The 115,343-nt window shown below is 71.8% G+C and carries 99 protein-coding genes (1 of these 99 running past the window's edge); 44 read left to right on the forward strand and 55 right to left on the reverse strand.

All coding sequences use genetic code 11. From position 1 onward, the window contains the following. The 5 genes from BMY07_RS34675 to BMY07_RS30545 all read right to left on the reverse strand — a co-directional run. The coding region (locus tag BMY07_RS34675; protein ID WP_092786256.1) for a WXG100 family type VII secretion target at positions 1-1,145 on the reverse strand (1,145 nt) is incomplete at its 3' end. A gap of 5 nt (positions 1,146-1,150) precedes the next feature. After that, on the reverse strand, positions 1,151-1,465 hold the full coding sequence (locus tag BMY07_RS30530; RefSeq protein ID WP_092786258.1) for a WXG100 family type VII secretion target: 315 nt from the start codon (positions 1,463-1,465) through the stop codon (positions 1,151-1,153). After that, positions 1,462-1,953, reverse strand: a complete 492-nt coding sequence (locus BMY07_RS30535; protein WP_092786260.1) for a YbaB/EbfC family nucleoid-associated protein — start codon at positions 1,951-1,953, stop codon at positions 1,462-1,464. The genes BMY07_RS30530 and BMY07_RS30535 overlap by 4 nt, the downstream gene beginning before the upstream one ends. 118 nt (positions 1,954-2,071) lie before the next feature. Continuing rightward, on the reverse strand, positions 2,072-2,629 hold the full coding sequence (locus BMY07_RS30540) for a GNAT family N-acetyltransferase (protein WP_092786262.1): 558 nt from the start codon (positions 2,627-2,629) through the stop codon (positions 2,072-2,074). 47 nt (positions 2,630-2,676) lie between these two features. Further along, complete coding sequence (locus tag BMY07_RS30545; RefSeq protein ID WP_092786264.1) at positions 2,677-3,171, reverse strand: DUF6328 family protein; 495 nt, start codon at positions 3,169-3,171, stop codon at positions 2,677-2,679. 122 nt (positions 3,172-3,293) lie between these two features. Here BMY07_RS30545 and BMY07_RS30550 point away from each other — a divergent pair, with 122 nt between their 5' ends. Continuing rightward, the gene (locus BMY07_RS30550) at positions 3,294-3,596 is read left to right on the forward strand and encodes a GNAT family N-acetyltransferase (protein ID WP_092786266.1); all 303 of its coding nucleotides are present in this window, start codon (positions 3,294-3,296) and stop codon (positions 3,594-3,596) included. Between the two features lie 4 nt (positions 3,597-3,600). On the opposite strand, the gene BMY07_RS30555 is transcribed toward BMY07_RS30550, so the two are convergent. The 5 genes from BMY07_RS30555 to BMY07_RS30575 all read right to left on the reverse strand — a co-directional run bounded on the left by BMY07_RS30555 (position 3,601) and on the right by BMY07_RS30575 (position 8,768). Then, positions 3,601-4,104 (reverse strand): hypothetical protein, encoded by a 504-nt coding sequence (locus tag BMY07_RS30555; RefSeq protein ID WP_092786268.1) that lies wholly within the window; start codon positions 4,102-4,104, stop codon positions 3,601-3,603. A 283-nt stretch (positions 4,105-4,387) separates the two neighbouring features. Beyond that, positions 4,388-5,341 carry an LLM class F420-dependent oxidoreductase gene (locus tag BMY07_RS30560; RefSeq protein ID WP_177215891.1) on the reverse strand — a complete coding sequence of 318 codons (954 nt, stop codon included), beginning with the start codon at positions 5,339-5,341 and terminating at the stop codon, positions 4,388-4,390. A 10-nt stretch (positions 5,342-5,351) separates the two neighbouring features. Then, a complete protein-coding gene (locus BMY07_RS30565) occupies positions 5,352-6,131 on the reverse strand; it encodes a TetR/AcrR family transcriptional regulator (RefSeq protein ID WP_092786270.1) in 780 nt (259 codons plus the stop codon). 367 nt (positions 6,132-6,498) lie between these two features. Next, entirely contained in the window at positions 6,499-7,944 is a 1,446-nt protein-coding gene (locus tag BMY07_RS30570; protein WP_092786272.1) for a DUF2637 domain-containing protein, read from the reverse strand. A 125-nt stretch (positions 7,945-8,069) separates the two neighbouring features. Next, positions 8,070-8,768, reverse strand: a complete 699-nt coding sequence (locus tag BMY07_RS30575; protein WP_218150843.1) for a hypothetical protein — start codon at positions 8,766-8,768, stop codon at positions 8,070-8,072. A 120-nt stretch (positions 8,769-8,888) separates the two neighbouring features. Between BMY07_RS30575 and BMY07_RS30580 the strand changes: the two genes are divergently transcribed. After that, entirely contained in the window at positions 8,889-10,100 is a 1,212-nt protein-coding gene (locus BMY07_RS30580; RefSeq protein ID WP_092786275.1) for a threonine synthase, read from the forward strand. A 41-nt stretch (positions 10,101-10,141) separates the two neighbouring features. On the opposite strand, the gene BMY07_RS30585 is transcribed toward BMY07_RS30580, so the two are convergent. Both BMY07_RS30585 and BMY07_RS30590 read right to left on the reverse strand, forming a co-directional pair. Further along, positions 10,142-12,235 carry a diguanylate cyclase gene (locus tag BMY07_RS30585; RefSeq protein ID WP_245782749.1) on the reverse strand — a complete coding sequence of 698 codons (2,094 nt, stop codon included), beginning with the start codon at positions 12,233-12,235 and terminating at the stop codon, positions 10,142-10,144. A 209-nt stretch (positions 12,236-12,444) separates the two neighbouring features. Next, positions 12,445-13,614, reverse strand: a complete 1,170-nt coding sequence (locus tag BMY07_RS30590; RefSeq protein ID WP_092786279.1) for a glycoside hydrolase family 19 protein — start codon at positions 13,612-13,614, stop codon at positions 12,445-12,447. 281 nt (positions 13,615-13,895) lie between these two features. Between BMY07_RS30590 and BMY07_RS30595 the strand changes: the two genes are divergently transcribed. The 3 genes from BMY07_RS30595 to BMY07_RS30605 all read left to right on the forward strand — a co-directional run bounded on the left by BMY07_RS30595 (position 13,896) and on the right by BMY07_RS30605 (position 16,457). Continuing rightward, complete coding sequence (locus tag BMY07_RS30595) at positions 13,896-14,567, forward strand: thiaminase II/PqqC family protein (protein ID WP_092786281.1); 672 nt, start codon at positions 13,896-13,898, stop codon at positions 14,565-14,567. A 277-nt stretch (positions 14,568-14,844) separates the two neighbouring features. After that, positions 14,845-15,867: a methyltransferase domain-containing protein gene (locus tag BMY07_RS30600; RefSeq protein ID WP_092786283.1), complete on the forward strand. Its 1,023-nt coding sequence runs from the start codon at positions 14,845-14,847 to the stop codon at positions 15,865-15,867. Positions 15,868-16,031: 164 nt separating this feature from the next. Next, complete coding sequence (locus BMY07_RS30605) at positions 16,032-16,457, forward strand: histone-like nucleoid-structuring protein Lsr2 (RefSeq protein ID WP_092786285.1); 426 nt, start codon at positions 16,032-16,034, stop codon at positions 16,455-16,457. 55 nt (positions 16,458-16,512) lie between these two features. On the opposite strand, the gene BMY07_RS30610 is transcribed toward BMY07_RS30605, so the two are convergent. Continuing rightward, positions 16,513-17,682, reverse strand: coding sequence for an RNA polymerase sigma factor (locus BMY07_RS30610; RefSeq protein WP_092786287.1), 1,170 nt, complete (start codon positions 17,680-17,682; stop codon positions 16,513-16,515). 2 nt (positions 17,683-17,684) lie between these two features. Next, on the reverse strand, positions 17,685-18,152 hold the full coding sequence (locus BMY07_RS30615) for a YciI family protein (protein WP_245782750.1): 468 nt from the start codon (positions 18,150-18,152) through the stop codon (positions 17,685-17,687). Positions 18,153-18,293: 141 nt separating this feature from the next. On the opposite strand from BMY07_RS30615, the gene BMY07_RS30620 reads away from it, so the two are divergent. The 9 genes from BMY07_RS30620 (at position 18,294) to BMY07_RS30660 (ending at position 30,944) form a co-directional block, all read left to right on the forward strand. Further along, the gene (locus tag BMY07_RS30620) at positions 18,294-19,610 is read left to right on the forward strand and encodes a hypothetical protein (protein WP_143073724.1); all 1,317 of its coding nucleotides are present in this window, start codon (positions 18,294-18,296) and stop codon (positions 19,608-19,610) included. Then, positions 19,607-20,620: a transporter substrate-binding domain-containing protein gene (locus tag BMY07_RS30625; RefSeq protein ID WP_092786293.1), complete on the forward strand. Its 1,014-nt coding sequence runs from the start codon at positions 19,607-19,609 to the stop codon at positions 20,618-20,620. Before BMY07_RS30620 ends, BMY07_RS30625 begins: the two co-directional genes overlap by 4 nt. A gap of 5 nt (positions 20,621-20,625) precedes the next feature. Next, the gene (locus BMY07_RS30630) at positions 20,626-21,744 is read left to right on the forward strand and encodes a hypothetical protein (RefSeq protein ID WP_143073725.1); all 1,119 of its coding nucleotides are present in this window, start codon (positions 20,626-20,628) and stop codon (positions 21,742-21,744) included. Then, positions 21,741-24,110: a serine/threonine-protein kinase gene (locus BMY07_RS30635; protein WP_092786298.1), complete on the forward strand. Its 2,370-nt coding sequence runs from the start codon at positions 21,741-21,743 to the stop codon at positions 24,108-24,110. The genes BMY07_RS30630 and BMY07_RS30635 overlap by 4 nt, the downstream gene beginning before the upstream one ends. A gap of 5 nt (positions 24,111-24,115) precedes the next feature. Beyond that, a complete protein-coding gene (locus BMY07_RS30640; protein ID WP_245782751.1) occupies positions 24,116-24,997 on the forward strand; it encodes a PP2C family protein-serine/threonine phosphatase in 882 nt (293 codons plus the stop codon). A 335-nt stretch (positions 24,998-25,332) separates the two neighbouring features. Beyond that, positions 25,333-26,607, forward strand: coding sequence for a vWA domain-containing protein (locus tag BMY07_RS30645; RefSeq protein WP_092786300.1), 1,275 nt, complete (start codon positions 25,333-25,335; stop codon positions 26,605-26,607). A 5-nt stretch (positions 26,608-26,612) separates the two neighbouring features. After that, complete coding sequence (locus BMY07_RS30650; protein WP_092786302.1) at positions 26,613-27,230, forward strand: FHA domain-containing protein; 618 nt, start codon at positions 26,613-26,615, stop codon at positions 27,228-27,230. Between the two features lie 7 nt (positions 27,231-27,237). Continuing rightward, positions 27,238-30,054 (forward strand): NACHT domain-containing protein, encoded by a 2,817-nt coding sequence (locus BMY07_RS30655; RefSeq protein WP_092786304.1) that lies wholly within the window; start codon positions 27,238-27,240, stop codon positions 30,052-30,054. Positions 30,055-30,098: 44 nt separating this feature from the next. Beyond that, a complete protein-coding gene (locus tag BMY07_RS30660) occupies positions 30,099-30,944 on the forward strand; it encodes a spermidine synthase (protein WP_092786494.1) in 846 nt (281 codons plus the stop codon). A gap of 12 nt (positions 30,945-30,956) precedes the next feature. On the opposite strand, the gene BMY07_RS30665 is transcribed toward BMY07_RS30660, so the two are convergent. The 4 genes from BMY07_RS30665 to efeU all read right to left on the reverse strand — a co-directional run bounded on the left by BMY07_RS30665 (position 30,957) and on the right by efeU (position 34,863). Then, positions 30,957-31,532, reverse strand: coding sequence for an NADPH-dependent FMN reductase (locus BMY07_RS30665; RefSeq protein WP_092786496.1), 576 nt, complete (start codon positions 31,530-31,532; stop codon positions 30,957-30,959). Between the two features lie 69 nt (positions 31,533-31,601). Further along, positions 31,602-32,882, reverse strand: a complete 1,281-nt coding sequence (gene efeB / locus BMY07_RS30670; RefSeq protein WP_245782753.1) for an iron uptake transporter deferrochelatase/peroxidase subunit — start codon at positions 32,880-32,882, stop codon at positions 31,602-31,604. Further along, positions 32,879-34,015 (reverse strand): iron uptake system protein EfeO, encoded by a 1,137-nt coding sequence (efeO, locus tag BMY07_RS30675; protein WP_425426375.1) that lies wholly within the window; start codon positions 34,013-34,015, stop codon positions 32,879-32,881. Before efeO ends, efeB begins: the two co-directional genes overlap by 4 nt. Continuing rightward, the gene (gene efeU / locus BMY07_RS30680; RefSeq protein WP_092786306.1) at positions 34,012-34,863 is read right to left on the reverse strand and encodes an iron uptake transporter permease EfeU; all 852 of its coding nucleotides are present in this window, start codon (positions 34,861-34,863) and stop codon (positions 34,012-34,014) included. The genes efeO and efeU overlap by 4 nt, the downstream gene beginning before the upstream one ends. 194 nt (positions 34,864-35,057) lie before the next feature. Between efeU and BMY07_RS36110 the strand changes: the two genes are divergently transcribed. After that, positions 35,058-37,103 carry a serine/threonine-protein kinase gene (locus BMY07_RS36110; protein ID WP_218150844.1) on the forward strand — a complete coding sequence of 682 codons (2,046 nt, stop codon included), beginning with the start codon at positions 35,058-35,060 and terminating at the stop codon, positions 37,101-37,103. On the opposite strand, the gene BMY07_RS30690 is transcribed toward BMY07_RS36110, so the two are convergent. After that, positions 37,085-38,011, reverse strand: coding sequence for a phosphotransferase family protein (locus BMY07_RS30690; protein WP_092786308.1), 927 nt, complete (start codon positions 38,009-38,011; stop codon positions 37,085-37,087). The two genes, BMY07_RS36110 and BMY07_RS30690, sit on opposite strands and share 19 nt — an antisense overlap. A 265-nt stretch (positions 38,012-38,276) precedes the next feature. Between BMY07_RS30690 and BMY07_RS30695 the strand changes: the two genes are divergently transcribed. Next, positions 38,277-39,071, forward strand: a complete 795-nt coding sequence (locus BMY07_RS30695) for an MBL fold metallo-hydrolase (RefSeq protein ID WP_092786310.1) — start codon at positions 38,277-38,279, stop codon at positions 39,069-39,071. 18 nt (positions 39,072-39,089) lie between these two features. Here BMY07_RS30695 and BMY07_RS30700 read toward each other — a convergent pair whose 3' ends face one another. The 5 genes from BMY07_RS30700 to BMY07_RS30720 all read right to left on the reverse strand — a co-directional run bounded on the left by BMY07_RS30700 (position 39,090) and on the right by BMY07_RS30720 (position 44,031). After that, positions 39,090-39,401: an STAS domain-containing protein gene (locus tag BMY07_RS30700; RefSeq protein ID WP_177215892.1), complete on the reverse strand. Its 312-nt coding sequence runs from the start codon at positions 39,399-39,401 to the stop codon at positions 39,090-39,092. Between the two features lie 70 nt (positions 39,402-39,471). Then, positions 39,472-42,501: an alpha-amylase family glycosyl hydrolase gene (locus BMY07_RS30705; protein WP_092786314.1), complete on the reverse strand. Its 3,030-nt coding sequence runs from the start codon at positions 42,499-42,501 to the stop codon at positions 39,472-39,474. A 171-nt stretch (positions 42,502-42,672) separates the two neighbouring features. Further along, positions 42,673-43,275, reverse strand: coding sequence for a hypothetical protein (locus BMY07_RS30710; RefSeq protein WP_092786316.1), 603 nt, complete (start codon positions 43,273-43,275; stop codon positions 42,673-42,675). A gap of 25 nt (positions 43,276-43,300) precedes the next feature. Next, a complete protein-coding gene (locus BMY07_RS30715; RefSeq protein WP_092786318.1) occupies positions 43,301-43,651 on the reverse strand; it encodes a fluoride efflux transporter FluC in 351 nt (116 codons plus the stop codon). Continuing rightward, the gene (locus BMY07_RS30720) at positions 43,648-44,031 is read right to left on the reverse strand and encodes a fluoride efflux transporter FluC (RefSeq protein WP_092786320.1); all 384 of its coding nucleotides are present in this window, start codon (positions 44,029-44,031) and stop codon (positions 43,648-43,650) included. Before BMY07_RS30720 ends, BMY07_RS30715 begins: the two co-directional genes overlap by 4 nt. Positions 44,032-44,578: 547 nt before the next feature. Here BMY07_RS30720 and ngcE point away from each other — a divergent pair. From ngcE to BMY07_RS30745, 5 genes are read left to right on the forward strand one after another with little or no spacing between them, the layout of a single operon-like run. Continuing rightward, on the forward strand, positions 44,579-46,003 hold the full coding sequence (gene ngcE / locus BMY07_RS30725) for an N-acetylglucosamine/diacetylchitobiose ABC transporter substrate-binding protein (RefSeq protein WP_245782754.1): 1,425 nt from the start codon (positions 44,579-44,581) through the stop codon (positions 46,001-46,003). Continuing rightward, the gene (locus BMY07_RS30730; RefSeq protein ID WP_092786322.1) at positions 46,000-46,902 is read left to right on the forward strand and encodes a carbohydrate ABC transporter permease; all 903 of its coding nucleotides are present in this window, start codon (positions 46,000-46,002) and stop codon (positions 46,900-46,902) included. The genes ngcE and BMY07_RS30730 overlap by 4 nt, the downstream gene beginning before the upstream one ends. After that, on the forward strand, positions 46,902-47,804 hold the full coding sequence (locus tag BMY07_RS30735) for a carbohydrate ABC transporter permease (RefSeq protein WP_092786324.1): 903 nt from the start codon (positions 46,902-46,904) through the stop codon (positions 47,802-47,804). The genes BMY07_RS30730 and BMY07_RS30735 overlap by 1 nt, the downstream gene beginning before the upstream one ends. Then, the gene (locus BMY07_RS30740; protein WP_092786326.1) at positions 47,801-49,057 is read left to right on the forward strand and encodes a 6-phospho-beta-glucosidase; all 1,257 of its coding nucleotides are present in this window, start codon (positions 47,801-47,803) and stop codon (positions 49,055-49,057) included. The genes BMY07_RS30735 and BMY07_RS30740 overlap by 4 nt, the downstream gene beginning before the upstream one ends. Further along, positions 49,054-50,004: an N-acetylglucosamine kinase gene (locus tag BMY07_RS30745; protein WP_092786328.1), complete on the forward strand. Its 951-nt coding sequence runs from the start codon at positions 49,054-49,056 to the stop codon at positions 50,002-50,004. The genes BMY07_RS30740 and BMY07_RS30745 overlap by 4 nt, the downstream gene beginning before the upstream one ends. 446 nt (positions 50,005-50,450) lie before the next feature. Here the strand turns inward: BMY07_RS30745 and BMY07_RS30750 are convergent, their stop codons facing one another. Next, a complete protein-coding gene (locus tag BMY07_RS30750; protein ID WP_092786330.1) occupies positions 50,451-51,548 on the reverse strand; it encodes an ABC transporter ATP-binding protein in 1,098 nt (365 codons plus the stop codon). Positions 51,549-51,822: 274 nt separating this feature from the next. Between BMY07_RS30750 and BMY07_RS30755 the strand changes: the two genes are divergently transcribed. The 5 genes from BMY07_RS30755 (at position 51,823) to BMY07_RS30775 (ending at position 57,191) form a co-directional block, all read left to right on the forward strand. Continuing rightward, positions 51,823-53,112 (forward strand): ABC transporter substrate-binding protein, encoded by a 1,290-nt coding sequence (locus tag BMY07_RS30755; RefSeq protein ID WP_245782755.1) that lies wholly within the window; start codon positions 51,823-51,825, stop codon positions 53,110-53,112. A gap of 61 nt (positions 53,113-53,173) precedes the next feature. Next, complete coding sequence (locus BMY07_RS30760) at positions 53,174-54,133, forward strand: carbohydrate ABC transporter permease (protein ID WP_245782756.1); 960 nt, start codon at positions 53,174-53,176, stop codon at positions 54,131-54,133. Further along, on the forward strand, positions 54,130-54,948 hold the full coding sequence (locus BMY07_RS30765) for a carbohydrate ABC transporter permease (protein WP_092786334.1): 819 nt from the start codon (positions 54,130-54,132) through the stop codon (positions 54,946-54,948). Before BMY07_RS30760 ends, BMY07_RS30765 begins: the two co-directional genes overlap by 4 nt. Positions 54,949-55,038: 90 nt before the next feature. After that, entirely contained in the window at positions 55,039-55,467 is a 429-nt protein-coding gene (locus BMY07_RS30770; RefSeq protein WP_092786506.1) for a MarR family winged helix-turn-helix transcriptional regulator, read from the forward strand. 71 nt (positions 55,468-55,538) lie between these two features. Continuing rightward, a complete protein-coding gene (locus BMY07_RS30775) occupies positions 55,539-57,191 on the forward strand; it encodes a glutamate--tRNA ligase (protein ID WP_092786336.1) in 1,653 nt (550 codons plus the stop codon). 47 nt (positions 57,192-57,238) lie between these two features. Here the strand turns inward: BMY07_RS30775 and BMY07_RS30780 are convergent, their stop codons facing one another. After that, on the reverse strand, positions 57,239-58,813 hold the full coding sequence (locus tag BMY07_RS30780; RefSeq protein WP_092786338.1) for a glycoside hydrolase family 13 protein: 1,575 nt from the start codon (positions 58,811-58,813) through the stop codon (positions 57,239-57,241). 411 nt (positions 58,814-59,224) lie between these two features. Here BMY07_RS30780 and BMY07_RS30785 point away from each other — a divergent pair, with 411 nt between their 5' ends. Continuing rightward, positions 59,225-59,482, forward strand: a complete 258-nt coding sequence (locus tag BMY07_RS30785; protein WP_092786340.1) for a hypothetical protein — start codon at positions 59,225-59,227, stop codon at positions 59,480-59,482. A 182-nt stretch (positions 59,483-59,664) separates the two neighbouring features. Here the strand turns inward: BMY07_RS30785 and BMY07_RS30790 are convergent, their stop codons facing one another. Together BMY07_RS30790 and BMY07_RS30795 are read right to left on the reverse strand one after the other, a co-directional pair. Next, the gene (locus tag BMY07_RS30790) at positions 59,665-60,144 is read right to left on the reverse strand and encodes an anthrone oxygenase family protein (protein WP_245782757.1); all 480 of its coding nucleotides are present in this window, start codon (positions 60,142-60,144) and stop codon (positions 59,665-59,667) included. Between the two features lie 457 nt (positions 60,145-60,601). Further along, a complete protein-coding gene (locus BMY07_RS30795; RefSeq protein WP_245782758.1) occupies positions 60,602-61,978 on the reverse strand; it encodes a M14 family zinc carboxypeptidase in 1,377 nt (458 codons plus the stop codon). 436 nt (positions 61,979-62,414) lie between these two features. Between BMY07_RS30795 and BMY07_RS30800 the strand changes: the two genes are divergently transcribed. After that, positions 62,415-64,835, forward strand: coding sequence for a chitinase C-terminal domain-containing protein (locus BMY07_RS30800; RefSeq protein ID WP_092786344.1), 2,421 nt, complete (start codon positions 62,415-62,417; stop codon positions 64,833-64,835). Between the two features lie 151 nt (positions 64,836-64,986). Here the strand turns inward: BMY07_RS30800 and BMY07_RS30805 are convergent, their stop codons facing one another. Further along, the gene (locus BMY07_RS30805) at positions 64,987-65,574 is read right to left on the reverse strand and encodes an NADPH-dependent F420 reductase (RefSeq protein ID WP_092786346.1); all 588 of its coding nucleotides are present in this window, start codon (positions 65,572-65,574) and stop codon (positions 64,987-64,989) included. A gap of 64 nt (positions 65,575-65,638) precedes the next feature. On the opposite strand from BMY07_RS30805, the gene BMY07_RS30810 reads away from it, so the two are divergent. Together BMY07_RS30810 and BMY07_RS30815 are read left to right on the forward strand one after the other, a co-directional pair. Next, positions 65,639-65,968 (forward strand): winged helix-turn-helix transcriptional regulator, encoded by a 330-nt coding sequence (locus BMY07_RS30810; RefSeq protein ID WP_092786348.1) that lies wholly within the window; start codon positions 65,639-65,641, stop codon positions 65,966-65,968. Between the two features lie 233 nt (positions 65,969-66,201). After that, positions 66,202-66,756, forward strand: coding sequence for a snapalysin family zinc-dependent metalloprotease (locus BMY07_RS30815; RefSeq protein WP_092786350.1), 555 nt, complete (start codon positions 66,202-66,204; stop codon positions 66,754-66,756). Positions 66,757-66,873: 117 nt separating this feature from the next. Here the strand turns inward: BMY07_RS30815 and dinB are convergent, their stop codons facing one another. Next, positions 66,874-68,070 carry a DNA polymerase IV gene (dinB, locus tag BMY07_RS30820; RefSeq protein WP_092786352.1) on the reverse strand — a complete coding sequence of 399 codons (1,197 nt, stop codon included), beginning with the start codon at positions 68,068-68,070 and terminating at the stop codon, positions 66,874-66,876. 46 nt (positions 68,071-68,116) lie between these two features. Between dinB and BMY07_RS30825 the strand changes: the two genes are divergently transcribed. Genes BMY07_RS30825 through trxA form a run of 3 tightly spaced genes read left to right on the forward strand, consistent with a single transcriptional unit; the run spans position 68,117 to position 69,275 of the window. After that, positions 68,117-68,539, forward strand: coding sequence for a DUF1801 domain-containing protein (locus tag BMY07_RS30825; protein WP_092786354.1), 423 nt, complete (start codon positions 68,117-68,119; stop codon positions 68,537-68,539). 29 nt (positions 68,540-68,568) lie between these two features. Next, positions 68,569-68,958, forward strand: a complete 390-nt coding sequence (locus tag BMY07_RS30830; protein ID WP_092786356.1) for a MerR family transcriptional regulator — start codon at positions 68,569-68,571, stop codon at positions 68,956-68,958. After that, positions 68,955-69,275 carry a thioredoxin gene (gene trxA, locus BMY07_RS30835; RefSeq protein WP_245782759.1) on the forward strand — a complete coding sequence of 107 codons (321 nt, stop codon included), beginning with the start codon at positions 68,955-68,957 and terminating at the stop codon, positions 69,273-69,275. Before BMY07_RS30830 ends, trxA begins: the two co-directional genes overlap by 4 nt. Before the next feature lie 224 nt (positions 69,276-69,499). Here trxA and metH read toward each other — a convergent pair whose 3' ends face one another. Next, positions 69,500-73,108: a methionine synthase gene (gene metH, locus BMY07_RS30840; protein WP_092786360.1), complete on the reverse strand. Its 3,609-nt coding sequence runs from the start codon at positions 73,106-73,108 to the stop codon at positions 69,500-69,502. A 426-nt stretch (positions 73,109-73,534) separates the two neighbouring features. On the opposite strand from metH, the gene BMY07_RS30845 reads away from it, so the two are divergent. Further along, complete coding sequence (locus tag BMY07_RS30845; protein WP_177215893.1) at positions 73,535-74,506, forward strand: caspase family protein; 972 nt, start codon at positions 73,535-73,537, stop codon at positions 74,504-74,506. Here BMY07_RS30845 and BMY07_RS30850 read toward each other — a convergent pair. From BMY07_RS30850 to BMY07_RS30860, 3 genes are read right to left on the reverse strand one after another with little or no spacing between them, the layout of a single operon-like run. Continuing rightward, positions 74,484-75,440, reverse strand: coding sequence for a magnesium transporter CorA family protein (locus BMY07_RS30850; protein ID WP_092786364.1), 957 nt, complete (start codon positions 75,438-75,440; stop codon positions 74,484-74,486). The two genes, BMY07_RS30845 and BMY07_RS30850, sit on opposite strands and share 23 nt — an antisense overlap. Continuing rightward, positions 75,437-76,495, reverse strand: coding sequence for a type III polyketide synthase (locus BMY07_RS30855; RefSeq protein ID WP_092786367.1), 1,059 nt, complete (start codon positions 76,493-76,495; stop codon positions 75,437-75,439). The genes BMY07_RS30850 and BMY07_RS30855 overlap by 4 nt, the downstream gene beginning before the upstream one ends. Then, entirely contained in the window at positions 76,495-77,175 is a 681-nt protein-coding gene (locus BMY07_RS30860; protein WP_092786369.1) for a methyltransferase domain-containing protein, read from the reverse strand. Before BMY07_RS30860 ends, BMY07_RS30855 begins: the two co-directional genes overlap by 1 nt. 83 nt (positions 77,176-77,258) lie before the next feature. Between BMY07_RS30860 and BMY07_RS30865 the strand changes: the two genes are divergently transcribed. The 3 genes from BMY07_RS30865 to BMY07_RS30875 all read left to right on the forward strand — a co-directional run bounded on the left by BMY07_RS30865 (position 77,259) and on the right by BMY07_RS30875 (position 79,408). Further along, positions 77,259-78,050: a UbiA family prenyltransferase gene (locus BMY07_RS30865; protein WP_092786371.1), complete on the forward strand. Its 792-nt coding sequence runs from the start codon at positions 77,259-77,261 to the stop codon at positions 78,048-78,050. Positions 78,051-78,331: 281 nt separating this feature from the next. Beyond that, positions 78,332-78,727: a hypothetical protein gene (locus BMY07_RS30870; protein ID WP_143073727.1), complete on the forward strand. Its 396-nt coding sequence runs from the start codon at positions 78,332-78,334 to the stop codon at positions 78,725-78,727. 294 nt (positions 78,728-79,021) lie between these two features. Then, positions 79,022-79,408, forward strand: a complete 387-nt coding sequence (locus BMY07_RS30875) for a VOC family protein (protein WP_092786375.1) — start codon at positions 79,022-79,024, stop codon at positions 79,406-79,408. 20 nt (positions 79,409-79,428) lie between these two features. On the opposite strand, the gene BMY07_RS30880 is transcribed toward BMY07_RS30875, so the two are convergent. The 3 genes from BMY07_RS30880 to BMY07_RS30890 all read right to left on the reverse strand — a co-directional run bounded on the left by BMY07_RS30880 (position 79,429) and on the right by BMY07_RS30890 (position 82,928). Continuing rightward, the gene (locus tag BMY07_RS30880; protein WP_092786377.1) at positions 79,429-79,800 is read right to left on the reverse strand and encodes a hypothetical protein; all 372 of its coding nucleotides are present in this window, start codon (positions 79,798-79,800) and stop codon (positions 79,429-79,431) included. After that, a complete protein-coding gene (locus tag BMY07_RS30885) occupies positions 79,797-82,511 on the reverse strand; it encodes an FtsK/SpoIIIE domain-containing protein (RefSeq protein WP_092786379.1) in 2,715 nt (904 codons plus the stop codon). Before BMY07_RS30885 ends, BMY07_RS30880 begins: the two co-directional genes overlap by 4 nt. 156 nt (positions 82,512-82,667) lie before the next feature. Further along, entirely contained in the window at positions 82,668-82,928 is a 261-nt protein-coding gene (locus tag BMY07_RS30890) for a hypothetical protein (RefSeq protein WP_092786381.1), read from the reverse strand. Between the two features lie 304 nt (positions 82,929-83,232). Between BMY07_RS30890 and BMY07_RS30895 the strand changes: the two genes are divergently transcribed. Next, the gene (locus BMY07_RS30895; protein ID WP_092786383.1) at positions 83,233-84,207 is read left to right on the forward strand and encodes a LysR family transcriptional regulator; all 975 of its coding nucleotides are present in this window, start codon (positions 83,233-83,235) and stop codon (positions 84,205-84,207) included. A gap of 12 nt (positions 84,208-84,219) precedes the next feature. Here BMY07_RS30895 and BMY07_RS30900 read toward each other — a convergent pair whose 3' ends face one another. The 12 genes from BMY07_RS30900 to BMY07_RS30950 form a co-directional block, all read right to left on the reverse strand. Then, positions 84,220-85,464: an MFS transporter gene (locus BMY07_RS30900; RefSeq protein ID WP_177215894.1), complete on the reverse strand. Its 1,245-nt coding sequence runs from the start codon at positions 85,462-85,464 to the stop codon at positions 84,220-84,222. A gap of 87 nt (positions 85,465-85,551) precedes the next feature. Then, the gene (locus tag BMY07_RS30905; RefSeq protein WP_245782760.1) at positions 85,552-86,727 is read right to left on the reverse strand and encodes a cytochrome P450; all 1,176 of its coding nucleotides are present in this window, start codon (positions 86,725-86,727) and stop codon (positions 85,552-85,554) included. Positions 86,728-86,768: 41 nt separating this feature from the next. Then, positions 86,769-87,932, reverse strand: a complete 1,164-nt coding sequence (locus BMY07_RS30910) for an aminopeptidase (RefSeq protein WP_092786389.1) — start codon at positions 87,930-87,932, stop codon at positions 86,769-86,771. 255 nt (positions 87,933-88,187) lie between these two features. Beyond that, on the reverse strand, positions 88,188-88,316 hold the full coding sequence (locus BMY07_RS36000) for a hypothetical protein (protein ID WP_281245102.1): 129 nt from the start codon (positions 88,314-88,316) through the stop codon (positions 88,188-88,190). Positions 88,317-88,599: 283 nt separating this feature from the next. Continuing rightward, the gene (locus tag BMY07_RS30915) at positions 88,600-89,172 is read right to left on the reverse strand and encodes a 1,2-dihydroxy-3-keto-5-methylthiopentene dioxygenase (RefSeq protein WP_092786391.1); all 573 of its coding nucleotides are present in this window, start codon (positions 89,170-89,172) and stop codon (positions 88,600-88,602) included. Between the two features lie 5 nt (positions 89,173-89,177). Continuing rightward, complete coding sequence (mtnB, locus tag BMY07_RS30920; RefSeq protein ID WP_092786393.1) at positions 89,178-89,780, reverse strand: methylthioribulose 1-phosphate dehydratase; 603 nt, start codon at positions 89,778-89,780, stop codon at positions 89,178-89,180. Further along, entirely contained in the window at positions 89,773-90,495 is a 723-nt protein-coding gene (gene mtnC, locus BMY07_RS30925) for an acireductone synthase (RefSeq protein ID WP_092786395.1), read from the reverse strand. Before mtnC ends, mtnB begins: the two co-directional genes overlap by 8 nt. Positions 90,496-90,581: 86 nt before the next feature. Continuing rightward, entirely contained in the window at positions 90,582-91,586 is a 1,005-nt protein-coding gene (locus BMY07_RS30930) for a s-methyl-5-thioribose-1-phosphate isomerase (RefSeq protein WP_092786397.1), read from the reverse strand. Then, entirely contained in the window at positions 91,586-92,755 is a 1,170-nt protein-coding gene (locus BMY07_RS30935) for an acyl-CoA dehydrogenase family protein (protein ID WP_092786399.1), read from the reverse strand. The genes BMY07_RS30930 and BMY07_RS30935 overlap by 1 nt, the downstream gene beginning before the upstream one ends. A 62-nt stretch (positions 92,756-92,817) precedes the next feature. Then, positions 92,818-93,141, reverse strand: a complete 324-nt coding sequence (locus BMY07_RS30940) for an antibiotic biosynthesis monooxygenase family protein (RefSeq protein WP_092786401.1) — start codon at positions 93,139-93,141, stop codon at positions 92,818-92,820. Between the two features lie 175 nt (positions 93,142-93,316). Then, entirely contained in the window at positions 93,317-93,958 is a 642-nt protein-coding gene (locus BMY07_RS30945; RefSeq protein ID WP_177215895.1) for a DUF305 domain-containing protein, read from the reverse strand. Between the two features lie 62 nt (positions 93,959-94,020). Further along, on the reverse strand, positions 94,021-94,800 hold the full coding sequence (locus tag BMY07_RS30950; RefSeq protein WP_092786405.1) for a lytic polysaccharide monooxygenase: 780 nt from the start codon (positions 94,798-94,800) through the stop codon (positions 94,021-94,023). 570 nt (positions 94,801-95,370) lie between these two features. Between BMY07_RS30950 and BMY07_RS30955 the strand changes: the two genes are divergently transcribed. From BMY07_RS30955 to BMY07_RS30970, 4 genes are all read left to right on the forward strand, one after another. Beyond that, positions 95,371-97,431, forward strand: coding sequence for a DNA gyrase/topoisomerase IV subunit B (locus BMY07_RS30955; protein WP_092786407.1), 2,061 nt, complete (start codon positions 95,371-95,373; stop codon positions 97,429-97,431). A 46-nt stretch (positions 97,432-97,477) separates the two neighbouring features. Continuing rightward, entirely contained in the window at positions 97,478-100,942 is a 3,465-nt protein-coding gene (locus BMY07_RS30960; protein WP_092786409.1) for a DNA topoisomerase (ATP-hydrolyzing), read from the forward strand. Positions 100,943-101,095: 153 nt separating this feature from the next. After that, on the forward strand, positions 101,096-103,798 hold the full coding sequence (locus BMY07_RS30965; protein WP_092786411.1) for a helix-turn-helix transcriptional regulator: 2,703 nt from the start codon (positions 101,096-101,098) through the stop codon (positions 103,796-103,798). A gap of 745 nt (positions 103,799-104,543) precedes the next feature. Beyond that, the gene (locus BMY07_RS30970) at positions 104,544-105,680 is read left to right on the forward strand and encodes a S1 family peptidase (RefSeq protein WP_092786413.1); all 1,137 of its coding nucleotides are present in this window, start codon (positions 104,544-104,546) and stop codon (positions 105,678-105,680) included. A gap of 84 nt (positions 105,681-105,764) precedes the next feature. On the opposite strand, the gene BMY07_RS30975 is transcribed toward BMY07_RS30970, so the two are convergent. Beyond that, positions 105,765-108,509, reverse strand: coding sequence for a helix-turn-helix transcriptional regulator (locus tag BMY07_RS30975; RefSeq protein WP_092786415.1), 2,745 nt, complete (start codon positions 108,507-108,509; stop codon positions 105,765-105,767). Between the two features lie 212 nt (positions 108,510-108,721). Between BMY07_RS30975 and BMY07_RS30980 the strand changes: the two genes are divergently transcribed. Then, positions 108,722-109,387, forward strand: coding sequence for a dioxygenase family protein (locus BMY07_RS30980; protein WP_092786417.1), 666 nt, complete (start codon positions 108,722-108,724; stop codon positions 109,385-109,387). Between the two features lie 336 nt (positions 109,388-109,723). Here the strand turns inward: BMY07_RS30980 and BMY07_RS30985 are convergent, their stop codons facing one another. Next, positions 109,724-110,479: a GntR family transcriptional regulator gene (locus tag BMY07_RS30985; protein WP_245782761.1), complete on the reverse strand. Its 756-nt coding sequence runs from the start codon at positions 110,477-110,479 to the stop codon at positions 109,724-109,726. A 229-nt stretch (positions 110,480-110,708) separates the two neighbouring features. Then, entirely contained in the window at positions 110,709-111,698 is a 990-nt protein-coding gene (locus tag BMY07_RS30990) for a GDP-L-fucose synthase family protein (RefSeq protein WP_092786419.1), read from the reverse strand. Between the two features lie 367 nt (positions 111,699-112,065). Between BMY07_RS30990 and surE the strand changes: the two genes are divergently transcribed. Next, entirely contained in the window at positions 112,066-112,830 is a 765-nt protein-coding gene (gene surE, locus BMY07_RS30995; RefSeq protein ID WP_092786422.1) for a 5'/3'-nucleotidase SurE, read from the forward strand. Here surE and BMY07_RS31000 read toward each other — a convergent pair. From BMY07_RS31000 to BMY07_RS31010, 3 genes are all read right to left on the reverse strand, one after another. After that, the gene (locus BMY07_RS31000; RefSeq protein WP_177215896.1) at positions 112,827-113,225 is read right to left on the reverse strand and encodes an STAS domain-containing protein; all 399 of its coding nucleotides are present in this window, start codon (positions 113,223-113,225) and stop codon (positions 112,827-112,829) included. The two genes, surE and BMY07_RS31000, sit on opposite strands and share 4 nt — an antisense overlap. A 182-nt stretch (positions 113,226-113,407) precedes the next feature. Beyond that, positions 113,408-114,382 carry a helix-turn-helix transcriptional regulator gene (locus BMY07_RS31005; RefSeq protein ID WP_092786426.1) on the reverse strand — a complete coding sequence of 325 codons (975 nt, stop codon included), beginning with the start codon at positions 114,380-114,382 and terminating at the stop codon, positions 113,408-113,410. A gap of 279 nt (positions 114,383-114,661) precedes the next feature. After that, positions 114,662-115,343 carry the 3' portion of a PucR family transcriptional regulator gene (locus BMY07_RS31010; protein WP_092786428.1) on the reverse strand. Its footprint extends 449 nt past the window's final position, so 682 of the gene's 1,131 nt are visible here — the last part of the coding sequence; its start codon lies off the right edge, out of view — the gene reads right to left on this strand; its stop codon occupies positions 114,662-114,664.

Below are 115,343 nucleotides of genomic sequence, written 5' to 3' on the forward strand. Positions count from 1 at the left end.
GGGGCTGAGTGGCGGCCTGTTGGGGATGGGGCGGGGGGAGTGTGGCCGGTGGGAGAGGTCGGCGCGGGGAGGGTGGGGGCGGCGGAGGGGGTTGTCGGTGCCGGGGTGCGTGGGGGAGGGCCGCCGGTGGGTGGGCCGCCAGAAGGAGGGCCACCAACGGGGGGACCACCTGAGGGAGGGCCACCAGCAGGAGGGCGGCCGGAAGGTGGGCCGCCTGCGGGAGGACCACCTGCGGGCGGGCGACCAGAAGGGGGGCCACCACCGGGCGGGCCGCCTGCGGGCGGGCCGACGGTGGGAATGGCGGTGGGGGTGTCGTAGTGGGACTTGGCACCGCCGATGCCGCCGGAGACGCCGCCGGAGACGGTGGAGCGGAACAGGTCGCCCGCGGTCAGGTCCTGGCCGGTGACGGCGGCGTTGATGACGGTGGAGCCCGCGCCCTCGGCCATGCCGCGGAAGGCGCCCTCGGCGGTGCGGCCGGGCAGGCCGGTGGCGCGGGTCGGGATGAAGTCCATGCCGCCGCCGACCAGGCCGGAGATGGCGCCCGACAGCGCGGCGCCGCCGGTCTTGGCCAGGTCCCAGCTCTTGCGGTCGCCCTTGGCCATCTGCAGGCCCTGGATCGCCGCGTCGATGGCGACCTCGGTGAGCACCTCGCGCAGGATCGCGGTGATCAGCTTGCGGAAGATGATCTGCACGGTGATCCGGGTCGCCGCCTGCGCGACCGGGATGCCCGCGCTGGTCGCGCCGAAGGTGCCGAACGCCGCGGCGATCAGCGCGGCGATCTCGATGGCCAGCATGATCAGCGCGGCGATGATCGAGTACTTGGCGTACTCCACCTCCAGCGCGCAGTTGTCGCACGACTCGCCCAGGCCGTCGCAGGCGGCGCGCAGCTTGGTCAGGTACGCCTCGTCGCCCTCGACGAACTGCGCCCAGTACTTCTCGAACGCCTCCGCCGCGGGACCGTCCATGCCGCCCATGGCCTGGCTCGCGGCGTTCTTGGCCTGCGCGATGACGTCCTCGACGCCGCCGCCCGCGGTGCGCCACGCGTCGGCGAGCGCGCGCAGCTTGTCCTCGTCGCCCTCCGGCCAGCTCTCGCCGACCACGATCGGGAACAGCCAGGTGATCTCGGACGGGATGGTGATCGACACGCGGCTCAGCCCCGGATCGCGGTGAGGCCGTCACCGCTGCTCTGGTCGGTGCCCTGCTGGCCGGCCACCGACTCCGTCAACGCCGTCTTGATCGCCTGCAACGCCGTGGCCAGGTCGCCGAACGCCTGGGTCATGCCCTCGACGGCGGGCACGTAGTCCTTGGCGAAGGCCTGCCCCGACTCGTCGCCGCCCCAGCAGGCGCCCTGCGCGGACAGCGCGTCGGTCAGCGCGCGCTGCGCGTCGGCCAGCAGGTCACCGGCCGTGCCGTACCCGTTCGCGCCCGAGCGGACCGCGTTGGGGTCGATGCCGAACCCGGTCATCGCCGCCCCCCGAACACGCCGCCGAAGTCGTCGTCGTCGTCCTCGGCCGCGTGCCGCGGCGCGGCGGGCGGGGGCGTGGCGGCGGCGGGCGGGCGCAGCAGGTCGGCGAACGACGGCGCGCCCTCCACCAGGCTGGACAGGTCCGTCCCGGCCTGCAGCGGCGCCAGCAGCGCGTCGACCTGGTCGCGGGCCGACCCGGCGGCGGCCTGCGCGGTCGCCACCACCAGCCTGGCCAGCTTCTCCGGGGTGGACCTGGTGAACGCGGTCGGCGCGAGGGTCAGCTCGGTCAGCACCCCGGCGGGGTTGACCACCGCGCGGACGAGGCCGTCCGGGGAGGTCGCCGAACCGGTCACCGCGGCCACCCTGCCCTGCGCGTCCGCCAGTTCGCTGGTGCGCCGGTTCAGGTCGGCGAGCAGGCCCGCCACGTTCTCCCGCATCGCCGCGTTGCGCGCCTCGAGCCGGGCCCGGTGCTCAGCTGGGTCGGTCATGCGTCCCCTCCGATCGACTCTGGGACACCCCTGCGACGCGCCGCGGCCCGTTTTGGATCCCCCCAGGTTGCCATCAAACCTAACGCGTCCACCTCGGGCCAGGAGTGGACGGTCTGGCCTAGACCTCTGGGAATTCCCATCGATCAAGGAACTCCGGCAGCGTCATGCCCAACAGGACAGCGTCCCAGTGGCGACCGCCGAAGAACTCGTGCGCCCGCAGCCGTCCCTCTTCGACGAACCCCAGCGACCGGTGCAACGAGAGAGAGGCCTCGTTGAACTCGTAGACCTTGACCTCGCACTTGTGCAGTCGCTGCTCGCTGAACATGTAGCCCAGCAGCAGCGTGATGGCCTCCCTGGCATACCCGTTGCGCTGGTGCTGGTGGCCGACGCCGATGCCGTAGCTGAACCGCCCCGCCCGGCGGTCCACCCCACCGGTCGACAGCGAGCCCACCAGTTCCCCCGTCCGCCGCGACTCGATGGCCAGGTCGAGGTCGTCGCCGCCGTGCGAGGCGCGCGTCTTGGTCGACTCGCGGAACCACGCCGCGGAGCGGGGTGGGTACAGCCGGTCGACCGCGCGCGCGTCGGCGCTGTGCGCGTCGAAGGACTGGAACACCTCCCAGTCCGCTGGTTCCACCCCGCGCAGCCGCACCTTGGTCCCGGTCCAGAACGAGCTCATCCGCCGAGTGAACCAGGCGGGCCGCGCGGGCTGCCTGCGGTTTTCGGCTAGTCCGCGCGCTCGCGCATCGGCACCGCGAACCACAGCAGCATGATCAGCGCCGCGCACACCCCGGCGATGGCGAACGCCGCCCAGCCGCCGATCACCATCTCCGCCAGCAGCAGCACCGACGCCGCGACCGCCAGCGACAGGCACACCAGGCCCGCGATGGTCGTGCGCGTGGCCAGCCGCATGATCTCCTCGCGCTTGCCCTGCCGGAACAGGATCCGGTGCCAGGCGGCGGGCGCGGTCAGCAGCCCGACCGACGCGACCGCGAACAGCACCGCGACCAGGTGCGTCGCCCGCTCGAAGGTGTTCGCGTCGCGGACGTAGACCTCGGTGAACGCGATGGACAGCAGGAAGCCGAAGAGGATCTGCACGCCCGCTTGCGCTACCCGCAGCTCTTGGAGCAGTTCGTGCAGGTTGCGGGTCAGCCGCTGCTGGTGCGTCTCCTCGCTGTCGTCCTGGCTCGCGGCGCCGGGGGTGCCCTGCTCGATCGTCATCCGTGACTCCTGGTTCGCGCGGTGGGGGACCTGATCCGAACATTCCTCGGGAAGTCCCATCGCAAACCGGACATGGCACGGCCGTAGGATCGGGTCGGGTACCCATCGACCAGGAGGTTCACGTGGCTGTCGAGGTCGTCGACGTTGCCGAGCGCGGCCGGTTCGAGGCCCGGGTCGACGGCGCCGTCGCCGGGTTCGCCGAGTACCTGCGCGGCGACAACCTGGTGGTCTACCCGCACACCGAGGTCGACCCGGCGTTCGAGGGCAAGGGTGTGGGCGGCGCACTGGCCAGGGCCGCGCTGGAGGACGCGCGGACCCGCGGCCTGCCGGTGCTGGCGACCTGCCCGTTCATCGCGGCCTGGATGCGCCGCCACCCCGAGTACCTGGAGCTGGCCTACCAGAACCGGTCCACCGCGGCGGACTGACCCGCTAGCGGCGGTGCTCGGACAGGATCCGCCGCAGGTAGTCCTCCAGCGGGACGGTCCGGTCGTCGAACTCGACCTCCACCGGCGCCGGGTACGGCTCCCAGCCGGAGATCAGCGCCCGCACCACGGTCCCGTCGTGGCGCAGCGCCGCGCTCTCGCCGCGGGCGACCGGCACGTACACCGGCCGCACGGTCGCCTGGGCCATGCTGATCACCACGCCCCGGCCCAGGCTCCAGCCGCGGACCTCGCCGGGTTCCGGCACCACCCGGTGCCGCACCTTGGCGCCCTCGGTCGTCTCCCGGTGCTCGCCGCGCGGCAGCTTCTCGGCGTGCTCCACTGGCAGCGGGGCGGGCAGCAGCCCGGCCGCGAAGGCCGCCGCCGGGAAGTCGCGCACGGCCTGCTCGACCTGGGCGATCACCTCCGGCCCGACCACCTTGCGCCGCTCGGCGTCCCGGGCCAGCCACCGGGGCCAGGCCAGCGGGTCGAGCAACGTACTCAGGTCGATCACGGCGTGATCGTACGTCCGACCACCCCCGGCGCTTCTGCGCGGATCCCCTCCCGGCACGCACGGCAGCCTAGGCGCGTCCGGTTAACGCCACCCTGGGGCCGGATGTCATCTCCGTGCGCTGACCCGGACCGCCTCTGGCGCACACGCACCGTGATCAGCGCCTTCGCGACACGCCCCGCCGCGGCCGACGTCCAGACCGGACAGTCCGGTCTGGACGCTCGGTCCGCGGCCGCGCGGTGATCAACCTCATGGCCGGGTCCCCTTGAGACGGTCGCCACAGCGCTCAGAGCCGGGGCGCCACCTCGGCGGCGACCAGGTCGAGGTGGTCCAGGTCGGCGATGTCGAGCACCTGCAGGTACAGCCGGGTGATCCCGGTGCGCTCCCGCCACAGCCCGATCCGGTCGACGACCTGCGCGGGCGTGCCTGCCAAACCGTTGGCCCGCAACTCGTCCACGTCGCGGCCGATCACCCCGGCCCGGCGCGCCACCTCGGCGTCGTCGCGGCCGACGCACGCCACCAGCGCCACGGACTTGGTCACCGACGCCGGGTCCCTGCCGATCTGCGCGCACGCCGCGTCGACCCTGGCGAACTGGGCCACGGCGTCGTCGATCGGCGCGAACGGCAGGTTGAACTCGTCGGCGAAGCGCGCGGCCAGCGCCGGGGTGCGCTTGGGCCCGCCACCGCCGATCAGCACCGGCGGACCGGGGCGCTGCGCAGGCTTGGGCAGCGCGGGGGAGTCGGCCAGCCGGTAGTGCTTGCCGGAGAAGGAGAACCGCTCCCCGTCCGGCGTCGCCCACAGCCCGGTGATGATCTCCAGCTGCTCGGCCAACCGGTCGAAGCGCTCGCCGAGCGGCGGGAACGGGATGCCGTAGGCGGTGTGCTCGTCGTCGAACCAGCCGGTGCCGATGCCGAACTCGACCCGGCCGCCGGACATCTGGTCGACCTGGGCCACCGAGATCGCCAGCGGCCCGGGGTGGCGGAAGGTGGCGGCGGTCATCAGCGTGCCCAGCCGGACCCGGCTGGTCTCCCTGGCCAGACCCGCCAGGGTGGTCCACGCGTCGGTCGGCCCCGGCAGGCCGTCCGAGGACCCCATGGCCAGGTAGTGGTCGGACCGGAAGAAGGCGTCGAACCCGGCGTCCTCGGTGTGCCGGGCGATGGTCAACAGGTCGTCGTAGGTGGCGCCCTGCTGCGGCTCGGTGAAGATCCGCAGTGCTGGGGCGGCAGACTCGGTGCTCACCCCAGCCAGGCTAGCCGCGCGAGTCGACCAGGGCTTGGACGCCGTCGAGGATTCGGGAGAGGCCGAACTCGAAGACGTGGTGGGGGTCGTCGGCGGCGCGGCCCACGGCGGTGACCACCGCGGCGGCCAGCGGGTAGCGGGTGTGGTCGAGCAGGGTGGTCAGCACCGGGCTGTGCGCGGCCCACCACTGCTGTTCGCTGACCCCGGACTCGCCGTCGCCGTCGGCTTCCACCGCGCGCCGGGCCGAGGTCTCGGCGTGGCCGATGACCAGGGTGAGCACGGTGTCCATCTCGGTCTCGGTGAGGCCGATCCCGGCGACGGTGCCCAACTCGTAGTCGTACTTGGCCATCACGTTGGGGCCCAGCGGCGGGCGGCTCACGCCGACCCGCAGCATCCACGGGTGCCGGTGGTAGAGGTCCCAGTTGCGCCGCGCCACCTGTTCCAGCCGCGCCCGCCAGCAGTGCCGGTTGTCCTCGGCGACCTCGGGTGCGGGGTGGTGGGTGTCGGCGTAGACCGTGTCGAGCATCAGGTCGACCAGCTCGGCCTTGCCGGGCACGTAGGTGTAGAGCGACATCGTGCCCACGTTGAGCTTGTCGGCCACCCTGCGCATCGACAGCGCCGAGAGGCCGTCGGTGTCGGCGACCTCTATGGCCGCGGCCACGATCCGGTCGACGCTGAGGTCACGCCTGCCGTTGCGGACCGGCGCCTGGGTCTGCTTGCGCCACAGCAGCGCGAGGCTGCGCGCGGGGTCGCCGCCCCCGCTGTGGTCCTTCGTCGCGTCCTTTGCCATGGTGGCCCGATCCTAACTGGTCCGCCTCGGTGCGGTCGGCGACGCACAGGCCCGGGCCAATCCGGCCACCCGCGGATCACCGACCGTGATCGGTCCCAACGTTCGCGTGTGGACGATCGGCGTGCCCGGCTGACTCGACTCGGCCATTCGTCCCCTCCTGTACTGCATAGGGATACCAGCGGCGATCCGACCCGCGCCCGCCGCCCTGGCGTGGCGCGCCCGGCGCGCCGTGCCGGTCGCCGAACGGGCGGGTGCGCGCGCGCCGGTGTGCCGAACCCCACCGTACCCGAGTTCGTACGGTATACGCCGGTGAATGCGCGAGGCCCGGACCGACTGCCGGTCCGGGCCTCGCGACGTGCCGCCTTGGTCAGTTGGCGCTGACCGCGCGCAGTTGCTCGATGCTGGTCAGTTCCGCCTCGCGCACCGACACACCCCGCGCGTGGGTGACCCGCCACAGCGTCGTCACGCTCTGCAGGGGGTGCAGGAACCAGCCCCACGCGCCGATGACCGGCAGCGAGCGGGCGACCCGGCCGCGGGCGCGCCGCTCGCTGCGCGAGTGCCAGCCGATGTGCAGCTCGAACAGCAGGATGCCCACCGCGGCGGGCGCGGCGAACATGATCGACGCCTCGATGCCGTAGCCCTTGCCCGCCGCGTGCTCCCAGTTCAGGTAGACGCTGCCCGCGAGCAGGGCCAGCAGCGCGAACCGCGGGCCCGCGCCGGAGTACGGGGACAGGGCGTAGCGGTGCGCGAGACCGGCGACGATCAGCGCGGAGGCGTCGAACACCAGCGACACGACCGCCGCGAGCGGGGTCGGGATGCTGAACGCGCGGGCGTACTCGAACAGCGACCACCACGAGATGCCCATGGCCGCGACCAGCACCACGATCCAGGCCATGTTCGCCGACCAGGACAGCACGGTCGGCATCTGGGAGGTCAGCGGCGCGGCGGGCTCCAGCAGCGGGTTGGGCACCCGCTCGGCGCGCGCGGTGACGTAGGCGTCGACCGGCTCGACCTGCTCGGCCACCACGACCGCGTTGCCGACCTTGGGCGCCTCGGCCACCGCCGTGCCGGGGGTGGCGCGCTCGTCGTCGGCGTCCACGGCCTCGACGGTCGGGTGCTCGGTGGCGGGCTGCTCGGTGGCCTGCTGAGCGGTGTCGGTGTGCGCGGTGTCGAGCTGGGCGGCGCTCTGCTCGGCGGTGCTCTGCTGGGTCGCGGTGTCCTGCTCGACCGCCGGGGCCTGCTCGGGGGCGGTGCTGCTGTCCGCGGGGAGGGTGATGGTCGCGGCTGCGGAGTCTCTGTCGGTGTCCACGGTGTCCGAGTCGGGGTTGGGGGTACGGGGGGCGGGCAGTGCCTCCGCGGCGGACGCGGGCTCCGCGGGGGGAGCGGGCACGGTCTCGGCGGGCGCGGTGTCGGTGGGCACCGCCCCGGTGGCCGCGGCGTTCTCCTCGGCGGTGGCCGGGCTGTCGGCGGCGGGGGCGACCGGGGTGAGGCCGACCACGGTGGGCGACTCGTCGGCGGGCGTGCCGTCGTGCTCGGTGGAGCGCAGCGCGTCGAGTTCCGCCAGCAGTTCCGGGCTCATCGCGACCAGGTCGCCGGTGTCGCCGATCTTGTGCTCGCCGCGCCAGGTGTTGATGATCCCGGTCGCGTACGCGCGGGTGACGCCGTTGACCCCGTAGGCGGCAAGCCACTGCTGGACCGCGTGCGTGGTCGGCGGGTCGACCTGCGCGCACGCGTAGCGGATCTTGTCGGCCAGGGTCGCCTTGGCCGCGACGGCCTCGGCGTGCTCGGGGTCTATGTCGATCTTCGGACTCACCTGCGCGCTCCTGTCGAGTGGATGGCGGATGACGCGGGACCCGGTGTCGAGTCGATGGGGTGAGAGCACTCTGTCGGACGCCCCGATCGCTCGTCCACCCGGGGGGTGCCAGCCGTGACCGCAGATCAACGATCTTGACCCACTCGTGCCCTCCCCGTTATCAAGGTCGCCCCGACCTGGGCTTTCCCGTCCTTTGTGGAGCGCCCGCGCCAGGCCAGCGCCAGCACCACGACCAGCAGCGACAGCACCGGTCGCGGTCCGCCTGCCACGGTTGACAACACCCCGTCACCCAGCACCGCCCCGATCGTGGCGGCGAACACCCACACCGGTGCCGTCGCCGGTTTCGGCCCCGCCGCCCACGGTGTCCGCCCGCCCGGCTTCACCACCGACAGCCAGGCCTGCACGGCGATCGCGGTGACCATCACCACGCTCCCGACCAGCTGCGGCACCGGCGCCTCGACCTGCTCGCCCGCCCGCGCCGCCGCCACGGTCTCGTTGAGCCCCACCGAGAGCACGAAGATCCCCACGTTGAGCTGAACGACCGTGACGACGAACTTCACCAGCACCCACCAGTGCCGGAAGAAGCCCCACGAGGTCGCCGCGGACAGCACGATCCCGGTCGCGGCGGCGGCGTTGGCCATCGGCGCCAGCAGGGTGGTGTCCACGATGTGGGCGAACTCGGCCGAACCCGACCGCAGCGCCGGGTCCTCGGTGACCCTGCCCACCACCAGGAGGGTGAGCAGCGCCAACGCCTGCGCCATCCACCCGACCGAGGTGAGCACGTGCAGCCAGACGGTGCTCTGCCGCCAGCGGTTCTTCCCCATGTCGATCACCGTGGCCCGGCGGTGGCGCGGTCCGCTTCCTGTGAGATCCCCGGGTAGACCCTGGATTCACCCCCTAGGGGATGCCTACGGTGGGATGACCCGACCCGTGGAGGCTGGACCGTGACCGAGCGGTACTCGACCCTGTCGCACCTGGAGTGCCCCAAGTGCGGGGCGCGCCTCGACGCGACCGTGGTGCAAGGCACCTGTGACTGCGGTTCGCCGTTGTTGGCGCGGTACGACCTGGACGCCGCGCGGGGGATGTCGCCCGCTGGACGTGCTCCGACGCTCTGGCGCTACCACGAGGTGTTGCCGGTGTCGGCCGAGTCTGCGGTGGTCAGCCTGGGGGAGGGGATGACGCCCCTGTTGCCTTTACCGGTGCACGGTAAGCGCATCGGTGTGCCCGACCTCTGGATGAAGGACGAAGGTCTTGTCCCCACCGGGTCGTTCAAGGCTCGCGGTGCTGCGGTGGGTGTGTCCCGCGCGGCGGAGTTGGGGGTTCGAGGGATCGCCATGCCCACCAACGGCAACGCGGGTGCGGCGTGGGCGCTCTACGCGGCGCGGGCCGGGCTGCGGTCGCTGATCGCGATGCCGGTGGACGCGCCGGTCATCACCCGTGCGGAGTGTGTGGCCGCCGGTGCTGAGCTCTACCTCGTCGACGGCCTGATCTCGCACGCGGGCGCTTTGATCCGCAAGGCGTTGGCGTCGCGGCCGGACTACCAGGACGTGTCGACGCTGAAGGAGCCGTACCGCATCGAGGGCAAGAAGACGATGGGGTACGAGATCGTGGAGCAGTCGGGCAGGCGCGCCCCCGACGTCCTGCTGTACCCGACCGGCGGCGGGGTCGGGCTGATCGGCATCCACAAGGCCCTCGACGAGATGCGCGAACTGGGCTGGCTCACCCCCGAGACCCGGCTGGTCGCGGTGCAGGCCGAGGGGTGTCGGCCCATTGTGGACGCTTGGGAGGCGGGGGCCGCGGAGAGCGTCGCCCCCGCCGCGCCCACGACCATCGCCTTCGGCATCAACGTCCCCAAGCCGCTGGGGGACTTCCTGATCCTGCGCGCCCTGGCCGAGACCGAGGGCACGGCGGTGGCCGTCACCGACGAGGAACTCCTTGCCGCGCAACGGGAACTCGCCGCCGACGAGGGTGCTTTCGTCTGCCCGGAGGGCGCGGCCTGCTTCGCCGCCCTCATCCGCCTGCGCGAGTCGGGCTGGCTGCGCGGCGACGAGCGCGTCGTCGTCCTCAACACCGGCTCCGGCGTCAAGTACCCCGACACCGTCCGAGTCGACGTTCCCACCATCTCCGCGGACGGCGCGCTCCCGGACCCCGCCTAGGGATCAGGCCCGCGCCTGGGGATCAGGCCTGCGCGCAAGGATCAGGCCTGCGGCGACGAGACCGGCGCGGACCGCTGCCGCGGCGCGACCTGGTCCGGTGGCAGGCCGCCGCTGTCGAGCAGGCCGAGGAAGACGTCGACCACCGCCGGGTCGAACTGCGTGCCGCGACCGGCCAGCACCTGCGCGCGCGCCTGCTCCGCGGTCAGCGCCGCGTGGTGCGGCCGGTCCGACAGCATCGCCACCCACGCGTCGCACACCGCCACCACGCAGGCCTCCGCGCGGATCTCCGCGCCGCGCAACCCCGCCGGGTAGCCCGTGCCGTCCCAGCGTTCGCGGTGCTGCCGGATGACCTCGGCGACGGCCGTGTGACCGGGCACGATCGACACCATCCTGGCGCCGTGCGCCGGGACGGCCCGCACCAGCTCCCACTCCGCCTCGGTCAACCCGGCCCGCCTGGTCAGCACGGTCCGCGGGACGGTGATCTTGCCGATGTCGTGCAGCCGCCCGGCCAGTTGGGCGATCCCGGCCGCGCCGTCGTCGAGACCGGACTCGACCGCGAGCAACCGCGCCAGCCGGGCCACCGCGCGGCTGCGCTGCCTGCCTGCCAACAGCGCGTCGACCTCGTCGGCGACCAGGTGCAGGTAGTCCAGCCCGCCGCCGGTGGCGTCGAGGCGGTGGGGCGAGTGGCCGAACACGACCTGGTCGCGGCCCGCGGCCTTCGCGGCGTAGAGCGCGCGGTCGGCGATGGACACGAGGTCGTCGGGGGTGGTGCCGTGCGCGGGGTAGACGGCGGTGCCGATCGACACCGTCACCGGGATCCGCCGCTGCGCGGCGATCGGGATCTCCGTGCCGGACACCTCCTGGCGCAGCCGCTCGGCGATGATCGGCAGCGTCCTGGCGGTGGCGCCCGGCAGGATCAGCGCGAACTCCTCGCCGCCGTAGCGGGCCAGCACCTCACCGGCGCGCACGGTGGCCCGCAGCCGCGCCGAGATCTCGACCAGCACCTGGTCGCCAGCCGGGTGCCCGTGCCGGTCGTTGATGGTCTTGAAGTGGTCGACATCGGCGATGAGGACCGCGACCGACCCGCCGGTGCGGCCTGCCCTGGCGATCTCCAGCGGCAGTTGCGCCTCGAAGAACCGGCGGGTGTGCAGGCCGGTCAGCGCGTCGGTGATGGCCAGCCTGCGCTGGTCGGACACCAGGGCGGCGAGCCGGGCGATGGTCAGCGCGAACAGCAGCGCGCAGGTCCCCGCGACCACCGGCACATCGCGCACCGACCCACCGGCCCACTGCACGAACAGCACGGCCGGGGCGATCAGCGCGGCCGCGGACAGGCCCGCGATGCGGAACGGGCTCAGCGGCGCGTCCGGCACCGGCGAGGGCTCGGCCATCGCCCGCATCGTCGGGTGCAGCGCGCTCGCGCCCAGCGCCAGGTTCCCGGCCAGCCAGATCGCGTCCAGGAAGTTGCCCGCCTGGAAGGTGCCGTTGAGCTGCTGCACCACGTAGATCGTGTCGGCCGTCATGATCGCGGCGAGCCAGCCGAGGAACAGCCCGAACGCGGGCGGGCGGGCGCCGGGGCCGAGCACGAGTCCCAGTGCGACGGTCAGCAGCGCCAGGTCCATCACCGGATAGCCCAGCGACACGACCTCCACCAGCAGCGGCGCGCCGAGGCGGGTCTGCGGGCCGATCACGTACAGCCAGGACAGCATCGCCGCGACGACGGCCAGCGTGCCCGCGTCCAGCAGCCCGGCCAGGCCGCGGCCCGGGGTGCGGCGGCGGATCAGCAGCACGATCCCGGCCACCGCCAGCGGGTAGTGCGCCAGGTAGAACGGGTCGGCCGGCGACGGGTACGTGGTGAGGTCGAGCGCGTAGTGCAGCAGGTAGAAGATGCTGTCCGCCAGCGCGTAGACCAGCTGGCTCGCCGCGATCAGCAGCCAGGGCAGCCACGGTCTCGGCCGGTAGCGGGCCAGGCCGACGAACACCGCGACCGCGGCCGAGGCGCTGATGAAGCAGTACAGCACCACCCGCAGCGGGAACCCGCCCGCGGTGACCGGGGCGAGGTAGTAGAGCACGACCAGCGCCGCGCCCGCCGCCAGGTACAGCACCCACGGCCAGCGCGACGCGGCGGCGGGCGTCACCGGCGTGACCGCCCCGGTGCGCGGCCGTCCCCGGCGCGCGCGGCGCGTCGAGATCGGACGGATGCGGCGTAGTCGACCACTCGGACAGAGTGGCATAGCGGGATTCCGCCCCGCGACACGACTCGACTGGTGATCGTCACGTTAGGCCGAACGTGTGTCGCCCGGGGTGGTGCCGAGGCACCGGCGGCCACCCCGGGCGTCACGCTGGGTCAGCAGCTCAGGTTCGACCCCGGGGTGGTTCCCAGCAGCTGGGTGAACCGCTGGTAGGCGTTGATCCGGCTCTGCACCTGCGCCGGGTTGCCGCCGTTGCACTCGAGGGCGCCGTTGATGCTGCGGATCGTCTCGCCGAATCCACGGCCGTTGACCATCGCGTCGTGCGGGGTCATCGTGCCGGGGCCCTTCTGGGTGTTCCAGTACCAGAGCGCGGTCTTCCAGGCCACGGCCGGGTCCCGCTCCACCAGGAACGGGTTGCCGAGCAGGTCGATGCCCAGCGCGTCACCGGCGGCCTTGTAGTTGAAGTTCCAGCTCAGCTGGATCGGGCCGCGCCCGTAGTAGGCGGCCTGGCCTGCCGGGCAGCCGTAGGGCTGGGCGGCGTCGCAGTAGTGCGGGTAGTTCGCCTCGTTGATCTCCTTGATGTAGACCAACCCGCCGGTCTCGTGGTTGACGTTGGCCAGGAACGCCGCCGCCTCCTGGCGCTTGGTGGTGTCCGTGCCGGTGTTGGCGAACCCGGGGTAGGCGGCCAGCGCGTCGGTCAGGCCCTTGTAGGTGTAGAAGGTGTTCCGGCTCGGGAACATCTGGTTGAACTGCGCCTCCGACACCACGAAGTTGCCCGCGGGGGTGGAGGTCGTCGTGGGATTCGAGGTGGTGGGGTTCGACGTCGTGGTGGGGTTCGACGTGGTGGGCTGGGTGCCGCAGGTGAAGGGGTCCCAGTACCAGGTGCTGACCACGGGGCTGTAGCCCGGGTTGTCGTGCTCGGCGATGTAGTACTTGCCGTCGGTGAAGCGGACGATGTCGCCGGTCTTGTACTGCTTGCCCTGGACCCAGTCCGGGTGCAGGCAGCCGTCCGGACCGGTGGTCGGGGTCGTCGGCCGAGTGGTGGTGGTCGTGGTGGGCCGGGTCGTGGTGGTCGGCGTGGTGCCGCCGCAGGCGCCCTGGTCGGCCCAGACCTGGGCCGTGCCGGGGGTCTCGCCCTGGGTCCACCACTTCGCCGACCAGTTGCGACCGTTGTACCCGGCGGTCTTGCCGCCGGTGTAGACGGTCGCGCTGCTCCACGCGGGTGCGCAGTCGGCGGCGGAGGCGGTGGTGGTGGGGATGAGCAACGCCACCCCTCCCACCGCCGCGACCGCGACCAGCGCCGCGGTGATGCGGTTTCTCGACACGTGATCACTCCTTTGGGGCCCGCTCCGGGACAGGGCGGGCGTGCAGGGATCGGCGACCGCCGACGTGAGGCGGCGGCGCGGCCGGATTTTCAGCTTCGCCGATTGCGCCAACCGGCGTCAAGGTCTAGACCATTCTCTCCGTAATCCAGTGACACCGCCCCGGTGGTGGCGCGGATCGGGTCCGCTGTGGAACGCGAGCGCGGGTCGGCTCCCGCCGACCGGCCGAGCGGAGATGATCTAGGGTGGGGCGGGTCGGGGAGCGACGCACGGGGAGGTCCGCGATGCCGGAGACCGGCAAGGAACTACTGGAGCGGGTGCAGCGCGAGCTGCTGCCCGGGGAGCACGACAACCGGTTCGTCCCCGCCGTGGCGGCGGGCGCCGCGCCACTGGCCGCGCTCGCCGCGCTGGCCGCCGAGCAGCACCGGATCATCCAGAGCGACTGGCGCACCTTCCTCACCCTCGCCGCGCAGGCCGTCGACCCGGCCGCCCGCGAGGTGCTGAGCACGCTGGCCTCGGGGGAGGGCCTGGCGCTGGCCAAGCTCGGTGACTTCGCCGCCGCGTGTGGGCTCGACGACGACGCGATCCGCGCCTACCGGCCGACCCCCGGCTGCCAGGCGTACCCGTCGTACCTGGCGTGGCTCGCGCTCAACGGCAACCCGAGGGACGCGCTGCTGGCGATCCTGGCCAACTTCGCCGCGTGGGGCGGATACTGCGCCACGATCTCGGCGGGACTGCGCGAGCACTACGGCTTCGACGAGACCGGCACCGGGTTCTTCGACTTCTTCGCCACGCCCGTGCCGGAGTTGGAGGAGCTCTACGCGGTGGCCATCCAGCAGGCCCTCGACGGCGGCTGGACCCCGGAGCGCTCGATCGGCTACGGGCGCTTGTTGCAGGGCTACGAGCTGATGTTCTGGAACACCCTCGCCGACATCACCGGGGACGCCCCGGCCTAGGGGCGCGGCACCGCCAACGGCGAACGGCCCCGCTCGACGGCGGGGCCGTTCGCCGTCGGCACGTCTCCCCGGTGCGCTGACGCGGATCCGTCCGTTTCCCGCCGCCACGGCGACATTCGTCCCAAGCGGCGCGCCCGATCGGTCCGTGACGGTCGGGGGCCCAGTGGTTCCATCGGGTGGTGCCCCGCCGCGCGGTGACACGCCGTCGGTACGTACGCGATACGGATGCCAGGCGTCCGTCGTTCGGGTCGTCCGTGCCGAAGGGGGAACGATTTCCGTGCGTGTCAGTGTGCTCGACTTCCTGGTCTGCCCGTCCTGCTCGGGCAAGCTGCGGTTCACCGGCGAGGCCGCCGACGAGGTGGCCAGCGGTGAGCTGCTCTGCGTCGACTGCGGCCTGGACTACCCGGTGGCCGACGGCGTGCCCCGGTTGGTCTCCGCCCGCGAGCGCGACAGCCACGTCGCGGCCAGCTTCGGCTTCGAGTGGCAGACCTTCCACGACGGCGGCTTCGAGTCCGACACCGTGTTCGGCCGCACCATCGACGAGGACGTCGCCCAGTTCCACGAGGTGTTCGACATCAAGCCGGGCGCAGGACCCGACCCGCTCGACGGGCTGGTGGTGGCCGACATCGGCTGCGGCAGCGGCAAGCTGACCGTGGAGCTGGCCCGCCGCCACCCCGGCGCGACCTTCCTCGCCGTCGACGTGAACCCGGCCATCACCGAGGTCGCGAAGGCGGCGGCGGACCTGCCGAACCTGCACGTGGTCCAGGGCAGCGTGTTCGCGCTGCCGGTGCGCGAGCACGCCGTCGACCGGTTGTGGTGCAACGGTGTCATCCACCACACCGGCGCGACCGAGATCGCCTTCACCGGCCTGACCCGGCTCGTGCGCCAGGGCGGGGAGTTGTTCGTCTGGGTCTACCAGCGCAAGGTGAGCCCGCTCGTGCTGGTTCGCGACCTGCTGCGCCCGCTCGGCCTGCACAACTGGTCGCACCGCACGATCTACCGGATCTGCCGCGCGTTGTCGCTACCGACCCTGATCGCGGTCCGGGTGCTCAACACGATCGCGGCCCTGCCGGTGGTGCGGTCCGTGGTCCAGCGCAGCACCCACGCCCGCATCCTCACCCGCCGCAGGCGCTACGACGAGCTCGCGCTCACCTGGTTCGACGTGCTCTCCCCGCGCTACCGCGACACCTACACCGCCGAGCAGGTCGAGTCCTGGTTCACCCACAGCGGGTTCGAGCCGGTGCGGCGCTACTGGTGGCCGGTCGGGGTCACCGGTCGGCGGACCGCGCCGCCGCGCTGAGCCGGTACCCGACTCGTCCCCGACGTCCACATCCGGGCCGCTCCTGTCTACTTCGGAGTGCCCGGTGTGGACGGCGGCGGGCGGGTCGCTCCGCGCGCGGTGCTTCGGGCTGCTAACTTCCACAGCAACCCCCAGCGAACCAGTTTGCGCGATGAGGTGCCCGCATGGCTCAGAAGACCATTGTCCAGCTCTACGACGACCTCGACGGATCGAGCAGTGACGACATCCGCTCGGTCGAGTTCAGCCTGGACGGCGTGAACTACGAGATCGACCTGTCCGAGGCCAACGCCGAGCGCCTGCGCGGCGAGTTGGCCGACTACGTGGCCGCGGCGCGGCGCACCGGTGGTCGCGTCAAGCGCGCCGCCGCCCCGGGCAAGCCCGCGGGCGAGGGCCGCAGCAAGGAGGAGACCAAGGCGCTGCGGGACTGGGCACGCCGCAACGGCCACGACATCTCCGAGCGGGGTCGCATCCCGTCCGCGGTGGTCGAGGCCTACGAGGCCGCGCACGCCGAGCCGGAGCCCGAGGTCGTCGCGCCCGCCAAGACGACCAGGAGCCGCGCCAAGGCCCGCAAGGCCGCGTTCTCCGGCTGAGCAGGCGCTCGCACCGGTTCTCACCAGTTCGGACCAGCAGGGCGGCCCGGTCGGCTCACGCCGACCGGGCCGCCCTGCTGAGCAGGTGTTCCCGTTCCGGGGTGCTGGTCGTCTGCCGTGCTGCGGCCAGGTAGTGCTCACGGGCGGCGGTGGGTTCACCCGCCAGTTCCCACAGGTGCGCGCGTACCGCCGCGAGCCGGTGGTTGGTGCTCAGGCGATCGGCGACGCTGTCGGCGACGGTCAGGCCTGCCCGCGGCCCGTGCACCATCGCAGTGGCCACCGCCCGGTTGAGCGTCACGACCGGGTTGTCCGTCACCCGCTCCAGCAGTTGGTAAAGCGCGAGGATCTGCGTCCAATCGGTGTCCTCGGCACTCGGCGCCTCGGCGTGCACGGCCGCGATAGCCGCTTGCACGGCATAAGGGCCGAACTCTTTACCGCGGGTCAGCGCGAACTCGACCAATTCCGTTCCCCGCGTGATTCTCGCTCGGTCCCAGCGCGCGCGGTTCTGTTCCGCCAGCGGTACTAGGGCACCTTCCGGCGTCATTCGAGTCGCGGCTCTGGCGTCGGTGAGCAGCATCAGCGCGAGCAGTCCCGCCACCTCCGCGTCGTCCGGGCGCAGCCGGTGCACGTGCTCGGTGAGCCGGATCGCCTCCGCGGCCAGGTCGGCGCGGCCGGTGTGCCCCTCGGTGAACACCAGGTACAGCACCTGCAGCACCGCCGCGAGCGAGCCGGGCTCGGCGAACCCCGTCCCGGAGTCCAGGACCCGGCGCTTGGCCCGGGTGATCCGCTTGGCCATCGTGGCCTCCGGCACCAGGTACGCGCGGGCGATCTCCGCGGTGGTCAGGCCCGCCACCGCGCGCAGCGTCAACGGCACCTGCGCGTCCTGGGTCAGCGCCGGGTGGCAGCACAGGAACAGCAGCGCCAGCGTGTCGTCGGAGTCGGGCACGACCACGCCGCCGTCCTCGTCGCGCACCGACCGGGTGGCCACGACCTCCTCGCGGCGCCTGCGGGCCCGCTCGGCGCGCAGGCCGTCGACCAGCCTGCGCGCCGCCACCCGGACCAGCCACGCCTTCGGGTCCACCGGGGTGCCCTCCACCGGCCACTGCCTGTGCGCGGCGATGAGGGCCTCCTGCACCGCGTCCTCGGCGGCGTCGAAGTGCCCGTACCGGCGCACCACGGCGCCGAGCACCTGCGGCACCAGCGCCCGCGCGAGGTCCGCGCGCACCGCTACAGCTCGCCCATGGGGCTCATCAGCGGCCGCACCTCGACGGTGTCACCGGTCGCCGCGACCACCCGCGCGGCGATCTCGGCGGCCCGCTGCGGGGTGGCGCAGTCGACGATGCTGTAGCTGACCAGCACGTCCTTGGCCTCGGCGAACGGCCCGTCGGTGGCGACCGGCGCCCCGGCCGAGGGCCGCACGGTGCGGGTGTGCGCCGGGTCGGCCAGGCCCTCGGCGCTGACGAACTCGCCGGAGGCCACCAGTTCCTGGCCGAGCTCGGCGAAGAACGCGCAGGCGGCGGCCACCTCGGCGGGCATCTGCCCGGTGGCGGTCCACTCGCGGGTGGCGGCCGCCCAGGCCTCGTGGTTGGTGTGGGCCAGCAGCATGTACTTCACGTCGATCTCCTCGAGGTCACCGGCCGCGCCTGCCGCGCGCCGTCGCCCGGGACGTCGTAGCCGCCTCGGTCGCCAGGACACCCCGACCGAAGATAGCGGGAACCCGTCATCCGAGCGCCAAGCGTCCGATCGGGTGGCCCCGGTTGTGCTGCGATAACGCGGTTGCCGTGCGCGAGCGATTACGCGAGGTAGCACCGGGGGCGACGGAGGGGGGCTGGCTGCGTGGCATTGCGTGCGGCCGTCGCCGCGCACTTCCGGCGGACCGAGGGGAAGCTGACGCTGGCCGTGGCCGCGGTGCTGGTCGCCGCCGCGGTGGCGGGGCTGGTGGGGGCGTTGAGCATCGGGCAGCGCGCTGACCTGCTCGCCGACCTGGCCGACCGCCGCGGCGCGGTGAACGCGGCCGCGGGGGAGGCCTACCGGGCGCTGGCCGACGCTGACGCCACCTCGTTCTCGGTGGTGCTTGTCAGCGGCGAGAAGGTCGCCGCGCAGCAGCGGGCGTTCCGTGATGACGTCGTGGCCGCGGCCGCCGCGCTCGATTACGCCACCAAGGCCGTGCCCGAGGTGACACCAACGGCCAGGATCAACGAGCTGACCAGCCAGGCGAGGCGGGCCTACCTGTCGACGGGCACGCTCACCACATCCGAGCGGTTGGCTGTCCTGTCCAGCTTGTTGCCCGTCTACACAGGCCTGGTCGAGGCAGGTTGGGTCTACAGCAGCCGAGTGGACCCTGTCGGTACCTCTTATCTCAACGAGGCGTCCCTGCTGGTCAGGGAAACCATGCTTGATCTGGCCAAGGACCTGCGGGACGCGAACCCCCCGGAGGGCGTGGACTCGTTCCCCTGGTTCGCCGTCGCGGTCGGCCTGGCCGTCGTGCTGCTCCTCGTGGGCATCCAGCGCTACCTGGCCCGCCGCACCCGCAGGCGGTTCAACATCGGGATGCTGGTGGCCACCGCGCTCACCCTCGTCGCGTTCGGCTGGCTCACCGCCGCCTCGCTGGTCGCCGCGACCAACGCCGCCGCCAGCGCCCGGCTCTCGGCGACCAGGCTGGTCCCGCTGACCGAGATCCGCGCCGAGGCCCGCAACCTCGACGGCGCCCAGGCCCGCGCGCTGATCTTCCCGCTGATCGGCGACCTGGACGACCTGACCGCGCGGACCGACCGGTTGCAGGACAAGCTCGCCGCCGTGCGGTCCACCCCGACCGACGCCGCGGCGCTGGAGATCACCCCGCTCGACGTCGCGGGCCTGCACGCGCTCGACGGCGCCGTGGTCGAGGTCGAGCAGTGGCGCGGCGAGATCAAGCGGGACTTCTCCGCGACCCGCCCGCAGTACGCCGACGTGGCCGCCGCCATCACCGCCGACGAGGAGCTCAAGGACGAGCTGGACGGGGTGATCGCCACGGCAGGCCGCGAGGTCGACCAGTCCATCGTGGACGCCAGGGCGGCGCTGGCGGGCACCGACGTGGGGGTGGCCGTGCTGATGGCCGCCGCGGGCGCCGCGGCGCTGGCCGGGCTGTGGCCCCGGATCGCGGAGTACCGATGAGGACGACCACCCGGCTCGCCGCCGCCTTCCTGGTGCTGGCCGCCACGACCGCGTGCACCCCCGCGTCGCGCGGCGCGGTGCCGAGGCCGAGCGCGCCGCAGCCGCAACCGCCCGCCGTGACCTCCGTGGCCGCGCGGCCGCGGTCCACCGGCTGCCAGGGCACCACGGACTCGCTGCGCCCCGACGGCACGGAACTGGTCCGGCTGCCGCGCGGCGGGGTGATCGACCGGATCCGCGGGCGGCAGCTGCGGGTCGGCGTCAGCCAGACCGCGGCCAAGCTCAGCTCCCGCGACCTGCGCACCGGGGCGGTGGCCGGACTGGAGGCCGACCTCGCCCTGGAGATCGCCAAGGCGATCTTCCCCGACCGCGACCCGGCCCGGTTGCCCGGCCAGATCCAGTACGTGGCGATGCCGACCAGGGACCGGTTCCTGGCGCTGGAGACCGACCAGAACGGCCGGTTCCCGCCCGCGGGCAACGTCGCCAAGGTGGACCTGATCATCGCCGACGCGAGCGTGACCTGCGAGCGGGTCGACACCTTCGGCCTGCGGTTCTCCGTGCCCTACCTGGAGACCAGGCAGGCGCTGCTCACCTACCGGGCCGTGGCGGGCCAGTGGGACCCGCGCCAGGGCATCACCGGCAAGTCCGTCTGCTCCGGCGCGGGCACGGTCAACCTGGCCAGGGTCACCGAGCACGGCGGCGTCGCGGTGCCGGTCGTCGACACCACCGACTGCCTGGTGCAGCTGCAGCGCCACCAGGTCGACGCGGTGTCCACCGACGACGTGATCCTGGAGGGCTTCCACGACCAGGACCCCAACACCGAGATCTACCCGTTCCCGGTCGAGATCAAGGACACCGCGGCGGTGGCCGTCTCCAACCGCGACCCCGAGCTGACCAGGCTGGTCAACGCGGTGCTGGAGCGGATGCGCGGCAAGCCGATGCAGGACCTGTACCGCAAGTGGTTCGGCGACCGCCCGATGGTCATGCCGCCCGCCTACTACGAGGGAGGGTGAGCCCGGTGACCGAACACCTGCCGGACCCGAACCGGTCCCGGGCCGTCCTGATCGGCGTCGGCGGCTACACGACGCTGGCACCGCTGCCGTCCGCGACAGCCTCGTTGGACAACCTGCGCGCGGTCCTGACCTCGCCTGACGGTGTCGGCCTCACACATTGCGCAGTCTTGGCCGATCCGAACTCCGCCGCTGACGTGGTCCGTGTGCTCGACCAGGCAGCGTCAGAAGCCGAAGACCTGTTGCTGGTCTACTGCGCGGGCCGCGTGTTGGCCGAAGAGGGTGGTGCGCTGCATCTAGCGACCGTCGGAACCGATGGCCGTTACCTCGCCACGACAGCGCTGCCGCTGGGCGAGATGCGTCGGATTGTGCGGCGCAGTCAGGCTTCTCTGCGCGTGATCCTTCTCGATTGCGTTCCCGGGCACGTGATCGGCGACAGTCTCGACATCGACGGCGTGTTCGTCCTCTGCGTACCGGACCACACACCGGCTCTGTTGGCAGCGTTGCGCGACGGTGTGGCGGGAGAGGGGCCGGTTCTTACCCTGTCCGCTCTCGCGGCAGCGTTGGGCACAGGGCGTGTGCACGACGGTGGGGTCGGGTCGGCGGTGATCTCGCTGAACCCGGTCGACCGGGTCCGGTCGCTGCGCGCCCGGCTCGCCGAGACCGAGACCCTGCTCGGTGAGCTGGCGGGCGAGCACGCCAAGACCACCGACCGGCTCGCCGAGGTCCGCGCCAAGATCACCTCGGCCGACCGGCTGGTGGTCGCCGACGTGTTCGACCGACCGGCCACGGCGGTGCGGGAGCTCGCGGACGCCGCTGCCGCGGGCAGCTGGTCGACCGTCGCCGAGGGCATCGACACCGCGATCGCGCTGGTCGAGGCCGCCTCCGACGCGCTGTCGGTCGCCTTCTCCCGGGCCGAGGGCCTGCTGGCGCGCCGCGAGGAGCTGCGCGGTCGGCTCGCGGTGTACCTGGCGATGGCGGTCCGGGTCGGGCTGGCCGAGGACCCGGAGCTGGCGGCCGCGCACCGCGACGCCCACCGGCTGCTGTGGACCGCGCCCTGCGACCTCGCCGAGGCCACCGTCGCGGTGACGACCTACCAGAACGCCGTGATCCGGAGGCGCGCATGACGGCACGAACCCCGTGTGTCCGGCCGGGGTGCGGCGGGACCTACCTGGAGGACGGGTCCTGCGACGAGTGCGGCTTCCTCGCGCCCGCCAGCGCGAAGGTGACACCACCGCCTGCGAAGTCTCCCGGCACACCGCCATCGGGCAAGGCCCTGTCCGGGAAGACGCCGTCCGGCAAGGGTTCGTCCGGCAAGGGGTTGTCCGGGAAGGGGGCGTCCGGGAAGCGGCCGTACTCCGGGCGGTCGTCGTCGGGGAAGCGGGCGCGGGCGGCGGCGCGCGGCGAGGACACCGGCCGGGGGAGCGTTGGCCGGGGCGAGAGCGGCCGCGGCACCGCGAGCACCGGGCGCCCGCCCGCGCGGCCGGGTGGCAGCCGGTTCGACGCCGTGCGGCTGCCGTGGTTCCCCATGCCCGACCCGGCCGACGCGGTGCTGCCCGACCCGAGGGTCCCCTACGGCAGGCGGGTGTGCCCGGCCTGCGACCAGCTCGTCGGCCAGCCGCGCGGCGACGGTCCCGGCCTGGACGAGGGGTTCTGCCCGCGCGACCGCACGCCGTTCTCCTACGTGCCGAACCTGGCCAAGGGCAGCGTCGTCGACCGCTACGAGGTGCTCGGCTGCCTCGCCTACGGCGGCCTCGGGTGGATCTACCTCGCCCGCGACCTGCACCTGGCCGACGGCACCGCCGACCGCTGGGTCGTCCTCAAAGGACTGATCAACTCGCACGACCAGGCCGCGGTCGACGCCGCCGCGCGCGAGAAGCAGTTCCTGGTCGCGGTCGACCACCCGAACGTGGTGAAGATCAACGACTTCGTCTACCACACCGACCAGCGCACCGGCGTGGTCGCGGGCTACATCGTCATGGAGTACCTGCCGGGGCGCTCCCTGTTCGAGATGCTGCAACGCAGCCGCGGCGAGGACGGCGAACGCGCCCCGCTGCCGGTGTTCATCGTCTTGCGCTACGCCGACCAGATCCTCGCCGCGCTCGGTTACCTCCACCGCCGAGGTCTCGTCTACTGCGACCTCAAGCCGCACAACGCCATGCAGGTCGATCAGGACGTCAAGCTCATCGACCTCGGTGCCGTCATCCGAGCCGATAGCGACAACGACGCCTACGGCACCGTGGGGTTCATGGCACCCGAGGTGGAGAACGGCAGCGACAGACCTACCGTGCACGCCGACCTCTACACCCTTGGTCGCACCCTGGCGGTGTTGAGCTTCCCTTTCGCCGAGTTCAGCGGGAAGTACGTCCACGACCTGCCCGACGACCTGCCCTTCGAAGGCCCGTACGAGTCCTTCGGTCGGCTCTTGCGCCGGGCAGCGCACCCCGATCCCGCCCACCGGTTCACTTCCGCGGACGACATGCGCGAACAGGTACTGGGCGTGCTCGCCGAAGTCTGGGCGTACGAACAAGAAGAGCCGTGCGGGACGGTGTCGACCCGGTTCACCCGCGAGCGCAAGGTGTTCGGCACCGGCGCGGGGATCGTGTCCGCCGACGAGGTCCCCCCGGTGGCGTGGACCGAGGTCCCGGTAAGCCTGCCGAGCCCGTTGGTCGACCCAGCCGACCCGGCCGCGGGGTTCCTCGCCACCCTGGGCGCCATCACCCCGGACCGGCTGATCGAGACCCTGCTCGGCGCGGCCGAGCGCACCCCGGAACTGCTGCTGCGGCTGGTCGACGCGCACATCGTCGCGGGCAGCGTCGACAGCGCGCGGACCGTGCTCGACGAGTTCACCACCGCGCTGCCGGGGGACTGGCGCACCGACTGGTACCTCGGCGTCGCCGCGTTCGCCACCGAGGACCCCGCCGCGGCCGTCACCCACTTCGAGGCCGTCTACGGCGCGCTCCCCGGCGAGTTGGCGCCGAAACTCGCGCTCGCGGCGGCACTGGAATGGCAAGGCGACACCGATCGCGCGTTGGACCTGTACGAGCGCGTGTGGGACACCGACCGCTCTTACGTCAGCGCCGCGTTCGGACTCGCCCGCGCCTACGCCGAGTTCAAGGACTACGACAACGCCGTCGAGGTGCTCGACGAGGTCCCCGACAGCTCCACCCACCACGTGGCCGCCCGGGTCGCCGCGATCCGCGCCGCCCTCGCCGACCCCGGCACCGTCCCCGCCGCGGTCGACCGGCTCGACGGCCTCGGCCTCGACGCCGAACGCCTCGCGCGCCTCGACATCGAGGTCCACGGCGCCGCGCTGCTCGCCCTGGCGGGCCACGCCCCGCAGGCCACCGACGAGCAGGTCGACGCGGAGACCCGCCTGCGGGGGCGGCTGGAGGGCTCCTACCGGGCGCTGGCCAAGCTCACCACCGACCGGGACCTGCGCTCCCGGCTGGTCGACCGGGCCAACGAGGTCCGCCCGAAGACGCTGGTGTGAGGCGGGTGAGTGACATCGAGAGCACCACGTGCGCCCACTGCGGCGCCGCGCTCGAACCGGCCTGGCGGTTCTGCGAGGACTGCGGCCGCGACCGGTCCACCCGGATCGAGGCCACCCCCAGCGCGGTGTTCTCCGCGGCGGCCCCGAGCATGGACCTCGACCGGGTCGCCGCCGTCACCGATCGGGGCAGGCGCCGCGAGCGCAACGAGGACGCCGTCGCCATCGGCGTGCTCGGTGACGTCGCCGCCGCCGTTGTCTGCGACGGCGTCGCCTCCGCGCCCGGATCGGCGGCCGCCGCGACCGCCGCGTCGGAGGCGGGACTGCGGGAACTGCTCGCCGCCGTGGCCAGGGGCGACGAACCCGCCGCCGCGACCACGGCCGCCACCGCCGCGGCCGCGAGAGCCGCCGCCGCCCTCGGCGACCCCGGCGACAGCAACCCGCCCTGCTGCACCTACGTCTCCGCCCTCGTCACCGGCGACGGCGTCACGGTGGGCTGGGTCGGCGACAGCCCCGCCTACTGGGCGGGCGCCGATGGCACCCACCGGCTCACCATCGACGACTCCGCCGCGGGGCGCCTGCTCGCCCAGGGCGTCGCCCTCGACGACCCGCGGATGGCCGAGCCCGGCGCGCAGGCCCTGGAGCGCTGGCTCGGCGCCGACGCCGGTCCGGTCACCCCGAAGGTCCGCCGCTTCAGCCCGCCGGGCGCCGGGCTCGTCGTGCTGTGCAGCGACGGCCTGTCCCGCTACCTCGACGCCGAGGTCGTCGCCCCCGCCGACCACCTCGGCGCGCCGCTCGCGGTCGCCCGCACCCTGCTCGGCCGCGCCCTCGCCGCGGGCGGGCACGACAACGTCACCGTCGCCGCCATCACCGCGGGAGGCCCCGCATGACCCGCGCTTTCGCGGTCCGCGGCGACCGGCCCGGCGGAGTCCAGTTCGGCGGAGTCCTGCTCGCTGCTGTCGCTGTGGTTGTCGCTGCTGGTGGAGGTTCGGTGTGACGTTCTCTTTCGCGGTTCACGTTGACCCGTCCGGCAGAGCCCTGCTCGCGGGTGGGTGTGGCGGGCCTGCCGCGGTTGTCGCTGTTGCGGTTGTTGGTGGAGGTTCGGTGTGACGTTCTCTTTCGCGGTTCACGTTGACCCGTCCGGCAGAGCCCTGCTCGCGGGTGGGTGTGGCGGGCCTGCCGCGGTTGTCGCTGTTGTGGTTGTCGCTGCTGGTGGAGGTTCGGTGTGACGTTCTCCTTCGCGGTCCACGTTGACCAGAACGAATACCTGCCCGCGGGCGGGCGGCTCATGGACGCCGTCATCTCGGTCACCCTCACCGGCGACACCCTCGGTGCCCCGGGTGTCGACCGGGGTCTGGCCAGGGTCGTGCTGCTCGACACCTCCGGGTCCATGTCGGGCAACAAGATCGCCCAGGCCAAGCTGGCGGTCAACGCCGTCATCGCGGCGCTGCCGGACGGGGTGCGGTTCGCCATCGTCGCGGGCACCGAGGTCGCCACGATGGTCTACCCGAGCACCCCGACCCTGGCCGAGGCGTCCGCGGCCACCCGCAAGAAGGCCCGCCAGGCGGTCGGGCGGCTCGTGGCGGGCGGCGGCACCGCCATCGGCACCTGGCTGACCATGGCCCGGCAGCTGTTCGAGGGCACCACCGCCCCCATCCGGCACGCGGTGCTGCTCACCGACGGCCGCAACGAGCACGAGAGCACCGAGCAGTTCCACGACACTGTCCTGGCCTGCGAGGGCGCGTTCACCTGCGACGCCCGCGGGGTCGGTGACGCCGGGTGGCAGGCCCGGACCCTCGAGCGCGTCGCCGACACCCTGCACGGCTCGGTGCGCGGCCTGCCCGACCCGACCACCCTGGTCCAGGACTTCCGGGAGATCACCGAGAAGCTGATGGGCACCGCCGCGGTCGACGTCAGCCTGCGGCTGTGGATGCCCGCCCGCGCCAAGCTGCGGTTCCTCAAGCAGGTGTTCCCCCGCATCGTCGACCTCACCGACCGCGGCACCGCCATCACCCCCCGGGTCCTGGAGTTCCCCACCGGGCACTGGTCGGCCGAGACCCGCGACTTCCACGTGTCCGTCGAACTCGGCGAGGGCGAGGTGGGGGAGGCGATGGTGGTCGCCAGGGTCCGGATGTCGGTCGGCGACCACGAGTCCCCCGAGCACCGGGTCCGCGCATTCTGGACCGACGACCCGGTGCTGTCCACCAGGATCAGCCCGCAGGTCGCCCACTTCACCGGCCAGCAGCGCATCGCCGAACTGGTGCACGACGGCCTGGCCGCGCACCAGGCCGGTGACCTGCCGCGCGCCACCGACCGCCTCGGCCGGGCCATCGACCTGGCCAAGCAGGCGGGCAACGCCGAGACCGTCGACCACCTCGGCAAGCTCATCGAGGACGACGGCGCAGGCACCCTGCGGGTGCGCGACCGGATGGACCAGGTGCTGCGGGAGATGGCCGACATCGAGTCCAAGCGCACCACCCGCGTCCGGCCAGAGGAGTGACGCCGATGCCCACCTGCCCCCAGGGCCACGACTCCACCGACCCCGCCGAGTGCGACGTGTGCGGCCGCCCCATCGGCGCCCGCCCGGTGCCCGCGCCGGAGCCGGACCCGCTGCCGGTGTGGGACTGCCGCAACGGCCACCCCGGCCAGACCGGCCGCTTCTGCGAGGTCTGCGGCCACGACTCCCACCTGGCCGACGACCAGCAGCCGGTCGCCCCGACCGCCGCCGCCACGTGGTCGATCACCGTCGCCGCCGACCGCGCGTACTACGACGAGACCAAGTCCGGCAGCACGGACCTGCGCATCGAGTTCCCGCGCTTCATCCCGCCCCGCCGCTTCCCGCTGACCGGCGCCGCCCTCGTCGTCGGCCGCGCCGACCCGACCAGGGGCATCCGGCCCGACATCGACCTCACCGGCCCGCCGGAGGACCGCGCCATCGGCCGTTCCCACGCCATGCTCGTCCCGCACGAGGGCGGCTGGGCGGTGGTCGACCTGCACTCCACCAACCACACCTTCGTCAACGACATCCACACCCCCATCCCCCCGGACCACCCCGTCCCGCTGTCCGCGGGCGACCGCGTCTACCTGGGCGCCTGGACCGTCCTCACCCTCCACACCGACTAGGTCTCCCTTGCGACGCAACCCACCCATCACCTTCCGCGGCGCCCTGGCCGTCCTCGGCGTGCACGACCGGCCCTGGCTCAAGGCCCTCGACACCCTGCTCGGCGGGCTGATCCTGACCTCGGTGGGGATCCCGCCGATCGAGGGCCTGTGGGGGCTGGTCGACCAGAAGACCGAGGCCCTCACCCACCTGCGCAAGGGTCTGGACTGGACCGCGGACAAGCTCCACGGCACCAACGGTCCGCACCGGCAGGACCTTCTGGTGGCCGCCCACACGATCCTGGTGATCAGTTCCTACTTCGAGGCGCTGGGCGACCGTGGGTTCACCGACCGCGAGAAGGTGGAACTCGCCTTCGGGCGCAAGACGGGCCAGGACTGGTTGACCGAGCTCTACACCGGCGACATACCGGCGCCCTCCGCGACGACACCGTTCCGGGTGCTACTCAGCCACATCAGGACCTGGGTGTTCTTCGTGGAGCGCAAGTCCGAGAGCCCGGCCAACATGGCGGAAGCGGTGGCGGAGATCTACCACGACCAGTTCCTGCGGATGGCGGTGGCGGTCCCGGAGTTCCGGATCTGGGCGGACATGGCCGAGCAGGCGTCGATCGGCTCCACACTGGACCGCCTGCACGCCCTGTTGTCGCACGGTGCCCTGACGGCGCCCGGGGAACTGCGCTCGACACTGGTCAACGGGAACAACGCCGAACTCGACGTACCGGTGGCCGAGGGGGCCGCGCCGAGGTTCCCCACGGTGCGCGAGGTGTTCGTGACGCCTCGGTTCTCGGTCGTGGAGAACGACGAGAGGTGCGCGCTCTCCGATGACACCTGGTGGGCGAACCACGACACCCGCACGGACCTCGACCACCTGTTCGCGGTTCACTTCAGCACCCCTGCGGCGACCGAGCGCCCGCTGCTGCTGCTCGGTCATCCTGGCGCGGGCAAGTCCCTGCTGACGAAGGTCCTGGCGGCCGGCCTGCCCGCCGCGAACTACACGGTCGTGCGCGTCCCGCTGCGCCACGTCGACGCCAACGCCCACGTCGACACGCAGATCCAGACCGCGCTCGACACACTAACCCACCACCGCGTCACCTGGCCGGACCTGGTGCGGCAGACCGGCGACACCATCCGCGTGGTCCTGCTCGACGGCCTCGACGAACTGTTGCAGGCCACCACCCACGACCGCACGGCCTACCTGGTCGAGGTGCAGACCTTCCAGCGGCGCGAGGCCGCCATGGGCAACCCGGTCGCCGTCGTCGTCACCTCCAGGACCCTGGTCGCCGACCGGGTGAAGGTCCCGAACGGGGTGCCGGTGGTGAAGCTGGCGAACTTCGACCAGAACCAGGTCCTGGCGTGGACCGCTGTGTGGAACCGGGTCAACCAGCACACCGGTATCCGCCCCTTGCCCACCCGGCTCACGGAGAACGTCGCGGAGTTGGCCGAGCAGCCGCTGCTGTTGATGATGCTGGCGGTCTACTACGCGGACTGGTCGGCCGCCGAGCCGACCGAGGACATGACGCTGACCGACCTCTACGAGCGGATGTTCGACCTGTTCGCCCGTCGCGAGGCGGAGAAGCGCGGCGCGGGCGATGTGGCGGCGTGGGTACGGGAGTCGCTGCACAGGTTGTCCGTCGCCGCGCTCGGCATGCTCAACCGGGGCGCGCAGTCGATCACCGAGGTCGACCTGACCACCGACCTGACCGCCCTCGGCGAGACCGTCCAGGTCGGCAAACGCCTGCTCGCGGAGTTCTTCTTCGTCCACGCCCCCCAGGCCAACGACGGCGTCGAGGTCCGCGCCTACGAGTTCCTCCACGCCACCTTCGGCGAGTACCTCGTTGCGGAACGCATCATCGAAACCCTGCGCGACGTAGCCGACAGCGCCTTCGGCAGACGCACCCAACACCGCCCCGACGACGACCTGCTGTTCGCCCTGCTGTCCCACCAGCCGCTCTCCATCCAGCGCCCGGTCCTCGACTTCGCCACCGCCAAACTCGCCCAACTCCCCGCCGACGAACAGACAACCGTCGCCAAAACCCTCGAACTCCTCCTCGCCGCCTACCACGAGCAGCGCGGACCCAGCCACTACGACAACTACCGCCCAGTACCGCAACACACCGTCCGCCAGACCGCCGCCTACAGCGCCAACCTCGTCCTGCTCCGCGTCACCTGCCCCGATGGCGCGCTCGACGCCGAGGCATTGTGGCCGGACGAACCGCTGTCGCAGTGGCGATCACTGGTACGGCTGTGGGACGCCGGGCTGGACACCGAAGGCGTGCGCGCGGTCAGCACCAGTCTCGTGGTCGACAACGGGGTGGTGCGGTTCGGGTCCGCCGGCCTGCCGCGGCTCGATCTTGCGCTCGCGCGGTTGCTCGACGATCCACGCCTGGAGACGCGGTTGCGGGGTGGCTACGCCCTGTACGGGAGCACGCTCTTCTGGCTGGGGAACGACGAGGATTGGCTGGTCGCGACCCACGTCTGGCTTGTGGCCGCAGCCGTCGAGCCCGGGCAGCCACTCACGTTCCTGGCACCCCCGCCGCCGTTGTTGGCCCCTGAGCGGTGGCGGCCCATCGCCGAACTGGCGGTGCACGTCTTCCGCACGCGCTACAGCGATTGGGATGTCGAGTTCACGATCGCCTACCTGGCGTGGTTGGAGTGGCTGTCCCCCAATGTCAAGGATCGGTTGCCGCTCCTCACTGCCGACCACCGCCAGTACCTGGCTATGAAGGCAGCGGAACGCGGTGATCGACTTTCCGAGGACCTGACCGGCGCCTATGACCTGGAACAGTGGGAACCGGGTGCGTCGGTGCTTCGGACGCGGTTCAGCTACTAGCCGCCCCTCCATGGCCGTCTGGCTGGGGCGCGTGGTGTGCTGTGCTGGTGACTGGTCCTAGGCAGGGGCGCTTCCCGGTGCGGTTCGGGACCGCCGAGGTGGTGCGGGATCTGGATCGGGCCAACGGGTGGTTGCTCAGCGTCGACGGGGTGGCGCAGTCCTACGTCGACGTGGACGACCCGACGCACCTGGAGTTCGACTACGTGCGGCGGATCGTGGACGTGCTGGACTGCTGGGGGAGTCCGGGCCAGGCGGTGGACGCGCTGCACCTCGGGGGTGGGGCGTGCACCGTGGCCAGGTACCTGTCGGTGGCCCGGGAGGGGTCGCGGCAGACCGTGGTCGACGCCGATGCGGGCATGGTGGCGTTGGTGCGCGACCAGTTCGGGATCGACGGCATCCCGGGGTTGACCGTCCACGTGGGAGACGGGCGGGCCGAGTTGGCGCTGCGGCAGGACCGGTCGAGTGACGTCGTGGTGGTGGACGCGTTCGAGCGGGGGATGGTGTCGGCCGGGTTGTTCAGCGTCGAGGCGACCAGGGAGCTGTCCCGGGTGCTGCGCGCGGACGGCGTCTACCTGGCGAACCTGTCCGATGGCCCGGGGTTGCCGTTCGCGGGCCGGGTCGTGGCGACCCTCTCGGCGGTGTTCGGCAACGTGCTGCTGCTCGCCGAGCCCTCGGTGCTGCGCGGCAGGCGCTTCGGCAACATCGTGCTGGCCGCCTCCGCCGTCGACCTGCCCACCGACCGCGTCGCCGCCAGGGCCGCGAACGCCGCGTTCCCGGCCCGCTGCCTCACCGCCGCCGAACTCCGCGCCCTGGTCGGCCCGGCCCGGCTGCTCACCGATGGCGAACCCGTGACCCCACCGACCCCGCCGAAGGACCCGTTCGCCAGTTAGCCCCTTCGCCGGTCAGACCGAGGCGTGGGCGCGGTCCCGCAACGGTGCCAGCGCGGTGCTCCACGCGACCACCTGGTCGAACAGGGTCGTCAGCGCGGGCACGTTGTAGTCCCCGGGCTTGAACACGCTGAAGTTCTCGAACTCCGTCATCAGCGACAACGCCACCTGCTGGCGCACGTCGGCCATCTGCAGCTCACCGGCGATCAGCCGCAGGTGCTCCACGGCGCGCGCCCCGCCGACCGAGCCGTACGACACGAACCCCACGGCCTTGTTGTTCCACTCCGCGTACAGGTAGTCGATGGCGTTCTTCAGCACCCCGGACGTGCTGTGGTTGTACTCCGGGGTGATGATCACGAAGCCGTCGAACGAGGCGATCTTCGCGGCCCACGCCCTGGTGTGGTCGTTCTGGTACTGGCCCATCGACGGGGGCACGGGTTCGTCGAGGTGGGGCAGGGGGAAGTCGCGCAGGTCCACCAGTTCGTAGTCCGCGTCGGAGCGCTTGGCTGCGATGCCGTGCACCCACTCGGCCACCTGCTCGCCGTTGCGGTTGGGCCGGGTGCTGCCGAGGATGATGCCGATCCTGGTCACGGTCGAAGTCCCTTCACCGTCCACTTGGGCTCGACCTCCACCGTACGACGGGCCGGGACCGGGGGCGAGTCAGGAGAACAGCCGCTCACCCCAGAAACCGCCGTCCACCAGGCCGGGCGGGCAGGCGAAGTGGCCGGACCCGGTGTGCTCCAGGTACTCCATCATCCGGTCGTGGGTGGACAGCGCCCGCTGCATCGGGACGAACTGGGTGCGGCTGTCGCGGTTGAAGCACACGAAGAACAGGCCAGCGTCCAGGTGCCCGAACCCGTCCGAGCCGTCGGTGAAGTTGTAGCCGCGGCGCAGGATCCGCGCCCCGGCCAGGTTCTCCGAGGCCAGCCGGATGTGCGAGTCGTCGGCGACCAGCGGCATCCCGCCCGCGCCGCGCACGTGCGGGTCGACCTGGTCGAACTCGTCGCGCTGGCCCAGCGGCGCGCCGGAGCCCTTGGCCCGGCCGACGATGTCCTCCTGCTCGGCCAGCGACGTGCGGTCCCAGATCTCGATGTGCATCCGGATCCGCCGCGCCACCAGGTAGGTGCCGCCGACCATCCACTCCGGACCCTCGGTCACCCACACGTGCTGGGCCAGTGCCGCCGGGTCCTCCGCCTTGAGGTTGTTCGTGCCGTCCTTGAACCCGAACAGGTTGCGCGGTGTCACCTGGCTGGTCGAGGTGGCCGAGGTGCGGCCGAACCCCAGTTGCGACCAGCGCACCGACACCTTGCCGAACCCGATCCTGGCCAGGTTGCGGATCGCGTGCACCGCGACCTGCGGGTCGTTGCTGCACGCCTGCACGCAGATGTCACCGCCGCCGCGGCGCGGGTCGAGGTCGTCGCGGGGGAAGCGCGGCAGGTCGATGAGCGCCTCGGGGCGCCGCTCGGCCAGCCCGAACCGGTCGTCGAACAGCGACGGCCCGAACCCGATGGTCAGCGTCAACGCCGAGGCGGGCAGGTCGAGCGCCTCCCCGGTGTCCGCCGGTGGCGCGTCCTTCGGTCCGCCCACCGCGCCGCCCTCGGCCGCCTCCCGGCCGGCGGTCATCCGCTCGGCGGCCGCGGTCCAGTCCCGCAGCAGCCGCACCAGCTCGGCGCGGTCGCGGGTGGTCACGTCGAAGGCGACGAAGTGCATCCGGTCCTGCGCCGGGGTGACGATCCCGGCCTGGTGCGGACCGCGGAACGGCACCGGCGCGGACGTGTCGACCGCGGGCGTGGGGGTCTGCTCGCCCGAGGCCAGCACCCCCGCGGCCGCCCCGAGACCCGCGACGGCGACACCGGCGCCCGCCAGGCCGAACAGCCCGCGCCGGGACACCCCGCCCCGGCGCGCGGCCGGGGTGGGGTTCTCCAGTGGTGCGTCGCTCACTTCTGCGCCACCACCTGGGCGACCTTGCTGATCGGCTCGCCCAGCGCGTCGACCGCCTCCGCGAACTCCTTGATGTCGGCCTCGCTCAGGGCGGTGTAGAGGTCGAAGTCATCACCCTTGCGGTGCTTGGCCAGCGCCTTGGTGACCACGTCGAACCGCTGCTCCAGCGTCTTGGCCAGCTCCGGGTCGCGCTCGGCGATGACCGGGCGCAGCGCGCTGATCGCCGCGGCCGAACCCTCCACGTTGGCCTGGAAGTCCCACAGGTCGGTGTGCGAGAAGATGTCCTCCTCACCGGTGATCTTGCCGGTGGCGACCTCGTCGAGCAGCTCCTTGGCGCCGTTGGCCAGCTGCAGCGGGGTCAGCTCGACCGCCTTGGCCTTGGTCGCGATCTCGTTGACGTCGGCGACCAGCTTCTCGGCGACGGCCACGGTGTCGGACTGCGGGCCGCTGACCCACAGGTCCTTCTCCAGCCGGTGGAACCCGGTGAACTCCTGGCCCGGCTCCAGGTCGGCCTCGCGGGCGTCGATGCGCGGGTCGAGGTCGCCGAAGCTCTCCGCCACCGGCTCGATGCGCTCCCAGTAGGTGCGCGCGATCGGGAACAGCGCCTTGGCCTTGGCCACGTCGGCGGCCTTGATCGCGGCGACGAACTCGCCCGTCTTGGCCACCAGCGGCTCGACCTGGGCGTTGACGTAGTTCTGGTAGTTCTTCGTCGCCTCGGCCAGCTTGGTGTTGGTGTCCACCTGCCTGGTCGCCGAGCCCTTGACGGTGAAGTCGGCGCGGATGCCGTCGCCGGTCATGCCCGGCCTGCACGAGGTCTGGTACTTGCCGCCGTCGGGCACCTCGACGATCAGCCGCCTGGTCAGCCCCGGGGTGATGTTCTCGACCTCGCCCATGATCCGGTCGCCCTCGCCGTAGAGGTAGAACTCGGTGACCCGGGTGCCCTTGTTGGTGACCTCGAAGGTGATGGTGCCCGCGTCCGACTCGCCCCGCGCCACGCCGCACCCGTCGTCCTTGGCCTCCACCGCGATCGGACCACCCGGTGCCGCCGCCGCGCCCGCGTCGTCCGAGCAGGCGGCCAGGGGCAGCAGGACGGCGAGGCCGGTCAGGCAGGCGCCGATGTCCTTGATTCTCACGGGGTAGCTCCTTGCGGGGGGACGGGGTCCGCGACCTTGCGCGCGGGCCAGAGGAAGGCGGTGAGGGTGACGGCCACGTAGGCCACCCAGGCGACGGCCTGCAGCACGCTGGTGCGGGCCGAGTAGTTGAAGATCCCCTTGAGCAGCGCCCCGTACCAGGAGTCCTCGGGCATCGGGCCGGACAGGTCGAACGCGAGGGTGTTCAGGCCGGGCAGCACCCCGGCCTCCTGCAGGTCGTGCAGCCCGTAGCCGAGCACGCCCGCGGCGACGAAGACCAGCAGGATGCCGGTCCAGGTGAAGAACCGGCTGAGGTTGATCCGCAGCGCGCCCCGGTACAGCGCCCAGCCGATCGCGACGGCGACCGCGATGCCGATCAGGAAGCCGACCAGCGGCCCGCTGTTGGACCCCGCGCTCTGCGCCGAGGCGTAGAAGAATACGGCGGTCTCCAGGCCCTCGCGGCCGACCGAGAGGAACGCGAGCACCACGATGGCCAGCGGGCCGATCGCGAGCGCGTCCGAGAGCTTCCCGCGCAGCTCACCGCTGATCTTGCGGGCCGCGCCGCGCATCCAGAACACCATGGCGGTGACGAACGCGACGGCGATCAGCGACATCACGCCGCCGAAGGTCTCCTGCGCCTCGAAGTCCAGGCTGCTGCTGGTGAAGGTGATCAGCGCGCCGACCCCGACCGAGAGCGCGACCGCGACCCCGACGCCGAGCCACACCCACCGGATCGACTCGCGGCGGTCGGACTTGACCAGGTACGCCAGCAGGACGCTGACCACGAGCGTCGCCTCGAGGCCCTCGCGCAGCCCGACCAGCGCGCTGGCGAACACGTACTCCACGGTCACCTCCTGGGGGTTCGGCAAGCCTTACCTGAGGAAACCTAGGTAAGGCTTGCTTGGCCTGTCCAGTGCGACGAGCGCGACACCGGGCCGCCAACCAGGGGAAATGTCGCAATCCTCCTGGTAGACACGGATGTAGAAGCCCGCCGGTCGGATAACGAATCGGTAGCCTTCCGGGGAGGAACAGGGAAGGGGTCCTGGTGCGGGAACTGCTGGTCCACGATCCGCGACGGCTCGGTGACTACGCGCTGCTGGGCAGGCTGGGTCGGGGCGCGATGGGGACGGTCTACCTGGCGCGGTCACCGGGCGGCCGGTTGGTGGCGGTGAAGGTCGCGCGCGGCGAGCTGGCGGAGGACCCGGACTTCCGGCTCCGCTTCCGCCAGGAGATCGAGATGGCCCGCGCCGTCGGCGGCTTCTGGACCGCCGCCGTGGTCGGCGCCGACCCGGACGCCGACCGCCCGTGGCTGGCCACCGAGTACGTCCCGGGTCCGACGCTGGCGGAGGCCGTCCGCACCGGTGGACCACTGCCCGAGCCCGCGCTGCGCTCACTGCTCGCCGGCCTGGCCGAGGCACTGGCAGCAATCCACGACGCCGGGTTGGTGCACCGCGACCTCAAGCCGTCGAACGTGCTCTTAGCCGAGGACGGGCCGCGGGTCATCGACTTCGGTATCGCCAAGGCAGTCCGCGCCACTGCTCTTACGGCAACGGGCGTCTTGTTCGGTACTCCGGGGTATCTGTCGCCGGAACAGATCTCGGGGGGCGAGGTAGGGCCACCTTCGGACGTGTTCGCGCTGGGGGCGGTGCTGGTTTACGCGGCCACGGGGACGGGGCCGTTCGGGAACGGGGAGGTCGCGTCACTGCTGTACCGGGCGGTGCACACGGGACCGGACCTCGACGGCGTACCCGGCGAGTTGCGCCCGGTGGTGTCGCGGTGCTTGAACTCCCGGCCCTCGGCTCGTCCCACTCCGGCGGACTTGCTGGCGGAGGTGGGGCATGGGCACACCGGGCAGTGGCTGCCGCCTGCTGTGCGGACGTTGGTGGAGCGGCACCAGACGGAGTTCCTGAAGCCCACCAAGCCCCGGACCCCCACGCTGGTGCAGCCGCCGGAGGGCAGGGCGCACTCGCCGAGGGCATCTGGCGTCTCGGCCGGTGATGCCGTGCCCCGGCCCGCTGCTGCTGAGCGACCGCTGGACGGTCGACTTGGCGCCTCGGCCGCCGGTGACGTCGCGCCCGGGCTTGAGGCCTCCGGTGCGCGTCCGGCTGCTGAGCGCCGGCCTGGTGCTTCGGCCGCCGGGGATGTCGTGCCCCGGCCTGGGGCGGCTGTTGAGCGTCCACTGGATGGCCGACCCGGTGCTTCGGCCGCCGGTGATGTTGTGCCCCAGCCTGGGGCTGCTGGAGTGCGCCCGGTTGCTGGGCGTCTGCTGGATGGTCGATCTGGTGCTTCGCCTGCCGGTGATGTGGTGCCCTGGCCTGAGACCCCTGGTGTGCGCCCGGTTGCTGAGGGTTCGTCTGGTGGTCGATCTGGTGCTTCGGCCGGTGGTGTCGTGTCCCGGCCTGCGGCTCGTGGTGTGCGTTCGGTTGCCGAGCGCCTGCTGGGTGGTCGACTTGGTGACGCGGCTGCCGGGGACGTTGTGCCCCGGCCTGCGGCACCTCTTGAGCGTCCGCCGGGTGGTCGATCTGGTGCCTCGCCTGCCGGTCAGGTCGTGTCCCGGCGTGCGGCTGGTGAGCCCGGGTCGGCTGGTGATCAGTTGAGGTTGCGGACCGGTCGGGGTGTGCCGTTGGTGTGGATGGTGTTCGCGGGGGTTGGGGGTGTTGTGGCGTTGGGGGTCGCGGCGAAGGCGTCCAGGGGTGGGTATGACGGCTTGGCCGCTGCGGCGGGGGTGATCGCGGTGCTGTTGGGGCTTTCGGCCGCGCGGTCGCTGTGGCGCGTGTTGGTGACGCGGCCGCGGTCGGTCGTCGTCACCGCCGCCGGGTTGGCCATCTCCGCCAAGGACGGCGACCGCGTCCTCGCCTGGCCCGAGATCTCCCGCGTCCGAGTGGTCACCGAGGACTCGAAACCCTGGCTGGTCGTCTGGCCCCACACCCCCGACCGCACCCTGGGCAAACGCCACACCCGCCGCGAAGGCGGCTTCCGCGTCCACCCGGTGTCCCACCACCACGGCAAACGCCGACAGACCCAGGACATCCAGAACCTCCGCACCGCCCTGCACCGCCACGCGGGCAAGGCCTACGACCCCACCCCCTGACCCAACCGCCGCCTCAACCACCCCAACGCAGGCCCCGCCTTCGCCCGCTGGAACTCCCGCAATCGAGGCAACCCCACCGGCGGCGGCTGCAGAGCCGCGTGCACGAAATACCCGGCGACCGCGGCCACCACCGAGGTCAACGCCTCCGCATCGACCGTCCACCGGCACCGGGCCAGGATCTCCTCCGGTGACGGACCACCCTGCGCCACGACACTCGGGACCATGGCGACGAGGTCGACCCACGGCGCCCCGAGAGCCGCGTGGGGCCAGTCGACCACCACCACACCGGTGTCGGTCAGGATCATGTTGTCCGCGCGGAGATCGTTGTGCAGGAGCGTGTCACCCGCGCCCGCCGAGGTCCAACAGGACTCCAGATCCGCCAGCCGGTCCAGGTTCCTGGTGCACCAGTCATCCAGCGGACGAGGATCGGCGGCGAGGGAACGCCAACCGTGCAAGGTCCGGTCCGCCAGCGGCTCCACCGCGATCGGGCTGGGCGTGAGGGCGTCGGCGAGGTCGGCGAGTTCGGACTGCACGCGCCACCACGTGTCCGGATCCCAGGGCAGCGGCGGGGTGTGGCCCTCGATGTCCTCGAAGACGAGCACGACCCAGTCGCCTTCCTCCCCGGTCCACAGCAACCGTGGCGTCGGCAGCCCGGCTGGGAGTCGCGCGGCGATCACGGCTTCCCGGCGGAACAGGCCAGGAGCACCCGGACTCAGCGCGGGACTGACGGCCTTGATGAACACGCGGCGGCCGGAGGCGAGGACGGTGCGGGCGGCCAGACCGGGGGAGAAGCCACCCGGCTGGTTGACCGCCGAGACCACCCGGTCACCGAGCGCGCGCTCGATCACGTCGCGCACCGACGCGGGCACCGCCGACCACGGCGCCCGATTGCCCCCGCTGCCTTCCATGTCAGCACCTCACCACCGCGGAACCTGCTGCGGCTACTCGATTTCCACGCTGGGGGAGAGCATCACATCGGACAGAGCGGTCCCCGATTCGCAGCCTAGCGAGGGGCACCGACAGTGCCGGTGGCTCTGTCCGTGCTGCTTGCGGTCCACAACCGCCGGTACTAGCGTTTCGGCAGGCGATCGCCCAGGCGCAAGTCGTCTGCCGCAAGCCGTGAGGGGTTCGGGTGTCTCCCGACGAGCAGACGATCGAGATGGTGGTGGGGCCGTGTTGACGCGGGTCGCGGATGGGGTGTGGGTGCACGGGAGTGCGTTCATGCAGAGCAATGCCGTTGTCGTGCAAGGGCGTGCGGGTGTGCTGCTCGTCGATCCCGGGGTGCTCGGGGCCGAGTTGGACTGCATCGCCGAGGACCTGCGGGAGTGGGGGCAGTCCGTTGTGGCCGGTTTCGCCACGCACCCGCACTGGGACCACCTGCTCTGGCACGCCGCGTTCGGCGACGTGCCCCGGTACGGCACGGCCCGGTGCGCGGCCGTTGTCCGGGAACGCCTCTCGGACGCGGGCGCGAAGGCGCGCGTGGCCACGATGATCCCGGCGGACATCGTGGAGCAGGTGCCGTTGGACCTGCTGGGGAACATCACCGCCCTGCCCGCCGACGCCGCGCGGATCCCCTGGGACGGCCCGGAGGTCCGGATCGTGGAGCACCGGGCGCACGCCTGCGGGCACGCCGCGCTGGTGGTCGGCGACGTCCTCGTCGCGGGCGACATGCTCTCCGACATCCTGATCCCGATGCTCGACGCCAACAGCCCCACCGACCCGGTCGACGACTACCTGACCGCCCTGGGGCTACTGGAATCCACTGCGGCCGCCACCGTGATCCCCGGCCACGGCTCCGTCAGCGACCAGGTGCAGGCCCGGATCGACCTGGACCGCGCGTACGCGACCGCCCTGCGCGACCCGGCCCCCGTCGTCGACCCCCGCATCAGCCCCTCGGCCGCCTTCGGCCAGGGCTGGTTGCCCGCCCTCCACGACCGTCAACTCCAGAGCCTCGCCGCCCGAACCTGACCCGGACCGCGAAGCGACTCAGGGTCGGAACAGGTGGGCCAGGCCGGTGATGGCGAGCATGCGGGCCACGTTGGGGTCGATGGCGCTGACGGAGAGCCTGCCGCCGAGGTTGGTGATGCGCTTGTACGCCGTGAGCAGGGCGGAGAGGCCGCTGGAGTCGCAGAAGGCGAGTTGGCCCAGGTCCAGCGTCAGGGTGGCGCCCTGCAGCAGGGGGAGTGCCGCGACCATCGCGGTGAGTTCCGGGGCGGTGGCGTAGTCGAGTTCCCCGCTCAGCGCGAGCCCGCCGTCGTGCAGGCGGGTGATGTCGAGGGTGTGGGGATCGGTCTCCACCGGCGTGGGCTCCTCCAGCTAGGCTGCGTAGCCCGAGGTACCCGTTTCGGACAGACCCCACACCCGCCGGTCACGTGGGTGGCAACACAGGCCCGATCGAGCCGGACGTGAACCAGGCTTCATAGCCGGTGCTGACCACATCGAGGTACTGGTCGGGGCCGGGGTCCTTCTCGTCGCCGCGGTGCACGATGTGGCTCAGCCCGCCCGCGCCCGGTGCCAGCGGGACCGACCACAGTGCCCCGAACGCGTCCCGGCCGGTCGGCGGCGCGGACGATCCCCAGTCCGGGCTGGGGTTCTGCGAGCCGGTCCAGTGGTAGAGCGTCCACCCCGCGTAGTCCCCGTCCGGCCGGTGGTAGTGGATCACCGCGCGGTTCTCCGCCGCCGCCAGGCTCGCGTGCAGCCGACTCTCACCCTCCCGCGCCCACATCGCCGCCCCGCGCGGAGCCCCACCGGCCACGACAACCCCACCAGCCACAACAGCCACTTCCGACGCGGCCTCCACAGTGGCCACGGCGCCGAAAGCATCCCGTCCGCTCAACGGCACGTCGGGTCGACCGGCCACCCGCACCGCCACCCCGCTGTAGTCCCCGGACGGCCGGTTGTAGTGGACCGTCACCGTCCCGGTCGCCGCGAGCTCGGAGCGGTACGACACCTCCGACCCCTGCCGCACCCACACCTGCGGGGACGCCGGATCCAGCAGCCGGTCGCCGCCGTCCTTCTCGTCCCCCCGGTGCACGAGCACCCCGACCTCCCGCGCCCCCGGCCGCAGCCGCACCCACGCGAACCGCCCGTACCCGGTCTCACCGGCGAACGGCACCGGCCGCTCCCACGTCGTCGGCTCCACGACATCGCCCCACACGTGCACACCCCAGCCCGCGTAGTCCCCGGCGGGCCGGTTGTAGTGCACCACGAACCAGTCCGACCCGACCGGCTCCGGCGGCGCCGCCACCAACCGGACCGCGGCCCCGTCCGCCCCCAGTGGACCGGACCCGTCCCGCGCCACCACCCGGAACTCCACCTCCGCGCCCACCCCGGCACCGGGCAGCGCGGCCACGTCGGCGAACACCCGGTACGGCGCCGCGTCGTCAGTTCCCAGCACCGTCCACTCCTGACTCCCCTTGACCCGCGCGGCGAACGTCGCCTGCGCGAACGGCACCGAGATGCCGTCGGCCCGCAGCTCGACCCGCTTGTCCAACACCGTCCCGACCGCGGGCGCCACCAGCGTCGGTGCCACCCGGCTCGTCGGCAGTCGATCCGTCGCCCGCAAGGCGAGTGCCGACAACGCGGGCACGGTCACCCGCGCCTTGCCGTCGACGACCCGTATCCGTCCACCCGTCGAGGGGAACTCGACCCGGAACCCAGCAGCCGATACCGGAACGTCCACTGTGGTCTCAGTGGAACCCGAGTTGACCACGACCACGTGCTCCCGGCGGTCCTTCTCCGAGAACCGGCTGAACGCCAGCACATCGCCCTGCGCCAAACGCAACGCCTGCGCACCCTTGGCCCAGACCTCGTCGCCATCCACAAAGGACGTGAGCTGGGCGAGCTGGCGGTACAACGGGTGCGACCGGTTGTAGTTGTCCTGCGCCCCCGTCCGTCCGGCGCCGACGAAAGCCTCCGCCGCGTATTCCGGCGTGCGGCTGGCGAACATGTCCTGCCGCGCAGGCTTGTCCCCGCCGCCACCGGCGAACCCCTGCTCGTCCCCGTAGTAGACGACCGGGTTCCCGCGCCACAGGTACATCAGCGCGTTGCCCAACCTCAACCGGGACAACAGCTCCGCGTCGCCGATCCCCGGCCGCCGGTCCCGCAGCATCCACGCCAACCGGCCCATGTCGTGGTTGCCCAGGAAGGTCGGCGCGGCCGCGGCGTTGGAGTCGGGGTCGGTGTAGCGGTCGTCGGCGAGCAGCACGTCGGCCAGGTGCCGGGCGCCGCGGCCCGAGAGCAGGTCCAGCGTGCCCGCCTGGAACGGGAAGTCGAGGGTGGCCTGCATCCGGCCGGTCGTGGTGTAGGACGACGTGAGCGCGGGGTCGTCGCTGTAGACCTCGCCGAAGACGAAGAAGTCGCGCTTGCCCCGGGACGCGGCGTACGCCTTCACGTGCGGCGCCAGCGCCTGCCAGAACTCGATGTTCACGTGCTTGACCGTGTCCACCCGGTACCCGTCGATGTCCAGCACGTCGATCCAGCTGGTGAAGATCTCCTGCATCCCGCGCACCACCCGCGGGTGCTCGGTCATCAGGTCGTCGAGCCCGATGAAGTCCCCGTACTCGCTCGACTCGCCCGCGAACGACGAGTCGCCCCGGTTGTGGTACAGCGCGGGATCGTTGAGCCAGGCGGGAGTTTTGGCGTTCGGGTCGGTCACCACCGGCGTGTACGGGAAGGTCGCGATCCTGGGGAAGTCCGGCCGTCCGGCGAAAGCCTTGATGTCGACCGGATTTCCCTGCGCGTCGCGGTAGGGGTGGGTCCGGGTGTCGCGGTAGTTGTGGCTGCCCTCGGCGTAGTCGATGACGTCGGCGGTGTGGTTGGCGACGATGTCGAAGAACACCCTCATGCCCAGCCGGTGCGCGTCCGCGATCACCGCCCGCATGTCCGCCGTGGACCCGAAGTGCGGGTCCAACCGGGTGAAATCCGTTGTCCAGTAACCGTGGTAGCCCGCCGAGACGTCCGCGCCGCTGCCCTGCACCCACCGGTTGGCGAACATCGGCGTCATCCAGATCGCGGTCGTCCCCATGCCGCGCAGGTAGTCCAGTTTAGACCGCAGGCCCTTGAGATCGCCGCCGTGGTAGAAACCCTTGTCCGCCGGGTCGAACCCGGTCTTGAGCCGGTCGGTCTCGGTCGAGCCACCCCGGTCGTTGCCCCGATCCCCGTTGGCGAACCGGTCCGGCATCACGAAGTAGAACCGCTCACCCGCCAGGTCCGTCCGGGGCGCCCGCAACGCCAATCGCTGATCCCGAGGACGAACCCCCGGCGCGATATCCACGACCTCCCCAACCGCCACCCGACCTGCCGCGCCACGACCGACCTCCGCGACAGCGGCAGGCGCGGTCAGATCCCCCGCGACCAGCGCCACCACCGCGATCCCGACCAGCGCGCCGCGACCCATGCCGACCTCCCGGGGTGAACGACCAGAGCAGGTCACAGCACCAAACCACGGCACACACCCGCCCCGATAGCGCCGACCGGATGCGGCGTCCCCACCTTCGGACCGCCACCCCGATCGCGCCCCGTCACCACAGAGCCCGATCACCACCGCGGGCAGGCACCAGGCGGACTGTCACCCCTCGCGCAGGCCCAGCCTGCGCAGTTCCAGCCCCGCCAGTACCCGCACCGCCTCGGGGTCGCCCGAGCGCCAGCCGTCGCCGAGTGGGCCAGTTTTCGCCAGGCGGGTGAATGGCTGGGTGGTCAGCGCGCGCAGTGCCAGTAGGTCGTGGCCTGGGGTGCCCAGTGCGCGCAGCCGCACCGCACCGGTTGCCTGTCTGGCGTACCGCAGCCGCAGTGGTAGCCATGTCACCAGCAGGAATGCCACCGGGACCGCGACGAGCACCACCGTCAGCCAGAACGCCAGGTCCTGCACCGCCTCGATCTGCCGCCACCCGGCGTCGGAGATCCGTGTCGCCGCGGAGGCGCCGTTGCGCAGCGCCTCGGCCATGGCGTCGCCTGCCAGTGGGATGGGGTCGGCCTTGTCCGCGGCCGTGTTGAACGTGCCTTGTAACGCGTTGCCCGCTTCGACCAGTCGGACACCCGGGGCGCGCAACGCGAGCACGGTGTCCCGCACGGTCAACGCGGTCCACACCGCCAGCACCGCGACGACCACGGCGGTCACGTCGGCGAGCAGTTGGCGGAGCACGCGGTCGGGGCGTTCGGCGTAGAGCTTCATCGGGTCCTCCCAGCCGTGGGGACGGTCAGCCGGTGATGGCGTGCGCCCCGGCCAGGCCACCCCAGAACGCCGCGAGCCCGACCACCACCGACACCGCGATGGTGGCCAGCGCCCGCCGCCGCTCACCCGCGTCGAACAGGACCAGGGTCTCGTAAGAGAAGGTCGAGTACGTGGTCAACGCGCCGCAGAAGCCGGTGCCCAGGAGCAACTGCCCGGTCCCCAGCCCGATCACGGCCCCCAGGACCAGGCTGCCCGCCACGTTCACCACCAGCGTCCCCCACGGGAACCCGGACGGACGGGGGATGGCCCGATCGACCAGATAGCGCAAGGGGGCACCGACAGCGGCACCGATCGCGACCTGCAACGCCCCGTTCACCGCACACCCGCCAACCTGCGCGTGATGCGCGTACCGGCCGCGACGAAGACAAGAGCCAGGACGAGCGTGCCCACCAGGTAGAGGAGCGCGAGCGGCACGCTCTCGCCGAGCATCCGCTGGAAGTCCGCGCAGTAAGCCGAGAACGTCGTGAACCCGCCCAGCACGCCCGTGCCGAGGAACGGGCGGACCAGCGGGTGCGCGGTGAACACCTCGGTCACGAGCACCACCAGGCACCCCATCGCCAGGCACCCCACGGCGTTCACCGCCAGGATCGTCCACGGCGACGGCCACGCCGTCCCCGCCCCGTAGCGCGCCAGCGCCCCGATGACCCCGCCCGCGGAGACCACCGCTACCGGCGCCACTGCCGTCCTGTCCGCCATGCCGCTCCAGTGCCCGACCGCTCCAGTGCCCCCACCGACCCGTGCCGAAGTATCACACCAGTGTTATGGATCGGCGGGGTGTTGTGCCCGCCGGGCCCGCCGTCGAGGATGCCGCCATGCAGTCGACCGGCGCCGCCCACCTCGTCGAGCCGCCCCAGCGCGGCGTCGTCGTCGAGGCGCCGGGAGTGGGGGCGGCCGCGACCGGGGCAGCGCGCGAGGGGTGCTCCGGGGCGGTCGCCCCAGGTCGGCGCGGAAGGCGGCCGAGACCCGGCGCCGACGGTGTCCGATTCGTCCGACCAGGTGATCGGCGACACTCAAACGGGCAACTCTGGCCCCGCCACCAGCCGCCGTCAAGGGGTTGATTTCGGTCTGTGACCTCAGGGTCAACACCATGATCACGTTCGACATCAGTGCTGGCCAAGGCCCTTGTCCCCGGAGTATGGTCTAGACCACATCACCCATCTGTCCGATTGCCCGGCCGGGTGCACCGCCTCGAACATGAGCGGGCCCCGCGAACCGGTCGCGTGACGGTCGAAGGAGTTTGCGCATGTCCGCTGCGCTTCCGCAGAACCCCAGTCGTCGGTCGGTGCTCAAGGGGATCGGCATGGCCGCGCTCGCCGCGGGTCCGCTCTCCGCGTGCGCGTTCGGCTCGTCCGACACCCCCGCCACCGGCGGCGCCACGGGCGAGAAGTCCACCACCAACCCCTTCGGCGTCGTGGCGAACGCCCCGCTGGAAGTGGTGATCTTCAAGGGCGGTCTCGGCGACGCCTACGCCACCGAGGTGCACGAGCCGCTCTACAAGAAGGCCTTCCCCCAGGCCGAGATCAAGCACGTGCCCACCCAGCAGATCGCGCAGACCCTGCAGCCGCGCTTCGCGGGCGGCAACGTGCCCGACATGATCGCCAACTCCGGCAGCGACATGATGGACAACGGCGCCCTGCAGGGCGAGGGCCAGCTGCTCGACCTGACCGCGCTCTACGACGCCCCCGCCATCGGCGGCTCCGGCTCGGTGCGCGACAGCCTGCTGCCCGGCAGCGTCGAGGCGGGCTTCATCGCGGGCAAGCCGTACATGATGAAGTACATCTACACCGTCTACGGCCTCTGGTACGACTCCGCGCTGTTCGCCAAGAACAGCTGGGCGCCGCCGACCACCTTCGCCGAGTTCGACACGCTGCTCGGCAAGATCAAGGCCGCGGGCATCGCCCCCTACGCCTACGCGGGCAAGAACGCCGCCTACTACCAGTACTGGATGATCGCGGTCACCGCCGCCCAGATCGGCGGCAACCAGGTCCTGATCGACATGGACAACCTCAAGGAGGGTGTCTGGACCTCCGACCCGGTCCGCCAGGCGGCCGAGGCGTGGGCGTCGATCGGCAAGAAGTACCTCGACCCCAGCTTCGAGGGCCTCACCCACACCGAGGTGCAGACCTCGCAGAACCAGGGCAAGGTCGGCTTCTACCCGTCCGGGTCGTGGCTGGAGAACGAGCAGAAGGAGCAGACCCCGGCCGGGTTCCAGTACGCGCTGGCCCCCACCCCGAGCGTCGGCTCCTCGGACAAGCTGCCCTACGGCGCCGTCCGCGCCGCGGCAGGCGAGTCCTACATCGTGCCGTCCAAGGCGAAGAACTCCGCCGGTGGCCTGGAGTACCTGCGCGTCATGCTCTCCAAGGAGGGCGCGCGCGGCTTCACCGAGAAGACCGGCATCATCACCGTCGTCAAGGGCGCCGCGGACGGCCTGAAGCTCTCCCCGGGCACGCAGTCGTCCAACGAGGCGCTGAAGAAGGCCGGTGACAACATCATCACCTACAACCTGTTCGAGGACTGGTACAAGGAGTTCGAGACCGACCTGCGCTCCAAGACCAACGCCCTGATGTTCGGCCGCAGCAGCGCCGAGCAGTTCTGCAAGGACGTGCAGGCCAAGGCCGACGCGATCAAGGCCGACTCCTCCATCACCAAGCAGTCCCGCACGTCATGAAGATGCCCCGCGGCGGCGCCAGGTTCGTCATCGGCTTCCTGGCGCTGCCGGTCCTCCTCTACGTGGTCTTCGTGATCGCGCCGTACCTGCAGGCGTTCTACCTCGCCTTCACCGATTGGCGCGGGGTCTCCTCGACCCCGCGCTTCTCGGGCTTCGACAACTTCACCAGGCTGCTGGCCGACCCGACCTTCTGGGCCGCGGTCGGCCACCACGTCATCCTGCTGCTGGCGCTGCCGCTGATCACGCTGGCGATCGCGCTGTTCTTCGCGTTCCTGCTCAACATGGGCGCGGGCACCAAGGGCGTGCGCGGGTCGAAGTTCTACCAGGCGGTGTTCTTCTTCCCGCAGGTCCTCGCGGTCGCCGTCATCGGCGTGCTGTTCCAGGCGGTGTACCGGCCGGACAAGGGCGGTGTCCTCAACGGACTGCTCGACCTGGTCGGCATCGCCCCGATCGGCTGGCTCACCCAGCCCAGGCTGGCGCTGTGGTCGCTGATCGCGGTCCTGGTGTGGCAGGCGGTCGGCTTCTACGTCGTGCTCTTCGCCGCGGGGATGGCCAACATCCCCAAGGAGGTCGTCGAGGCGGCCGAGCTCGACGGCTGCAGCCGGTCGCGGATGTTCTTCCAGGTCACGCTGCCGCTGCTGTGGGACACCGTGCAGGTCGCGTGGGTGTACCTGGGGATCGCCGCGTTCGACGGGTTCGCCCTCGTCGCCACGCTGTCGGTCGACCGCGGCGGGCCGGACGGGTCGACGACGGTGCTGCCGCTGGAGATCTGGCGGACCGCGTTCACCTACTCCAAGTTCGGCTACGCCTCGGCGATGGGTGTCGCGTTGTTCGTGCTGAGCCTCACCTTCGCCGTGCTCACCCTGCGGGTGACCAGGCGGGAACGGATCGAGTACTGATGAGCAACCTCACCGTCGAGCGCCCGGCCGAGCGCGCGGAACCGGCCGGGCCGCGGCGGGCCGACAAGCGCGCCCCGAAGGTCTTCAACGGCCTCTCGCACCTGGCGCTCGCCATCTGGGCGGCCACGGTGATCCTGCCGATCCTGTGGACGTTCCTGGCCTCCTTCAAGACCAACACCCAGATCTTCACCGAGCCGCTCGGCCTGCCGAGCTCGATCAAGTGGGACTCCTGGGGGCGGGCCTGGGAGAAGGCCAACGTCGGGCAGTACATGCTCAACAGCGTGTTCGTGGTGGCGGTGTCCACCGCGGGCACCATGCTGCTCGGCTCGATGGCGGCCTACGTGCTGGCCCGCTTCTCCTTCCGCGGCAACCGGTTCATCTACGTCATGTTCGTCTCCGGCATGGTGTTCCCGGTGTTCCTGGCCCTGGTGCCGCTGTTCTTCGTGGTGCGCAACCTGGGCCTGCTCGACACCCACACCGGGCTGATCCTGGTCTACATCTCCTACTCGCTGCCGTTCACCGTGTTCTTCCTGACGGCGTTCTTCCGCACCTTGCCCTCGCAGATCGCGGAAGCCGCCCTCATCGACGGCGCCTCGCACACCAGGACCTTCTTCCAGATCATGGTGCCGATGGCCAAGCCGGGCCTGATCAGCATCACCATCTTCAACGTGATCGGCCAGTGGAACCAGTACCTGCTGCCGATCGTGCTGCTCTCCGGCGACGTCGAGGACAAGTGGGTGCTGACCCAGGGCATCGCCAACATCTCCACCAACGCCGGCTACCAGGCCGACTGGCCCAGCCTGTTCGCCGCGCTGACCATGACGATCATCCCGGCGCTGGCGGTGTACCTGGTGTTCCAGCGGCAGATCCAGGCAGGCCTGACCTCGGGAGCCCTCAAGTGAAACTCGCTGTCGTCGGCGGCGGCTCGACCTACACCCCGGAGCTGGTGGACGGCATCGCCCGGCTGCACACCGAGCTGCCGGTCACCGAGCTGTCGCTGGTCGACCCGGACACCACCCGGCTGGAGCTGGTGGCCGGGGTGTCGGCCAGGATCCTGGCCCGCGCCGGTCACCCGGCGCGGGTCACCACCAGCAGCGAGCTGGAACCGGGCGTGGCGGGCGCCGACGCGGTGCTGGTGCAGCTGCGCGTCGGCGGCCAGGCCATGCGCCACCAGGACGAGACGGTGCCGCTGGAGTGCGGCTGCGTCGGGCAGGAGACCGTCGGCGCCGGTGGGCTGGCGATGGCGCTGCGGACCGTCCCGGTGGTGCTCGACGTGGCCGAGCGGATCGCCGCGGTGGCGCCGCGGGCGTGGATCGTGGACTTCACCAACCCGGTCGGCATCGTGACCCGCGCGCTGCTCGACGCCGGGCACCGGGCCATCGGGCTGTGCAACGTGGCGATCGGGTTCCAGCGCCGGTTCGCCGCGCTGCTCGACGTCGACCCCGGTCGGGTGGCGCTCGACCACGTCGGGCTCAACCACCTGACCTGGGTCCGCTCGGTGTACGTGCGCGGCGAGGACGTGCTGCCGCGGCTGCTCGACCAGCACGGCGACGTGATCGCCAAGCAGGTCGGCCTGCCGGAGCACGTCCTGCGCACGCTCGGCGTGGTGCCCTCGTACTACCTGCGGTACTTCTACGAGCACGACGCGGTGGTCGCCGAGCAGCGGGTGTCGCCGTCGCGGGCGAGCACCGTTGCCGATGTCGAGGACAAGTTGCTCGCCATCTACGCCGACCCGACCGTCGACACCAAGCCGGACCTGCTCACCAGCCGCGGCGGCGCGTTCTACTCCGAGGCCGCGGTCGCGCTGCTCGCCTCGCTGTTCGGCGAGGGCGGCGACGTGCACGTGGTCAACGTCCGCAACAACGGCACGCTGCCGTTCCTGCCGGACAACGCGGTCATCGAGGTCCCGGCGACGGTGACCGGCGCGGGCGCGCAGACCTGGCCCATCGCCCCGGTGTCACCGCTGCTGGCCGGGTTGATCGGGCACGTGTCGGCCTACGAGTCGCTCGCCGTGCGCGCGGCGATCACCGGCGGCGTCGACCTGGTCACCGAGGCTCTGCTGGCGCACCCGCTGATCGGGCAGGTCTCGCTGGCCGAGCGCCTCGCCGAGCGCCTGGTGGAGGTCAACCGCCCGCACCTGCCCTGGGCCTCATGAGGACCCTCCTCGCGGTCGACGGCGGCAACAGCAAGACCGACATCGCACTGGTGCGCGCGGACGGCACCGTCCTGGCCCGCGGCCGGGGCCCCGGCTTCGAGCCCCAGACGGTCGGTGTCGCCGCCGCCGTCGACGTGGTGGTCCGCACCGCCGCCGAGGTCCTGGGCGCGGGCCCACCGTTCGCCGACCACGTCGCCGCCTACCTCGCGGGCGCCGACCTGCCGGAGGAAGAGGTCGCCCTCCGCGAGGAGTTCCTGCGCCGCGGCCTGGCCCCCTCGGTGGAGGTCGGCAACGACACCTTCGCCCTGCTGCGCGCCGGTTCGGCGCGCGGCTGGGGCGTCGCGGTGGTGTGCGGCGCGGGGGTGAACGCCGCGGGCATCGCCCCGGACGGCCGCGTGGCCCGCTTCCCCGCCCTCGGCCGCCTCACCGGCGACTGGGGCGGCGGCCAACACCTCGGCGAGGAAGTCCTCTGGCACGCCGTCCGAGCCGAGGACGGCCGCGGCACCCCGACGGAACTCGTCTCCCTGGTCCGAGGCCACTTCCGCGCCTCATCCGCCACCGACGTAGCCATCTCCGTCCACCGCGGCGACATCCCCCGCTCCCGACTGGGCGAACTGACCCGCCCCCTGCTGTCCTTGTCGGACCCTGTCGCGTTGGGCCTGGTCGCGCGCTTGGCCGAGGAGATCTGCCTGCTGGGCTGCTCAATCCTCTCCCGCCTCGATCTGCTCGGTACCCCTGCTGACGTGGTCCTTGGTGGTGGGGTCCTGACTGGCGGCGCCACCTCCCTCATGGCCGCCGTGGAGTCCGGCTATGCCGCCCGAGCGCCCTTTGCCCGGCTCCAGGTGGCGTCTCGGCCGCCGATCTTGGGGGCTGTTCGGTTGGGGCTGGATCAGGTGGGGGCGGAGTCGGGGGCGCATGAGCGTGCTGCGGCCTTCTACCGGGTTTAGCGGTCATCGGCTGGGTCTGAGTTGTCCACAGGGCCTGGCTTGCTCTGCCCGGTTTGTCGGTGTTGCCCGGTAAGCTGTATATCGGGGGGTGCTTTGGCGGGTTTGATCTTGAGCTGAGGGTGTTCCGGCTCTCGGTCTCGCCTGCGGCCTCGGCGGACAGACCTCGCCTTCGGCATTGGCCGGGGCGCGAGTTTCGAGCTTTGCTCGATGCGGCGAACTTGTTTTGCGCGGGGCCCCTACAACACCCGTGGCAGAACCACAAAGCAGGGGCCGAAAAGCAGGCCCTGCCGCGTGGACGACGCTACGGCTGCTGTCCCCCCACACAAAACAAGTCCGCCCCATCGAGCCGGGTTGGCACCAGCGACTCCGAGGAGCGCTTGTCGGCCAACGTTGTGAGGGCCGGGCTGTGGGCAACGTTGTCAGTCTCGGTTGGACTCTGGGTGGTGTCAGATCAATCGATCCCCGGACTCCGGGTGGAAGAGGTGTAGCTCCTCGGGGTTGCGGACCGCCACTCGGATGGTCGCGCCCAGTGCGGGAGGAGTGCGACCGTCCACTCGCAACACCAGGCGAGTTGGGTCTGCGTCTTGCGGTAGCGATCCGTGCACCAATGCGTCCGCGCCTAGCTCCTCCACCAGTTCCACCGCCAAGTCGAACCCCGGTGCCTCCGCCCCGACCGGCGTGAGTGATTCCGGTCGGATCCCCAAGGTCACCTCGGTCATGCCTCCCGCCGTCACTGCTGCCAGGGACTCGCGGGGGAGGGGGATCGGCAGTCCGCCGACCGCCACTCCGTCCGCTGTTACCTCGGTCAGTCGCAGGTTCATCGATGGTGAGCCGATGAAGCCGGCCACGAAAGCGTTGTCGGGTCTGTCGTACAGGGCGCGGGGGGTGTCGCACTGTTGCAGTAGGCCGTCTTTGAGAACCGCTACCCGGTGGCCCATGGTCATGGCCTCGACCTGGTCGTGGGTGACGTAGATGGTGGTGGTTCCCAGGCGGCGCTGGAGGGCGGCGATGTTGGCCCGGGTCTCGACGCGGAGTTTGGCGTCGAGGTTGGACAGGGGTTCGTCCATCAGGAAGACGGCGGGGTCGCGGACGATGGCGCGGCCCATGGCGACGCGTTGGCGTTGGCCGCCGGAGAGGGCCTTGGGTTTGCGGTCGAGGTAGCGCTCCAGGTCGAGCAGGCGCGCGGCCTCGGTGACCTTCTCCGCGATCACCGCTTTCGTCAACCCCTGAAGTTTGAGCGCGAACCCCATATTCTGCGCCACCGTCATATGGGGGTAGAGCGCGTAGGACTGGAACACCATCGCGATATCGCGGCCCTTCGGCGGGACGGCGGTGACATCGCGGGAACCGATCCAGACGCGGCCCTCGTCGACCTCCTCCAGCCCGGCCAGCATCCGCAGCGCGGTGGACTTCCCCGAGCCGGAAGGTCCCACCAGCACCAGGAACTCACCGTCGTCGATGGACAGGTCGAGCCCGTCGACCGCCCGCACCGGCGGGGAACCCGGGTAGACCCGCGACGCCGCCTCGTAGCGCACCTCGGCCATCGATCACCCTCACGTCCGATTCGCGAGATACCTCGCCCAGACACACAGGCCCACCAGAGTGCCCCATCTTCGCGATCGGCACCAGGCGAGGTTCCCGCATTGCCGGAAAGCGTCATCCGAATGCCGCACCCGGTGGTAACGAAATGGTAACGACGTGCAGTTCTGCATTTCCCGGCGGACGGCGGGCGAGAACAGTGCGAGAGCACACCGGGCGATTCCGGCCACCGCGTGCTCGGCGGTTTCCGGTTCCCCGCAACGCTTTCAGGAGGCTCCTGTGATCCTGTCCCGCCGAATGGCCCTCGTCACCGCTACCGCAGCCGCGCTGGTCATCGGCGCGAGCGCGTGCGGGTCCGACGCAGGCAGCCAGCCGCCACCGGGGCAAGCGGCCCTCGAGGGGGTCGGCCCGATCACCCTGGTCACCGGCAAGGACACCTCGGGCAACCTGCAGAACCAGGTCGACGAGTGGAACTCCGCGCACCCGGAGCAGAAGGTCACCGTGATCGAGCTGCCGGAGGACGCCGACGCGCAGCGCCAGCAGATGGTGCAGAACGCCAGGACCCAGTCCGACGCCTACGGGGTGCTCAACCTCGACGTCGTGTGGACCGCGGAGTTCGCCGCCAACCAGTGGGTGGTCCCGTTGCCGGAGGCGGACTTCCCGCTCGGCGACCTGCTGCCCGCCACCGTCGAGACCGGCAAGTACTTCAAGCGCCTCTACGCCGTCCCGATCACCTCCGACGGCGGGCTTCTCTACTACCGCAAGGACTTGCTCGACGCCGCGGGCCTCAAACCGCCCACCACCTGGGCCGAGCTGGAGCAGGCGTGCGCCAAGGTGCTGCCCGCCAGCCCCGGGACCGCCTGCTACGCCGGGCAGTTCGAGAAGTACGAGGGCCTGACGGTCAACTTCAGCGAGGCCGTCAACTCCGCGGGCGGCACCGTGATCGGCGACGACGGCAGGCCGACGCTCAACACCGACGCCGCCCGCGCGGGCCTGCGGTTCCTCGTGGACGGTGTGAAGTCCGGCGAGATCCCGCAGAAGGCCCGCACCTTCAAGGAAGAAGAGGGCAGGCGCGCCTTCCAATCGGGTGAACTGCTGTTCCACCGGCAGTGGCCCTACCAGTACGCCAAGGCCGGCGCGACCGATGGATCCTCGGCCGTGGCGGGCAAGTTCGCCGTCGCACCGCTGCCCGGCGCGGACGGTCCCGGCGCTTCCTCGCTGGGCGGCCACAACTACGCGGTCAGCGCCTACACCAAGAACAAGAAGACCGCGGTGGACTTCATCAAGTACTCGGTGAGCGAGGAGCAGCAGCGCAAGAACCTGGAGAAGACCTCGCAGGCCCCGACCTGGGCGAGCCTGTACGACGAGGCCGACCTGGTCGCCAAGTTCCCGTACCTGACCGTGCTGAAGAAGAGCATCGAGAACGCGGTCAAGCGGCCCGCGGTGGTCAAGTACCAGGAGGTGTCGCGGGCCATCCAGGAAGCCGCCTACGGCGCCATGAGCGGCGCCACCCCGCCCGAGGACGCCCTCAAGGCGTTGCAGGACAAGCTCGAGTCCCTCACCCAGTGAGCCAGGTCGGCGGTGGGGCACCCCCAGGTCCCGCCGCCGACCACCCCTGTGGAGGTGCGTCGTGGTCACCATCGCCCCGGTCGAACCGGAGCGGCCCGAACCGGCCGGACCCGGTCGCCGCTCGGGCACCGGCGGGCTGGCCGCCCTGCTGGTCTCGCCGACCCTGCTCGTGCTCGGCCTGGTCGTGGCCTACCCGATCCTCTCGGCGGTCCGCCTCGCGTTCTTCCAGCGCGACGACGGCATCGACCCGGAAACGGGCCTGCGCGAGCAAGGTGACGTGTTCGTCGGGTTCGACAACTTCACCGACATGTTCACCGGCGACACCGCCGAACGGTTCCTCAACGCGCTGACCAACACCACCACCTTCACCCTGGTGGCGGTGTCCATCGAGGTCGTGCTCGGTGTGCTGATGGCGCTGCTGATGCACCGCGCCTTCCGCGGCCGGGCACTGGTGCGCGCGGCGATCCTGGTGCCGTGGGCGGTGCCGACCGCCATCGCGGGCCTGCTGTGGCGCTGGGTGTTCCAGGCGGACGGCGTCGCCAACGACCTGCTGCCCGGCGCGCCCGTGCTGTGGACGACGGACGGCGCCCAGGCCTGGCTCGCGGTGGTCATCGCCGACACCTGGAAGACCGCGCCGTTCATCGGGCTGCTCGTGCTCGCCGGGCTGCAGGTCATCTCGACCGAGATCTACGAGGCGGCCCGGCTCGACGGGGCGGGCCCGGTGCGCACGTTCTTCTCGATCACGCTGCCGCTGGTGAAGCCGACGCTGCTGGTCGCGGTGCTGTTCCGGGTGCTCGACACGCTGCGCATGTTCGACCTGCCGTACACGCTGATCGGCCCGGGCAAGGACGCCACCGACACGGTGACGGTGCTGGCGTTCGAGGAAGCGGTGAAGTTCGGCAAGTACGGCCCGGCCTCGGCGTACGCGGTGGTGCTGTTCCTGTACGTCGCGGCGGTGGCGTTCGTGTTCGTCCGGCTGCTCGGCGCGGACGTGTTCGGCACCAGGAAGGGCTCCCGATGAGCGTGTTGCGTTGGCGCTACCTGGGGATCGCCGCGATCGTGCTGTACTGCCTGGCGCCGTTCTACTGGATGCTCGTGTCCAGCCTGCGCCGCACCAACGACATCTTCGACTCCGGCCCGCTCCCGGCCCCGCTGTCGCTGGAGTCCTACCGGGCGGCCTTCGCCGAGGGCAACGGGTTCCTGCGGGCGCTGCTCAACAGCTTCGTCGTCGCGGGCGTGACAACGGTGCTGGCACTGGCGGTCGCGACCGTCGCCGCGTACGCGTTGGCCAGGCTGGAGTTCCGCGGCAAGAACCTGGTGCTCGCGCTGATCATCGCCACCAGCATGTTCCCCGGCATCTCGCTGCTGGTCCCGCTGCTGGAACTGTTCTCCGGCATCGGCTGGATCAACACCTACCAGGCGATGATCGTCCCCTCGGTCGGCATCGTGCTCCCGCTCGCGGTGTGGAACCTGACCGCGTTCTTCCGCCAGATGCCGCACGAACTCGAGGAGGCCGCCCAGATCGACGGCTGCACCCCGGCAGGCGCCTTCCGCAGGGTCATCCTCCCGCTGGCCGCGCCGGGCGTGTTCACCACCGCGATCATCACCTTCATCGCGGCGTGGAACGAGTTCATCATCGCCCTGTCGGTGGTCAACCGCACCGAGCTCAAGACCGCCCCGGTCATCACCAGCCAGTTCACCGGCACCACCTCCTTCGACTCCCCCTTCGGCACCCAGATGGCCGCGGGCGTCATCGTCACCATCCCCCTGGTCGTCCTCGTCCTCCTCTTCCAACGCCGCATAGTCGCGGGCCTCACCGCGGGCGGCGTCAAGTAGCCCGCGTCCCTGCCTCCCGGGGGAAGTAGGCTGCGCCGCGTGAGTGATCCCCAGGCCATCGGGACCAGGTTGCGGCATGTGCTGGAGCTGATGGAGGCCGACATCGCGCGGGTGTACACCGATGCGGGGTTGGGGTGGTACCGGCCGCGGTTCAGCGCCTATGTGCGCCTGCTGGCCGCCGAGGGGCCGCGGTCGATCCGGGGGTTGGCCACCGCTGTCGGGGTCACGCACTCCGCGGCCAGCCAGACCGTCGCCCAGCTCAGGCGGGATGGGTTGGTCACCATGGAGCCCGGTGCGGACGCCAGGCAGCGGATCGTGCGGCTCACCCCCAGGGCCGAGGAGCTGCTGCCCTTCCTCGACGCCGAGTGGCAGGCCACGGCGGCGGCCGCGGCGACCCTGGAGGCCGAGTTGCCGTACCCGCTCGGCGCGCTGCTGACCGAGCTGGAGGCGGCGCTGGAGCGCAAACCGCTGCGGGACCGGATCGCCGAGCACGCGAGCTGGGACACCGCCGCGGGCTGAACCCGCCGGGGGCGCAGCGGCTAGTCTGGGGTCTCCACGAGCTGATACCCGGAAGCGAGACTGACCCACCCATGTCCGAGCGCGCGGCCATCGACGCCTTGTTCCCCGCCGACCTGCCCGAGCCGGAGCACTGGGAGCGGCGGTACCCGGCCAGGCAGCTGCCCGAGGGCGCCAGGGTCACCCGGTTCGGTCCGTCGCCCACCGGGTTCGTGCACATCGGCGGCGTCTACGTGTCCACCATCGACAAGGATGTGTCCACCCACTCGGGTGGCGTGTACTTCGTCCGGGTGGAGGACACCGACCAGTCGCGCGAGGTCGAGGGCGCGCTGGACCAGTTCACCCGGGCGTTCGACTACTTCGACCTGCACCCGGACGAGTCCGACGCCGATGGCGCCTACGGTCCGTACCACCAGTCCCAGCGGGAGCAGGTCTACCTCACCTACGTGCGGGAGCTGCTGCGCGCGGGCAAGGCGTACCTGTGCTTCGCCACCAAGGACGAGCTCGCCGACATCTCCGCCAAGCAGCAGGCCACCAAGCTGCCCACCGGCTACTACGGCAAGTGGGCCATCTGGCGCGACGCCACCCCCGAGGCCGTGGCCGCGAAGCTCGCCGAGGGCGTGCCGTACGTGGTCCGCTTCCGGGTGCCCGACGACGGCGCGCCCAGGGTCCGGTTCACCGACGCCATCCGCGGCGACCTGGAGGCCGAGGCCAACCGCAACGACGCGGTGATCCTCAAGTCCTCCGACACCTCGCCCCGGCTGCCCACCTACCACTTCGCGCACGCCGTCGACGACCACCTGATGCGGGTGAACCTGGTCGTGCGCGGCGAGGAGTGGATCTCGTCGGTGCCGCTGCACCAGCAGCTGTTCGCCGCGCTGGACTTCGAGCCGATCACCTACGCGCACATCGCGCCGCTGATGAAGCAGATCCCCGGCGGCAAGCGCAAGCTGTCCAAGCGCAAGGACCCCGAGGCGGGCGTCGACTTCTACATCGAGGCGGGCTACCCGGCGCGCGCCATCCTGTACTACCTGCGCGGCCTGGCCAACGGCCGCCTCGCCGAGGTCCCGCTGGAGGAGGCGCTGGCCACCCCGATCAGCCTCGACCAGTGCGGCGTCGCCGGTCCGCTGGTCGACCTGGTCAAGCTGGAGGACATCAGCGCCGACCACATCGCGACCCTGACCAGCGAGCAGGTCCTCGACGCCGTCCGCACGTGGGCGCAGCAGTACGACAAGGACCTCGTCACGGTGCTCGACGACGCGCGTGAGCTAGCGCTGCGGGCGATCGCGGTGGAGCGCGAGGGCGTGGACAACCCGCGCAAGGACCTCCGCAAGTGGTCGGACTTCCGCGCCGCCTACGGCTTCTTCTTCCCCACCGTCTTCACCCCCCTCACCGGCCCCACCGACGACCGCGTCACCCCCCTCGGTGTCGCACCCGACGTCGTCCGCGCCTTCGCCACCGACCTGGCCGACGGCTACCACCACGCCGACGACCAGCCCGAGTGGTTCAACCAGGTCCGCGACCTCGCCACCAAGCACGGCTTCGCCCCCAGCCCCAAGGACTTCAAGAAGAACCCGGACGCCTACCCGGGCTCCATCCGCGAGGCCTCGCAGCTGGTCCGCGTCGCCCTGACCGGGTCGACTCGCAGCCCGGACCTGCACGCCATCAGCCAGGCCCTCGGTGCTGACGAGGTCCTGCGCAGGCTCCGCGCTCTCGCGGGCGCCTAGGCACCAACGGCTCGCGGTGCCGAGGGTTGCTCGGCACCGCGAGTCCACTAGGGAATTGACCACCAGGCGGCGGTGTCCTGTGGTAGTAGCAACTTCACACCGTCCACTTCGCACTGTTCGGACGTGAGCAGCAGCGGTCCGGAGACAGTCACCTGCGCGGTGGCGCCGAAGTTCACCGCGCAGCCCAGGTTGCCGTGCCGGAACACCAGCAGTTCCGGTCCCGACTCCAGCCACTCCAGGTCCGCCTCCGGTGTGACGTCCCGCCGCAAGCGCAAAGCCGTGCGGTACAGCTCAAGCAGCGACGCGGGATCACCCGTCTGCGCCTGCACCGAGAGGTCGGACCACCCTTCCGGCTGCGGCAGCCAAGGACGGCTCCCCGTAGGCCCGAAGCCGAGCGCGGAACCCTCCCGGGTCCACGGGATCGGCACCCGGCACCCGTCCCGACCGCGTTCCGTGAAGCCCGAGCGCCGCCAGATCGGGTCTTGCAGCGCCGACTCCGGCAGGTCGAGCACCTCGGGCAGTCCCAACTCCTCGCCCTGGTACAGGTAAACCGACCCCGGCAGCGCCAGCGTCAGCAGCAGCGCGGCACGGGCCCGGCGCAGGCCGAGGGGGCCGTCGCCGTAGCGGGTCACGTGGCGTTGGACATCGTGGTTGGACAGGACCCAGGTGGCGGGGGCGCCGACCGGGGAGGTCGCGGCGAGGGTGTCGACGATGACCGCGCGCAGGCCTGCGGCCGACCAGTCGGCTCGCAGGTAGTGGAAGTTGAACGCCTGGTGCAGTTCGTCCGGGCGGACGTACCGGGCGGTGCGGGCCGCGTCGCGGGTCCAGGCCTCGGCCACCGCCACCCGCGGCGGGGAGTACGAGTCGAGCACCGCGCGCCACGAGCGGTAGATCTCGTGGACGCCCTCCTGGTCGAAGTACGGCAGCCGCTGGGTGTCGGCGACGCCGTGCTGGTCGCTGTCACCGGCGTCCGGCAGGCCCTCGGCCTTGACCAGGCCGTGCGCCACGTCGATCCGGAACCCGTCGACGCCGAGGTCGAGCCAGAACCGCAGCACGGCCAGGTACTCGGTCCGCACCTCGGGAGTGGACCAGTCCACATCGGGTTGGCTGGAGTCGAACAGGTGCAGGTACCACTCGCCGTCCTCGACCCTGGTCCACGCCGGGCCGCCGAACACCGACTCCCAGTCGTTGGGCGGGCCGTCGCCGCGCCCGGGCCGGAACAGGTACCTGCCGCGCTCCGGGGACCCCGGCGCGGCCGTCAGTGCCTGCTGGAACCACGGGTGCGCCGCCGAGGTGTGGTTGGGCACGATGTCGACGATCACCCGCAACCCCAGCGCGTGCGCGTCGGCCACCAGGCCGCGCGCGTCGTCGAGGGTGCCGAACGTCGGGTCGACGTCGCGGTAGTCGGCGACGTCGTAGCCGCCGTCGGCCATGGGGGAGGGGTAGAACGGGGTGATCCACAGCGCGTCGACCCCCAGCCGGGCCAGGTGGTCCAGCCGGGAGCGGATGCCGGGCAGGTCGCCGATCCCGTCGCCGTCGCCGTCGGCGAAGCTGCGGACGTACACCTGGTAGATCACCGCGTGCCGCCACCAGCGCGGATCGGTCACTCCAGTCGGGCTCATGCTGAAAGCTACCACCGGGTACTGGCGGTGTGACCTGGGTCATGGGTAGAGTCGACAACTTCCTTAGCGATCCGCCCGCGCGGATCCGACCCCGATCCAGGGGGTGGACGCAATGGTCGGATCCGACGTTCCACACCGGATTGTTTACCCACGCTAATATATCGTCCATGTAATGGCTGCGTGTTATGGGCCTGCACGGCAAAAATGAGCTTGCAAGTTGCAGACTTGAATTTATTCTTTTGCCGAGTGATGCCCCGTTCGGCCGTGTTATGGCGGTAGGGTGGCGGTATCCCGACCGGCGGTCTCGAAAAAGATCGAGCCAATTCACCCGATCGTGATCACCCCGTGGCGTTCGGGTGGCATTCTTACCGTGTGACCGCCACTGGGCGGTACCTCGAGGGGGTGGGGGATATGCGCGAGAATGCCTACGAGGACGCGGCCGGTTGTTTCGAACCGACCGGTTACCCGAGGTCCATCAACGACCCGGTCATCGTCGACCGGGCCGATGCCGCCGAGGCCCTGTTGCGCTTCTTCCTCTCCAACGCCGACGCCAATGACCACGACGCCAACGACTACCTGGTCGAGGAGTTCTGCCGCCGCGCGCGCGACTCCCGCGCGACTCCCGCGCCGATCCCGGTTCCGATGGTCCCGCTGGTCGAGTGCGACTGATTCGGCGCTAGCGGCCCTTCTGGCTTTTGCGGCTTATTGGCGCGTGCGGGCGCCTCGATGCCCACGACAAGGGAAGCGGTCCGACCCCGGCCGCGGACGAACCGACTGGTTCCCCCGGCGGCTTGGCGGTGATCACCGCCCGGCGCGATAGTTCAGTGCGCCGAACCGCACCCGAGCGTGGGTCACCCGACCACGAACGCCACGGCCGCCCCTGTCGAGGCGACCGTTCGGACGTGGTTCCACGCCGTCCACCGCCGCAGGTAGCCGGGCCAGTACTCGGCTGCCTCGGCGGTGCCCGGCTCCAGCGCGTCCAGCTCGGTGTTCCACGGCACGTTGCGGACCCCGGTCACCACGAACACCCCGAGCAGGTACAGCGCGGCGCCGAGCACTCTGGGCCACGGCCCGGTGATCGCCAGCAGCACCCCGAGCACGCCGGTGCCCAGCAACAGCACGAGGAACAGCGGCGTGATGATCACCCGGTTGATCGACCGCATGGTGGCGACGCCGACCGCGGCGGGCAGCGGGGCCAGCGCGGGCATGACCACGACGGAGAAGGTGAAGAACAGCCCGGCGACCATGCCGGCCAGCACCGCGGCCACGACGCCCACCGCGTCGGTGGCGCCGCCCAGGTCCAGGGCGGCTGCGGTCAGCGGGGCGTCCACGTCGGACAGGTTAGCGGTTGTTCTACACCTGGAGGAAATCGACCGGCAGGTGGACACCGGGGGGCCCGCGGGTGGACTTCCGCCGTCAAGTGGACCGGTCCACCCGGGTCACGGGGTCGGGAGCGCTTCCATCGACCGCGTGGGGGAGTTTTTCGGGGTCTGGTCGCGCCCCTGCATGACGCGACCAGACCCGGCGCTCGGGTCTCAGCGAGGGCACGGACCCGCGAACGCGTTCCCGACCGTTCGGGCGCCCTCCCGGGGGAACGGGTACACCATAGAGCGTCCGAGCGGGTCAGCGGCAGCCGGTCTGGGAAGAAACCCGGGAAAAATATCGCGAGGGCCGGGCGCGTGAGGGTGCGCCCGGCCCTCGCCGGGACCCCCGCGTGAACGCAGGCATCGCCCGCGCGGGGGTGGGGGAGCCGCCGCCCCTGTCTCGACCGCGCGCCCCCGGTGTGGCTCAGCCCGCGTACGGCCGCGCCGTCTTGCTCGCCGCGTAGAGCAGCATGCCCTTGACCTTCGGCCAGTACAGGCTCGTCTGGCAGGAGTAGGCCGGGGTGAACCCGGAGCAGTTGCCGCTCGGGTTGCCGATCTCCCACACGAAGCTCGACACGCCCAGGTCGTCGTAGACCCAGTCGTCGGTCGCGCCACCGGCGTTGTAGAGGATCTCGCCGGGCTGCCCGTAGCGCCAGCCACCGGCCAGCGACGCCATCTGCCTGGCGATGGCGCGCAGGCTGCTGTCGTTGCCGGACTTCACCGCGGAGTTGAAGCCCCACGGGAACAGCACCATGTTCGAGTAGCTGTGCATGCTGATGACCATGCCGGTGGTGTCGGCGGGCGCGGCCGCGCCGGTGCCGGTGCCCCGCCGGTCGCGGTAGAGCGAACGCCACAGCGACTGCAACGCCTTGGTCTCGACCTCGGAGTTGGCGCTCGGGCCGCGGTAGGTCTCCGAGCACGGGGAGGTGCTGCTGCCGGTGCCGTAGCCGGAGCTGGTGTTGCGGTTGAGGTCGATGCCGACCTGGCTGGACCCGCCGGTGGTGCCGCAGCTGGGACCGTTGCCGTTGTTGGCGTTCTTGCGCTGCAGGTACGGGTACGAGCCACCGCGCTGGACGATGTCGACGCCGTCGGGGTTGGCGATCGGCACGACCCACACCTCGGTGGTGTCGAGCAGGGTGGTGACCTGGCTGTCGGAGCCGTAGCCGTCGGTCAGGTGGTCGATCCAGCGGTAGGCGACGTCACCGGTGGTGATCTCGCGGGCGTGCAACTGGCCCATGACGAACAGCCGGGGCTTGGGCGCGGCGGTGCTCAGCGCGCAGTCGCCCGCGTTCTTCTTGGTGATGCAGATGGCCTTGAGGTCGTACCCGCCGGAGCCGCGGCTCTTGCGCCACGAGTCGCCGTAGTCGACGACGGTGGCCAGCGCCGCGTGGTCGCGCGCCACCTGGTCGAGGTGCGCGTACTGCGCGTTGACCGTGCGGTACCCGCCCGCGTAGGTCTCCTCGGCCGCCGCCGCGTCCAGCACGGCCGCCTGGCCGCTGCGCGCGGGCGGCGCCCAGGCCACCGGCGGCAGCACCTGCTCGACGGACGCGCGGTGACCGCCTGCGCGCAGCCGGGCACCCACCTCGGCGGAGCCCATGACGAACAGGTCGCCGCCTTGGCGCTCCTCGAGCACGTCGAAGCCCTCGCGCAGCAACGCTTCCGCGCGCGCCACGCCGCCGGTGACCCGGTAGACGTAGCTCGCGCTCTGCTGCGCCGTGGGCGCGGTGGGGGTCGGGGCTGCGGACGCCCCGGGGAAGGCACCGGCGAGCACGGCGGCGGCCGCGCCTGCGGCAACCGTCATGGCCAGAGCGGAACGTCGGGTGAGGGACACCCTGCGCACCTCCTCGCGTCGCGACGCCGGTCCCCGTCGGCAGGGTGGGGCCGGGCGTCGCCGGTGGTTCGCGCGCCGCGGTGCACAGCGCGCGATCGGATCTCTCCGAGGTTGCCCTATGGCCGACGACAGGCGCACATCTCAACTATGCATAGCGGCCACCTATGCCCTGTACTGGGAAAATGGGATCAACTCGGCGGTCGGCGGAGGCCGGTTGACCGTCCATGTAGGACCATAAGACGCGCGCGGGAGGTGCTGATTCACGCGATCATCCGATGTCCGGTGGGTGACGGACATGGGAACTGGGAAGGAAATAATTGGTCTAGACCGGTTGAGTTATGTGGTTTAGACCACTTACGCTCATGCACATCCCTGCATCCCTGCTCGTGTCCCCAGGAGGTGAAGCGTGGTCAGAAAGAGCCTCCCCTTGCTCCTCTTGCTGGCTCTGCTCTCCGGTATCACCCTCGCGGTCTCGGCGGCGCCAAGCAACACCGCCGCCGCGGCCGACAACTCCGACTGCCGCCCGGACGGGTTGGCCACGACGGCGAACCTCGCGGTGCCCTACTGTCTCGCCTACGACACCGACGGCCGCGAGAAGATGGGTGCCGACCACCCGCGCCGCGTGATCGGGTACTTCACCAGTTGGCGCACCGGCAAGAACGGCCAGCCCGCGTACCTGGCCAGCAACATCCCGTGGAGCAAGATCACCCACATCAACTACGCGTTCGCGCACATCGACGGCGCGGGCAAGGTCTCGGTCGGCCCCGACTCGGCCGACAACCCGGCGACCGGCATGACCTGGCCGGGTGTCGCCGGTGCCGAGATGGACCCGTCGCTGCCCTACAAGGGGCACTTCAACCTGCTGAACAAGTACAAGAAGCAGTACCCCAACGTGAAGACGCTGATCTCGGTCGGCGGCTGGGCGGAGACCGGCGGCTACATCGGCGCCGACGGCAAGCGCGTCGCCGACGGCGGCTTCTACGCCATGACCGACTCCGCGGCGAAGATCAACACCTTCGCCGACTCGGCGGTGGACTTCATCCGCAAGTACGGCTTCAACGGCGTGGACATCGACTACGAGTACGCCACCTCGATGTCGAACTCGGGCAACCCCGACGACTTCACCGTCTCCAACCCGCGCCGCGCCAAGCTGATGGCCGGGTACGTGACGCTGATGAAGACGCTGCGCGAGAAGCTCGACGCGGCCGCCGTCGCCGACAACAAGTACTACACGCTCTCGGTCGCCGCGCCGTCCTCCGGCTACATGCTGCGCGGCATGGACACCTACCAGGTCACCCAGTACCTGGACTACCTCAACATGATGACCTACGACCTGCACGGGGCGTGGAACAACTTCGTCGGCCCGAACGCCGCGCTCTACGACGACGGCAAGGACGCGGAGCTCCAGTTCTGGCAGTACTACACGACCTCGCAGTACGCGGGGCTCGGTTACCTGAACAGCGACTGGTCCTACCACTACTTCCGCGGTGCCATGGGCGCGGGGCGGATCAACCTCGGAGTCCCGTACTACACCCGGGGTTGGCAGAACGTCACCGGCGGCACCAACGGGCTGTGGGGTTCGGCGCCACTACCGGACCAGACCAAGTGCCCGCCGGGCACCGGTGGCACGGTCGGCTCCAAGACCTCGTGCGGCAACGGCGCGGTCGGCATCGACAACCTGTGGCACGACGAGGACACCAAGGGCAGTGAGGTCCCGGCGGGCTCCAACCCGCTGTGGCACACCAAGAACCTCGCCGAGGGCAAGGTCGGCAGCTACGGCCCCGCCTACGGCCTCGACCCGACCAACAAGCCCGAGGACCGGCTGACCGGCACCTACGCCCGCAACTACGACTCGACCCTGGTCGCGCCGTGGCTGTGGAACGCGCAGAAGAAGGTCTTCCTGTCCACTGAGGACGAGCAGTCGCTCGGCACCAAGGCGCAGTACGTCGTCGACCGCGGCCTGGGCGGCATCATGATCTGGGAGCTGGCCGGCGACTACGCCTACGACCAGACCAAGGGCGAGTGGTTCATGGGCAACACGCTGACCACGCTGCTCTACGACAAGTTCAAGACCGCCTCGCCCTACGGCAACACCAAGGCCAAGATCGCCATGCCCAGCGACGTGCTGGACGTGAAGTTCACCCTCGGCGGCTTCCCGGTCGGCGACGCGAACTACCCGATCACGCCCAAGGCGAAGGTCACCAACTCCTCGACCACGACCCTGCCCGGCGGCACCGAGATCCAGTTCGACTACGGGACCTCGGCCCCGCCGACCATCGGGCAGCAGTCCGGCTGGAGCCTGTCGGTGGTCTCCACCGGCCACACCGGCAACAACATCGGTGGGCTCAAGGGCGACCTGCACCGCTTCTCGCTGAAGCTGCCGTCCTGGCAGAGCCTGGCGCCGGGCGCCAGCGCCGAGGTGCAGCTGTCCTACTACCTGCCGGTGGCGACCCCGTCGAACATCACCATCACCTTCGGCGGCAAGTCCTACACCGCGGCCCAGGAGTACCTGCGCGGCACGGGCGGCACCCCGCCGACGTCGACGACCACGACCCCGCCGTCGTCGACGACCACCACCAGCACGACCACCACGCCGCCGACGTCGACCACGACCACGACCACGACGTCGACGACCACGACGACCACCACCACGACCAAGCCGCCCGCGTGCACCGCGGCTGCCTGGGACGCGGCGAAGGTCTACGCGGCGGGCGGGACGACCGTGTCCTACAACGGTCGGCAGTACAAGAACAAGTGGTGGACCCAGGGCGACCGCCCGGACCTGAGCGGTCAGTGGGGTGTGTGGCAGGACCTCGGTCCCTGCTGATCCACCTGAGGTGACCGGGTCCGCCGTGCAGGCGGACCCGGTGTGAGAGCAACGCGGGACGATCGCCGGTGTACCCGGCCCGGCGGTCGCCCCGCGGTCCACTCGGACCGGCCCTGGGAACCCTGCCCCGGGGCCGGTCTTTCTCGTCCTGCTACGTGCTGGGAACCGCCGAGTTCGGGTTCACGCCCGCGAAGGCGAGACCGATGACGAACCCGGCCACCTCCTCCACCTGCCTGGCGCGGCTCAGCGGCCCGAGGACCGCGGGCGTGGCACCGGTGTCGCGGACCAGCTCGGCGACGGTGTCGAGCGCGTCCTGGTCGTCGCCGCAGAGCGGGACCGTGGTGCCTGTCGCGTCGGCCCACTGCGCGGCGGGGAACAGGTGGAACGCCTTGACCACGCGGGCCCCGCTCCGGTCGGCGATGAACTCGGCCGCCGAGGTACCAGGCAGCAGGACACCGACTCCGTGCTCGACGGCGTTCGTGGGGTCGATGAGCGTCTTGCCGCGCAGCGCGTCCCCAACGGCCGCCAAGACGTCCGGCACGCCCTCCCAGCGCACGGCCAGCAGGACGACGTCCGAGTTCGTGACGGCCTCGCGCAACGTCGCCGCGGTGGCGCCCAGCCGGTCGGCGAGGGCGCGGGTGTTGGCGGGGGAGCGGCCCGCGACGGTGAGGTCGTGATTGGCCCAGCGGGCGCCGAGGGCGGTCGCGACCGCGCCGGTGCCGAGGATTCCGATTCGCATGCCGCGACGGTAGGCAGTTCGACGCGCACCGAACGGTAGGTGTCGAGCGGGGCACAATGGGGCCATGTGCGAGGAGTGGGTGGCGGACTGCCGTCTGCGGGCGGGCACCGACCTGTTCGCCCACCGGTGGGACCCGGTGCTGCTGGCCGCGCTGCGCCCCGCCCCGCTGCGCCGGGTCGATCTGCGCGGGTACGTCGGCGGCATCAGCGACAAGGCGCTCACCGAGTCGCTGCGCCGCCTGCTCGACCGCGGCCTCGTCGAGCGCCACCGCCACGCCGAGGCGCCGCCCAGGGTCACCTACCGGCTCAGCGCACTGGGCGTGACCCTGGTGGACGGCCCATTGCGCGCATTGGGGGACTGGGTACTCGAACACGGTGACGCGCTGCTCGGCTGAGAAATTCTCTTGTACGCTGGACAATGCTGCCGTTACATCTGGGAAATCCCCACTTGGGGCACTTGTGGCGGTTCGGCGGGCGGTGCCACCTGCGGTGATGGGAACAAGACCGGCGTAATAACGCCGCTTGATGTGTCAGGCCTATATCTGACCGTGATGTCTGTTTCTAGACTCGGGGAGCCGAAGTGTTCGCGAGAACACCTTTCCCTGCATCGCAACGCTAGGAGAGCCCTATGTCCCTGCGTGGATACACGCGCGTCCTCATCGCCGGTGCCGCCATGGTGCTCGGCCTGACCGGGATGACGGCCACCGCGGCCGCCGCCCCGGCGGCCCAGCAGGCAGCGCCCACCGTCGCCGCCCGCACCGTCTACTACAGCGCCACCGGGTACAGCTCCCAGGCCGACCAGGCCGCCCAGATCTGGAACTCCCGGGTGCCCAACCTCCGGCTGGTCCGCGGCGGCAACGCCACCATCCGCATCTCCGCCACCAACGGCGGCGGTTCCCGGGCCTACCCCTGCGGCCTGGGCTGCGGGACGATCTACATCGACAACCGCGACGTGGCCGCGGGCAACGACGCGCTGCGCATCGTGGCCCACGAGATCGGGCACGCCCTCGGCCTGCCGGACAACTACAACGGCGTCTGCTCCCAGCTGATGTCCGGTGGCAGCGCGGGCACCTCCTGCCGCAACCCGTACCCGAACGCCACCGAGTCCAACCGGGTCAACCAGCTCTTCGCGGGCCGCGCGCAGCTCGCCCCGCTCAGCGAGACCCGGGTCTACGCAGGCTGACCCACCCCCCGCGGTCTGTCCCCCGGCGGTCCCGCGCCGCGTCGACCGCACCACACCGAGGCCCCGGCGGGCAGTCCCGCCAGCCGGGGCCTCGGTGCTGTCCGCTGTGGACCTCGCTCAGTCGGGCAGGACCGGCATCTCCTCCTGCGGTCGGTGGCGCAGCAGCGCGGCACGGGTGACGGCGGTGGAGCCGAAGCGGCCGCGCAGGGAGTCCAGCGTGACGTCCAGGGCGGCGCGGTCGGGGCCGCCGTCGAAGGGCAGTTCCAGTTGGATGGCGTCGTCGTCGAAGTTGGACAGCGACAGGCCGATCAGGGTGATGCCGCGGTCGGCGATCATCGGCCACGCGGTGGTGAGCAGGGCGCGCGCCGCGGCGAGGATGACCTCGGTCCCGTTGGTGGGCTTGGGAACCGTGTGCGAGCGGGTCGCCCGGGTGAAGTCGGCGAAGCGCAGGCGCAGGGTGACCGTGCGGCAGGCCCGGTCCGCGGCGCGCAGCCTGCGGCCGAGGCGGTCGGCGAGCCCGGCGGTGAACTCGTCCAACTCGGTGAGGCCGCGCCTGCGCGACCCCAGTGCCCGCTGCGCGCCCATCGACCGGCGGCGCTGTCCGACCCGCACGCGGCGGGGGTCGCGGTTGTGGGCGAGCGCGTGCAGGTGTCGACCGGAGCCCGCGCCCAGCATGCTCACCAGTTCGCGGACGTCGAACGCCGCGACCTCGCCGACCGTGGTGATGCCCAGCGCGCGCAGCTTGCCCGACGTCACCACGCCGACACCCCAGAGGCGCTCGACCGGGAGCGGGTGCAGGAAGGCCAGCTCGGCGTCGTGCGGTACGACCAGCAGGCCGTCCGGTTTCGCCACCCCGCTGGCGACCTTGGCGAGGAACTTCGTGCGGGCAACGCCAACCGTGATCGGTAGACCGACCCGCCGCGCGACCTCCGCGCGCAGCGTCGTGGCGATCTGCCGGGGTGGCCCCGCGATCTTGCGCAGCCCGCCGACGTCGAGGAACGCCTCGTCGATGGAGATCCCCTCCACCAGCGGCGTCGTGTCCCGGAAGACCTCGAACACCGCCTTCGACGCCGCCGAGTACGCCGCCATCCTGGGCTGGACCACCACCGCGTCCGGGCACAGCAGCCTGGCCTGCCGCCCGCCCATCGCCGTCCGCACGCCCCTGGCCTTGGCCTCGTAGCTGGCCGCCAGCACCACACCCGTGCCGACGATCACCGGCCGCCCGCGCAGCGCCGGGTCGTCGCGCTGCTCGACCGAGGCGTAGAACGCGTCCAGGTCGGCGTGCAGGATGGGGCCGTCGTTCGACACGAACATATGTTCGCATGGGGTGTCAACGGCGCAGGTCAGCTACCGTGTGCGCATGATCGTGGCGCAGGAGTACGCGGACCGGCACACCCCGGCGGAGGCCGCCGCGGTGCTGGCGCTGCACGAGGCGGTGACCGCCGCAGGGCCGGACCTGGAGGTGGCGGTCAAGTACGGCCTGCTGATGTACACCGTCGACGGCGGCTGGAAGCACTGGGTGGCCGGGATCAACATCACCCGCAAGGGCGCCTGCCTGCGGTTCCTGTGGGGCGTGCTGCTCGACGACCCGCTCGGCGTGCTCCGCGCGGGCACCTCCACCCTGATGACCTGGGACATCCCGATCGGCACGGAGATCGACGCCGCCCAGGTCGGCGCCTACGTCCGTGAGGCGATCGCCAAGCGCGACCACTTCAAGGCCAACTCCGACGACATCGCTGCGGTCGCCAAGGCTGTCAACGCTGCTAAGCAACGCTTGCGTTAACGCGCACGGCAAGGTTTACCGTCAGTCCTATGCGGATCGGTGAACTAGCCCGGCGGACCGGCACCACGACGCGCACCCTGCGGTTCTACGAGGCCCAGGGCCTGCTCGCCGCGCAACGCTCCCCGAACGGCTACCGCTCGTACGACGAGCACGACCTCCGCCTCGTCACCGAGATCCGCGCCCTGCAGGCCGCGGGCTTCAGCCTCGCCGACACCCGCCCCTTCGTCGCCTGCCTGCGCGCGGGCAACCCGGACGGCGACGCCTGCGCCGACTCGGTGGCCGTCTACCGCCGCAAACTCGCCGAGGTCGAGGCCTGCCTGGCGCAGCTCACCGACCTGCGCACCGACCTCACCCGCAAACTCGCCGCCGCCCTGGCCCGCGAACCCCACCCCACCTGCACCGTCCAGGAGACCCCGTGATCACCGCCACCGAGACCACCTTCGCCGACACCGTCCTCACCGCCGACGGCCCGGTCCTGGTCGACTTCTGGGCCCAGTGGTGCCCGCCCTGCCACATGATCGTCCCCGTCCTGGAGCAGGTCGCGGAGGAACGCCCCATCACCGTGGTCAAGCTCAACTCCGACGAGAACCCGGGCGTGGCTCGCGACTACCAGGTGATGTCGCTGCCCACCTTGATCCTCTTCGTGGACGGCAAGCCCGTGGCCACCTGGGTGGGCGCCCGCTCCAAGTCCCGGCTGCTGGAGGAGTTGGACAAGGCCCTCACCCCAGCCGCTTGACCCGCGCGGCCGCGTCCTAGCCCCGGGAGTTCGGCTGGTTGGCGCCCGGCGACGGCAATGGACCGGGTTTCTGTCGGTGGGGGTCGCTAGCGTCTGGGGGGCTGCTCGGGGGATGGCTGCTCGGAGGGTAGCTGCTCGGAGGGTGGCTGTCGGGGGACGGATATGGGACTGGCGCTGGCGCCACCTGGGGGTGGGCGTCCAGCGCCAGTTCGCGTCGGCGTGGGTTACTTGGGTTCGTAGGCCAGGTTGGGGCGCAGCCAGCGCTCCACTTCGGACAACGCGGTGCCGGTGCGCTTGGCGTAGTCGGCGACCTGGTCCTTGCCGATGCGGCCGACCGTGAAGTACCGCGAGTCGGGGTGGGCGAAGATCAGGCCGCTGACCGCGGCCGCGGGGGTCATGGCGAAGGACTCGGTGAGGCCGATGCCCAGTTCCTCGGCTCCCAGCAGGTCGAACAGCGGCTTCTTGAGCGTGTGGTCCGGGCTGGCCGGGTAGCCGAGCGCCGGGCGGATGCCGCGGAAGCGCTCGGCGTGCAGGTCCTCCAGCAGGGGCTCCGCGTCGGGTTCGAACCACTCGCGGCGGGCCAGCAGGTGGATCCACTCGGCGAAGGACTCGGCGAGGCGGTCGGCGAGGGCCTTGACCATGATGGCCTTGTAGTCGTCGTTGTCGGCCTCGTACTCGTGGGCCAACTCTTGCGCGCCGTGCACCGACACCGCGAAGCCGCCCAGGTAGTCGTCGGCCGGGGCCACGTAGTCGGACAGGCAGCGGTTCGCGCGGTTCTCCGGCTTCTGCGTCTGCTGGCGCAGCATCGGGAACGTCTTGTCGGCCACCACCAGGTCGTCGCCCTCGCTGTGGGCGGGCCAGAAGCCGTACACGCCCTTGAACACGAACCGGTGGCCGATCTCGTCGAGCATCGCCTGCGCGTCGTCGAACAGCTCGCGGGCCACCGGCTGGTCCAGGATCGCCGGGTACTTGCCCTTGAGCTCCCAGGCCAGGAACAGGAACTGCCAGTCGACCATCGCCCGCAGCTCGGCCAGCGTCGGGCTGACCTCCCGCACGCCGGTGAACGACGGCGTCGGCAGGTCCGAGAAGTCGACCTGCTCCCGGTTCAACCGGGCCGCGCCGATCTCCAGCAGCGGCTTGGCGTGCCGGTTCTCGTGCTGCTCGCGCAGCGTCGCCTGCTCGGCACGGTTGTTGCTGTCGAGCACGTCCGCGCGCGAGGTGTCCATCAGGTCGGCGACCACCCCGACCACGCGGGACGCGTCGAGCACGTGCACCGTGCTGCCGTCGTAGGCGGGCGCGATCCGCACCGCCGTGTGCTGGCGGGAGGTGGTGGCGCCGCCGATGAGCACCGGCAGCTTCAGCCCGCGCCGCTGCATCTCGCCCGCGACCGTCACCATCTCGTCGAGCGACGGGGTGATCAGCCCGGAGAGCCCGACCACGTCGGCGCCCTCGGCGACCGCGGTGTCCAGGATGACCGACGCGGGCACCATCACCCCCAGGTCGATCACCTCGTAGTTGTTGCAGCCCAGCACCACGCCGACGATGTTCTTGCCGATGTCGTGCACGTCGCCCTTGACCGTGGCGAGCACGACCTTGCCCTGGCCGCGGCTGGTGTCGATGCGGCCCTCCAGCCGGGCCTTCTCCTTCTCCGCCTCCATGTACGGCTCCAGGTAGGCCACCGAGCGCTTCATCACCCGCGCGCTCTTGACCACCTGCGGCAGGAACATCTTGCCCGAGCCGAACAGGTCGCCGACGATCTTCATGCCGTCCATCAGCGGGCCCTCGATCACCTCCAGCGGCCGCGCCATCTGCGCGCGCGCCTCCTCGGTGTCGGCCTCGATGAAGTCGACGATCCCGTGCACCAGCGCGTGCGAGAGCCGCTTGGCCACCGGCGCCTCGCGCCAGGCCAGGTCCACCACGCGCTTGGTCTTGGAGCCCTTGACCGTCTCGGCGAACTCCACCAGCCGGTCGGTGGCGTCCTCGCGGCGGTCGAACAGCACGTCCTCGACCAGTTCCAGCAGGTCCTTCGGGATGTCCTCGTAGACCACCAGCTGACCGGCGTTGACGATGCCCATGTCCAGCCCGGCGCGCACCGCGTGCAGCAGGAACGCCGAGTGCATGGCCTCGCGCACGGTGTCGTTGCCGCGGAAGGAGAACGACAGGTTCGAGATGCCACCGGAGGTCCGCGCGCCCGGGCAGCGCTGCTTGATCAGCGGCAGCGCGTCGATGAACGCCTTGGCGTAGCCGTTGTGCTCGGTGATGCCGGTCGCCACCGCCAGCACGTTCGGGTCGAAGACGATGTCCTCGGCCGGAAAGCCCAGCTCCTGGGTGAGCAGGTCGTAGGCGCGGCCGCAGATGCTGACCTTGCGCTCGGTGGTGTCGGCCTGGCCCTTCTCGTCGAAGGCCATCACCACCACCCCGGCGCCGTAGTCGCGGATCTTGCGCGCCTGCTCCAGGAAGGTCTCCTCGCCCTCCTTGAGGCTGATCGAGTTGACCACCCCCTTGCCCTGCACGCACTTGAGCCCGGCCTCCAGCACGCTCCACCGCGAGCTGTCGACCATCACCGGGATCCTGGCCACCTCGGGCTCGGTGGCGATCAGGTTGAGGAAGGTGGTCATCGCCTCGACGCTGTCGAGCAGGTCGGCGTCCATGTTCACGTCGAGCAGGTTCGCCCCGCCGCGCACCTGCTCAAGCGCCACGTCCACCGCGGCCTGGTGGTTGTCGCCCTCGATGAGCCTGCGGAACTTCGCCGAGCCGGTGACGTTGGTGCGCTCGCCGATCATCACAAACCCGGTGTCGGCGCCGATCGCGAACGGCTCCAACCCGCTGTAGCGGCTCGCCTTCTCGACCTCCGGCACCACCCGCGGCGCCAGGCCCTTGACCGCCTCGGCGATCTTGGCGATGTGCGCGGGCGTGGTGCCGCAGCAGCCGCCGACGATGTTGACCATGCCGTCGGCGACGAACCCGGCGAGCAGCCCGCTGGTCTGCTCCGGGGTCTCGTCGTAGCCGCCGAAGGAGTTGGGCAGGCCCGCGTTCGGGTGGCTGGCGGTGTAGGTGCCCGCCAGCCGCGACAGCTCCGCCACGTGCGGGCGCATCTGCTCGGCGCCCAGCGCGCAGTTCACCCCGACGACCATCGGCTCGGCGTGCTCGATGGAGCGCCAGAACGCCTCCACCGTCTGCCCGGACAGGGTGCGCCCGGACAGGTCGACGATGGTCACCGAGATCCACAGCGGCAGCTCCGGCGCCACCTCGCGGGCCGCGGCGATGGCGGCCTTGCAGTTGAGCGTGTCGAAGATCGTCTCGATCAGCAGCAGGTCGACCCCGCCCTCGACCAGCGCGCCGATCTGGTTGGCGTAGGTGGCCTTGACCTGGTCGAAGGTCACCTTGCGGTACGCCGGTTCGTCGACCCTGGGCGACAGCGACAGGGTCACGTTCAGCGGGCCGACCGAGCCGGCCACGAACCGGTCGCCGTCGAACTCGTCGGCGGCCTGGCGGGCCAGCTGCGCGCCGCGCAGGTTCATCTCCGCCGCGTAGTCCTCCAGGCCGTAGTCGGCCTGGGCGATCGTGGTGGCGGTGAAGGTGTTGGTGGTGGTGATGTCCGCGCCCGCGGCCAGGTACTGCCGGTGCACGTCGAGGATGAGGTCCGGCCGGGTCAGGTTGAGCAGGTCCGGGTCACCGGCGACATCGCGCGGGTGGTCGGTGAACCGGTCGCCCTGGTAGTCCGCGTCGGTGAGCGAGGCGCCCTGCAGCATGGTCCCCCACGCGCCGTCGAGCACCGCGACGCGTCGGCTGAGCAGTTCCCGCAGCCGCTGGATCCGAGCCTGATCGGTCACGCGCACACCTCCGGTATCCGGAGGCGCCCTTGTTGCTGGTTGGCTCCCGAACCGGGGGAGCCGGAGCCGAGCGTGGCGGGCTGGGACACCCCCTGGCCCGTTGCAGCGCCTCTCGGCCTCGGTGCTCAACACTACCGGACCGGGCACGCCAGGACCGCACGTCCCGGCGCGCGAGCCACCCGTTCGGTGGGTCCCGGCCCCGCACACCGCGGCGTGCCCGTGCGAGCCGCGCGACCCCGGGGACCGTTGCGGCGCAGCTGTTTCCGCCGGTTGCGCCGCCTACGCGCCTCGTGCCCAACCCGTCGCGGCCCCGGCGCCACCCGCGGTCGATCGGCAGGTTCCGGACCCGTCCACCATATGAGAAGCCCCTCCCGGGCAACCCGTGATCGCGGGAGACCATCATTGGGGGATCACGAGGGGGTGGCGGTGGCCGAGCGGACCTACCGGGCGTTGCTGGTGACCAACGGGGCGTTCCCGGACGACCCGGGTGGGCTCGCGCCGCTGCTCGGACCCGCGCGGGACGCCGAACTGATGCGGTCGGCGCTGACCGACCCCCGCACGGGCCTGCACCTGCCCGCCGACGTGCGGGTGGTCGCCGACGCCGACCAGCGCGGTGTCCTGGTCGCCCTGGACGAGTTCTTCGACGGCGCCGCCCGCGACGACCAACTGCTCCTCTACTACAGCGGCCACGGCAAGCTCGACGCCCACGGCAACCTCCACCTGGCCGCCCGCGACACCCGCGCCGACCGGATCATGTCCACCGGGGTCGCGGCCAGGGCCGTCGTGGAGATGATGGCCGCGTCCCGGGCCAGGGCGAAGGTGGTCCTGCTCGACTGCTGCCACTCCGGCGGCTTCAAGTCCGCCCCCGACCTGCCCCGCCACCTGGGCGGACGCGGGGTGTTCGTGCTGGCGAGCAGCCTGTCGGTGCAGCTCACCCGCGACGCCGAGCAGCCGGGGGAGCCGAGCCCGTTCACCCGGTACGCCGCCGAGTGCCTCGCCGCGGGGCACCCGGCTACCGGCGGGTACGTCACCGTCGACGACCTGTACCGGCACATCGCCGACCGCATGGCCGACGCCCGCCTGTCCACCCCGCAACGCCGCTTCGACGACGCCGTGGACACCGTCGCCCTCGCCCGCACCCCGACCGCGGGCACTGACCACGCGTTGTCCCCCGAGGCCGCCCTGACGGTCGCGGAACGCGTGATCGCGGAGGCACCCGACGCGCGCGCGGCCATCCGGGCGGTCAGCGCCCACCTCGACACGGCGGCGGCGGACCCGGCGCTGGCCGAGAAGGTGATGCTGACCTACTGCCTGCTCTACGAGGCCGCCGACGAACCCGAGATCGCCCAGGCCTACCTGCGCAAGGCGGAGGCGCTCAGAGCCAGTCCTTCCGCTTGAACATGGCGTAGAGCCACACCCCCACCACCACGATCACCACGCTCGACACCCAGAACCCCCACGGCTCCCCGTTCCCCGGGTAGGGCACGTTCTGCCCGTAGAACCCGGTGATCGCCGTGGGCACCGCGATGATCGCCGCCCAGCCGGTGACCTTCTTCATCACCAGGTTGAGCCGGTTGCCCTGGATGGTCAGCTGGGTCTCGCGCAGCGCGATGACGTGGTCGCGCAACGACTCCGCCCACTCGCTCGCGTGCACGACGTGGTCGCGGATGTCGCCGTAGTACGGGTCGAGCTCCTCGTCGACCAGCCCGTCGACCCTGCTCAGGCCGGTCATGATCTCGCGCATCGGCAGCACGGCCCTGCGCAGCCGCGACAGGCTCCTGCGCAGCCGCACCGTCTCGCGTTGCAGTTGCCGCACGTCGGGGCTGTCCTCGAAGACGACGCCCTCCAGCTCCTCGATCCGGTCGTCGATGGCGGACACGGCGCCCAGGTGGCCGTCGACGACCACGTCGAGCAGCGCGTGCAGCAGCACCCCGACCCGGTCGCACGGCACCACCGAGTCGTCCCAGCGGCGGGTGACCCGGGACATGTCGAACCCGTCGTGCACCGTCACCAGCGCCCGGTCGGTGACGAAGACCGACAGCTCGCAGGTCGTCAGCGTGCCGTCGTCGGCGACGGTCGTGCCGTACACCGCGAGGAACTGGTGCGTGCGGTACTGGTCCAGCTTGGGCCGCTGGTGCCGCTGCTCGGCGTCCTCCACCGCCAGCTGGTGCAGGCCGAGCTCGGCGCCGACCGCGGCGAGGTCCGCCGAGTCGTGGTGGTCGATGTCGACCCAGACGATCGTGTCGCCGCCCGCCAGCCGCTCGCCGAGCCCGTCGACCGGGAAGTCCTGTTCGGACAGGGCGGCGCCCCGGTAGGCGCGGGTGGTGCTCACCCGGTCCGCCGCAGCAGCGCCGCGTAGAGGGTCAGCCCCGGTCCGAACGCCATGGCCACCACCAGTTCTCCCGGCCGCACGGCCGACTCCCGCAGCGCGGCGATCTCGCGCAGCACCAGCACCACCGTCGCCGACGAGCAGTTCCCGTGCTCGGCCAGCACCGCCCGAGACGGTGCCACGGCCGACTCCGGCAGCCCCAACTCGGTCCGCACCGTGTCCAGGATCCGCGGCCCACCCGGGTGCACCGCCCAGCCAGCCACCGAGTCCACGTCGGCGCCGTGCCGGGCCAGCATCTTCTCCACCACCGGCCGGACCGCGCCAGCCAGCGCGTCGGGCACCCGCGCGGACAGTCCCATCCGGAACCCGAGGTCGGTGATCCGCCAGGTCATCAGCGCCTGGCTGTCGGTGTCGGTGTGCGCGGCGATGTCGAGCAGCTCCCAGCCCGGGGCCGGGTCGATGGCGCTACCGGGCTCGACGACCACCGCGGCGGCGGCGTCGCTGAACAGCGCGTGCGCCACGACCTGCTCCGGGTCGCTCGCGGGCGGCTGGACGTGCAGCGACGTCAGCTCGACGCACACCAGTGCGGCGGGCAGCCCGCGCGCGGTCGCGAAGTCGGACACCGTGCCCAGGCCGGGGATGGCCGCGTAGCAGCCCATGTGCCCGACCAGCAGCCGCTGGGTGTCCGCCGCGAGCCCCAGCCGCTCGGCGAGCGCGATGTCGAGCCCGGGGGTGCTGTAGCCGGTGCACGACACGACCACCAGCAGCCCGAGGTCGGCGGGGGAGCGGCCTGCGGCGGCCAGCGCGTCGGCGAGCGCGGTGGTCGCCAGTTCCGGCGCCTGTTCGGCGAACCGGTCCATCCGCCGCCCCGTCGACCACCCGGAGACGTCCTCGGCGAACGGGTCGACGACGGTGTGCCTGGTGCGCACCCCCGAGCCCGCGAAGATCCGCCGCGCCACCCCGCCACCGCCGGTGTGCTCGCGGAAGTACCCGTCCCACAACGCTTCCTGCGCCACGGGCGGCGGTGTCGCCACCCCGATCCCGGTGATCCCGGCCATCAGCCCTCCCTCGTTCCCGTCCCCTGGAACAGGACCGCGGTCGTCGGCACCCGGACCATCCGCACCCCGGCCCGCGCGCCGACCGCCCAGCCGAGCAGGTCCAGCACCGCGGGCCGGATACCCCGCAGCGCCAACCGCACACCGTGGCGCGCGCATTCGTCGACCAGCACCTTCCGGTCTACCAGAAGTCCCGGTTCGTGGACGCCGCGCGGCACCCCCGGCAGCCGCTCCGCGACGGTGATCGCGAGGAACCGGCTCAACGCGGTGTTGGCGAGCGTGTCGATCACCAGCAGCCCTCCAGGACGCAACAAACGACAGGCCTGCTCTACCGCGCGAGGTAGGTCCGGCACGTGCTCTAGGACCTCGCCCGCTACTACGACATCCGCGCACCCCGGTCGCAGCGGGACGTTCAGGACATCGCCTCGGATAGCCGTCACGCCGTGCGCGGCCGCTAGCCGTGGGCCTTGCTGAGAGAGATCGACGCCTATATGGCGGTAGCCCTTACCGCTGACGTGTGGCGCGAGGAGCCCACCGCCGCACCCCAGGTCCACCAGCACCGCCCCTGGCCTGCGCGCGGTAGGGATCAGTCGGGCACGGGCGTGTGCGAGCCAGTGCAGCGCGGCGAACGCCCCGCGCGGTCGCCACCACTCGGCGGCGAGATCGTCGTAGAGGGCGGTCACGGTCTGAGGCTTACACACGGGTAGCCGCCCTGCTCGACAGGTCGGCCCTGCTGGACGGATTGGCGCTGCGTAGCGTTGGTCCGGTGATCCCCCTGCTGCGCGCCGCCCACCCGGAACCCGCCGTCGCGGTGACCCTCGCCGCGACCGGACTCGCGATCGGGCTCGGGCAGACCCTGTGGGGCGCGGTCGCCGTCGCGGCGGCGGTGTTCACCGGGCAACTGTCGGTCGGGTGGCTCAACGACCTGGTGGACGCCGAGCGGGACGCGCGAGTCGGTAGGGCAGACAAGCCTGTCGCCGCCGGGACGGTGTCGAGGTCGTTGGTGCGAAACCTGGTCCTTATCAGCGCCACGGCTGCTGTCGGACTGTCGTTCTTATCCGGACCTGTCGCCGGGGCAGCGCACGTCGTCGCGCTCTTGTCAGCATGGGCGTACGACCTCCGGTTGAAGGCGACACCCTTCTCTCTCGTTCCCTACGCCGTGTCATTCGGACTGTTGACCGCGTTCGTCACTCTTGGCCTACCGTCGCCGTATTGGCCACCTTGGTGGCTTGTGGCGACCGCGTCCCTTCTGGGCAGCGCCGCGCACTTCGCGAACGTCCTCCCGGATCTTGCCGACGACCGCCGCACCGGAGTGGTGGGACTACCGCACCGGATCGGACCCACGGGCTCACGGGTGGCAGCGGCACTGTTAGTCCTAGCCGCGTCCGCCACCCTGGTGGCGGGACTACCCACCGTGCTGGGCTTCCTCGCGCTCGGCGCCGCCGTGATCGTCACCGGCGTGGGTCTCGCGCTCGGTCGACGACCGGGCTCCCGCGCCACCTTCCACGCGATGCTCGTCGTCGCGGTCCTCGACGCGGCGGTCCTGGTCGCAGGCTAGGCGCCCAGCCGGGTGACGCGCCCGAATTCACCCGATCGACGCAGGTGTCGCCGATCGCGGGGGTCGGCGGCAGCGCAGCGTGTCCACCCCCGCCGCTCCGCGGGGTCCCGGCGCCCCCGATGGGGCTGACCAGCGGTTATGTCGACCCGGGGTGGGGCCAGGTTCAGCTATGTGCTTGCGCCAACACCCATGTGGCAGGACTGGTCACCACCCCCGCGCGCTGCTAGCTCTTGGGACAGCCCGAGTACCTCGCTCACCCGACCAGAAAGGGCGCCCCCCTGATGAGGATCCCCGCGACGCGCGCCGTCGTGATCGCCACCGCATTGGCCCTGCTCCCCGTCCCCGCCGCCGCCGACCCGGTCACCGACCTCGACCGGCTGGCGGGCCAACTGGCCGCCGCCGCCACCGCCACCCAGGTCGACCAGGTCCTGGACACGCTGCCGCCGGTGCTCGACGACCTGGGCGAGGTCACCGAGAGCCAGGACGCGCTGCACGTGCTCGCCAACACCCAGGCCTTCGTCCGCACCGCGGGGGACCTGCCGATCGCCGTGGTGACCGCGCTGCTGCCCGGGCTGCTCAACCTGCTGGCCGCGCTGATCGGGCAGCTGCGCCCCCCGCAGCTCCCGCTGATCCCCCTGCCGTTCCCGTTCCCCCAACTCCCGCTGCCGCACCCGTGACCGGCCTGCCATGACCACGACCCCGATGACCACGACCCCGATGACCGGGATGGCCATGAGCGCCGCCTGAGACCGCGAGCCACCCTGCCGCGCCCTGACCCCGTGCGGCCGGGTGGCCACCCCGGGCCCGCGACCCCGATGCTCCCGGTCGCACCGCGGGCCCGCGGCCCCGCTCCTGGCCCCCCGGCCCGGGAGCGGGGCCTTTTACGCGCCCACCGGCCGATCGCCGGGCGGTGTCGGTGCCGCCGGGTACCGTGACGTGCCCGCCCAGGTCCGACCCACCGGAGAGCACCCATGAGGATCCACCTGTCCAGCGTCTACGTCGACGACCAGGACAAGGCCCTGCGCTTCTACACCGAGGTGCTCGGCTTCGCGAAGAAGGTCGAGGTGCCGCTCGGCGAGGACCGCTGGCTGACCGTGGTGTCCCCGCAGGACCCGGACGGCACCCAGCTGCTGCTCGAACCCGACCGGCACCCGGCCGCCAAGGCGTTCAAGGCGTCGCTGTACGCCGACGGCATCCCGCTCACCGCGTTCCAGGTGGACGACGTCCACGCCGAGTTCGCCCGGCTCCAGGGCCTCGGCGTGCGGTTCACCCAGGCGCCCCAGGACTTCGGCCCGGTCAGCACCGCCGTGCTCGACGACACCTGCGGCAACCTGGTCCAGCTCGCCCAGCACCACTAGGCACCAGGCACCGCGGGCGACTAGCGGCGGCGTGGCCAGGTCGCCTTGCGCAGCGCGGCGTAGAACTCCTTGGTGGCGGGCTCGATCTGGCCGAGGTACTCGCGCAGCAGCTCCGGCCGCCCGGCCGGGTCCGGCGCGGGCCGTGGCGTGGTGGTCAGCCACTTCAGCTCGCCCACGGTGGCCACGACCTGCCGCCACCAGCCGTTGATCTCTCCGGTGACCTGCGCCTGCGCCTCGGCGGCCGCCTTCACCCGGTCGTCGGCGGCGTGGATCTCGGCCACCAGCTCCACCGCGCGCCTGCGCTCGTGCTCGGAGTGCGCGCGGGCGGCGTGGTGCGCGGTCTCCAGCAGCTCCTTGTACCTGGCCACCGGGTCGACGGGATCTCCGGTCACGACGTGGCCTCCAGCGCGCTCGCGGTGTCGAAGGGGATCAGCACGTCGGGGCGGCTGTGCGTGGTGCGGTCGAAGAACACGGCCCGGTTCGGCCGCGGCGACCAGTCCACCAGCTGCCCGGCCGCGAGCTGGTTGAGCTCGCTGCCCTGCACGTCCAGGGCGACCCAGGCGCTGACGTCGTCGTTGCCGCCGAAGCCCAGGGTGTCCTTGAGCCGCGCCACACCCCGCCACCAGCCGAAGGTGTGCACGCCGTTCGCGGGCCCGTGCTTGAGCATCAGCCGGAACGCGTCCAACCCGCTGCGGGGCGCCCCGGGTTCCTTGTGCTCCAACCACTGCGTGGCCGCGTCGACCGCCCAGAAGAACACGAACCGCTTGCCCGCGCCCTCTTCGTGCACCGCCCGCACGACGTCCTCGTTGAGCAGCAGCCGCACCGCGTGCCCCATGCGGTGCAGCGCCTCGGCGACCGCGGTGACGTTGCCCTCCAACGACTTCACCGGGCACAGCAGGACGAACTCGACCGAGTTGGGCTCGGTGGCCCGACCCAGCGACAGCGCGGCGCCTGCCATCACCGACAGCGCGTCGTCCTGCGCGGTGCCCAGCACCGCCAGGTTCCGGCCCGGCACCGGCTCCAGCCGCAGCACCGCCGCCCGGTCCTCGACGTCGATGATCTGCCCCAGCAGCGGCGCCTGACCGGCCAGGTACCCGGCGGCGGTCGCCAACGCGGGCTGGTGCGCGCCGTCGAACAACCGGGGCGCGACCGACGGGGTCTCCCGCCACAGCCGCCGCTGCAGCTCGTCGAAGGTGCCGCGGCTCGACGAGTCCGGCACGTGCGCGACCTCGTTGCCGTGCGGCACACCGGAATCGTGGTTGATCACGGTGTGCCAGCGCGGCAGCGTGTTCGCCGCCAGGTTGTCCTGCGAGAGCACCCGCTTCGCCTTGGGCATCGCGATGCGCAGCGTGCACTGGTCGTACACCGCGGGCTTGCCCCAGAACGCCTCGATGCCCGCGATGTCCTGGCTGGCCAGCACCAGGTGGATGCCCTGGGAGCGGCCCCGCCGCGCCACGTCCTCCAGCAGCGCCGCCGCCTGCTGGGTGATCTGGTCGCGGCCGGAGAACAGCGCCTGGAACTCGTCGATCACCGCCACCACCCGCGGCCACCTGGCCTCCGGCTCGGCGTCGCGCAGCTCGGCCAGCTTGGTGACCTCCTGCCGCTTCGCCGCCTCCGCGCGCCTGGCCAGCTCCCGCGCCAGGTACCGCAGCAGCGCCAACCCGAACTCGCGGTCGGTGTTGACGTTCACCCCGACCAGCCGCGCCTGCGGCAGCCAACTCGGGTCCTTCGTGCCCGGCGTCAGCCCGGCGAAGGACACGCCTTCCTTGAAGTCCAACAGGTACAGCTCGAGCTCGTCCGGCGAGTACCGCGCCGCGAGCCCGCCCAGCATCGCGTAGAGCAGGTTCGTCTTGCCCGACCCGCTCGGCCCGGCCACCAGCGCGTGCGGGGTCGCGTCGCCCAGCACCAGCTCGATCGGGTCGCCCTCGTCGAACCCGATGACCGTGCGCAACTCCTCGCGGGAGCTGTCGCGGCCGAGCGCGCGGGGCAGCAGGTCGTGGAACGAGCGCGGTTTCCCGCGGCGCACCACCATGTCGTCGCGGATCGCCGCCGCCGCCCGGCTGGCCACCGAGGGCGACACCGGCGGGTCGGCCCGCACCACGACGCCGGAGCCGGTCATGCTGGAGGTGGCGATCTCGGCGTCGGTGAAGGTGACCGTCTCCAGTGGACTGCTCGCCGACACCGGCATGTCCACCAGGATCAGGTGCACGCCCGCGTCCGGCCCGGTGCGCGCGATCCGGTTGAGCTCCCGGTACTGCTCCTCGTCGAGCCGCTCGCCGTTGCCGAACAGCACCGCCACCCGCCACGGCTCCACCCGCCGCCCCGCCGCCCGGCAGGCGTCCTTGAGCGTGGTCCGCCCGGCGCGCAGCGCGTTCGCGTGGACCTTGCGGATGTGCCCGGCCAGCAGCGCCAGCAGGTCGTCGAGCCGGGTCGGGTCGTGCACCACCAGCAGCCCGGCCGCGGTCAGCGGGTGCAGGTTGGGCAGCGGGCCGGTGAGGTGCCCGATGTCCCACAGGTGCAGCCGGACCAGCCCGGGGGTGAACGTGCTGATCATCCGCAGCAGCACCGTTTCCACGATGCTGTCCACCGCGGCCCTGGTCCCGCGCGCGGAGTTCAGCCGCAGGTGGGCGTGTTCGAGCAGCGGTACCGCCAGCGGGAACCCGTCCTCCGGGGACTCGTGCTCCACGTGCGCGGTGCCGATCCGCCACAGCCGCGGCGCGCTGACCCCCAGGTCGGTGCCCAGCGTCCCCAGCCAGTCCTGCCACGGCTGCCCGGACGGGCCGGGGGTCTCCGCCTCGACCAGCGCGCGCACCGCGCCCTGCCCCTCACGGCGCCACTGGGCGTAGCTGTCGTCGCGCTCCCGGGTGATCCGCGCCCACACCGGCGCCAGGTCCGGGTCGGCCACCTGCTCGGCGACCTCGCGGTCGCGGCTCGCCCTGGCCAGGCCGAGGCGCTGCACCGAGCGCTCGAACTCCAACTGCCGCTTGAGCAGCGCCGCCCGCTCGTGCGCGCCCGCGGCGGCCCCGAGGGCCAGGCCCAGCACCGAACGCAACCGCGCCAGCGCGTTCTCGGCGCGTTGCCTGCGTTCCCGCTTACCCAGCATCCAGGGGCCCCATCAGCTCGTCGCGCCGGTGCTCGCGGCCCGGTCTTCTTGTCGTGCCAGGTGTGTCAGTGGTTCGGGGGACCACGGCGGTGCCCGGTGTCGTCCCCGGCGATCATCGCGCACGCACTGCCGCGCGGCGCGGCACGCGCGGTCCGCTCAGCGTCCGCCCAGGTAGCCCTCGGCGGCGGCGATGCTCGCGTAGAGCGTGTCCCGCGCCTCGGCCAGCGACCGGCCCGCCTCGGCGAGCAGGCTCTGCGACCGGGCCAGCTCGGCCGGTTCGCGCCCGGAACTGGCGGTCGCCAGCGCCCCGCGCGCCTCGTCGAGCTCCAGGCTCGCCTGCGCGATCGCGGCGATCCCCGACCGCGCCTTCTCCGTGGCCACCGCGACCCAGGAACGCATCTCCTCCACGCCCGCCATACCCGCCAAGGCTAGTGCGGATGATCTCCGTCGGCCGAACCGGGTTCGGCTCGCTACTCCGATCGTGTCCGCCGAGGTGGGGGCGGCGGTCATGGCCATCCGGGATCCGTTCCCGCTGATCACGACCGGTTTACCGGTGGTTCACCGCGGCGTCGGGCTGGGCCGGTCGCCGCGTGCTCCGAGGACCACCCGGTTGGCGCAGGGCGGGGGAGGTGCCGCCAACCGGTGGCCCCTTCCTCTTTCGCGCGCGCAAGGGGTACCGTCGCTGGACCGCCGGTCGTGCGGTGGGGATGCGGAGGGACCCGTGGAGCTGGAGATCCGGCACCTGCGCGCGCTTGCCGCCATCGACGAGACCGGCAGCCTCACCCAGGCCGCCCGCCGCCTGGGCATGTCCCAGCCCGCCCTGTCCGGCCTGCTGCAACGCATCGAGCGCAACATCGGCGGCAGGCTCTTCTTCCGCGCCGAGTACGGCTGCCTGCCCACCCCGCTGGGCGCCGAGGTCCTGACCGAGGCCAGGATCGTGCTCGGCGGCATGTCCGCCATCGCCGACCGGGTGGGGGAGTGGGCCCGGCGCGGCCTGCCGTCGGACCCGCTGCGCGTCGGCGGCTACTGCGGGTTCCTGCACGTGGAGATCAGCCGCTGGCTGCGCGACCAGCCGTGGTGCTCGGGGGTGAGCCTGCAGGAGGACTTCGACGAGCGCATCAGCATCGACAAGGTCGCCATCGGTGCCCTCGACCTCGCGCTGGTCTACCGCGCCCCCCTCTCCGGCCTCGCCCAGCCGCCGACCGTCCGCAGCGTCGTCGTGCACCCCGAGGAGCCGGTCTTCCTGGCCCTCGCCCACGACCACCCCCTCGCCGCCCTGCCCGCCATCACCCTCGCCGACATGGCCGAGCACCCCTGGGTCGACGAACCCCCCGGCACCACTCGCTGGGGCGCCTACGTCGCGCAGGTCTGCCGCGACCACGGCGTGGTGCTCGACCAGCCCCACAGCACCCAGTGCCTGGCCACGCTGCTCGAACTCGTGCACGCCAAGCTGGCCATCGGCCCCGCACTGGCCAGCAGCCGCGACCGGCCCGGCTCGGTGGTCATCCGCCCCATCGTCGACCACCCCCTGCACCAGGAGCTCCGGCTCTTCTACCGCCCCGGCACCGTGGTCGCCGCCCACATCGAGGAGATCCACCACCAGGTCCACACGACCTTCCACACCCGACAGGGCTGCAACCCGGCCTACGACGAGTGGTGGCTCGACCGCGGCCGCTCCCTGGCGCTCACCGGCTGAGCCGGTCCCGGGTCAGAGGTTCCGGTACGGCTTGCTGAGGAACCCGACCGAGAAGGCCGCCGACACACCCAGTCCGGCGACGATGATCACGACGTGCGGGTCGACCGCGCCCAGGGCGGTCCCGGCGAGCAACGCCGAGGCGGGGTAGGCGAGACCGGCGCAGGTGACCAGCAGGCTCATGACCCGGCCCAGTGCTCGGGCGGGCACTGCCCGCTGGAGCAGCGTCATGTAGAAGACGTTCACCGTGCCCTGCAAGGACGCGGCGGTGAACATCGCCGCGGTCGCCACCACCAGCGACGAGCCCACGGGGATGCCCGTCATGGCGAGTCCCTCGGCGATGCCGAGGCAGAGCGCGATCAGCCCGCGGCGGCGCAGGCGGAGCAACACCGGACCCAGCAGTGCTCCGACGACCGAGCCGACACCGAGGCCCGCCATCATGACCCCGAACCCGAGGGCGCCGCGGCCGAGCGTGTCCTGGGCGAAGACCGGCAGCGCGACCTCGATCAGGCCGACAGCGGCGAGGTTGAACACGAGCGTGGTCAGCAGGGTCATCCGCACCAGGGGAGAGCTGACGGCGTACCGCAGCACCGATCGCCACGTCCGCAGTCGGTCGCCGTCCTCGTCCTCGTGCCGCGCGGAGGTCTTCTCCACCGCGTGCTTGGCCGGGCGGATCGCCAGCAGGGTCAGGCTGGACACCAGGAAGGTGATCGCGTCGATCAGCAGCCCCACACTGCTCTTGAGCGATCCGACGAGCGTGCCGCCCAGCGCGGGCCCGGCGATCCTCGACGTGCTCTGCGTGACCTGGATCAGGGAGTTGCCCGCCGCGAGCGACTCGGGTCCCACGATCTGCGGCAGCGCGGCGAACGAGGCGGGCATGAAGATCCCGCCGAGGATCCCGAACGGGACGGCGACCGCGACCATGGCCCACAGGGGGATGTGACCACCCGCGGCGAGCAGGGCGAAACCGAGCACGACGAGGGCGCGCAGCGCGTCCGCGACGAGCATCACCGGCCGGGCGCCCAGCCGGTCGGCCAGCGCGCCGCCGACCGGGAAGAAGGCCAGCCTGGCCGCCCCGTAGCAGGCCAGCACCACACCGAGGTTCGCCGGACCGCCACCCTGGTTGAGCATGACGAACGGCAGCGTGACCAGGTAGATGCCGTCGCCGAACTGGGAGAGCACCTGGCCGACGAGGTACAGCGCGAAGCGCCGTTCCCGCAGCGGGGCCAGCAAGCGCACGGCTGGCTCTTCTGCGATCACGGCCGCCTCCGCATCACGGTGTGGGGTTGTTGTCACGTAAGCCTCCCCCTTGGTGCGGCGAGATGTCGGAGCGGAGGCGGCATCCGCTCACCAGGTGACGGGCAGTGTGTGGACGCCGTAGAGGAGCGCGCCCTCCTTGAACGACAGCTCCTCGACACCGGCGGCGAGCCGGAGGCCGGGAACCCGGGCGAACAGGGTGCTGAACACGACCTCGAGTTCGACCCGGGCCAGGTTCTGCGCGATGCACCGGTGGATGCCGTGGCCGAAGGCCAGCTGCTGCGGCCCGTCGCGGTCGAAGTCGAGTTTCTCCGGCTGGGCGAACACGCTGTCGTCCCAGTTGGCCGCGGCGGTGGACACGACAACGGCGTCGCCCTTCTTGACCGTCATGTCGCCGACCTCGATGTCGGCCAGCGCCACGCGCAGCCCACTCGGGTCGGTGATGCTGGTGTGGCGCAGGATCTCCTCCACCGCGGCCGGGGTGCGGGCCGGGTCGGCCAGGATCGCGGCGAGCTGCTCGGGGTTCTCCAGCAGCAGCACGGTGCCGAGTGAGATCACGTTGGCCGTGGTCTCGTGCCCGGCGCTCAGCAGCGCCAGGCACAACGCGGCGATGTCCTCTTGCCGCAGGACGCGCGCGTCCCGGTTCTTGGCGATCATCCGGCCGATCAGGTGGTCGCCGGGGACGGCGCCCGGCTGCTCGGCCTCCTTCACCCTCGCCGCCACCAGGTCGCCGAGGTAGTCCCGGAGCGTGGCGTCGGCCTGGTAGCGCTCGTCCGAGGTGCTGTCCCGCCTGGCCATGACCTCGCTGGTCGAGTCGAAGATCTCGCGGTCGTGGTAGGGGACGCCGATCACCTCGCAGATGACCTGCGAGGTGACCGGGCGGCCGAGGGCCCGCACCAGGTCGGTCGGCCGGTCGCCGTCCAGCATCGCCGTGATGTGCTCGTCCACGATCTCCTGCACCCGGGGCCGCAGGCGCTGCGTGCGCTTGTGGGTGAACTCGGGGATCACCATCCGGGTCAGCACGGTGTGCTCCGGCGGGTCCAGGCTCATCAGCGACGCGTTGACGTCCTCCACCAGCTTCCGGGACAACGGCAGGTAGAACGGGAAGTTGGGGTGCAGCCTGTTCGTGCTGACGTCGCGGTTGCCGAGGAAGCGGCGGACGTGCTCGTAGCGCGTGATCAGCCAGGCGGTCCGCCCGCTGGGCAGGGTGATCCGCGCCAGCGGCGCCCCGGCGCGCAGCTCGGCGTACTCCTCCGGCGGGCGCATCGGGCACGACCGCGGCATGGGGTACGGGCGCGGCCCCGGTGTCACTGACCCGCGCCGGGGAGGGTGCCGGGAACCGCGCAGGACGGGTCCTGCGAGAGCTCCCGCAGCTGGCGGTACCCCATGCCGCAGCAGTCGCCCGTGATGTCCTCGTCGAGCGCGTCGGCCGGGTGCGCGACGTCGATGGGCTCGACCCGGGACAGGTCGATGGGGTCGACCTCGTCGTCTATCCACATCAGACCGCCGTCGCAGATCAGGTCCAGGTGCGCGTAGGCCGCGTAGGCAACGCGGGAGAAGCTCTGGTTGTGCTGCCCGAAACCCAGGTGGAGACCGCACCGGCGTTCGTTGATGTGCGAGTTGGTGGTGATGTACTCGTCGATGCCGTGATTCGTGCCGAGCCCGAACTCGCCGACATAGCGGCCGTTCGGGCTGTCCAGGCAGAGCCGGAACATCTCCTGGAGCTGGGCGTTGTCGCAGGTGAGGTCCCGGGCCTTTCCGGCCTCGATCTCGACCCGGACCGGGTTGTCGGCCAGTTTCGCGTTCAGGTCGCTGATGATGTTGGCGTTGTACGCGCCGTCGGCGACCAGGACCCCCTCGACGGAGACCGGGTAGGTGGCGATCTCCCCCGCGGGCAGGATGGTGAAACCCCCGGGGCGCCACACACCCCGGTTGCTGATCCACTGGTATTTCTCGCTGTCGAGTTCGACGGTGATGTCGGTTCCGCTCGCCGTCGTCACGCGCACCCGCCTGGCCTTGTCGATCCGGTGCAGCAACGTGGCGTTGAGCGACGACAGCTCCACGGGACTGACGTTGAGCGCCTTGGTGAAGAAATCGGCGGACGCGCTGATGATCCGCAGGATCATGGCCTTGTCCTGCCCGTAGTGGCGCAGGATGGGCGCGAACACCTCGAAGTGCGACATCGTGTCGCGCTCCAGGGTGATGATGACCAACCGGCCCGGCAGCGCCGACCGATCCGGCAGCACCTCGGCGAGCCGACCGGCGAAGCTCTCGTCGGTCAGCGGGAGCATGGGCACGATGGCGGCGCTGACACCGCGGTGTTTGAGGCCGAGCGCGACCCAGGCGGCGGGCTCGCGGCTGTCGGGGGTGTAGGTGATCACGAAGGTGTCCGCACCCGTGATCACCACGAAGTCGTCCAGCAGCGCGTCGACACCCTCGAAGACACGCTCGTCGATCATCTGCGCGGTCATTGTCTCTCCCCAGAGATAGCGGATCAGAAGTGACTGTCCTCGCTCGAACAGTGGTGACTCCTCCGGCGTGACGCCGCAGGAGTCACCACTGTTTCGCGAGCAACCCGACCAGCGCCGTGATTCATCGTGGTGCTCCCGCGCGACAACCGCCGGTGTCGAGAACATGATTTCCGGATTCACCGGAACGCGCCCGAAAGCGCGGCGGTCGACGGTGCGCGAGCAGTTATCCCACAGGCGTCAGCCGAGGTTCGGTGCTCACCGGGTGTTGAGGTACCAGGCGATGATTCCGAATTCGGTCTTCTGCTCGCCCGCGTTCTGCTCGGGCGTGGGCTCGGACTCGGCCATGGCGGTGAGCAGGTCGTGCAGTTCCCCAGGATTGGGCATAACAAGTGCCTCCCTCGATACAACATCGATGATGTTCGGATGAGACAACTCGACCGTAGCAGGGCCACCTTCAGGATCCAAGGCCCCTGGCGCCGACTACCGGCATTTTCGCGGCGGGTGGAGGAAATTCGCCATGCTTTCCGAACTCACCATTTCGAGACCGCGCAAACCGGACTTTACCCACCAATAGTTATTGGGCGAACGGTCATGGAAAAACGCAGAACCCCGACGTGGTCGGGGTTCTGCGTGCGGTCGGTCGAGGAGCCGGTGGCGCTCCGCCCACCTACGACCGCGCGGTGATCTCGTCGTAGGTGGGGAAGTGGTGGGCGATGGAGTTGTCGAGGAAGTTGGCGACCCAGCCGTTGTCGTCGTGGAAGAAGCGGATGGAGACGTAGGCGGGGTTGGTGCCCATGTCGAACCAGTGCGTCGTGTTGGCGGGGACGCTGAGCAGGTCGCCCGCCTCGCAGAGGACGGCGTGGACCTTGCCGGCGATGTGCAGGTAGAAGATCCCGGAGCCGCGGGCGAAGAAGCGGTCCTCGTCGTCGTCGTGGGTGTGCTCCGACAGGAACTTGGCGCGGGCGGTGGCGGCGGTGGCGCGCCAGGCGTCGGTGTCCTCGGGGACCATGGTGACGGCGTCGACGAAGTGGTAGCCCTCGCGGGCGGAGACCTCGTCGACGTGGGTCTGGTAGGCCTTGATGACCTCGTCGGAGGTCGGCTCGGCGGGCAGGTCCACCAGCGGCCAGCGGGAGAAGCGCACGCCGAGAGCGCCGAGGGTCGACTCGATCTCGGCCTCGTCGCGGGTGTTCGTCAGGACGGTGCCCGGGTCGTCGTCGGCCCAGATGGTCAGTTGGGTCATGGGTCTCACCCTTCCGCGATGGCGGTCGTGAACCGCAGCAGCCACTCCAGGCACTCGGCGCGGTGCCTGGCCACGAGCAGGTCGTCCCCCCACACGTACACCCCGTGCCTGGCGACCACCAGTGCCGGGGTGGCCGGGTCGTACCCGGCCTCGAACGCGTCGCCGAGCACGGTCATGTCCTGGGAGTTCGGCACGACCGGGACGGTCACCAGGTCGTCGTGCGCGCGGCGGCCGAAGCCCTTGAGCATCTCCAGGTCGCGCAGCTCGATGCCGCCCGGCCAGCGCTCCGCCGCGACTACGGGGGCCAGCATGTGCAGGTGCACGACTGCACCGGCGCCCGCGACCGACGCGATCCGCGCGTGCAGCCCGGCCTCCGCGGACGGCCGCAGTCGCTGACCGGGCAACGCTTCCCCGGTGCCATCGATCTCGACCACGTCGTGCGCGGTCAGCTCACCCTTGTCCAAACCGCTCGCGGTTACCGCAAGACGCAGCGGATCACGGCCCAGCGTCACTGAGAGATTGCCGGAGGTGCCGCGCATCCAGCCCATGGCGGTGTAGCGGGCGGACTCGGCGGCCAGCGCCTGACCGGCGGTGACCAGGTCAGGCATCGGGCACGATCCGGAAGTCGTCGAACGACTTCGCGACGCGGTGGTCACCGAAGTCCGCGTCCGCGTAGGGCTCACCGGCACGCGCCAGTCCTACCGTCTGCCACCCGGCCTCAGCGGCGGCGTCGAGCTCAGCGGGAACGTCCGACAGGAACACGATCCGTGGCGGGGTAGGTCCACCGATGCCCTCGGCGATGGCGGCGTAAGAGGCCGCTTCGCGCTTGGGGCCTGCGTTCACGGTGTCGAAGTGGTGGCGGAAGAGGGTCGTCAGGTCGCCCTCGGTCGTAGTGGAGAACGACGCGATCTGGCCCGCGACCGACCCAGACGAGAACACGGCCAGCTTCAGGCCCGCCTCGTCCCACCCGCGCAGCGCGGGGACGACGTCCGGGAAGTACTCCGAGACCAGGTCGCGGCGCGCGTAGCCGTCCTGCCAGATGAGCCCCTGCAGCTCCTTGAGCGGCGCGGCCTTGCGGTCGGCGGCCATCCACCCGTGCAGCACCGCCACCACCGCGGCCGTGTCGGCGTCGGCGGGCAACCCGGCCTCGGCCTTGACCCGCGCGACCGCGGCGACGACCACCGGGTCGGTCGGGTGCGCGTCGATCCACGGGCCGAGCCGGGGCCGCGCGTAGTCGTAGAGCACCACGTGGACGCCCGCGGTCGGCATCAGGGTGCCCTCGATGTCGAGCACTACCCACTGGGCGGACAGGGTGTCGGTCACGGTGCCTCTCTCTGGACTGGGTGTCGCGGTGGGACGAGCCACGATCTCAGTGGCAACGGTTTTCAGCCAACACGGTACTGACGCCGCTAGCGGTGGTAGTCGGCCACGGTGTCGGGGTCGAACGGGCCGCGGTCGGTGACGATCGTGGTGACGAACCGCGGCGGGGTGACGTCGAAGGCCGGGTAGTGCCCGCGCACCTTGTCGCTGGCGGTCCGCACGCCCAGGGTGTGCAAGACCTCGCTGCCGTCGCGGTACTCGATGGGGACGTCTGCGGCGGTGGGCGCGGCCTGGTCCGGCGCCTGGACCTGGGCGAGGAACGGCACCCCGAAGGCGTGCGCGGCGACGGCGAGGCCGAGGGTGCCGATCTTGTTGACCACGTGCCCGTCCATGGTGACCCGGTCGGCCGCGGTGAGCAGCACGTCGACCGCCCCGCTCTGCAGCACGGACGCGCCCATGCCGTCGGTGATCAGCGTGGTGTCGACGCCCATCTCGGCCAGGGTCTCGGCGGTCAGCCGCGCTCCTTGCAGGTACGGGCGGGTCTCGGTGCAGAAGAACGACACGTCCTTGCCCAGCCGACCGGCGGCGGCGACGGTCTCGATGAGGTACGCGTCCGCCCAGCAGTGCGTAAGAACGCGGGCACCGTCAGGGAGCAACTTGGCGCTGTACTCGCCTAGAGCCCGACTCTTGGCCCGGTAAGCCTCATCGCCCTTCACGGCTCCACGCGTGGCCGCGGCGACTAACTCCTCGCCGGTGATAGGACCGTCTACCTCCGCGAGGACCGCCGCTACGGCCTTGCGCAGGTGGTTGTTGGTCGCGCGGCTCGCGATAAGGCGCCCCCCGGCCCTGTCGAGCGCGGCGCGCGCGTCGGCGGGAGGTAGGTGCGCGGCGGCGCGGGCGGCTAGGACCATGCCGAACAGCGCGGCGAAGTACGGGCCGGACGACTGGGTGACCATGTCCTCGATCGCTACCGCTACCTCGTCGACCGTCGCGCAACGCACCCAGACGCGTTCGAACGGGAACCGGCGGCGGTCGAGGATGGCGACGGCGTCGTCCTCGAGGACGACGCTCTCGTCCAGGGTCGGGCGAGCCATCAGCTGTAGCCGTTCGGGGTCGGGTACTCACCGGTCAGCAGGTGCCTGCCGACCTCGGCGGCCTTGTAGACGGTCGGGTCGTGCAGGGTGAGCGTGCGGGCGTTGCGCCAGTAGCGGTCCATGCCGTGCCGGGCGCCGGTCGCGCGGGCACCGGTGAACTCGAAGAGCTTGCTGGTGATCTCCACGGCGAGCTCGGAGGTCACGACCTTGGCGTGCGAGATCCGGATGGACGTCTTGCCACGCTCGTCCGCTGTCAGCTCCAACCCGCGGGCATCGGCCTCGGCGAAAGCGGCTGCGGCAGCGTCAACGAGCAGGTCTGCGGCTTCGAGGCGGGAGAGCAGGCTGCCGTAACCGGCGAGCGCGTGCGGGTCGTCGACAGCGTGCTCGACGCCGGACGCGGGCCACGCGCGGGAAGTCTCACGGGTGTAGCGGGCGGCGTCGACCAGCGCGCCCCGGCCGATAGCTGCGAGCACGCGGCTGAGCACGAGCTGGAAGGCGAGCGGGGCGAGGGAGTCGCGCTGCGCCCGGGGGTCCGACTTGGCCGGTTGGGGGCCGAGGACGTCGTGCGCGGGGACGAACACGTCGGTGAACTCGACGCCGCCGCTGGCTGACAGGCGCTGCCCGAGGTTGTCCCAGTCGCCGAGGTACCGGATGCCCTGGGCCCGCGCGTCGAGGGTGAAGGTCAGCTTGCGGTCCCCGTGCGCGCCGCTGACCACCAGCCGGTCGGCGACGCTGGCGCCGGTGGCGAAGAACTTGCGCCCGTTGACCAGGAGCCCGCCGTCCACATCGGACAGCACGAGCGCGTCGTCCCTCGGGTTGGCGACCCCGGCCCAGAACAGCCTGCCCTCGGCGGTCGCACGGTCCAGCTCCTCGGTCAGGTCGGGGCGCGCGAACAGTCTGGTCCGCCAGACGTGCAGGTAGTGGTAGCCGAGCAGGTGCCCCACGGACGCGTCGGCGGCGGCGACCTCGGCCAGCACGGCGTGCGCGGTCGCCCAGTCCTCGCCGTGCCCACCGTGCGCGACGGGGATCAGCAGGGGCAGCAGGCCGCTCTCGCGCAACAGGGCCACCTCGACCAGCGGCTCGGCGCCCTTGCGCTCCCGCTCCACGGCGTCCGCGGCCAGCCTCCCGGCCACCCCGCGCGCCACCTCGACCCACCGCTGCCGCCCCATGACACCCCTCCGCTCTCCCCCGGGAGTATGCCGGTCCTCGGGAAGGCGACCGGCATGTGGGATCAGCGGCTCCGGTAGGCCCGCTCCACCCTGGCCACCCGCACCTCGAACGCGTCATACCACCGCTCCCGCCCCCTGGCCCTGGTCGCGGCGTGCTCCGGCTGCTCCCGCCACCGCGCGATCGCCGCCTCGTCCTCGAAGTAGCTCACCGTGATCCCGAGCCGGTCCTGCCCCCGCGCGGAGTCGACCCCGAGGAACCCGGGCGTCGCGGCGACGAGCTCGAGCATCCGGTCGGCGGCCTCGTGGTAACCCTCGTCGTCAGGACTGAGGACAGAGGAGAAGATCACCGCGTAGTAGGGCGGCTCGGGCGTGCTGGACAGCTCCATGAGGACAGTGAATCAGCGCCACCACACCCTGTCGCCCCGGTTCCGGCCGCGTGGCCTGACAGGTTGGCTTCGCGTCGCACGAGGTCCGGCGGCATCGGGTTCACCACCCGGAGTCGGAGAAGACGCGGCAAGGCGGGCCCCGGATTCGGAGCCCGCCCTTGCCGTGCGTGCCTGCCTACTGCTGGTACTTGAGCAGCAGCTGGATCTGACCCGACCGCGACTTCACGACCTTGTCCGCGAACGCCTTGACCGGGGCGCTGGCGCCGTCCTTGCCCTCGGTGAGGGCGAACTCGACCGCGTTGTGCTGGTGGGCGGTGAGCAGGGCGATGAACTGCTTCTCGAACTCGGAGTCCGGGAGCTTGGCCAGGTCGGCCAGGGCGGCGGCGTCGGTGACCGGCATGCCGCCGTGGTGGGCGTGGGCGTTGGGGTCGGGGTTGACGTCGGTGGACTGCGACCACTCGGTCAGCCACTTCTTCATCTGGTCGAGTTCCTGCTCCTGGGTCAGCCGGATGGCGGCGGTCAGGTTGCGCAGGTCCTCGCGGATCGGGCGCTTGTCCGCGAGGTGGACCAGCTCGATGCCGCGGTTGTGGTTCGCCATGGCCATCTGCAGGAACATCACGTCGGCCAGGTTGTAGTCGCCGACGGCCGGGGCCGCACCAGAAGCGGAGGCTGGAGCAGGGGCGGGCGCTGACGCCGACGCGGGGGTGGTGGGGGCCAGTTCGTGGCCCGCGTGCCCGGTGTGCGCGGCGTCGTGGCCCGAGCCGCTGCAGCCCGCGAGCAGGGCGAAGCAGGCGGCGAGGATCAGCGGACGTTTCACGGCGGTCTCCTCGGGAGACGGGGACCCGGCCCGGGCCCGCCGAGGCCCGGGCCGGGTGGCCATCAGTTCTTCGCCCAGAGAGCCGGGGTGCTGGAGGGCTCCCAGCCCGCGATCGCGGTGTGACCCTGCAGGCAGCGGTAAGAAGCACCGTTGTAGGTCACGGTCGCACCGGTGGCGTAGCTGGTGCCCGCGGCCCACGTGCCACTCTGCGGCGGAGTGGTCGTGGTGGTCGGCTGCGTGGTCGTCGTGGTCGGGCGGGTCGTGGTGGTGGTCGGCTGCGTGGTGGTGGTGGTCGGCTGGGTGGTCGTGGTCCCGCCGCCACCGCCGACCTGCAGGTCGACGCAGCTGTAGAAGGCCATCGCGGTGTCGGCGATGTTCCACACGGCCAGCAGCTTCACCCGGCCGGTCTTGCCGCCCAGGTTGACGGTGTGGCTCTTGGTGGCGCCCGGCTGCGCGCCGTTGTCGTTGAAGACAGCGACGCGCTCGCTGCCGATGAAGTACTCCCAGGTCGAGGTCGCGTGCCGGGCGGTGAGCGTCCAGGTGAAGTTCACCGAGTTGCCGACCGAGGCCGCGGGCCAGTTCTTCGAGTCGTCGTTGAGCTGCGCGAACTGGGAGAGCCCGCCGTTGCAGTTCTTCTGGCCCTTGGGGCCCTCGACGCTCTGCGGCTCGTAGATGACCGGGCCGCAGTTGCTGACCTTGCCCGCCGCGCAGTTGGCCTGGCGGCTGGGCGGGGTGCTGATGTACCCGTGCGCCGAGGCCGGGCTCGCGGGCAGGGCGACCATCAACAGCGGGGCGATCGTCGCCCCGGCCGCTGCGACGGCGAAATTGCGCTTGTGCTTCATAGTTGCGTGCTCCTCCACAGGAGTGGACGGCGTTTCCGCCGGTCGCCACGAAGCGACCGGCGCAGGGGTGGAAACGGGGAGCAGAGGGACGCCTGCCACCCGTCGGGCGTCGGCCGGACCCGGACGCCGGAGGGTTGGTGCTGGTCGAAGCGGTGGTGCGTCACAGCCCGGCACGCCGTCAATACGATGTAGCTGTGCTGTGGTCTAGACCATAAACGCGGGTCTGATCACCCGTCAAGACGAGGCCTACCGGCCAGGAGGCGGTAAATTCACACAACCGCCCCGATGTTTCAACCCCCGGTCAAGCGTCCGTACGGCGCATGCCATCACCACCTGGGCCGCGCGGGCGTCCGAGTGGACCACCGGTGGCCCGGCTGGACCATCCGGGCCGGACCATCGGCGTGGCGGGCGGCGTGGTGCCCGCCACGCCGCCCGCCCGGCGCGGTGCGCCACGGCTGTCGGGCCGGGCCGATACCCTCCGGTACCTTGGGACACCTGTTCGAGCGGCACCGGCCGCGCGGACGCCGAGCGCGGGCTCGGGGGCGACGACACCAGCGGGAGAACGACCCAGTGACTGCCGAGACCCTGTACGGGGCCGACGACCTGACGCACCTGGAGGGTCTGGAGGCGGTGCGCAAGCGGCCCGGCATGTACATCGGGTCGACCGACAGCCGCGGCATCAACCACCTGTTCACCGAGATCGTCGACAACTCCACCGACGAGGGCGTCGCGGGCCACGCCACGAACGTGGTGGTCACCCTGCACGAGGACGGCAGCGTCCAGGTCGACGACGACGGCCGCGGCATCCCGACCGGGGTGCACGCCAAGTCCGGCCTGTCCGGTGTGGAACTGGTGCTGACCCGGCTGCACGCGGGCGGCAAGTTCGGCGGCTCCGGCTACAAGACCTCCGGCGGCCTGCACGGCGTCGGCGCCTCCGCGGTCAACGCCCTGTCGCACCGCTTCGACATCACCGTCCGGCGCGACGGCAAGGTCCACCGGATGTCCTTCGCCCACGGCGTGCCCGGCGAGTTCGACGGCGACGGCCCCAGGGCGAAGTTCACCAAGCGCTCCGGCCTCGACATCGTCGGCAAGATGCGCCGCGGCGAGTCCACCGGCACGTCCATCCGCTACTGGTACGACGCCCGCTACTTCGAGAACGGCGCGTCCCTGTCGGTCGACGCCGTGCGCGCCAAGATGCGCAACACCGCCTTCCTGGTCCCCGGCGTCAAGTACGCGCTGCGCGTGGCCGACCCCGAGAGCCCGGGCAAGTTCACCGAGGAGACCTTCCACTACCCGCAGGGTCTCACCGACATGGTCGAGTTCCTGTCCCCGGACGGCGAGCGCGCGGTGTCCGGCACCGTCCTGGTCACCGGCGAGGGCAGCTACCAGGAGAACGCCGCCGACGAGAACGGCGTGATGCGGTCCAAGGTGGAGCGGCGCGCCGAGGTCGAGGTCGCGTTCCGCTGGGGCACCGGCTACGAGCGCACCGTCGAGTGCTTCACCAACACCATCCGCAACATGCACGGCGGCACCCACCGCAAGGGCTTCGAGCGGGCCGCGGTGAAGGCGCTGCAGGAGGCCATCGCCAGGACCAGGGGCCTGCTCAAGCCCAAGGAGGACCTGCCGACCCTCGACGACGTGCTCGAGGGCATGACCGCCGTGGTGCACGTGCGCATCCCCGAGCCGCAGTTCACCTCCCAGACCAAGGACGAGCTGTCCACCGCGGGCATCACCAAGGTCATCCAGGGCGTCGTCGAGCGGCACCTGCGCGAGTGGACCGAGGACCGGCGCAGCAAGGCCGAGGCCAAGGTCGTGCTGCAGAAGATCGTCGACGCCGGTCGGGTGCGCATCGCGCAGAAGCAGCAGAAGGACGCCGCGCGCCGCAAGACCGCGCTCGAGGGCGCCGCGATGCCCGCCAAGCTGGTCGACTGCCGCACCACCGGCGTCTCCCGCAGCGAGCTGTTCCTGGTCGAGGGCGACAGCGCGCTCGGCTCGGCGCGGATGGCGCGGGTCTCGGAGTACCAGGCGCTGCTGCCGCTGCGCGGCAAGATCCTCAACGTGCAGAAGGCCAGCCTGGCCGACACCCTGCGCAACGCCGAGATCGCCGCCATCGTGCAGGTGCTCGGCGCGGGCACCGGCCGCACCTTCGACCTCCCGGCGATGCGCTACGGCCGGGTCATCCTGATGGCCGACGCCGATGTCGACGGCTCGCACATCCGGACCCTGCTGATCACCCTGTTCGCCAAGTACATGCGCCCGGTCATCGACGACGGCAGGCTCTACGCCGCCATGCCGCCGCTGCACAAGATCACCACCCGCGGCCGGGGCGCCGAGACGGTCTTCACCTTCACCCAGCGCGAGATGGAGACCACCGTGGCCCGCCTGCAGAAGGCGGGCAGGCAGGTGGTCACGCCGGTGCCCCGGTTCAAGGGCCTCGGCGAGATGGACGCCGACGAGCTGTGGGAGACCACGATGAACCCGGCCACCCGCTCGGTGCGCCGCATCACCCTCGGTGACGCCGAGGCCGCCGAGGCCGCGCTGGAGCTGCTGATGGGGGAGAAGGTGGAGCCGCGCCGCAACTGGCTGGTCGACTCCGCCGCCCGCGTCGACCAGTCCGCCATCGACCTGTAGCGCCCCGCGCCGACCGACCACCAGAGCACGAGAGAGAGCCGCGCCCATGGCCCGCCGCAAGGCCCCCGCCACCAAGGTCGACCCCTCCGCCTTCGACCAGGCGGGCGCGACCGTGGTCGACAACCCGGTGCGCACCGAGATCGAGGACTCCTACCTGGAGTACGCCTACTCGGTGATCCACTCGCGCGCGCTGCCCGACGCGCGCGACGGTCTCAAGCCGGTGCACCGCCGCATCCTGTTCTCCATGCACGAGCAGGGCTACCGGCCCACCCACGCCTACGTGAAGTCCTCCCGCGTGGTCGGCGACTGCTTCGTGCGCGGCGCGCTGGTGTCCACACCGTCGGGGCTGCGCCCGATCGAGGGGATCGAGCTGGGCGAGCAGGTCCTCGACCCGGGCGGCAGGCCGGTGCCGGTGACGGCGGTCTACGAGAACCCGGTGTCGGAGCTGGTGCGGGTCACCTGGACCAGCGGCCACAGCATGCTGGTCACCCCCGGCCAGCGGTTCCGGGTGAGCGCGGGTTCGGGCCGGGAGTGGGTCGAGGCCAGGGACCTCGCCGGTCGGGAGACGGTCGCCGGGGCGGGCGCCGACGAGGTGACCGCCAGCGACAACGGGTACGCCTACGTCCTCGGCGTGATCGCGGCCTCCGGCTCGGTCACCGCCGCAGGCGAGCTGCGGGTCGAGTCGCTGGAGGCCGGACCGGTCGACCACGTGCACGGCTGGGCGATCGGCGCCGGGCTCGACACCCGCCGCGACAAGCGCGAGGCCCGCACCCCGACCCAGCGCGACCGGCACATCCTCACCTTCGCCGACGCAGGTCTGCTCGCCACCCGCGACACCGTCCCCGCCGTCGTGCTCGCCGACCGGGCGGCCTGGTTGCCCTACCTGGCCGGTCTGCTCGACGGTGCCGGGCACGTGCGGCGCGGCCGTGGGCAGATCGCGGGCCTGGCCCGCCCGGAGCTGCTGCGGCAGGTGTGGTGCCTGCTCGCGGACCTCGGCATCCCCGCGGACCAGTGGGACCGCTCGGGTCTGCGCGGGATAACCGTCTCCGGTGGTGCCGCCGCCACGTTGGCCGCGTTGCTGCTGCCGTGGGTGCGCTCGTGTGACAAGCACGCGGGCCTTGCCCACCTCGCTGCTCCCGCCGAGCCGAGCGCGCCGGTGTCATCCACTGCGTTGCCGGTGCTGTCCACAGTGGCGTCGGTCGAGCCGGTGGCCGGTGACACCACCTACGACATCCAGGTCGGGTCGGACGAGCACGCGTTCGTCGTCGAGGGCCTGGTCGTGCACAACTGCATGGGCAAGTACCACCCGCACGGCGACACCGCGATCTACGACGCGATGGTGCGGCTCGCGCAGGACTTCTCGCTCAACGCGCCGCTGGTCGACGGGCACGGCAACTTCGGCTCGCCCGACGACGGCCCCGCCGCCAGCCGCTACACCGAGGCGCGGATGTCCAACGAGGCGATGCTGCTCGTCGGCGAGCTCGGCGAGGACACCGTCGACTTCCGGCCCAACTACGACGGCTCGCTGCTCGAACCGGTCGTGCTGCCAGCGGCGTTCCCGAACCTGCTGGTCAACGGCACTTCCGGCATCGCGGTCGGCATGGCCACCAACATGATCCCGCACAACCTGGGCGAGGTCGTCGCCGCCGCGCGGTACCTGATCACCCACCCCGAGGCCGACCTCGACAAGCTGATGGAGTTCATCCCCGGCCCCGACCTGCCCACCGGCGGGATGCTGCTGGGCCTCGACGAGGTGCGCAAGGCCTACGAGACCGGCCGCGGCGTGGTGCGGATGCGGGCCAAGGTGGAGATCGGCCACCTCGAGGGCAGCAGGCGCCAGGCCATCACCGTCACCGAGCTGCCCTACCAGGTCGGCTCGGAGAAGATCATCGAGAAGATCACCGAAGAGGTGAACAAGAGCAAGCGGCTCACCGGCATCGCCGACGTCAAGGACCTCACCGACCGGGAGAACGGCACCAGGCTGGTCATCGAGTGCAAGGTCGGCGTCAACCCGCAGGCGCTGCTGGCCGACCTGTACCGGCTGACCCCGATGGAGCAGTCCTTCGGCATCAACAATCTGGTCCTGGTCGAGGGGCAGCCGCGCACGCTCGGGCTCAAGGCGCTGCTGGAGGTGTTCCTCAAGCACCGCTACGAGGTCGTCACCCGGCGCACCCGCCACCGCAAGCGCAAGCGCGAGGAGCGGCTGCACCTGGTCGAGGGCCTGCTGCTGGCCCTGGTCGACATCGACAAGGTCATCCGGCTGATCCGCGGCAGCGACGACGCCGCGGCGGCCAAGGCGGGCCTGATGAGCCGCTTCACGCTCTCCGAGGTGCAGGCCACCTACATCCTCGACACCCCGCTGCGCCGCCTCACCAAGTTCGACAAGCTCGAGCTCGAGGACGAGCAGGAGAAGCTGCGCGGCGAGATCGAGGAACTGGCCAAGATCCTCGACGACGACAAGGTGCTGCGCCGAGTCGTGTCCACCGAGCTGGGCAAGGTCGCCAGGGACCTCACCGCCGAGCGCCGCACCTCGCTGATCGACGGTGACCTCAAGGAGGTGCTGGCCGCCTCCAAGCCCGCCGGTCCGCTGGAGGTCGCCGACGACCCGTGCCAGGTGGTGCTGAGCGCCACCGGCCTGGTCGCGCGCACGGCCGCGGAGTCGGAGGAGGCCTCGGAGGGGCGCACCCGCAAGGGGCGCGCCCGGCACGACGCGGTGGCGGCGCTGGTGCACTCGACCGCGCGCGGGCAGGTCCTGCTGGTGACCAACCGGGGGCGGGCGGTCAAGACCGACGTGCTGCCGCTGCCGGTGCTGCCGGAGCAGAGCGGCACGGTGTCGGTGTCCGGCGGGATGGCCGCCAGTGAGCTGGTGTCGCTGGAGAAGGGCGAGCGGGTCATCGGCATCGCCCCGCTCGGCGACCAGGCCGCGGGCTCACCCGGTCTCGCGCTGGGGACCCGCCAGGGCGTGGTGAAGGTGTGCGCGCCCGAGTGGCCGGTGCGGTCCGACGAGTTCGAGGTGATCACCCTCAAGGACGGCGACGAGGTCATCGGCGCCACCTGGCTGACCGACGGCTCGGAGACGCTGGCGTTCGTGACCGGTGATGCGTCGCTGCTGCGGTACGCCGCCTCGCTCGTGCGGCCCCAGGGGCTCAAGGGCGGCGGGATGGCGGGCATCAACGTGCCCGCGGACGGCAAGGCCCTGTTCTTCGGCGCGATCCGCATCGACGACCCGGACCACGGCGAGCCCCAGGTGGTCACCTCCACCGGCCAGTCGGTCAAGGTCACCCCGTTCGCCGAGTACCCCGCCAAGGGCCGAGCCACCGGCGGCGTCCGCGCCCACCGCTTCCTCAAGGGCGAGACCGGCCTGGTCCTGGCCTGGATCGGCCCCCGACCAGCGGGCTCCAGCCGCACCGGCTCCGCCGTCGAACTCCCCGACCCCGACCCCCGCCGCGACGGCTCCGGCCACGCCCACCCCGGCCCCGACGTCATCGGCCACCTCGTGGAACGCGCCTGAGAGACGCCGAGCCGCCTTGGTGACGAACCAGGCGGCTTGACCTCCACCCCACCGAACAAGTCCGGGCCAGATGGGCGTTCGCGGCATTGTCCAGGCCGCCGCGGCGTCTGTACTGTGTCGGGACTTGCGGGTCGGTGAGGTGGGGTCGGGGTTGTGGGTGGCGGGCTGGTGGGGCGGGAGCGGTTGCTGGCCCAGGTGTCCGCCCGGCTCGACCAGGGTGGGGGAGTGCTGCTCTCCGGGCCCAGCGGTATCGGCAAGACGGCGGTGCTCGACGCGATCTCGGTACCGGGCCGGGTCTTGCGGGCCACCGCGGCCGAGGCTGAGCGGTGGATCTCCAGTGGGGTGCTGGCCGAGTTGCTCGCCCAGGTGCCGTCCGCGATCGTGGCCGCGCTGCCCGCCGAGTTCCGGGACGCGGTCACCGAGGTGCTCGTCGGCCGCCGGGTGGACGGGGGGATGCCGCTGAGGCACGCTTGGCACCTGTCCCTGCTGGCCATGGCCGCCAGGGAACCCGTGCTGGTCCTGATCGACGACGCCCAGTGGGTCGACGCCGCGTCGGCCGACGTGCTCGCGTACGCGGCCCGCCGGGTCGGGTCGGCGCAGGTCAGGGCTGTGGTCGCGGGCAGGCTCCCGGAGACCGTGCCCCTCGACGACGACGGCCCCCGCGCCGTCCCGCCCGCCGCCCTCGCGCCGGGACCGGTGCTGCGCCTGCAAGTCCCGCCGCTCACCGCCGACGACCTGGCCGAACTCCTTGACGCCCGTGGACTTCCCGCGCGCACCGCCGCCGCCATCCACGCCGACTCCGCGGGCAACCCGTACCTCGCGCTCACCCTCGCGGGCGCCGCCACCGACCGCCTGCCGCTGCCGCCCAGCGTCGCCCTGCTCGTCCGCGAACGCCTGGCCTGCCTCGCCCCCGCCGAGCGGGAAACGCTGCTGTGGTGCGCCTTGGCCACCCGACCGACCACCCGGCTGCTGCTGCGCGCCGGGAGGGCCGACGCCGCGCGGGACATCGCCAGGGCCGCCGAGGTGGGTCTCGTGGTGACCGACGCCGAGAAGATCCGGTTCACCCCGCCCGCCGCCGCCTCGCTCATCGCCGACCTCGCCGACGCCGACTACCGCGCCGCCGCCCACACCAGGCTGGCCGAGGTCGTCACCTCCGACGCCGACCGGGAACGCCACCGCGCGCACGCGTCGGAAGACCCCGACGCGGCCGCCGCGCGTTCGCTGGTGGTGGCGGCGGAAACCGCGCAGCGACAGGGTTCCCGCGACCTGGCCGCCGAGTTGTACCTGCTCGCCGCCGACCGGACCCCGGGCCACGAGCGCGTACAACGGCTGGAATGGCTTGTGGCGGCAGCGCGAACCGGCGCGGTCGCCGCCCGCGGCGACGTGGTGCGCCGAGCCGCCGACGCCGTGCTCGCCGCGGATTCCGCGCCACTGCAACGGGTTCGCGTCCGGATGTCGCTGATTCACCTTGCCGGGCAAGGGGTCGCCGACGAGCAGGAGCTGTTCGCCCTGGCACTGGCCGACGCGGGCGACTGCCCGCGCTCCGGTGGGCTGCTGTGGCTGTGGCGGTCCTGGGCGGCGATGATCAACGGGTGGCCCGCGGTGTCGGCCGAGCGGGCCGCCCGCGCCGCCGACCTGGCCCGCTCGGTCGACGACACCTCCATCGAGGCCATGGCGTTGGCCACCGCCGCGCTGATGAAGCGGCTGGCGGGGGAGCGGGACTTCGACGAGCCGCTGCGCCGGGCCCTGCTGCTGCCGCCGCCGGACATGGACGGCTGGGCGCACTTCTCGCCCGCGTTCATCGTCGCCCGCTTCGCCGCGATCGACGAACGGCTGGAGGACGCCCGCGCCCTGTACCTGGGCATGCTCGGCATGGTCGAGCGCGGCGCGGTGGAGGAACTGGTCACTGTGCTGCGCGGCCTCACCGAGGTCGCCACCCGGCTGGGCCGCTGCCGCGAGGCGATGGACTACGCGGCCAGGGCGCGGCGGATCGGCGGCGAGGCCCGGCTGAGCCCGGCCCCCGGTTGGCACACCAGCGCCGTCGCCGAACTCGCCGGTGGCAGCGTCGCCCGCGCGCTGACCTACGCCGAACGCGGTGTGCGGGCCGCCGAGCAGGACTCGGACCTGGTGTTCCTGCGCAGGCACCTGCACCTGCTCGGCCAGGCCCTGCTGCGCACCGGTCGCCCGGCCGAGGCGGTCACGGCGCTGCGCCGGATCCCCGAACTCGAGCGGCCGCGCGGGATCCGCGACCCCACGATGCTGCGCTGGCACGGTGACCTGGTGACGGCCCTGGTCTCGGTCGGCGAACACGCCGAGGCGGCCGGGATCCTGGCCGACACCCGTGACCGGGTCGCCGGGGTTCCCGAGCCCGCGGGGGTTTCCGCGCAACTCGACCGCGCCGAGGCGTCACTGCTGGCCGCTCGGGGTGACACCGACGGCGCGGTGGACCTGTTGCGGCGCGCGGAATCCGTGTTCACCGCGTTGGGTCAACCACTGGAGACTGGCCACTGCCTGCTGGTGCGCGGCCGGATCGAACGCGGGCGCCGCCGCCACGCCGCTGCCCGTGAGCCGGTGCGCAGGGCTGCCGCGCTGTTCGCCGCCGCCGCTGCCCACCCGTGGACCGAGCACGCCGAACGCGTCCTGACCCGGCTGGCCGGCCCGGTCCAGGCGCCGACCGAGCTGACCGCCACCGAGGCCCGCATCGCCGCCCTGGTCGCCGAGGGCGCCTCCAACCGCGAGATCGCCGACCGCCTGTTCATCAGCGTCAAGACCGTCGAGGCCTCGCTGACCCGCGTCTACCGCAAACTCGGCATCCGCTCCCGAACCCAACTCGCCGCCCGCCTGCACGACGACTGACTCCGTCTCGACCATCAAGGCAGTCACCTGGTCGACTGAACCCCGCGCCCTCTCCCACCCATTTCCCCACGTCGCGTTATCCACAACCCCCACGGATATCCACAGATCCGACGACCCCACCCCATCGATCCCGCGCACCCACTAGACTGGCCTAGGGGACGCCCCCCGGAGAGGGTGGGGGCTGGGAGGGTTCCGGGGGCGGCCTCCGCAAGGGTGGCGCGCGGGGTGCGCGAGGGTTTCCCCTGATGCCCGGGTGCGCGCGGCGGTTCTAGCCTGTTGGCACTGGTCGGGCCACCCGGAATAGTCGCGCTCCACCGCGTGCGGTTGGTCGGCTGTCATTGTCGTCCCCGGGTGGCGCTTTTCGGCCTGGGGCGGGCGCGGACCCTGCTGGTATTATCCACCTTACGCCCGAGGTTGGTGGGGTTCGTGCCGCGCCCTGGGTGCGATAGCGCCGGATACCGGTGTGGCAGCGGCTTTCACAGTTAACCGGGATGTCCGGTGGCGCCCCGTGAGCGCGGGCCGGGGGATATCCGGGAAGGTGAAATCCGTTCATTGGAAATGCGCAGACCAGCGCCCGTTTCACCCGCTGCCCGTATATCCGGTAACAAGTTCCCCTTGTGGTCGCCGGGGTCCGCGAGCACCATTCGAAATACCCGCCGGATACGTCCTAGTGAGGGCTTGGCGCATTCGGCGGAAGGAGGGCTTTGGCCCTTGTCCCCTGCACTCGAGAACCGTTGGAGAACATGTGAAACGCACACTCGTCGCCGCCGTGGTGCTGACCGCGGCCGCGGCAGCGGTGGCCACCGTTCCCGCGTTCGCCGGCCAGCAGGCCGCCCCCGCCCCCACCGCCACCGACGTGGCGCCCGAGGTGCTCAGCGCGATGGAGCGCGACCTCGGCCTGTCCCGCGACGCCGCGATCGCCCGGCTCGACAGCGAGACCAAGGCGACCGCGCTGGAGGCCGACCTGCGCGGGCGGCTCAGCGACTCCTTCGGCGGCGCGTACTACGACGCCGCGAAGGGCAAGCTCGTCGTCGGCGTCACCGACGCCACCAAGGCGTCCCAGGTGCGCGCCGGTGGTGCCGAGGCGACCGTCGTCCGCCACAGCGCGGGCCACCTCGACGCCACCGCCGAGGGCCTCAACGGCAAGACCGCGCCCCAGGGCGTCACCGGCTGGTACGTCGACGTGCAGCGCAACACCGTCACGCTGACCACCGCCAAGGGCACCGCCGCTGCCGCCAAGCAGTTCGTGGCTACCTCGGGCCTGGACGCCACTGCCATCTCGGTCGTCGAGTCCACCGAGTCGCCCCGCCCGCTCTACGACGTGCGCGGCGGCGACGCGTACTACATCGGGTCCGGCTCGCGCTGCTCGGTCGGCTTCTCCGTGCAGGGCGGCTTCGTCACCGCCGGGCACTGCGGCCGCTCGGGCGCCACGACCAAGGGCTCCAACCAGGTCGCCCAGGGCACCTTCGCGGGCTCCTCGTTCCCCGGCAACGACTACGCGTGGGTCCGCACCAACACCAACTGGACCCCGCGCGGCGTCGTCAACCGCTACAGCGGTTCCACCACCGTCGCGGTGAAGGGCGGCACCGAGGCCGCTGTGGGCGCGTCGATCTGCCGCTCCGGCTCCACCACCGGCTGGCGCTGCGGCACCGTCCAGGCCAAGAACCAGAGCGTCAACTACCCGCAGGGAACCGTCAGCGGCCTGATCCGCACCAACGCCTGCGCCGAGCCCGGCGACTCCGGCGGCTCCTGGCTCGCGGGCACCCAGGCCCAGGGCGTCACCTCCGGCGGTTCCGGCAACTGCTCCTCCGGCGGCACCACCTACTTCCAGCCCCTCACCGAGATCCTCTCCGTCTACGGCCTCCGCCTGGTGACCAGCTGACCCCACCCCCAGCGAGCCCCGGCGCCGGCGTCCCACCGCCGCCGGGGCTCGCCCCATGCCCATCGAAGCCCGGTTGACGGGGGCTCAGTCGCAGGGGAGGTCTGTTCTGGTGCGGACGCCGCATTTGCGGAGGGCGTTGGCCACGTGGTCCTCGACGGTGCGGACGGAGATGAAGAGGGCTTCGGCGATCTCTCGGTTGGTGCTGCCCCGCGCGGCCATTCGGGCGACCGCCGCCTCTCGGGGGGACAAGGCGTCGCCGTAGCCGCGTCTGCCGCCGCGGTGGCGTGGGGTGACGCCGTGTTTGCGCAGGGCTTGGGCGCAGCGGGCGGCGTCCCAGCGGGCGCCGAGGTCGGTGAAGCCCGCCACGACCTCGACCATCGGTTCCTTGTCGCCGTTGTCCAGCAGCACCGACGCCAGGGCTTCCCGGGCGAGCAGCCGCGCGTACGGCCTGCCCATCGCCTCGTACTCGCCCTCGGCCGCGGCGAACAGGTCCACCGCTTTCGCCCGCGGCGCGACGTACCCGGCGGCCTCCAACGCGGCCGCGCCCGCGGCGGGGGCGTCCAGGGACACCACCGCGTCCGCGAACTCCCGGTGCAGCGCCACCGCGCCCGCGCGGTCGCCGACCGCCACCATCGCCGCGCACGCCTGCGGGACCACCTGTGCCGCCCAGCCCCAGTTCCCGTGCCTGCGCACCAGGTCCAGCGCGGGGGCCAGCAGCACCAACGCCTCCTGCGCGCGGTTGCCCGACAGCGCGATCCTGGCTCGCGCCGCCGCCACCCCGGCCACCTGGGGGATGGTCAGCAGTTCGTCGCGCTCGCCCACCGCCCGCAGGTCGACCTCCGCGTCGGCCAACGCCCCGGTGGCCAGCGCCAGTTCCGCGCCCACCAGCCGCGCCTCCGCCTCCAGCAGCGGCAGCCGGTGCGCCCCCGCGCTCGCCCGCACGTGCGCGATCCGCTCCGGCAGGCCCTCCCAGTGCCCCGCGGCCAGGTCGAGCCGCAGCCGGGTCCCGGCGACGAGCCGGTTGGTGTAGAGCCCGGAGTCCTGGTCGACCAGCGTGGGGATCAACGTCAGCAGGTCGCGGGCGCGCGCGTCGTGGCCCAGCAGCAGCGCCGCGTCGGCCGCGTTGCTCGCCCCGCGCAGCAGGTGCAGCCGGGCCTCCGGTGTCGACCCGCGGGCCAGCGCGGCCCGCCACACCGGCCAGCCGTCCGGGTCGCCGTAGTACAGCAGCACCGACGCGTGGTTGACGTGCACCGCCGTGTGCACCGCGTGGTCGTCGAACGAGCCGAGCATGTTCAACGCCCGCTTCGCCCATGCCAGGTGCTCGGTGTCGGTCCCCGAGGTGGACGACGGGATGGCCAGCGCCGCCATCGCCCGCGCCGCCAGGTCCGGCCGGTCGGCCAGTTCGGTGACCGCCACCCGCAGCTGTTCCCGCCCCGCGCCCGCCTTGCCCGCCTGCGACACCAACAACATGCCGAGCCCGAACCGGATCTCCCCGCGCGGCCGCTCCGGCAGGTCGTCCTCGGCCAGCACCGACCGCAACGCGGCGACGGCCTCGTCGTGGCGCAACCCCGGCTGCGCGGCGCGGCTGAGCAGCGCGGCGACCCTCGCCCGGGTGGTCATGTCGATGCCGGACGCGGACACCACGTCCGCCAGCAGGTCGACCGCGGTGTCCCCGTCGCCGAGTGCCACCGCGCGGGTGGCCGCTGCCTCGGCGTGCCGCACCCAGTCGGCCACCAGCCCGGCGTGCTTGCAGTGCCTGGCCAGCCGCGCGTGCGGGACCGGCGCCACGTCGGCCAGCACGGTCGCCGCCGCCCGGTGCGCCCGCCGCACCTCGTCCGGGGCGAGCAGGTCGATCACCGCGCGGGTCGCCAGCGCGTGCCTGGTCGCCAGCAGCCCGGGCGCGCACTGGCGCAGCAACCCGTGGGCCAGCGCGTGGTCGATGGCCTCCGCCGCCGTCGGGCGGTCCAGACCGGCGACCCGGCCCAGCAGGTGCTCGTCCACCGGGGCGCCGAGTGTGGCCGCGGCTCCCACCACGTCCCGCACCGCCGCCGGAAGGGCCGCGAGCCGCTCCGCGATGGACCCGCGCAACGCCACCGGCGCGGTCAACCGGTCCAGCACCGACCGCGGCGCGTCGGCGAGGCGGGGCGCCGGTTCCGCGGGCAGCGCCCGGCACACCTCCTCGATCACGAACGGGACGCCACCGGTCAACTCGTGTAGACGTGTGGCGAACTCGGTGGTCACCCTGGTCAACCCGAGCAACCCGGCCGCCAGCTCACCGACCTCGGCGACCCGCAGCGGCCGCACCGTCGTCTCCACCGCGCGCGCCCACCGGGGCAGGTACCCGGCCAGGTCCACCACCGGCCGCTCGGCGCGCACGCTCTCCGGCCGGTACGTGACCAGCACCGTCAGCCGCGGCGGCAGGCCCCGGCACAGGAACCGCAGGAACTCGTAGGTCGCCTCGTCGGACCAGTGCAGGTCCTCCAGCACCAGCACCGCGGGACCCAGCTCGGCCAGACCCGCGCGCACTCTGGGAAAAACGTCGACCCGGTCCACCCGGCCCACCGGCGGGCTGAACAGGTCCAGACCCTTGAGCGCGTCGAGCACCGGGCCGAGTGGGAACGGCTCGCGCAGCGGCAGGCACTCGCCGACCAACCAGTGGTGCCCGAGCAGGTCCGGGTGCTCGCGCAACTCGGCCACCATCCGGCTCTTGCCGATCCCCGCCTCGCCCGCGACCAGCACAAGCGCGGGCGCGCCGACCGAGGACAGCCGCGCCAGCTCCGCGCCGCGGCCGACCAGCGGCGCGCGGTCGAGCGCGGTCGATCTGTCCACAGTGGTTCCCAGAGGACCCGTTTCCATGCTGCACCTTTTGCCTGGGGTGAAAGGCTTTCGCGCCCTGCCCACCACGGATCTGCTCACGGTAGCGCCTGAGTTAAGCCCGTATCGCCACGGATTGCAACGGCCCGGTCACTGCAACAGCATCGGGTGTGCCAATCCGTGACGATCGCCAACCCGGTGGTCTCGTCGTAGGAGGTACTCCCCAAGTGACTGACCAGCTCCCCACCACGGAAGACGCGGGCGAGGGCAACATCACTCGCAAGCGGCTGCTGCAGCTCGGCGCCCTCGTCGTCCCCGCCGCGGGCCTCATCGGTGCCACCGCGGCCGGTGGTTTCGCCGCCGCCAGCCCGGCCGAGGTCCGCCCCGAGGGCGCCGAGGCGATCAACCTGGCCTGCACCCCCGGCCAGAGCACCACCATCGCGCAGACGGAGGGTCCGTACTTCAAGCCGGGCTCCCCGCAGCGCACCAGCCTGATCCAGCCGGGCACCACCGGCACCAGGCTGACCGTCAGCGGCTTCGTGTTCAGCCGCTCGTGCAGGCCGCTGGCCAACGCGCTGCTGGACTTCTGGCAGGCCGACAGCCGCGGTGCTTACGACAACAGCGGCTACACCTTCCGCGGGCACCAGTACACTGACGCCAGCGGCAAGTTCACCCTGACCACGATCGTGCCCGGCCTCTACCCCGGCCGCACCCGGCACATCCACGTCAAGGTGCAGAACCCGGGCGGCCGGATCCTGACCACCCAGCTGTACTTCCCCGGCGAACCGCGCAACAACACCGACACCATCTACGACCCGCGGCTGCTGATGAACGTCCGCACCGTGGGCTCGGCCAAGGAGGGCACGTTCGACTTCGTGCTGAACGTGGCCTGACCAGCCCCCTCCGCGCTCCACAGTGGACGGCCCACCGGCTCGTCGCTGCGGCGCGGTGAGACGTCCGACGGTGCTCCCTGCCGCCGGTCGACGCCACCCGACGCGGCGGAAAACCGAAGGCGGACCGTGCACCTACGCCTCGCGCACCGCCACCGCCCGCGTCGGGCCTGGCGGCACCACCACGGTGACGCGGACGTCGGACGCGGACGTCGGGCTCGAGGTCGCCCCCGGGTCGGACCGGCCGGGGAACGGCCACGGGGGTAGGGGCGCCGGGCACAGCAGGGCCCGGCGCCCCGTCTTTCTCCGTTGGCTCTACGCCGGGAGAGAAACCGCAGCTCAGGCCGTCCAGCCGGGCCCGTTGTGTCCACTGTGGACGTCGAGCTGGTAGCCCTTGGCGGAGAAGCTGGCCAGCACGCTGAACCGGTCGCCGCGCACCACCGTGTGCCGCCACTCCACCGGCGTCCGCTCGGCGAGCCCCAGCCGGTCGATGGCCAGCGCCGCGGTGTCCTGCGGGGCGGCGAGCAGCCTGCGCTCGCCCTGGGTCGGCACGACCGCCCGGATCCGCTCCTGGCCGCCGGTCAGCCGGATCCCGCACCGCGCGTCGAGTTCCCGGTACAGCGAGGTCCCGGTGAAGTCGACCTCCCGCAACCGCGCGGTCAGCGCGTGCGGCAGCCACACCCGGTCCACCGCCAGCGGCGCGTCCCCGGCGAAGCGCACCCGCTCCAGGTACAGCAGCGGCGTCGACTCCTCCAGCCCCAGCTTGCTGGCCACCACCCCGTCCGCGCGCACGTCCAGCACCCGCACCGCGCTGTAGGCGCTGAGCCCGCTGGCCTGCACCGACGCGAACAGGCTGTAGAGCGCCCCGAGCGGCTGCGTGATCTCCGTCTGCCTGCCCAACCTGGGCGGGTGCCCCCGCCCGGCGACAACCGTGCCGTCCGCCCGCAACCGCCGCAACGCCTCCCGCACGGTGTTGCGGCTGACCTCGTACTCCGCGGCCAGCGCCAACTCCCCGGGGAACACCCGGGTGAACTCGCCCCCGTCGACCCGCCGCAACAGGTCCGCGTGCAACTGCGCCCACAACGGCGTCGACAACCGCCGGTCCAGCCGGGCCGCGCCCGCGCGCTCGACAGCCGGGATCAGCGCCGCTCACCCCCTCGCGTGCCTGCTGGCCGGATCGTCCCCCATCGAACCTAGCAGGTGGACGCGCGCGCCCGGCCGCGCACGGGCCGATCACCGGTCACCGGTACCACGGGCTGGGAAGTCCACAGTGGACCGGCCGAGGGTGGGCCGTGCTCGGTCGAGGAGCAGGTGGCGGGGTGTGTCAGCCGACCATCTCGTGGCCGCGGACGGCATCGCGCTGGCGTGGGAGGGTGGTGCTGTCGAGGTACCACTGGTAGGTGGCGGCGATGCCCGCGCGCAGGCGGATGCGGGGTTCCCAGCCGAGGGCGGTGAGGGTGCGGATGTCGAGGACCCGGCGGGGGGCGCCGTCGGGCATGTCGGGGTCGAAGTCGAAGGTGCCGGTGTAGCCGATGGTCTCGGCGAGCATCTTGGCCAGGTCGGCGATGCTGATGTCGCGGCCGGTGCCGATGTTGACCGGGCCGGGTTCGTCGTAGTGCTCCAGCAGCGTCATGCAGGCCTCGGCCAGGTCGTCGACGTGCAGGAACTCGCGGCGCGGGGTTCCGGTGCCCCACACCGTCACCGACTCCTCGCCCGCCTGCGCCGCCTCGTGGATGCGCCGCATCAGGCCCGCCAGCACGTGCGAGGAGGTGGGGTGGAAGTTGTCGCCCGGGCCGTAGAGGTTGGTCGGCATGGCGCTGATCCAGGACAGCCCGTCCTGCTCGCGCACCGCCCGCACCTGGGCCATCCCGGCGATCTTGGCGATGGCGTAGGACTCGGTGGTCGGCTCCAGCGGCCCCGCCATGACCGAGCTCTCCCGGATCGGCTGCCGGGACTCGCGCGGGTACAGGCACGAGGACGCCAGGAACAGCAGCCGGGGCACCCGCAGCGCGCGGGCGGCGTCGAGCACGGAGACCTGGATGCGCAGGTTGTCGGAGATGATGTCGGCGGGCTGGGTGACGGTGGTGAGGATGCCGCCGCCGCGCGCCGCGGCCAGCACGACGACGTCCGGGGCGTGCTGGGCCATGAACCGCGCGGTGGCCGCGTGGTCGCGCAGGTCCACTTCGGACGACGAGGCCAGCACCAGGTTCTCGTGGCCCGCGGCGCGCAACCGCCCGCACAGCGCCGACCCGGCGAGGCCGCGGTGGCCCGCGACCAGGATCCGGCTCGCCGTGGTGAGCCGAGGAGCGTGCATCGGCGGTCCTTCCCGTCCAGGTGTGCCGCCAGCCGCGGTGATCACCGGCGGTCGTGGGCCAGGATGGCATCCGCCGCCCGGCCGCGCCGCTGCTCGGGGCGTCGGTGCCGCCCGGGCCGCCGCCGGTGACCACCCGCTGTGTGACCGCTGGTGTCGATTGTCCGGTTTCGGGCCCTCTGGCACCACCTGACCAGGTACATCTCACCGGCAACTTCTCACGCTGAGTTGGCACCATCCCCGAGAAGGGCGAGTGTTACCCCGCCAAAGGGTCATCTTTGGCTGGCCAGCCCAGCACAGGTCCACTGTGGAGCCCCCGGCCGTCACCTGTTCGGGGAAGATCTGTGCCAACCTGGAGCCCGGAGGTCTGATGCGGATCCTGGTCACGAACGACGACGGCATCGAGTCGCCCGGGCTGCACGCCCTGGCCCGCGCGGCCGCCGAGGCGGGCACGGCGGTCACCGTCGCCGCCCCCGCCGCGGAGGCCAGCGGCACCGGCGCCGGGCTCACCGCCGCGCAGGACCACCGCAGGGTGCTCACCGAGCCGCGCTCCCTGCCCGGCCTGGACGTCCCCGCCTTCGCGGTCGCCGCCCACCCGGGCCTGATCGCCATGGCAGGCTGCCAGGGCGCCTTCGGCGAGGTGCCCGACCTGCTGCTCTCCGGCATCAACCTGGGCGCCAACACCGGCCGCGCGGTCGTGCACTCCGGCACCGTCGGCGCCGCCCTCACCGCGAGCGTGCTCGGCTTCCGGGCCCTGGCCGTGTCCCTGGACGTGCGCTTCGGCCACTCGACCTCGCCGAGGTGGGACACCGCCGCCGCGATCACCGCCGACGCGGTCGCCCTGCTGCTCGACTGTCCACCTGGGACGGTGCTCAACGTCAACGTGCCCGACGTGGCACCCGGGCGGGTGCGCGGGGTGCGGTGGGCGGCGTTGGCGGAGTTCGGGTCCGTGCGCGGCGCGATCCAGCGCCTCGACGACGGGTCGATCAAGGTCACCACGGTCCGGGTCGACGCCGACCTGGAGCCCGGCACCGACGCCGCGTTGCTCGCGGACGGCTACGTCACGGTGACCGCGGTGCGCTCGGTGGCCGAGGACGACCGCGCCCACGGCAGGGCGAACGGGTGGATCGGCTAGTACCCGCGCTGTTCGGGGACGCTCACGCCGGGGTTGGCGGCGAGCGCGTCGGCCACGCTGGCGTACGGGGCGATCTCGTCGAGCAGGCTGCTGACCTCCATCGCCCGCAGCACCGGCGGCGCGCAGCAGGCCACCGCGACCCGGCCGCCGTCGCCCCTGGCCCGGCGCTGGGCGTCGGCGAGCAGGGTGAGGCCGCACGCGCCGACGAACCCGACGTGGGTCAGGTCGACCACGAGCAGCCGCGGCCCGCGGGAGAGCCGCACGGTCAGCGCGGCGTCGACCGTCTGCCGGGTGGCCAGGTCGATGTCGCCGCGCAGGCGCAGCACCGGCACCTCGGCGCCGCCTGCGCCGGTCCGGTCGTGTCTGATGCCCATCCTGGGCGGGACTGGTCCCATGGTGTGGCGCTCCCTTGATCGGGGCGGCCACGAGGAAAATGTCGCCCGGGCCGCTGGTGGCCACCCGGATCGCATCTCCGACGCAGCGTTACCGTGCGGTCGGCTTGCCCCCCACGCTACGCCCTACCCAGCCCCGCACAACCCCCAGCCCGCTGACCAGCGACGACTCAGGTCACAGCCGGTCACAACCAGCCGCGGCGGGCGGCGAGCAGGCCCGCCTGGAACCGGGTGTCGGCGCCGAGGGTGCTCATCATCTCCCCGATGCGGCGCACCACGGTGCGCTGCGCGACGCCCAGCGCCCTGGCGATCGCCTGGTCCTTGAGCCCGGCGGCCATCAGCGACAGCACCTGCCGGTCGCGCTCGGACAGCGTCGCCGCCCGCTCGGCGGAGGCCTGCCCGCCGAGCACCGGCGCCGCCTGGTCCCACAGCGCCTCGAAGCACATCACCAGGCCCTCCACCAGCGGAGCGGCGTGCACCAGCAGCCGGGTCCTGGTCTCGGCGGAGGCGAACGACACCGGCATCAGCGCCACCCGCCGGTCCACGATCATCATCTTCATCGGCGCCGACGCCAGCGTCCTGGCCTCCTCGCCCAGCTCGATGCAGGCCATCATCTGCGCGTAGTGGCCGGGCAGCGCCAGCGCCGGGCCGTGGTAGAGCGAGCGGTACCGCACGCCGCGGTCGAGCGCGATCAGCTCCTGGTCGTTCTGCACCGGGGTGCCGTGCAGGTACGGCGGCGCGTCGATGATCAGCACCTCCTCGCGGGCGCCGAGCTGCATCTGCGCCAGCCGGTGCTGGATGACGTCGTTGCCCTCCAGGATCTCCACCAGGTTCGACTCGGCCGACGCGGGGGTCTCCCGCAGCCGCAGTGCCAGCTCCCGCGCCGCGGCGCGCAGCCCCTCCAGTTCCTGCTGCCTGCGCGACACCAGTGCCTCGATGGACACCTCGGGCGGCGCGACCACGTACCGCATGGGCCGCGCGAGCAGGGTCGTGACCAGCCCGGCGGCGGTGAGGGTGCGCAGGGCGCGGCGCACCGCGGGCAGCGGCAGCTCGGCCGAGTCGGCGATGTCCTGGGCGGTGCCGCGCGGGGTGGTGGCCAGCGCGAGGTACACCGCGTTGTCCGTCTCGCTGAGCCCGACCGGCCCCAACAGGTGCGCCATGGCGACACACTAGGCGCGGGCGCGTCACCATCACAGCCCCTCGCGGCCGGTGCTGTGAAAATCCACGCGTGTCCTGATCGCGCCGTTGTCCTGTTCGGCCCTCGCCCGCCGCCGGGAGCGGGGGCAGGCTGGCCGGTGCACACCTCCTCCGCAGTACCCGTCCCCGCTGGGAAGGATCCCGCCATGTCCCGCGCCACCCGACGCCCCCGCACCCCGAGGCGGGCTTTCGCGTCCGCGTGATCCGGTCGCTGGGCTGTCCGGTCCCGGGCAGCCCAGTAACTAGCGGGCCGGGAGCACGGCCCGACCGCGCAGGGCCATCTCCAGCGCCAGCCGCCCCGCGGGGTCGATGAGCCGGTCGCCGAGCAGGTCGGTCAGCTGGTGCAGCCGGTAGCGCACGGTCTGCGGGTGGATGTCCAGTGCCGCGGCGACCTCGGCTGTCCCACCGGTGGTGCGCAGCCAGGCCAGCAGCGTCGCGGTGAGCCGCTCCCGCTGCCTGGGCGGCAGGCCCGCCAACGGCGCCAACTCCCGGTCGGCCAGCCGTGCCAGCAGGAACTCGTCGGCCAGCAGCAGCAACTCGGCCAGGTGGTCGGCGCACCGCAGGACACCGGTATCCGGGAGCACGCCCCGGCGGGCCAACCCCCACGCGCGACGAGCCAACGAGAGAGAGTCGTGCGCATCCGCGGTGCGCACAGTGGGGCCGACTACGACCAAGCCCTCGGCGGGCGGGAGGCTCTGGCCCGCGATCACCAGACAGGCCTGCGTGCCTTCGGTGTCCAGGAGCGCGTCGGTTGCCGCGGCCCACACCTCCACCGCTTCCGAACCCTCCGCCAGCACCACGGTCACCTCGTCGGGCAGCGGCCACTGCGCGGCGTTGGCGGTGTCGGCGATGTCCGCCGGTGGGTGTTCGGCGAGCAGGAGCCGCACGAGCGCCCGCCTGCGACCACGCACCGCGTCCAGGCCC

It is taken from the genome of Actinokineospora terrae, assembly GCF_900111175.1.
Classification (GTDB): Bacteria; Actinomycetota; Actinomycetes; order Mycobacteriales; family Pseudonocardiaceae; genus Actinokineospora; species Actinokineospora terrae.

Coding starts and splice junctions, on each gene's coding strand:
- BMY07_RS30530 (WP_092786258.1), bottom strand. CDS start 1,465: ATGACCGGGTTCGGCATCGACCCCAACGCGGTCCGCTCGGGCGCGAAC.
- BMY07_RS30535 (WP_092786260.1), bottom strand. CDS start 1,953: ATGACCGACCCAGCTGAGCACCGGGCCCGGCTCGAGGCGCGCAACGCG.
- BMY07_RS30540 (WP_092786262.1), bottom strand. CDS start 2,629: ATGAGCTCGTTCTGGACCGGGACCAAGGTGCGGCTGCGCGGGGTGGAA.
- BMY07_RS30545 (WP_092786264.1), bottom strand. CDS start 3,171: ATGACGATCGAGCAGGGCACCCCCGGCGCCGCGAGCCAGGACGACAGC.
- BMY07_RS30565 (WP_092786270.1), bottom strand. CDS start 6,131: ATGGCAAAGGACGCGACGAAGGACCACAGCGGGGGCGGCGACCCCGCG.
- BMY07_RS30575 (WP_218150843.1), bottom strand. CDS start 8,768: ATGGGGAAGAACCGCTGGCGGCAGAGCACCGTCTGGCTGCACGTGCTC.
- BMY07_RS30595 (WP_092786281.1), top strand. CDS start 13,896: ATGCCGGAGACCGGCAAGGAACTACTGGAGCGGGTGCAGCGCGAGCTG.
- BMY07_RS30605 (WP_092786285.1), top strand. CDS start 16,032: ATGGCTCAGAAGACCATTGTCCAGCTCTACGACGACCTCGACGGATCG.
- BMY07_RS30625 (WP_092786293.1), top strand. CDS start 19,607: ATGAGGACGACCACCCGGCTCGCCGCCGCCTTCCTGGTGCTGGCCGCC.
- BMY07_RS30635 (WP_092786298.1), top strand. CDS start 21,741: ATGACGGCACGAACCCCGTGTGTCCGGCCGGGGTGCGGCGGGACCTAC.
- BMY07_RS30650 (WP_092786302.1), top strand. CDS start 26,613: ATGCCCACCTGCCCCCAGGGCCACGACTCCACCGACCCCGCCGAGTGC.
- BMY07_RS30690 (WP_092786308.1), bottom strand. CDS start 38,011: ATGGAAGGCAGCGGGGGCAATCGGGCGCCGTGGTCGGCGGTGCCCGCG.
- BMY07_RS30705 (WP_092786314.1), bottom strand. CDS start 42,501: ATGGGTCGCGGCGCGCTGGTCGGGATCGCGGTGGTGGCGCTGGTCGCG.
- BMY07_RS30710 (WP_092786316.1), bottom strand. CDS start 43,275: ATGAAGCTCTACGCCGAACGCCCCGACCGCGTGCTCCGCCAACTGCTC.
- BMY07_RS30720 (WP_092786320.1), bottom strand. CDS start 44,031: ATGGCGGACAGGACGGCAGTGGCGCCGGTAGCGGTGGTCTCCGCGGGC.
- ngcE (WP_245782754.1), top strand. CDS start 44,579: ATGTCCGCTGCGCTTCCGCAGAACCCCAGTCGTCGGTCGGTGCTCAAG.
- BMY07_RS30730 (WP_092786322.1), top strand. CDS start 46,000: ATGAAGATGCCCCGCGGCGGCGCCAGGTTCGTCATCGGCTTCCTGGCG.
- BMY07_RS30735 (WP_092786324.1), top strand. CDS start 46,902: ATGAGCAACCTCACCGTCGAGCGCCCGGCCGAGCGCGCGGAACCGGCC.
- BMY07_RS30745 (WP_092786328.1), top strand. CDS start 49,054: ATGAGGACCCTCCTCGCGGTCGACGGCGGCAACAGCAAGACCGACATC.
- BMY07_RS30750 (WP_092786330.1), bottom strand. CDS start 51,548: ATGGCCGAGGTGCGCTACGAGGCGGCGTCGCGGGTCTACCCGGGTTCC.
- BMY07_RS30765 (WP_092786334.1), top strand. CDS start 54,130: ATGAGCGTGTTGCGTTGGCGCTACCTGGGGATCGCCGCGATCGTGCTG.
- BMY07_RS30770 (WP_092786506.1), top strand. CDS start 55,039: ATGGAGGCCGACATCGCGCGGGTGTACACCGATGCGGGGTTGGGGTGG.
- BMY07_RS30775 (WP_092786336.1), top strand. CDS start 55,539: ATGTCCGAGCGCGCGGCCATCGACGCCTTGTTCCCCGCCGACCTGCCC.
- BMY07_RS30780 (WP_092786338.1), bottom strand. CDS start 58,813: ATGAGCCCGACTGGAGTGACCGATCCGCGCTGGTGGCGGCACGCGGTG.
- BMY07_RS30785 (WP_092786340.1), top strand. CDS start 59,225: ATGCGCGAGAATGCCTACGAGGACGCGGCCGGTTGTTTCGAACCGACC.
- BMY07_RS30795 (WP_245782758.1), bottom strand. CDS start 61,978: ATGACGGTTGCCGCAGGCGCGGCCGCCGCCGTGCTCGCCGGTGCCTTC.
- BMY07_RS30805 (WP_092786346.1), bottom strand. CDS start 65,574: ATGCGAATCGGAATCCTCGGCACCGGCGCGGTCGCGACCGCCCTCGGC.
- BMY07_RS30810 (WP_092786348.1), top strand. CDS start 65,639: ATGTGCGAGGAGTGGGTGGCGGACTGCCGTCTGCGGGCGGGCACCGAC.
- BMY07_RS30815 (WP_092786350.1), top strand. CDS start 66,202: ATGTCCCTGCGTGGATACACGCGCGTCCTCATCGCCGGTGCCGCCATG.
- dinB (WP_092786352.1), bottom strand. CDS start 68,070: ATGTTCGTGTCGAACGACGGCCCCATCCTGCACGCCGACCTGGACGCG.
- BMY07_RS30825 (WP_092786354.1), top strand. CDS start 68,117: ATGATCGTGGCGCAGGAGTACGCGGACCGGCACACCCCGGCGGAGGCC.
- BMY07_RS30830 (WP_092786356.1), top strand. CDS start 68,569: ATGCGGATCGGTGAACTAGCCCGGCGGACCGGCACCACGACGCGCACC.
- BMY07_RS30855 (WP_092786367.1), bottom strand. CDS start 76,495: ATGGCCGGGATCACCGGGATCGGGGTGGCGACACCGCCGCCCGTGGCG.
- BMY07_RS30870 (WP_143073727.1), top strand. CDS start 78,332: ATGAGGATCCCCGCGACGCGCGCCGTCGTGATCGCCACCGCATTGGCC.
- BMY07_RS30875 (WP_092786375.1), top strand. CDS start 79,022: ATGAGGATCCACCTGTCCAGCGTCTACGTCGACGACCAGGACAAGGCC.
- BMY07_RS30885 (WP_092786379.1), bottom strand. CDS start 82,511: ATGCTGGGTAAGCGGGAACGCAGGCAACGCGCCGAGAACGCGCTGGCG.
- BMY07_RS30890 (WP_092786381.1), bottom strand. CDS start 82,928: ATGGCGGGCGTGGAGGAGATGCGTTCCTGGGTCGCGGTGGCCACGGAG.
- BMY07_RS30905 (WP_245782760.1), bottom strand. CDS start 86,727: ATGCGCCCGCCGGAGGAGTACGCCGAGCTGCGCGCCGGGGCGCCGCTG.
- BMY07_RS30910 (WP_092786389.1), bottom strand. CDS start 87,932: ATGACCGCGCAGATGATCGACGAGCGTGTCTTCGAGGGTGTCGACGCG.
- BMY07_RS36000 (WP_281245102.1), bottom strand. CDS start 88,316: ATGCCCAATCCTGGGGAACTGCACGACCTGCTCACCGCCATGGCCGAG.
- BMY07_RS30915 (WP_092786391.1), bottom strand. CDS start 89,172: ATGACCCAACTGACCATCTGGGCCGACGACGACCCGGGCACCGTCCTG.
- mtnB (WP_092786393.1), bottom strand. CDS start 89,780: ATGCCTGACCTGGTCACCGCCGGTCAGGCGCTGGCCGCCGAGTCCGCC.
- BMY07_RS30930 (WP_092786397.1), bottom strand. CDS start 91,586: ATGGCTCGCCCGACCCTGGACGAGAGCGTCGTCCTCGAGGACGACGCC.
- BMY07_RS30935 (WP_092786399.1), bottom strand. CDS start 92,755: ATGGGGCGGCAGCGGTGGGTCGAGGTGGCGCGCGGGGTGGCCGGGAGG.
- BMY07_RS30940 (WP_092786401.1), bottom strand. CDS start 93,141: ATGGAGCTGTCCAGCACGCCCGAGCCGCCCTACTACGCGGTGATCTTC.
- BMY07_RS30950 (WP_092786405.1), bottom strand. CDS start 94,800: ATGAAGCACAAGCGCAATTTCGCCGTCGCAGCGGCCGGGGCGACGATC.
- BMY07_RS30960 (WP_092786409.1), top strand. CDS start 97,478: ATGGCCCGCCGCAAGGCCCCCGCCACCAAGGTCGACCCCTCCGCCTTC.
- BMY07_RS30990 (WP_092786419.1), bottom strand. CDS start 111,698: ATGCACGCTCCTCGGCTCACCACGGCGAGCCGGATCCTGGTCGCGGGC.
- surE (WP_092786422.1), top strand. CDS start 112,066: ATGCGGATCCTGGTCACGAACGACGACGGCATCGAGTCGCCCGGGCTG.
- BMY07_RS31000 (WP_177215896.1), bottom strand. CDS start 113,225: ATGGGACCAGTCCCGCCCAGGATGGGCATCAGACACGACCGGACCGGC.
- BMY07_RS31005 (WP_092786426.1), bottom strand. CDS start 114,382: ATGGCGCACCTGTTGGGGCCGGTCGGGCTCAGCGAGACGGACAACGCG.